This is a genomic window from Mycolicibacterium frederiksbergense (genome assembly GCF_012223425.1).
In the GTDB taxonomy this organism is placed as follows: domain Bacteria; phylum Actinomycetota; class Actinomycetes; order Mycobacteriales; family Mycobacteriaceae; genus Mycobacterium; species Mycobacterium frederiksbergense.
Window position 1 is genome coordinate 3,938,615 of sequence record NZ_CP038799.1, and the last position, 112,845, is coordinate 4,051,459.

Annotated in this window: 114 protein-coding genes (2 of these 114 only partly in view); 63 read left to right on the forward strand and 51 right to left on the reverse strand. The window is 67.7% G+C overall.

Going from position 1 to position 112,845, the window contains the following annotated elements:
* The 3 genes in view from purT to EXE63_RS22210 are tightly spaced (at most 46 nt apart) and all read right to left on the reverse strand, a layout consistent with a single transcriptional unit that may run on beyond the window.
* Positions 1–1,055, reverse strand: partial view of a formate-dependent phosphoribosylglycinamide formyltransferase gene (purT, locus tag EXE63_RS22200; RefSeq protein ID WP_168143702.1) — the 5' portion only. The gene continues 133 nt to the left of window position 1, outside the view; the window shows 1,055 of its 1,188 coding nt (coding positions 1–1,055); it begins with the start codon at positions 1,053–1,055; its stop codon lies off the left edge, out of view.
* 4 nt (positions 1,056–1,059) lie between these two features.
* A complete protein-coding gene (locus EXE63_RS22205) occupies positions 1,060–2,277 on the reverse strand; it encodes an acetyl-CoA C-acetyltransferase (RefSeq protein ID WP_168143703.1) in 1,218 nt (405 codons plus the stop codon).
* A 46-nt stretch (positions 2,278–2,323) separates the two neighbouring features.
* Entirely contained in the window at positions 2,324–3,277 is a 954-nt protein-coding gene (locus EXE63_RS22210) for an SGNH/GDSL hydrolase family protein (protein WP_168143704.1), read from the reverse strand.
* Positions 3,278–3,474: 197 nt separating this feature from the next.
* Between EXE63_RS22210 and EXE63_RS22215 the strand changes: the two genes are divergently transcribed.
* From EXE63_RS22215 to EXE63_RS22240, 6 genes are all read left to right on the forward strand, one after another.
* Positions 3,475–4,521 carry an alpha/beta hydrolase gene (locus EXE63_RS22215; protein ID WP_168143705.1) on the forward strand — a complete coding sequence of 349 codons (1,047 nt, stop codon included), beginning with the start codon at positions 3,475–3,477 and terminating at the stop codon, positions 4,519–4,521.
* A gap of 29 nt (positions 4,522–4,550) precedes the next feature.
* Positions 4,551–5,945 carry a cystathionine beta-synthase gene (locus EXE63_RS22220; RefSeq protein ID WP_168143706.1) on the forward strand — a complete coding sequence of 465 codons (1,395 nt, stop codon included), beginning with the start codon at positions 4,551–4,553 and terminating at the stop codon, positions 5,943–5,945.
* Between the two features lie 154 nt (positions 5,946–6,099).
* The gene (locus EXE63_RS22225) at positions 6,100–6,726 is read left to right on the forward strand and encodes an Rv1078 family RDD domain-containing protein (protein ID WP_168143707.1); all 627 of its coding nucleotides are present in this window, start codon (positions 6,100–6,102) and stop codon (positions 6,724–6,726) included.
* 350 nt (positions 6,727–7,076) lie between these two features.
* Positions 7,077–7,796, forward strand: a complete 720-nt coding sequence (locus EXE63_RS22230; protein ID WP_168143708.1) for a DUF2189 domain-containing protein — start codon at positions 7,077–7,079, stop codon at positions 7,794–7,796.
* A gap of 536 nt (positions 7,797–8,332) precedes the next feature.
* The gene (locus EXE63_RS33630) at positions 8,333–8,941 is read left to right on the forward strand and encodes a DUF2189 domain-containing protein (RefSeq protein ID WP_436277679.1); all 609 of its coding nucleotides are present in this window, start codon (positions 8,333–8,335) and stop codon (positions 8,939–8,941) included.
* 92 nt (positions 8,942–9,033) lie between these two features.
* Entirely contained in the window at positions 9,034–10,206 is a 1,173-nt protein-coding gene (locus EXE63_RS22240) for a cystathionine gamma-synthase (protein ID WP_168143709.1), read from the forward strand.
* Here the strand turns inward: EXE63_RS22240 and EXE63_RS22245 are convergent.
* From EXE63_RS22245 to EXE63_RS22255, 3 genes are all read right to left on the reverse strand, one after another.
* On the reverse strand, positions 10,203–10,886 hold the full coding sequence (locus EXE63_RS22245) for a GOLPH3/VPS74 family protein (RefSeq protein ID WP_168143710.1): 684 nt from the start codon (positions 10,884–10,886) through the stop codon (positions 10,203–10,205). The genes EXE63_RS22240 and EXE63_RS22245 overlap by 4 nt on opposite strands.
* A gap of 35 nt (positions 10,887–10,921) precedes the next feature.
* The gene (gene greA, locus EXE63_RS22250) at positions 10,922–11,416 is read right to left on the reverse strand and encodes a transcription elongation factor GreA (RefSeq protein ID WP_168143711.1); all 495 of its coding nucleotides are present in this window, start codon (positions 11,414–11,416) and stop codon (positions 10,922–10,924) included.
* 204 nt (positions 11,417–11,620) lie between these two features.
* Positions 11,621–12,046, reverse strand: a complete 426-nt coding sequence (locus EXE63_RS22255) for a DUF4307 domain-containing protein (protein WP_168143712.1) — start codon at positions 12,044–12,046, stop codon at positions 11,621–11,623.
* A gap of 95 nt (positions 12,047–12,141) precedes the next feature.
* On the opposite strand from EXE63_RS22255, the gene mca reads away from it, so the two are divergent.
* Genes mca through EXE63_RS22275 form a run of 4 tightly spaced genes read left to right on the forward strand, consistent with a single transcriptional unit; the run spans position 12,142 to position 15,631 of the window.
* Positions 12,142–13,008: a mycothiol conjugate amidase Mca gene (gene mca, locus EXE63_RS22260; RefSeq protein WP_168143713.1), complete on the forward strand. Its 867-nt coding sequence runs from the start codon at positions 12,142–12,144 to the stop codon at positions 13,006–13,008.
* On the forward strand, positions 13,005–13,262 hold the full coding sequence (locus EXE63_RS22265; RefSeq protein ID WP_168143714.1) for a hypothetical protein: 258 nt from the start codon (positions 13,005–13,007) through the stop codon (positions 13,260–13,262). The genes mca and EXE63_RS22265 overlap by 4 nt, the downstream gene beginning before the upstream one ends.
* Positions 13,246–15,252, forward strand: coding sequence for a thioredoxin domain-containing protein (locus tag EXE63_RS22270; protein WP_168143715.1), 2,007 nt, complete (start codon positions 13,246–13,248; stop codon positions 15,250–15,252). Before EXE63_RS22265 ends, EXE63_RS22270 begins: the two co-directional genes overlap by 17 nt.
* A 10-nt stretch (positions 15,253–15,262) precedes the next feature.
* Positions 15,263–15,631: a nuclear transport factor 2 family protein gene (locus EXE63_RS22275; RefSeq protein ID WP_168143716.1), complete on the forward strand. Its 369-nt coding sequence runs from the start codon at positions 15,263–15,265 to the stop codon at positions 15,629–15,631.
* Position 15,632: 1 nt separating this feature from the next.
* On the opposite strand, the gene trhA is transcribed toward EXE63_RS22275, so the two are convergent.
* A complete protein-coding gene (trhA, locus tag EXE63_RS22280; RefSeq protein ID WP_234904229.1) occupies positions 15,633–16,406 on the reverse strand; it encodes a PAQR family membrane homeostasis protein TrhA in 774 nt (257 codons plus the stop codon).
* A gap of 56 nt (positions 16,407–16,462) precedes the next feature.
* On the opposite strand from trhA, the gene EXE63_RS22285 reads away from it, so the two are divergent.
* The 3 genes from EXE63_RS22285 to EXE63_RS22295 all read left to right on the forward strand — a co-directional run bounded on the left by EXE63_RS22285 (position 16,463) and on the right by EXE63_RS22295 (position 19,228).
* On the forward strand, positions 16,463–17,260 hold the full coding sequence (locus tag EXE63_RS22285) for a (2Z,6E)-farnesyl diphosphate synthase (protein WP_168143717.1): 798 nt from the start codon (positions 16,463–16,465) through the stop codon (positions 17,258–17,260).
* A gap of 5 nt (positions 17,261–17,265) precedes the next feature.
* Complete coding sequence (locus tag EXE63_RS22290; protein WP_168143718.1) at positions 17,266–18,624, forward strand: hypothetical protein; 1,359 nt, start codon at positions 17,266–17,268, stop codon at positions 18,622–18,624.
* A 199-nt stretch (positions 18,625–18,823) separates the two neighbouring features.
* Complete coding sequence (locus EXE63_RS22295; RefSeq protein ID WP_168143719.1) at positions 18,824–19,228, forward strand: hypothetical protein; 405 nt, start codon at positions 18,824–18,826, stop codon at positions 19,226–19,228.
* Between the two features lie 59 nt (positions 19,229–19,287).
* Here the strand turns inward: EXE63_RS22295 and coaA are convergent, their stop codons facing one another.
* Positions 19,288–20,220, reverse strand: a complete 933-nt coding sequence (gene coaA, locus EXE63_RS22300) for a type I pantothenate kinase (protein WP_168143720.1) — start codon at positions 20,218–20,220, stop codon at positions 19,288–19,290.
* A gap of 30 nt (positions 20,221–20,250) precedes the next feature.
* On the opposite strand from coaA, the gene EXE63_RS22305 reads away from it, so the two are divergent.
* The 5 genes from EXE63_RS22305 (at position 20,251) to EXE63_RS22325 (ending at position 25,912) form a co-directional block, all read left to right on the forward strand.
* Positions 20,251–21,459: a DUF885 domain-containing protein gene (locus EXE63_RS22305; protein ID WP_234904230.1), complete on the forward strand. Its 1,209-nt coding sequence runs from the start codon at positions 20,251–20,253 to the stop codon at positions 21,457–21,459.
* A 23-nt stretch (positions 21,460–21,482) separates the two neighbouring features.
* On the forward strand, positions 21,483–22,949 hold the full coding sequence (locus tag EXE63_RS22310) for a glycine hydroxymethyltransferase (protein WP_168143721.1): 1,467 nt from the start codon (positions 21,483–21,485) through the stop codon (positions 22,947–22,949).
* 54 nt (positions 22,950–23,003) lie between these two features.
* Positions 23,004–23,834, forward strand: coding sequence for an acyl-ACP desaturase (locus EXE63_RS22315; protein WP_168143722.1), 831 nt, complete (start codon positions 23,004–23,006; stop codon positions 23,832–23,834).
* Between the two features lie 199 nt (positions 23,835–24,033).
* Positions 24,034–25,347 (forward strand): RNA 5'-3' helicase PhoH2, encoded by a 1,314-nt coding sequence (gene phoH2 / locus EXE63_RS22320; protein WP_168143723.1) that lies wholly within the window; start codon positions 24,034–24,036, stop codon positions 25,345–25,347.
* Between the two features lie 97 nt (positions 25,348–25,444).
* On the forward strand, positions 25,445–25,912 hold the full coding sequence (locus EXE63_RS22325; protein WP_168143724.1) for a PRC-barrel domain-containing protein: 468 nt from the start codon (positions 25,445–25,447) through the stop codon (positions 25,910–25,912).
* An 88-nt stretch (positions 25,913–26,000) separates the two neighbouring features.
* Here the strand turns inward: EXE63_RS22325 and EXE63_RS22330 are convergent, their stop codons facing one another.
* Positions 26,001–27,443 (reverse strand): class II fumarate hydratase, encoded by a 1,443-nt coding sequence (locus EXE63_RS22330; RefSeq protein ID WP_168143725.1) that lies wholly within the window; start codon positions 27,441–27,443, stop codon positions 26,001–26,003.
* Positions 27,444–27,473: 30 nt separating this feature from the next.
* Positions 27,474–28,502 (reverse strand): class II fructose-bisphosphatase, encoded by a 1,029-nt coding sequence (glpX, locus tag EXE63_RS22335; RefSeq protein ID WP_168143726.1) that lies wholly within the window; start codon positions 28,500–28,502, stop codon positions 27,474–27,476.
* A gap of 55 nt (positions 28,503–28,557) precedes the next feature.
* Between glpX and EXE63_RS22340 the strand changes: the two genes are divergently transcribed.
* Positions 28,558–29,229, forward strand: coding sequence for a DUF4245 domain-containing protein (locus EXE63_RS22340; RefSeq protein ID WP_168143727.1), 672 nt, complete (start codon positions 28,558–28,560; stop codon positions 29,227–29,229).
* Here EXE63_RS22340 and EXE63_RS22345 read toward each other — a convergent pair.
* From EXE63_RS22345 to EXE63_RS22360, 4 genes are read right to left on the reverse strand one after another with little or no spacing between them, the layout of a single operon-like run.
* Positions 29,226–30,434: an AI-2E family transporter gene (locus EXE63_RS22345; RefSeq protein ID WP_168143728.1), complete on the reverse strand. Its 1,209-nt coding sequence runs from the start codon at positions 30,432–30,434 to the stop codon at positions 29,226–29,228. The two genes, EXE63_RS22340 and EXE63_RS22345, sit on opposite strands and share 4 nt — an antisense overlap.
* Before the next feature lie 21 nt (positions 30,435–30,455).
* On the reverse strand, positions 30,456–31,310 hold the full coding sequence (locus tag EXE63_RS22350; RefSeq protein WP_168143729.1) for an SDR family NAD(P)-dependent oxidoreductase: 855 nt from the start codon (positions 31,308–31,310) through the stop codon (positions 30,456–30,458).
* Positions 31,307–32,374, reverse strand: coding sequence for an NAD-dependent epimerase/dehydratase family protein (locus EXE63_RS22355; protein WP_168143730.1), 1,068 nt, complete (start codon positions 32,372–32,374; stop codon positions 31,307–31,309). Before EXE63_RS22355 ends, EXE63_RS22350 begins: the two co-directional genes overlap by 4 nt.
* Before the next feature lie 60 nt (positions 32,375–32,434).
* Positions 32,435–33,616, reverse strand: coding sequence for a cytochrome P450 (locus EXE63_RS22360; protein ID WP_168143731.1), 1,182 nt, complete (start codon positions 33,614–33,616; stop codon positions 32,435–32,437).
* A gap of 165 nt (positions 33,617–33,781) precedes the next feature.
* Here EXE63_RS22360 and EXE63_RS22365 point away from each other — a divergent pair, with 165 nt between their 5' ends.
* Positions 33,782–34,336: a TetR/AcrR family transcriptional regulator gene (locus EXE63_RS22365; protein WP_168143732.1), complete on the forward strand. Its 555-nt coding sequence runs from the start codon at positions 33,782–33,784 to the stop codon at positions 34,334–34,336.
* Positions 34,337–34,355: 19 nt separating this feature from the next.
* Here the strand turns inward: EXE63_RS22365 and EXE63_RS22370 are convergent, their stop codons facing one another.
* Genes EXE63_RS22370 through EXE63_RS22380 form a run of 3 tightly spaced genes read right to left on the reverse strand, consistent with a single transcriptional unit; the run spans position 34,356 to position 37,712 of the window.
* Positions 34,356–35,237: a formylglycine-generating enzyme family protein gene (locus tag EXE63_RS22370; RefSeq protein ID WP_234904231.1), complete on the reverse strand. Its 882-nt coding sequence runs from the start codon at positions 35,235–35,237 to the stop codon at positions 34,356–34,358.
* Positions 35,230–36,156 (reverse strand): HAD family hydrolase, encoded by a 927-nt coding sequence (locus EXE63_RS22375; RefSeq protein WP_168143734.1) that lies wholly within the window; start codon positions 36,154–36,156, stop codon positions 35,230–35,232. The genes EXE63_RS22370 and EXE63_RS22375 overlap by 8 nt, the downstream gene beginning before the upstream one ends.
* Positions 36,157–36,158: 2 nt before the next feature.
* Complete coding sequence (locus EXE63_RS22380) at positions 36,159–37,712, reverse strand: arylsulfatase (protein WP_168143735.1); 1,554 nt, start codon at positions 37,710–37,712, stop codon at positions 36,159–36,161.
* Positions 37,713–38,416: 704 nt separating this feature from the next.
* Between EXE63_RS22380 and EXE63_RS22385 the strand changes: the two genes are divergently transcribed.
* Positions 38,417–38,869 (forward strand): DUF5994 family protein, encoded by a 453-nt coding sequence (locus tag EXE63_RS22385; RefSeq protein WP_168143736.1) that lies wholly within the window; start codon positions 38,417–38,419, stop codon positions 38,867–38,869.
* Between the two features lie 95 nt (positions 38,870–38,964).
* Here EXE63_RS22385 and EXE63_RS22390 read toward each other — a convergent pair whose 3' ends face one another.
* The 5 genes from EXE63_RS22390 to EXE63_RS22410 all read right to left on the reverse strand — a co-directional run bounded on the left by EXE63_RS22390 (position 38,965) and on the right by EXE63_RS22410 (position 42,907).
* Complete coding sequence (locus tag EXE63_RS22390) at positions 38,965–39,705, reverse strand: alpha/beta fold hydrolase (RefSeq protein ID WP_168143737.1); 741 nt, start codon at positions 39,703–39,705, stop codon at positions 38,965–38,967.
* Between the two features lie 13 nt (positions 39,706–39,718).
* On the reverse strand, positions 39,719–40,831 hold the full coding sequence (locus tag EXE63_RS22395; RefSeq protein ID WP_168143738.1) for a 3-beta-hydroxysteroid dehydrogenase: 1,113 nt from the start codon (positions 40,829–40,831) through the stop codon (positions 39,719–39,721).
* Positions 40,832–40,903: 72 nt separating this feature from the next.
* Complete coding sequence (locus tag EXE63_RS22400; protein ID WP_105365137.1) at positions 40,904–41,116, reverse strand: exodeoxyribonuclease VII small subunit; 213 nt, start codon at positions 41,114–41,116, stop codon at positions 40,904–40,906.
* Positions 41,103–42,338, reverse strand: a complete 1,236-nt coding sequence (xseA, locus tag EXE63_RS22405; protein ID WP_168143739.1) for an exodeoxyribonuclease VII large subunit — start codon at positions 42,336–42,338, stop codon at positions 41,103–41,105. The genes EXE63_RS22400 and xseA overlap by 14 nt, the downstream gene beginning before the upstream one ends.
* Complete coding sequence (locus tag EXE63_RS22410; RefSeq protein ID WP_168143740.1) at positions 42,335–42,907, reverse strand: lipid droplet-associated protein; 573 nt, start codon at positions 42,905–42,907, stop codon at positions 42,335–42,337. Before EXE63_RS22410 ends, xseA begins: the two co-directional genes overlap by 4 nt.
* A 52-nt stretch (positions 42,908–42,959) precedes the next feature.
* Between EXE63_RS22410 and EXE63_RS22415 the strand changes: the two genes are divergently transcribed.
* Together EXE63_RS22415 and EXE63_RS22420 are read left to right on the forward strand one after the other, a co-directional pair.
* On the forward strand, positions 42,960–43,961 hold the full coding sequence (locus tag EXE63_RS22415; RefSeq protein WP_105365140.1) for a 4-hydroxy-3-methylbut-2-enyl diphosphate reductase: 1,002 nt from the start codon (positions 42,960–42,962) through the stop codon (positions 43,959–43,961).
* Between the two features lie 17 nt (positions 43,962–43,978).
* The gene (locus EXE63_RS22420; RefSeq protein WP_168143741.1) at positions 43,979–45,751 is read left to right on the forward strand and encodes a penicillin-binding transpeptidase domain-containing protein; all 1,773 of its coding nucleotides are present in this window, start codon (positions 43,979–43,981) and stop codon (positions 45,749–45,751) included.
* Positions 45,752–45,755: 4 nt separating this feature from the next.
* Here the strand turns inward: EXE63_RS22420 and EXE63_RS22425 are convergent, their stop codons facing one another.
* On the reverse strand, positions 45,756–46,907 hold the full coding sequence (locus EXE63_RS22425) for a DUF6542 domain-containing protein (RefSeq protein WP_234904232.1): 1,152 nt from the start codon (positions 46,905–46,907) through the stop codon (positions 45,756–45,758).
* Positions 46,908–46,990: 83 nt separating this feature from the next.
* On the opposite strand from EXE63_RS22425, the gene ychF reads away from it, so the two are divergent.
* Positions 46,991–48,064, forward strand: coding sequence for a redox-regulated ATPase YchF (ychF, locus tag EXE63_RS22430; protein ID WP_168143742.1), 1,074 nt, complete (start codon positions 46,991–46,993; stop codon positions 48,062–48,064).
* A gap of 172 nt (positions 48,065–48,236) precedes the next feature.
* Positions 48,237–49,022, forward strand: coding sequence for a bestrophin-like domain (locus EXE63_RS22435; protein WP_168143743.1), 786 nt, complete (start codon positions 48,237–48,239; stop codon positions 49,020–49,022).
* A gap of 9 nt (positions 49,023–49,031) precedes the next feature.
* On the opposite strand, the gene EXE63_RS22440 is transcribed toward EXE63_RS22435, so the two are convergent.
* Both EXE63_RS22440 and EXE63_RS22445 read right to left on the reverse strand, forming a co-directional pair.
* Positions 49,032–49,526, reverse strand: coding sequence for a nitroreductase/quinone reductase family protein (locus EXE63_RS22440; RefSeq protein ID WP_168143744.1), 495 nt, complete (start codon positions 49,524–49,526; stop codon positions 49,032–49,034).
* A gap of 101 nt (positions 49,527–49,627) precedes the next feature.
* The gene (locus tag EXE63_RS22445; RefSeq protein ID WP_168143745.1) at positions 49,628–50,335 is read right to left on the reverse strand and encodes a guanylate cyclase; all 708 of its coding nucleotides are present in this window, start codon (positions 50,333–50,335) and stop codon (positions 49,628–49,630) included.
* 26 nt (positions 50,336–50,361) lie between these two features.
* Between EXE63_RS22445 and EXE63_RS22450 the strand changes: the two genes are divergently transcribed.
* Positions 50,362–50,532, forward strand: coding sequence for a hypothetical protein (locus EXE63_RS22450; RefSeq protein WP_168143746.1), 171 nt, complete (start codon positions 50,362–50,364; stop codon positions 50,530–50,532).
* Here EXE63_RS22450 and EXE63_RS22455 read toward each other — a convergent pair.
* Both EXE63_RS22455 and EXE63_RS22460 read right to left on the reverse strand, forming a co-directional pair.
* Positions 50,516–53,362, reverse strand: coding sequence for an aminotransferase (locus EXE63_RS22455; RefSeq protein ID WP_168143747.1), 2,847 nt, complete (start codon positions 53,360–53,362; stop codon positions 50,516–50,518). The two genes, EXE63_RS22450 and EXE63_RS22455, sit on opposite strands and share 17 nt — an antisense overlap.
* Complete coding sequence (locus tag EXE63_RS22460; RefSeq protein ID WP_436277688.1) at positions 53,359–54,216, reverse strand: alpha/beta fold hydrolase; 858 nt, start codon at positions 54,214–54,216, stop codon at positions 53,359–53,361. Before EXE63_RS22460 ends, EXE63_RS22455 begins: the two co-directional genes overlap by 4 nt.
* A gap of 101 nt (positions 54,217–54,317) precedes the next feature.
* Here EXE63_RS22460 and EXE63_RS22465 point away from each other — a divergent pair, with 101 nt between their 5' ends.
* The 13 genes from EXE63_RS22465 to EXE63_RS22525 all read left to right on the forward strand — a co-directional run bounded on the left by EXE63_RS22465 (position 54,318) and on the right by EXE63_RS22525 (position 68,061).
* Complete coding sequence (locus EXE63_RS22465; protein WP_234904234.1) at positions 54,318–54,932, forward strand: TetR/AcrR family transcriptional regulator; 615 nt, start codon at positions 54,318–54,320, stop codon at positions 54,930–54,932.
* Positions 54,933–55,121: 189 nt separating this feature from the next.
* Positions 55,122–55,901 (forward strand): MlaE family ABC transporter permease, encoded by a 780-nt coding sequence (locus tag EXE63_RS22470; protein WP_168145714.1) that lies wholly within the window; start codon positions 55,122–55,124, stop codon positions 55,899–55,901.
* A gap of 8 nt (positions 55,902–55,909) precedes the next feature.
* Entirely contained in the window at positions 55,910–56,740 is an 831-nt protein-coding gene (locus EXE63_RS22475) for an ABC transporter permease (protein ID WP_168145715.1), read from the forward strand.
* A 1-nt stretch (position 56,741) separates the two neighbouring features.
* A complete protein-coding gene (locus EXE63_RS22480; protein WP_168143749.1) occupies positions 56,742–58,211 on the forward strand; it encodes an MCE family protein in 1,470 nt (489 codons plus the stop codon).
* A gap of 39 nt (positions 58,212–58,250) precedes the next feature.
* The gene (locus EXE63_RS22485; protein ID WP_168143750.1) at positions 58,251–59,282 is read left to right on the forward strand and encodes a virulence factor Mce family protein; all 1,032 of its coding nucleotides are present in this window, start codon (positions 58,251–58,253) and stop codon (positions 59,280–59,282) included.
* Positions 59,279–60,649, forward strand: coding sequence for an MCE family protein (locus tag EXE63_RS22490; RefSeq protein ID WP_168143751.1), 1,371 nt, complete (start codon positions 59,279–59,281; stop codon positions 60,647–60,649). Before EXE63_RS22485 ends, EXE63_RS22490 begins: the two co-directional genes overlap by 4 nt.
* Positions 60,646–61,980, forward strand: coding sequence for an MCE family protein (locus tag EXE63_RS22495; RefSeq protein ID WP_168143752.1), 1,335 nt, complete (start codon positions 60,646–60,648; stop codon positions 61,978–61,980). Before EXE63_RS22490 ends, EXE63_RS22495 begins: the two co-directional genes overlap by 4 nt.
* Positions 61,980–63,137, forward strand: a complete 1,158-nt coding sequence (locus tag EXE63_RS22500) for an MCE family protein (protein WP_168145716.1) — start codon at positions 61,980–61,982, stop codon at positions 63,135–63,137. The genes EXE63_RS22495 and EXE63_RS22500 overlap by 1 nt, the downstream gene beginning before the upstream one ends.
* A 1-nt stretch (position 63,138) precedes the next feature.
* Complete coding sequence (locus EXE63_RS22505) at positions 63,139–64,605, forward strand: MCE family protein (protein WP_168143753.1); 1,467 nt, start codon at positions 63,139–63,141, stop codon at positions 64,603–64,605.
* The gene (locus EXE63_RS22510) at positions 64,569–65,234 is read left to right on the forward strand and encodes an Rv1363c family protein (protein ID WP_168143754.1); all 666 of its coding nucleotides are present in this window, start codon (positions 64,569–64,571) and stop codon (positions 65,232–65,234) included. The genes EXE63_RS22505 and EXE63_RS22510 overlap by 37 nt, the downstream gene beginning before the upstream one ends.
* Positions 65,231–65,905: a hypothetical protein gene (locus EXE63_RS22515; protein ID WP_168143755.1), complete on the forward strand. Its 675-nt coding sequence runs from the start codon at positions 65,231–65,233 to the stop codon at positions 65,903–65,905. Before EXE63_RS22510 ends, EXE63_RS22515 begins: the two co-directional genes overlap by 4 nt.
* Before the next feature lie 10 nt (positions 65,906–65,915).
* A complete protein-coding gene (locus tag EXE63_RS22520) occupies positions 65,916–66,815 on the forward strand; it encodes an alpha/beta fold hydrolase (RefSeq protein ID WP_168143756.1) in 900 nt (299 codons plus the stop codon).
* On the forward strand, positions 66,805–68,061 hold the full coding sequence (locus tag EXE63_RS22525; RefSeq protein WP_168143757.1) for a WS/DGAT domain-containing protein: 1,257 nt from the start codon (positions 66,805–66,807) through the stop codon (positions 68,059–68,061). Before EXE63_RS22520 ends, EXE63_RS22525 begins: the two co-directional genes overlap by 11 nt.
* Before the next feature lie 70 nt (positions 68,062–68,131).
* Here EXE63_RS22525 and EXE63_RS22530 read toward each other — a convergent pair whose 3' ends face one another.
* The gene (locus tag EXE63_RS22530) at positions 68,132–68,734 is read right to left on the reverse strand and encodes a TetR/AcrR family transcriptional regulator (RefSeq protein ID WP_168143758.1); all 603 of its coding nucleotides are present in this window, start codon (positions 68,732–68,734) and stop codon (positions 68,132–68,134) included.
* A 24-nt stretch (positions 68,735–68,758) separates the two neighbouring features.
* Here EXE63_RS22530 and EXE63_RS22535 point away from each other — a divergent pair, with 24 nt between their 5' ends.
* The 5 genes from EXE63_RS22535 (at position 68,759) to EXE63_RS22555 (ending at position 73,327) form a co-directional block, all read left to right on the forward strand.
* Positions 68,759–69,508, forward strand: coding sequence for an SDR family NAD(P)-dependent oxidoreductase (locus EXE63_RS22535; RefSeq protein ID WP_168143759.1), 750 nt, complete (start codon positions 68,759–68,761; stop codon positions 69,506–69,508).
* 85 nt (positions 69,509–69,593) lie between these two features.
* Positions 69,594–70,055, forward strand: coding sequence for a DoxX family protein (locus tag EXE63_RS22540; protein WP_234904626.1), 462 nt, complete (start codon positions 69,594–69,596; stop codon positions 70,053–70,055).
* An 80-nt stretch (positions 70,056–70,135) separates the two neighbouring features.
* Positions 70,136–70,318: an NrtR DNA-binding winged helix domain-containing protein gene (locus EXE63_RS22545; protein WP_209999856.1), complete on the forward strand. Its 183-nt coding sequence runs from the start codon at positions 70,136–70,138 to the stop codon at positions 70,316–70,318.
* Between the two features lie 50 nt (positions 70,319–70,368).
* Complete coding sequence (locus tag EXE63_RS22550) at positions 70,369–72,102, forward strand: DUF3556 domain-containing protein (RefSeq protein ID WP_168143761.1); 1,734 nt, start codon at positions 70,369–70,371, stop codon at positions 72,100–72,102.
* A 10-nt stretch (positions 72,103–72,112) separates the two neighbouring features.
* Positions 72,113–73,327, forward strand: a complete 1,215-nt coding sequence (locus EXE63_RS22555; protein ID WP_168143762.1) for an amidohydrolase — start codon at positions 72,113–72,115, stop codon at positions 73,325–73,327.
* On the opposite strand, the gene EXE63_RS22560 is transcribed toward EXE63_RS22555, so the two are convergent.
* Entirely contained in the window at positions 73,324–74,121 is a 798-nt protein-coding gene (locus EXE63_RS22560) for a FadR/GntR family transcriptional regulator (RefSeq protein WP_168143763.1), read from the reverse strand. The genes EXE63_RS22555 and EXE63_RS22560 overlap by 4 nt on opposite strands.
* Positions 74,122–74,310: 189 nt before the next feature.
* Between EXE63_RS22560 and EXE63_RS22565 the strand changes: the two genes are divergently transcribed.
* The 3 genes from EXE63_RS22565 to EXE63_RS22575 are packed head-to-tail and all read left to right on the forward strand — an operon-like array spanning position 74,311 to position 77,398.
* On the forward strand, positions 74,311–75,456 hold the full coding sequence (locus EXE63_RS22565; protein WP_168143764.1) for a thiolase family protein: 1,146 nt from the start codon (positions 74,311–74,313) through the stop codon (positions 75,454–75,456).
* Positions 75,453–76,253 (forward strand): crotonase/enoyl-CoA hydratase family protein, encoded by an 801-nt coding sequence (locus EXE63_RS22570; protein ID WP_168143765.1) that lies wholly within the window; start codon positions 75,453–75,455, stop codon positions 76,251–76,253. Before EXE63_RS22565 ends, EXE63_RS22570 begins: the two co-directional genes overlap by 4 nt.
* A gap of 2 nt (positions 76,254–76,255) precedes the next feature.
* Complete coding sequence (locus tag EXE63_RS22575) at positions 76,256–77,398, forward strand: acyl-CoA dehydrogenase family protein (RefSeq protein WP_105363000.1); 1,143 nt, start codon at positions 76,256–76,258, stop codon at positions 77,396–77,398.
* 62 nt (positions 77,399–77,460) lie between these two features.
* On the opposite strand, the gene EXE63_RS22580 is transcribed toward EXE63_RS22575, so the two are convergent.
* Together EXE63_RS22580 and EXE63_RS22585 are read right to left on the reverse strand one after the other, a co-directional pair.
* Complete coding sequence (locus EXE63_RS22580) at positions 77,461–78,216, reverse strand: fasciclin domain-containing protein (RefSeq protein ID WP_168143766.1); 756 nt, start codon at positions 78,214–78,216, stop codon at positions 77,461–77,463.
* A gap of 147 nt (positions 78,217–78,363) precedes the next feature.
* Positions 78,364–79,617: an MFS transporter gene (locus tag EXE63_RS22585; RefSeq protein WP_168143767.1), complete on the reverse strand. Its 1,254-nt coding sequence runs from the start codon at positions 79,615–79,617 to the stop codon at positions 78,364–78,366.
* Positions 79,618–79,697: 80 nt separating this feature from the next.
* Here EXE63_RS22585 and EXE63_RS22590 point away from each other — a divergent pair, with 80 nt between their 5' ends.
* The 3 genes from EXE63_RS22590 (at position 79,698) to EXE63_RS22600 (ending at position 82,623) form a co-directional block, all read left to right on the forward strand.
* On the forward strand, positions 79,698–80,654 hold the full coding sequence (locus EXE63_RS22590) for a GlxA family transcriptional regulator (protein ID WP_168145717.1): 957 nt from the start codon (positions 79,698–79,700) through the stop codon (positions 80,652–80,654).
* A 131-nt stretch (positions 80,655–80,785) separates the two neighbouring features.
* On the forward strand, positions 80,786–81,913 hold the full coding sequence (locus tag EXE63_RS22595) for an NAD(P)H-binding protein (RefSeq protein ID WP_168143768.1): 1,128 nt from the start codon (positions 80,786–80,788) through the stop codon (positions 81,911–81,913).
* Complete coding sequence (locus EXE63_RS22600; RefSeq protein ID WP_168143769.1) at positions 81,910–82,623, forward strand: CPBP family intramembrane glutamic endopeptidase; 714 nt, start codon at positions 81,910–81,912, stop codon at positions 82,621–82,623. The genes EXE63_RS22595 and EXE63_RS22600 overlap by 4 nt, the downstream gene beginning before the upstream one ends.
* A 12-nt stretch (positions 82,624–82,635) precedes the next feature.
* Here EXE63_RS22600 and tet(V) read toward each other — a convergent pair whose 3' ends face one another.
* Positions 82,636–83,895: a tetracycline efflux MFS transporter Tet(V) gene (tet(V), locus tag EXE63_RS22605; protein WP_234904235.1), complete on the reverse strand. Its 1,260-nt coding sequence runs from the start codon at positions 83,893–83,895 to the stop codon at positions 82,636–82,638.
* A gap of 57 nt (positions 83,896–83,952) precedes the next feature.
* Entirely contained in the window at positions 83,953–84,747 is a 795-nt protein-coding gene (locus EXE63_RS22610; RefSeq protein ID WP_168143770.1) for an enoyl-CoA hydratase, read from the reverse strand.
* Between the two features lie 113 nt (positions 84,748–84,860).
* Here EXE63_RS22610 and EXE63_RS22615 point away from each other — a divergent pair, with 113 nt between their 5' ends.
* From EXE63_RS22615 to EXE63_RS22625, 3 genes are read left to right on the forward strand one after another with little or no spacing between them, the layout of a single operon-like run.
* A complete protein-coding gene (locus EXE63_RS22615) occupies positions 84,861–85,943 on the forward strand; it encodes a CaiB/BaiF CoA transferase family protein (protein WP_168143771.1) in 1,083 nt (360 codons plus the stop codon).
* 34 nt (positions 85,944–85,977) lie between these two features.
* Positions 85,978–86,733 carry a 3-hydroxyacyl-CoA dehydrogenase gene (locus EXE63_RS22620; protein ID WP_057165746.1) on the forward strand — a complete coding sequence of 252 codons (756 nt, stop codon included), beginning with the start codon at positions 85,978–85,980 and terminating at the stop codon, positions 86,731–86,733.
* Positions 86,734–86,741: 8 nt separating this feature from the next.
* Positions 86,742–87,743 carry an NAD(P)H-dependent flavin oxidoreductase gene (locus EXE63_RS22625; RefSeq protein ID WP_168143772.1) on the forward strand — a complete coding sequence of 334 codons (1,002 nt, stop codon included), beginning with the start codon at positions 86,742–86,744 and terminating at the stop codon, positions 87,741–87,743.
* A gap of 93 nt (positions 87,744–87,836) precedes the next feature.
* On the opposite strand, the gene EXE63_RS33090 is transcribed toward EXE63_RS22625, so the two are convergent.
* The 3 genes from EXE63_RS33090 to EXE63_RS33310 form a co-directional block, all read right to left on the reverse strand.
* The gene (locus EXE63_RS33090; protein WP_234904236.1) at positions 87,837–88,430 is read right to left on the reverse strand and encodes an HNH endonuclease signature motif containing protein; all 594 of its coding nucleotides are present in this window, start codon (positions 88,428–88,430) and stop codon (positions 87,837–87,839) included.
* Complete coding sequence (locus tag EXE63_RS33095; protein ID WP_234904237.1) at positions 88,430–89,521, reverse strand: DUF222 domain-containing protein; 1,092 nt, start codon at positions 89,519–89,521, stop codon at positions 88,430–88,432. The genes EXE63_RS33090 and EXE63_RS33095 overlap by 1 nt, the downstream gene beginning before the upstream one ends.
* Positions 89,522–89,777: 256 nt before the next feature.
* The gene (locus tag EXE63_RS33310) at positions 89,778–89,900 is read right to left on the reverse strand and encodes a hypothetical protein (protein WP_105363407.1); all 123 of its coding nucleotides are present in this window, start codon (positions 89,898–89,900) and stop codon (positions 89,778–89,780) included.
* Between the two features lie 422 nt (positions 89,901–90,322).
* Here EXE63_RS33310 and EXE63_RS22635 point away from each other — a divergent pair, with 422 nt between their 5' ends.
* Genes EXE63_RS22635 through EXE63_RS22645 form a run of 3 tightly spaced genes read left to right on the forward strand, consistent with a single transcriptional unit; the run spans position 90,323 to position 93,906 of the window.
* Positions 90,323–92,599 (forward strand): MMPL family transporter, encoded by a 2,277-nt coding sequence (locus EXE63_RS22635; protein ID WP_168143773.1) that lies wholly within the window; start codon positions 90,323–90,325, stop codon positions 92,597–92,599.
* Positions 92,600–93,280 (forward strand): TetR/AcrR family transcriptional regulator, encoded by a 681-nt coding sequence (locus EXE63_RS22640; RefSeq protein WP_168143774.1) that lies wholly within the window; start codon positions 92,600–92,602, stop codon positions 93,278–93,280.
* Positions 93,277–93,906, forward strand: a complete 630-nt coding sequence (locus tag EXE63_RS22645; protein ID WP_168143775.1) for a methyltransferase domain-containing protein — start codon at positions 93,277–93,279, stop codon at positions 93,904–93,906. The genes EXE63_RS22640 and EXE63_RS22645 overlap by 4 nt, the downstream gene beginning before the upstream one ends.
* Here EXE63_RS22645 and EXE63_RS22650 read toward each other — a convergent pair.
* Complete coding sequence (locus EXE63_RS22650) at positions 93,903–94,619, reverse strand: NAD-dependent deacylase (RefSeq protein ID WP_209999858.1); 717 nt, start codon at positions 94,617–94,619, stop codon at positions 93,903–93,905. The two genes, EXE63_RS22645 and EXE63_RS22650, sit on opposite strands and share 4 nt — an antisense overlap.
* Positions 94,620–94,655: 36 nt before the next feature.
* On the opposite strand from EXE63_RS22650, the gene EXE63_RS22655 reads away from it, so the two are divergent.
* The gene (locus tag EXE63_RS22655; protein ID WP_168143777.1) at positions 94,656–95,021 is read left to right on the forward strand and encodes an Rv1152 family transcriptional regulator; all 366 of its coding nucleotides are present in this window, start codon (positions 94,656–94,658) and stop codon (positions 95,019–95,021) included.
* Here the strand turns inward: EXE63_RS22655 and EXE63_RS22660 are convergent.
* Positions 95,018–96,235 (reverse strand): PucR family transcriptional regulator, encoded by a 1,218-nt coding sequence (locus EXE63_RS22660; RefSeq protein WP_168143778.1) that lies wholly within the window; start codon positions 96,233–96,235, stop codon positions 95,018–95,020. The two genes, EXE63_RS22655 and EXE63_RS22660, sit on opposite strands and share 4 nt — an antisense overlap.
* A 99-nt stretch (positions 96,236–96,334) precedes the next feature.
* On the opposite strand from EXE63_RS22660, the gene EXE63_RS22665 reads away from it, so the two are divergent.
* Positions 96,335–97,801 carry a flavin-containing monooxygenase gene (locus tag EXE63_RS22665; RefSeq protein ID WP_168143779.1) on the forward strand — a complete coding sequence of 489 codons (1,467 nt, stop codon included), beginning with the start codon at positions 96,335–96,337 and terminating at the stop codon, positions 97,799–97,801.
* Here EXE63_RS22665 and EXE63_RS22670 read toward each other — a convergent pair.
* The 3 genes from EXE63_RS22670 to EXE63_RS22680 are packed head-to-tail and all read right to left on the reverse strand — an operon-like array spanning position 97,776 to position 99,969.
* Positions 97,776–98,609 (reverse strand): class I SAM-dependent methyltransferase, encoded by an 834-nt coding sequence (locus EXE63_RS22670; RefSeq protein WP_168143780.1) that lies wholly within the window; start codon positions 98,607–98,609, stop codon positions 97,776–97,778. The genes EXE63_RS22665 and EXE63_RS22670 overlap by 26 nt on opposite strands.
* The gene (locus tag EXE63_RS22675) at positions 98,606–99,139 is read right to left on the reverse strand and encodes a DUF1697 domain-containing protein (RefSeq protein WP_168143781.1); all 534 of its coding nucleotides are present in this window, start codon (positions 99,137–99,139) and stop codon (positions 98,606–98,608) included. The genes EXE63_RS22670 and EXE63_RS22675 overlap by 4 nt, the downstream gene beginning before the upstream one ends.
* A complete protein-coding gene (locus tag EXE63_RS22680; protein WP_168143782.1) occupies positions 99,139–99,969 on the reverse strand; it encodes a class I SAM-dependent methyltransferase in 831 nt (276 codons plus the stop codon). Before EXE63_RS22680 ends, EXE63_RS22675 begins: the two co-directional genes overlap by 1 nt.
* A gap of 31 nt (positions 99,970–100,000) precedes the next feature.
* Between EXE63_RS22680 and EXE63_RS22685 the strand changes: the two genes are divergently transcribed.
* Both EXE63_RS22685 and EXE63_RS22690 read left to right on the forward strand, forming a co-directional pair.
* Complete coding sequence (locus EXE63_RS22685; RefSeq protein ID WP_105363418.1) at positions 100,001–100,444, forward strand: PPOX class F420-dependent oxidoreductase; 444 nt, start codon at positions 100,001–100,003, stop codon at positions 100,442–100,444.
* Positions 100,445–100,462: 18 nt separating this feature from the next.
* Positions 100,463–100,636: a DUF5302 domain-containing protein gene (locus tag EXE63_RS22690; RefSeq protein WP_105363419.1), complete on the forward strand. Its 174-nt coding sequence runs from the start codon at positions 100,463–100,465 to the stop codon at positions 100,634–100,636.
* Here the strand turns inward: EXE63_RS22690 and EXE63_RS22695 are convergent.
* From EXE63_RS22695 to EXE63_RS22710, 4 genes are all read right to left on the reverse strand, one after another.
* Complete coding sequence (locus EXE63_RS22695) at positions 100,633–101,907, reverse strand: acyltransferase family protein (RefSeq protein WP_168143783.1); 1,275 nt, start codon at positions 101,905–101,907, stop codon at positions 100,633–100,635. The two genes, EXE63_RS22690 and EXE63_RS22695, sit on opposite strands and share 4 nt — an antisense overlap.
* A gap of 28 nt (positions 101,908–101,935) precedes the next feature.
* Complete coding sequence (locus tag EXE63_RS22700; RefSeq protein ID WP_234904627.1) at positions 101,936–103,075, reverse strand: MFS transporter; 1,140 nt, start codon at positions 103,073–103,075, stop codon at positions 101,936–101,938.
* Positions 103,076–103,177: 102 nt separating this feature from the next.
* Positions 103,178–104,806, reverse strand: coding sequence for a monocarboxylic acid transporter (locus EXE63_RS22705; RefSeq protein WP_168143785.1), 1,629 nt, complete (start codon positions 104,804–104,806; stop codon positions 103,178–103,180).
* Positions 104,803–105,150, reverse strand: a complete 348-nt coding sequence (locus EXE63_RS22710) for a DUF485 domain-containing protein (protein ID WP_168143786.1) — start codon at positions 105,148–105,150, stop codon at positions 104,803–104,805. The genes EXE63_RS22705 and EXE63_RS22710 overlap by 4 nt, the downstream gene beginning before the upstream one ends.
* 200 nt (positions 105,151–105,350) lie before the next feature.
* Between EXE63_RS22710 and EXE63_RS22715 the strand changes: the two genes are divergently transcribed.
* Both EXE63_RS22715 and EXE63_RS22720 read left to right on the forward strand, forming a co-directional pair.
* The gene (locus EXE63_RS22715; RefSeq protein WP_168143787.1) at positions 105,351–106,016 is read left to right on the forward strand and encodes a hypothetical protein; all 666 of its coding nucleotides are present in this window, start codon (positions 105,351–105,353) and stop codon (positions 106,014–106,016) included.
* Positions 106,007–106,987 (forward strand): hypothetical protein, encoded by a 981-nt coding sequence (locus tag EXE63_RS22720; protein ID WP_168143788.1) that lies wholly within the window; start codon positions 106,007–106,009, stop codon positions 106,985–106,987. The genes EXE63_RS22715 and EXE63_RS22720 overlap by 10 nt, the downstream gene beginning before the upstream one ends.
* A gap of 21 nt (positions 106,988–107,008) precedes the next feature.
* Here EXE63_RS22720 and EXE63_RS22725 read toward each other — a convergent pair whose 3' ends face one another.
* From EXE63_RS22725 to EXE63_RS22750, 6 genes are all read right to left on the reverse strand, one after another.
* The gene (locus EXE63_RS22725) at positions 107,009–108,742 is read right to left on the reverse strand and encodes a sodium/solute symporter (protein ID WP_168143789.1); all 1,734 of its coding nucleotides are present in this window, start codon (positions 108,740–108,742) and stop codon (positions 107,009–107,011) included.
* Complete coding sequence (locus EXE63_RS22730; RefSeq protein WP_105363425.1) at positions 108,739–109,098, reverse strand: hypothetical protein; 360 nt, start codon at positions 109,096–109,098, stop codon at positions 108,739–108,741. The genes EXE63_RS22725 and EXE63_RS22730 overlap by 4 nt, the downstream gene beginning before the upstream one ends.
* The gene (locus tag EXE63_RS22735) at positions 109,091–109,876 is read right to left on the reverse strand and encodes a LytR/AlgR family response regulator transcription factor (protein WP_168143790.1); all 786 of its coding nucleotides are present in this window, start codon (positions 109,874–109,876) and stop codon (positions 109,091–109,093) included. Before EXE63_RS22735 ends, EXE63_RS22730 begins: the two co-directional genes overlap by 8 nt.
* Positions 109,873–111,072 (reverse strand): sensor histidine kinase, encoded by a 1,200-nt coding sequence (locus EXE63_RS22740; RefSeq protein WP_168143791.1) that lies wholly within the window; start codon positions 111,070–111,072, stop codon positions 109,873–109,875. Before EXE63_RS22740 ends, EXE63_RS22735 begins: the two co-directional genes overlap by 4 nt.
* A gap of 42 nt (positions 111,073–111,114) precedes the next feature.
* Positions 111,115–111,417 carry a DUF732 domain-containing protein gene (locus EXE63_RS22745; RefSeq protein WP_168145719.1) on the reverse strand — a complete coding sequence of 101 codons (303 nt, stop codon included), beginning with the start codon at positions 111,415–111,417 and terminating at the stop codon, positions 111,115–111,117.
* A 303-nt stretch (positions 111,418–111,720) separates the two neighbouring features.
* A complete protein-coding gene (locus tag EXE63_RS22750) occupies positions 111,721–112,473 on the reverse strand; it encodes a GAF and ANTAR domain-containing protein (protein ID WP_168143792.1) in 753 nt (250 codons plus the stop codon).
* 114 nt (positions 112,474–112,587) lie between these two features.
* On the opposite strand from EXE63_RS22750, the gene EXE63_RS22755 reads away from it, so the two are divergent.
* Positions 112,588–112,845 carry the start of an HhH-GPD-type base excision DNA repair protein gene (locus EXE63_RS22755; RefSeq protein WP_168143793.1) on the forward strand. It continues 324 nt past the right edge of the window, so the window shows 258 of its 582 coding nt (coding positions 1–258); its start codon is at positions 112,588–112,590; its stop codon lies off the right edge, out of view.

The window sequence follows — 112,845 nt, forward strand, 5'->3', positions numbered from 1 at the left end:
ATATCGGTGTGCGGCACGGCCAGCGCGGCCTCGACCCCGTCGAAGACGACACCCGCGGCGTCGACACCGCCGTAGATCACCGCGCTGGCACCGGGTGACTTGAGCGTGGTGTCGACCGGCAGGCCGAGGATCGCCCGCGCATGCAGCTCGAACTCGTTCTGCCACTGCGTCACCATCGTCACCATGCCGGTGTCATGCGGGCGCGGGCTGACCTCGCTGAACCACACCTGATCGCCCTTGACGAACAGCTCGACACCGAAAATGCCCTGCCCACCCAGGTTCTCGGTCACCGCGCGGGCGATCTCCTGGGCGCTGCGCAGGGCCGCATCCGACATCGGATGCGGCTGCCAGCTCTCCACGTAGTCGCCGCTGACCTGCTTGTGACCGATCGGTTCGCAGAATTGGGTGCCGTCGAGCGCCCGCACCGTCAGCAGCGTGATCTCGTAGTCGAAGTCGATGAACCCTTCGACGATGATCCGGGTATTGCTCACCCGGCTGCCCGACATCGCGTACTCCCAGGCAGCCGCGACATCGTCGGGCCCGTCGATCTTGGATTGGCCCTTGCCCGAACTGCTCATCACCGGCTTCACCACGCACGGGTAGCCGATGCCGCCGTCGATCGCCTCCTGCAACTCCGACAGCGAATCGCAGAACCGGTAGGGGCTGGTGGACACCCCGAGGGTTTCGGCCGCCAGCCGCCGGATGCCCTCCCGGTCCATGGTCAGCCGGGCCGCCCGCGCGGTCGGGATCACCCGGACCGCACCGGCGTCCTCGAGGGCTTCCAGCACCGGAGTCGCGATCGCCTCGATCTCGGGCACCACCAGATCGGGCTTATCGGCCTCGATCAGCGCCCGCAACGCCTCCGGATCGGTCATCGTGATGGTGCGCGCGTGATGGGCGACCTGATGGCCCGGTGCATCCGGGTACCGGTCCACGGCAATGGTTTCCACGCCCAGCCGCTGCAGCGCGATCAGGACCTCGCGGCCGAGCTCGCCGGAGCCGAGCAGCATCACCCGGGTGGCGTGCGGAGACAGCGGGGTTCCGAGGGTGGTCATCGGGTCAGGAGAGCCGCTCCACGACCATTGCCATGCCCTGGCCGCCACCGACACACATCGACTCGATGCCGAACGTCTTGTCGTGGGTGGCCAGGTTGTTCAGCAGCGTCGCGGTGATGCGGGCACCGGTCATACCGAAGGGATGCCCCAGCGCGATCGCACCGCCGGAGACGTTCAGCTTGTCCTCGTCGATGCCGAGCTCGCGCGCGGAGCCGATCACCTGGACGGCGAAGGCCTCGTTGATCTCGACCAGGTCGATATCGGAGATCGTCTTGCCGGCCTTGGCCAGTGCCTTGCGGATGGCCTCGATCGGGCCCAGCCCCATGATCTCCGGGGACAGCCCGGACACGCCGGTGGAGACGATGCGCGCCAGCGGGGTCAGGCCCAGCTCCTTGGCCTTGGTGTCGCTCATGATGACGACGGCGGCAGCACCGTCGTTCAGCGGACACGCGTTGCCGGCGGTGATCGTGCCGTTCGGGCGGAACACCGGCTTGAGCTGGCTGATCTTCTCGTAGGAGGTGCCCGCGCGCGGGCCGTCATCCGTGGAGACGACGGTGCCGTCGGGCAGCGTCACCGGCGAGATCTCGCGCTCGAAGAACCCGCTCTTGATGGCTTCCTCGGCCCGGTTCTGCGACCGCACGCCCCAGTGGTCCTGGTCTTCGCGGCTGATGCCGGTGTAGGTGGCGACGTTCTCGGCGGTCTGGCCCATGGCGATGTAGACATCGGGGATGAGGCCGTCCTCGCGCGGGTCATGCCATGGGATGTCGCCCTCGGCCTGCGTGACGGTGCGCGCCTGAGCCTCCTCGAACAGGGCGTTCTTGCTGTTGGGCGCTCCGTCGGCGGCGCCGACGCCGAAGCGCGACACCGTCTCGACACCGGCGGAGATGAACACGTCACCCTCGCCGGCCTTGATGGCGTGGAAGGCCATCCGGGTGGTCTGCAGCGACGACGAGCAGTACCGGTTGACGGTGGTGCCGGGCAGGAAGTCGTAGCCGAGTTCGACGGCCACCGCACGGGCGATGTTGTAGCCGGCCTCACCGGCGGGCTGTGCGCAGCCCATCATCAGGTCGTCGATATCGCGGGGATCCAGCGAGGGCACCTTGTCCAACACCGCGCGCACCATCTGGGCAGCCAGGTCGTCGGGACGCATGGTGGCCAGCGATCCCTTGACGGCGCGTCCGATGGGGGAGCGGGCGGTGGCGACGATGACGGCTTCGGGCATGACGGCTCCTCGGGACTCAATACATCTAGAACGTGTTGCACAAAACCTAGCTCGCGGTCACCACGATGGGTGCGGGGACCCCGGTTGTGCGGCGCCAGAGCCGGGTCACGTTGCCGATCCGGGCCAGCAACGAGCTGTCCTCGTCGGTGCGCGATTCCAGCGCCGCCTCCATCGGTGCGTCAGATACGAAGTCGCCCAGCGCATTACACAACGCGGGCAGCAGCTGCTTTGCCGCAAGCTGGTAGCCCGCACCCGACGGGTGGAACATGTCCTGCGAGAACAGCACCTCGGGCGCCTTGTAGAACTCCGGTGCCAGCAGGTCAGAGAACGGCACCGGCACCCCGCCGGCCGCCCGCACCTCGGCCGCCTGGGCGCGCGCCAGGCGCAGTCCCTGGCTGCGCGTCACCCAGCGCAGCGGCTGCGGGATCGCCTTGATGACGCCGAAGTCGGGGCAGGTCCCGACGACCACCACCGCGCCCGCGGCCCGCAGGCGCTGCACGGCCCGGCCGACGCGGCGCGCCGAGGGCCAGGTCCCATTGGGTTTGGTGATGTCATTGGCCCCGATCATGATCACCGCGGCATCCGGCGGCGGGCCGGCGACGAACATCGCGTCGATCTGACCCGACAGTCCCTTGGAGGTCGCGCCGACGATGGCCTTGGTGCTCAACCGGATCCGTTGACCGGATTCTTCGGCGAGACCGCGGGCCAGCAGCACCCCGGGCACCTCGTCGGCGCAGGAACTGCCGTATCCGGTGGCGGTCGAGTCGCCGAAGATCATCAGGTGCAGGTCGAACGGGACATCGCGGGTCCAGCGTTGCACCGGGCCGCCGCCGGCCACGTACACGCCATCGGCGCGGGGCGGGACGTCCCAGGATTTGGGGATGACCTGGCGGGCTTGGTCGGCCTGCCCGCTCAGTAGGTTCCGGGCCCCGACATAGGCCGAACCCGTCGATGCCAAGGCGGCGGCCGCCAGGGCGATGGTCGATCCGCGACTGCCCACGAAAACGATATTAGGAGCCGATTTCGGCATTGTCAGTGTTGCGGGCGGCCAGGCGCGGTCACGGTGGGGTATCAAGTCCGGAACCAAACGGATTCTTTGATTGTTGAACCTATTGACGCAGGGGCAAGCTAAGTTACCCCGGTTGGCTAAGTAAATTATCAGCAACGGGTACTACAACGGCGTAGGAAGTGGTGGCGATGACGGCACCAAGCAAGGTCTCAGGCTCACCGCATGCAGCGATAAGCCCAGCTAGAGCGCGGCAATCTCGCCGATTCCCGGTCGGGGACTGGCGACCGGTCGAGGTCGTCGAGGACGGTGCCAGCATCGCGGGCCGGATCGCCGGGCTAGTTGCCATGATGACCATCAGGCCAACTCTGGCAATCGGCAGTCACATCCCCAAACTGCCCTGGCCGTTCGGCCTGCTGGATTTCGCCGCCCGGGTTCTGCGCCCAGCACCGGGCACGGTGCGAGCCACGATCGCGCTGCCGCACTGCACCGCGCAGTTGGTGCGCGCGGCCGGGGTGCTGCCCGCCGACGGGAAACGCAGCGTCGTCCTCTACCTGCACGGCGGCGCCTTCCTCACCTGCGGGGTGAACACCCATGGCCGGCTGACGACCGAGCTGTCCCGGTTCGCCGACAGCCCGGTGTTCGTCGTGAACTACCGGATGATCCCGAAGCACTCGATCGGGGTGGCTCTCGACGACTGTTACGACGCGTACAAGTGGCTGCGGCTGACCGGTTACGCCCCCGAGAACATCGTGCTGGCCGGTGACTCGGCCGGTGGCTACCTGGCGCTGGCACTGGCGCAGCGGTTGCAGGCCGAGGGAAGCGATGCCGAGATGCCCGCCGCCGTTGTCACCATGTCCCCGCTGTTCGAGATCGACAACACGAACCGCGCCCAGCACCCGAACGCGCGCACCGATGCGATGTTCCCGCCGAAGGCGTTCGAAGCCCTGGTCGACATGATCGACGGCGCGGCCAAGCGCCACGGCGAGGAGATCTACGAGCCGCTGGAGCACATCGAGCCGGGGCTGCCCCGCACGCTGATCCATGTGTCCGGGTCGGAGGTCCTGCTCAATGACGCGCGCAAGGCCGCCCGGATGCTGGCCGAGGCCGGAGTTCCGGTCGAGGTGCGTATCTGGCCCGGTCAGATGCACGTATTCCAGCTGTGCGCACCCGTCGTCAGCGAGGCGACGCGCTCGCTGCGCCAGATCGGTGACTACATTCGTGAGGCGACGTGGTGAGTTGATCACCGGCCTGAGACGATGGTGTTATGCGTATCGCCAGGCACATCAGTGAGCTCATCGGCAATACCCCGTTGGTCCAGCTGAACTCGGTGGTTGCACCGGGGTCGGCCCTGGTCGCGGCGAAGATCGAGTACCTCAACCCGGGCGGCAGCGCCAAGGATCGCATCGCGATCAAGATGATCGACGCCGCCGAGGCATCCGGGGAGCTCAAACCCGGCGGCACCATCGTCGAACCCACCTCCGGCAATACCGGTGTCGGGCTGGCCCTGGTCGCTCAGCAGCGCGGCTACCGGTGTGTCTTCGTCTGCCCGGACAAGGTCAGCGAGGACAAGCGCAACGTGCTGCGGGCCTACGGCGCCGAGGTGGTGGTGTGCCCGACCGCCGTCGCCCCCGATGATCCGGCGAGCTACTACAGCGTGTCCAACCGGCTGGTCGAGGAGATCGACGGTGCCTGGAAGCCCGACCAGTACTCGAACCCGATGGGCCCGGAGAGCCACTACGAGACCACCGGCCCGGAGATCTGGGCAGACACCGATGGCAAGATCACGCACTTCGTCGCGGGGGTAGGCACCGGCGGGACCATCACCGGCACCGGCCGTTACCTCAAGGAGGTGTCGGACGGTCGCGTACAGATCATCGGTGCCGACCCGGAGGGCTCGGTGTACTCGGGCGGTACCGGTCGTCCCTATCTCGTGGAGGGCGTCGGTGAGGATTTCTGGCCCAGCGCATACGATCCCGCCGTCCCGGACCGGATCATCGCCGTCTCCGACGCGGATTCCTTCGAGATGACCCGGCGGCTGGCCCGCGAGGAGGCGCTGCTGGTCGGCGGGTCGTGCGGGATGGCCGCGGTGGCCGCGCTGAAGGTGGCCGAGGAGGCCGGACCCGACGCGTTGGTGGTGGTGCTGCTCCCCGACGGCGGGCGCGGTTACCTGTCAAAGGTTTTCAACGACGCATGGATGTCGTCCTACGGCTTCCTGCGCAGCCGGCTGGACGGTTCGGTCGAGGATGTCACCGTCGGAGAGGTGTTGCGCCGCAAGTCCGGTGCGCTGCCGGACCTGGTGCATACCCATCCGTCCGAGACGGTGCGTGACGCGATCAGCATCCTGCGCGAATACGGGGTGTCGCAGATGCCGGTGGTGGGTGCCGAGCCGCCGGTGATGGCCGGCGAGGTTGCCGGAAGTGTGTCCGAAAGGGAGCTGCTCTCAGCGGTTTTCGAAGGGCGAGCAAAGCTGGCGGACGCCGTGGCACTGCACATGAGTGAGCCCTTGCCGCTCATCGGATCCGGTGAGCTGCTCGGTACCGCGGCAAAAGAGCTGCGCGACTGCGACGCCGTCATGGTGGTCGAGGACGGCAAGCCGATCGGCGTGCTCACTCGCCACGACCTGTTGGGATCGCTGTCCGAGGGTGCTCCGCAGCGCTGACCGGGCAAATCGCACTGATTGCGTTGGCAAACAAGGCTTCCGTCGGTGCCGTATCCAGTAGATGAAGTTGGCGCGAGCGACGCCAAACGGTGCACGTTCTCAGGTAGGGTTACTCGCCGCAGGGCCAGCTAGTTTCCTCACCTGGAAGGCGCCAATGACCGAGCAACCGCCACCACCTCCCGGGAATTACCCGCCGCCTCCGCCTCCGCCGCCCGGTGGTTATCCGCCGCCTCCGCAGGGTGGATTTCCGCCCCCACCTCCGCCTCCCGGCGGGGGATACGGCGGACCGCCCCCCGGCGGGGGACTGCCCAAAGAGGCCTACACACCGTGGTTGACCCGGGTGCTGGCGTGGATCATCGACATCATCCCGGTGGCGATCCTGGAGGGCATCGGCTACGGCCTGCTGCTCGGAACCCGAGAGACGGTGTGTGTCACCGATACCTCGGAATACGACCTCGGTGAGTTCTGTGCCACCGGCGCCTCGACGCTGGGCCAGGTATCGTTCGCGATCACCTGGATTCTGGCGCTCGCCTACATCATCTGGAACTACGGCTACCGGCAGGGCACGACCGGGTCGAGCATCGGCAAGAGCATCCTGAAGTTCAAGGTTGTCAGCGAAAACACCGGCCAGCCAATAGGATTCGGTATGTCCATCGTGCGGCAGCTGGCGCACGTGGTGGACGCCGTCATCTGCTACATCGGCTACCTGTTCCCGCTGTGGGACGCCAAGCGCCAGACGATCGCCGACAAGATCATCAAGACGGTCTGTCTGCCGCTCTGACATCGACCGCAGCAGCAGGATTCCCGGAAGCGCCGGCCCGCGGATTGACTTCTGCAGGCCGGTGTTTCACTCTCCGCCACAACGCAAAGAGAAGGTGACATGACTCAACCACCACCCCCGCCGGGCGGATTCCCGCCACCCCCGGAGGACAGCCCGCCCCGGGCGGATACCCGCCCCCGCAAGGCAATTACCCGCCGCCGCCGGGCGCTTACCCGCCGCCGGGTAGCTACCCGCCACCTCCGGGGAACTACCCGCCGCCGCAAGGCAGTTACCCGCCGCCGGGTGCTTACCCACCGCCTCCGGGGAACTACCCGCCGCAGCAAGGCAATTACCCGCCGCCGGGCTACCCGATGCCGGGGCCGCCCGGATTCGGCGCACCTGCCTACCGGGTCGGCGACGCGGTCTCCTGGGCGTGGAACAAGTTCAGCAAGAACGCTGCGGCCATCCTGGTTCCCACCTTGGTGTTTGGTGTGGTCTATGCGGTGCTGCAGGGCGTGATTCAAACGATCTCCACGGCATTCAGCACCGTGGACAGCTCGTCCTACGGCGACGGTTATTCGGCCAGCATCTCGATGGGTCTCGGCGGCATCGTCGTCTCCGTCATCGGCGGCATCGTCACGGTGATCGTGGCGGCAGTGGTCCAGTCGGCCTATATCGGCGGCATGCTCGACATCGCCAACGGCCAACCGGTGGAGATCGGATCGTTCTTCAAACCGCGGAATGTCGTCAACGTCATCATCGCGTCGGTCCTGTCCAGCATCATCGTGGCGATCGGTGTGTTGCTGTGCATCGTGCCCGGCGTGATCGCCACCATCATGCTGTTCTTCACCACGGCCGTCGTCGTCGATCGCAACGTGTCAGGTATCGACGGGCTGAGCACCAGCTTCAACATGGCCAAGGCCAACTTCGGCCCGGTGGCACTCACCTGGTTGACCACCATCGGTATCGGCATCCTGGGTGTGCTGGCGTGTCTGGTCGGCTTGATCGTCGCGTACCCGGTGATCGCACTGGTGACGGTGTACGCCTACCGCAAGCTGAGCGGGGGCTTCGTCGCGCCGCTGACACCGTAGTGATCATGAAAGTGATCATGAAAGCCGCAGGCGGGCCGGAGTGTCATAGGCTCACTGCAGGCATCGGCCCGCGCAGATCCTGCGCGGCCCGGAGTTTCACTGTCAGCTACCAGTCCCACGAGAAGGTGACATGACTCAACCACCCACCCCGCCGGGCGGATTCCCGCCACCCCCGAGAACGTCCCACCCCGGGCGGCTATCCGCCTCCGGGTAATTACCCACCGCCGCAAGGCAACTACCCGCCACCGCAAGGCGATTACCCGCCGCCTCCGCAGGGCAACTACCCGCCTCCGCCGCAGGGCGGCTATCCGCCACCGCCGCAGGGTGGCTACCCACCACCCCCGCAGGGCGGCTACCCCCCGCCGCCTCCGCCGCAGGGCGGCTACGCGCCCCCGCCGCCGGCCGGATACCCGCCGGCGGGCTATCCCGGCGGGCCGGCGCAGTACAGCGTCGGCGATGCGTTCTCGTGGGCGTGGAACAAGTTCAGCAAGAACGCCGCCGCGCTGATCGTCCCGACGCTGGTGTACGCCCTCATCGTGGGCATCGTCGGCGGCATCGTCTACGGCCTGGCGTTCGCGCTGGCGCCCAGCGGCGTGACGACCTACGACTCCTACGATTCGGGCTTCAGCTACGAGTACAGCGCCGGATTCGGGGTGGCCAGTTTCATCGTGCTCGCTCTCGGCGGCCTGATCCTGCTGGTGCTGCTGGCGGCGATCTCGTCGGCCTATATCGGCGGCATCCTGGACATCGCCAACGGCGTTCCGGTGACGGCAGGCTCGTTCTTCAAGCCGAGGCTCATCGGACCCGTCATCATCGCCACCGTGCTCGTCGGTGTCGCGACGGCGATCGGCAACGCGCTGTGCTATCTGCCCGGTCTGATCGTGTCGATCTTCGCGTTCTTCACCACCGTCGCACTGCTGGACCGCAACCTCTCGGCCATCGACGCGATCAAGGCGAGCATCGACATCACCAAGAACAACTTCGTCCAGGTGCTGATCACCTGGCTGTTGTTCGCGGTGATCATCTTCGTCGGATCGCTGCTGTGCGGTATCGGCATCATCGTGGCCGCCCCGGTCGCGATCCTGTTCGAGGTCTACGCATTCCGGCGGCTCACCGGTGGACAGGTCGCACCGCTGACGCCGTAGTCATCGCAACGCGAGGAACGGGGCGGCCGCCGGGGCTGAAAAGCGGCGGACGCCCCGTTTCGTTTTCGCCGGACCCCACTACCCTGGTCCGCATGGGTGAACAGCGCAGCGCGCACGACGCACACCGGTGGCAGGGTCTGGCGACCCGGGCCATCCACGCCGGGTTCCGGCCCGACCCGGCCACCGGCGCCGTCAACGCCCCGATCTACGCCAGTTCCACCTTCGCCCAGGACGGGGTGGGCGGGCTGCGCGGTGGCTACGAGTACGCCCGCACCGGCAACCCGACCCGCGCCGCGCTGGAGGCCTCGTTGGCCGCCGTCGAGCAGGCGGACTACGGCCGCGCCTTCGCCTCGGGCATGGCGGCCACCGACTGTGCGCTGCGCGCCGTACTGCGTCCGGGTGATCACGTCGTCATCCCCGATGACGCCTACGGTGGCACCTTCCGCCTCATCGACAAGGTGTTCACCCAGTGGGGGATTCACTACACGCCGGTGGCGCTGAGTGATCTGGACGCGGTCACGGCCGCGATCACCGAGAACACCAAGCTGGTCTGGGTCGAAACGCCCACCAACCCGCTGCTGTCCATCGCCGATATCGCCGGGATCTCCGAGATTTCCCGCCGGGCGGGCGCGAAGTTGCTGGTGGACAACACCTTTGCCTCGCCAGCGCTGCAGCAGCCGCTGACCCTCGGCGCCGATATCGTGTTGCACTCGACGACGAAGTACATCGGCGGGCATTCCGACGTCGTCGGCGGTGCGCTGCTGACCAGTGACGAGGAACTCGACACCGCGTTCGCGTTCCTGCAGAACGGCGCGGGCGCTGTGCCCGGCCCGTTCGATGCCTACCTGACCATGCGTGGCCTCAAGACCCTGGTGCTGCGCATGCAACGGCACAGCGAGAACGCCGCCAAGGTGGCCGAGTTCCTGGCCGAGCACCCGGCGATCGACACGGTGCTCTATCCCGGGCTGCCCAGCCATCCCAACCACGAGGTGGCGGCGACTCAGATGTCCGGTTTCGGCGGCATGGTGTCGGTGCGACTGCGCGGCGGGCGTACCGCCGCCCAGGATTTCTGTGCTCGGACGGAGATCTTCATTCTCGCCGAATCGTTGGGCGGTGTGGAGTCGCTGATCGAGCATCCCGGTGCGATGACGCACGCCTCCACCGCCGGATCGCAGCTCGAGGTGCCCGACGACCTGGTCCGGCTCTCGGTCGGCATCGAGGAGTCCGCCGACCTGTTGGGCGATCTGGAGCAGGCGCTGCGCTAGGAGCCCAGGGCGGGCCGCAGCGCGGACACCGTGACGGCCAGATTGACCTCGGCCAGTGCGGTGGGCGATTCGTCGACCCAGCTGCCCAACGCGATCTCGCCGGCCCGGGCGTGCACCCAGCGCCAACCGCGGTCATTGAGGCTCAGCAGCGCGCCCAGACCGTCGGTGGCGTGCAGCAACGAGATGATCGCCGCCGTTGGTGGGGCCGGTGGGCGCCGGTCGAACAGGGCCGACAGCAGCGCCGCCCGGGCCGGGCCGACGCGATCTCGGCTCATCAGCGGATACGCTGATCCTCCGGTGAACCCGACGGCCTTCTTGAAGCCCTTGGACGGCAACGGGATCCGCCGGATCTGCCCGCTGCGTTCCAGGTGTGCGACCAGAGCATCCTCGGCGTGTCTGCTCAGCTTGGCGATGGCCGAAGACGGTCGCAACGGCCGCTGCGAAAGCAGCTGCAGCGCCGGCCCGGTGACGGGATCCAGTGGGCCCGAACCGGTCAAGGCGACGAGACGCCCGGGTTCGACCGGCTCGCCATCGACGGCGGGCCGGACGCGGCACGCCCAGGCCAGGTCCAGCAGGATGGCCGCGCCGAGCACGCGTTGCCTACGTTGCCGGTCCAGCCCGGGCTGCGCCGACGCGTTGTCGAGCAGCAGCAGGAACAGGTCCTCGGCGATCTGGGCCACCGGAGAAACCTATCGTCCCGCCGCGGCGGACGGGCTCAGGAGTGGTACGGCTCCGCGCTCAGCAAGGTCACCGTGACGGTGCTGCCATTGGGAATCGTGTAGCTGCGGGTATCGCCGACCTTGGCGTCGAGCAGGGCCTCGCCCAGCGGAGACTTCGGCGAATACACCTCGAGCTTGCCGTCGCTGACGCCCTCCTGGCGGGTGGCGATCAGGAACGTCTCGGTGTCGTCCTTGTCGTCGCCGTACTGCACCTTCACCACCGAACCGGGCAGTGCGACACCGGACTGCTTGGGTGCCTCGCCGACCTTGGCGTTGTTCAGCAGCTCCTGGAGCTGACGGATGCGCGCTTCTTCTTGGCCCTGCTGCTCGCGGGCGGCGTGGTAGCCACCGTTCTCGCGCAGGTCGCCCTCTTCACGACGATCGTTGATCTCGGCGGCGATGACGGGACGGTTGGCGATCAGCTGGTCCAGCTCCGCCTTCAAACGGTCGAAAGCCTCTTCGGTCAGCCAGGTGACCTGGGTATCGGTCATGTCCTCGCGCTCCTGTCGTTGATCTTTTCTCGCGCGCTGTATCGCGTGGGAATGTCGTGTATCGCCGCGATCGCAAGCGCCGTGACAGCGCGCTAATGCAGCAATACACGGCTCCAGCCGGAACCGTGTATTGCCCTAGCTTACCACCGCCGCGTCAACCCGTTTTCACGATTTCGCAGTTCGCTGTTCGTCCCGCGGACGTCTCTAGGGTGCCACCAGATACCCGGGCACGTCGATGCCGCAGCCATAAATATCGCCGACCACCGGCGGTTTCGTGGATTTGACCACCGCGTCGATCACCACCGACGATTCGCTGGACGGCGGCACCAGAATCTCCCGGCGGCCGGTCTCGTCGCCGTTGATGGATCGGGCCCGCACGATGCACACCGCGGGTACCGACGGATCGGCGCGGGTGACGGTGATCGTCACCGCCACGGTCTCGTCGTCGACGATCTTGTAGCCGCCCAGCTCGCCTTTGACATCTCCGGTCCCGAACCGCTGGAACGCGATGAGCGCGATCACCACTCCTGCCGTCACAATCAGCAGGAACAACCCGATCACCACTCGGCGACGGGTGCGTCGGGACAACTTCTGCCGCCCGTAACGGGCGGTGGGACGCTCGATGGTCAAGGTTAAGGGTGCCCGTCGGTCAGTTGGTTCCACTACAGCTGGAACTATAGAGCGGTGGGCATACGCGAGAGGGACGCCTCGTTGGATCAGACACGATGACTGAATTGCGCTTGATGGCGGTACACGCCCACCCCGATGACGAGTCCAGCAAGGGCGCGGCCACCACCGCCCGGTACGCGGCCGAAGGTGCCAGGGTCATGGTCGTGACCCTCACCGGCGGTGAACGCGGTGACATCCTGAACCCGGCGATGGACATCCCTGAGGTGCACGGACGCATCCACGAGGTGCGCCGCGACGAGATGGCCAAGGCCGCCGAGATCCTGGGTGTAGAACACCGCTGGCTGGGTTATGTCGACTCCGGGCTGCCCGAGGGCGACCCGCTACCGCCGCTGCCGGAGGGTTCCTTCGCCACCGTGCCGCTGGACGGGCCGACCGAGGCGCTGGTCGCGGTCATCCGCGAGTTCCGCCCGCACGTGCTGACCACCTACGACGAGAACGGCGGGTACCCGCACCCGGATCACATCCGGTGCCACGAGGTGTCCGTCGCCGCCTACGAGGCCGCGGCCGACCATCTGCGCTACCCCGAAGCCGGGGAACCGTGGGCGGTGTCCAAGCTGTACTACAACCACGGTTTCCTGCGGCAGCGCATGCAGGTCCTGCAGGACGAGTTCGCCAATCACGGCCAGGACGGCCCGTTCGCCAAGTGGCTGGAGAACTGGGACGCCGAGGAGGACGTGATCGAAGCGCGGGTGACCACCCGGGTGGAGTGCGCGAAGTTCTTCGCCCAGCGTGATGAGGCCCTACTCGCGCATGCCACCCAGATCGACCCGAAGAGTTTCTTCTTCACCACGCCCATGGAGTGGCAGCAGCGGCTGTGGCCGACCGAGGAATTCGAGCTCGCGCGGTCTCGTGTGCCGGTGCAGCTACCCGAGACCGACCTTTTCGCAGGGATCAAAACATGACTGACCTACTCCTGATCGCCGCCGGCCTGCTGGCCGAGGAGGGGCCGCGCCAGACCGGCCCGGACTTCGGCAAGGCCAGCCCGGTGGGTCTGCTGGTGCTGGTGCTCTTGCTGATCGGCACGTTCGCGCTGGTCTGGTCGATGAACCGGCACCTCAAGCGGCTGCCGGAGTCGTTCGACCCGGAGCATCCCGAACCCGATCAGGCCGTCGACGAGGGCACGGCAGGTGAGTTCAAGGGTGACACCAAGGGGTAACACCCTGGGCGAGTCCACCAGCCCCTACCTTCGCCAGCACGCGGACAACCCGGTGCACTGGCAGCAGTGGGGTGCGCAGGCGCTGGCCGAGGCCGCCGCCCGCGACGTGCCGATCCTGCTGTCCGTCGGGTACGCCGCCTGTCACTGGTGCCATGTGATGGCGCACGAATCCTTCGAGGACGCCGATGTCGCGGCGGCCGTGAACGACGACTTCGTCTGCATCAAGGTCGACCGCGAGGAGCGTCCGGATCTGGACGCCATCTACATGAACGCCACCGTCGCGCTGACCGGTCAGGGCGGCTGGCCCATGACGTGTTTCCTGACCCCGGACGGCCGGCCCTTCTTCTGCGGCACCTACTACCCCAAAGAAGGTTTCCTGCAGCTTGTTTCGGCCGTCAAGGAGACCTGGCAGCAGCGGCGCGGCGAGGTCGAGCAGGCCTCCGACGAGATCGCCGGGGAACTGCGGGCGATGAGCGCGGGCCTGCCGGGTACCGGGCCGGCGTTGGAAGCCCGGTTGTGCGATGAGGCGGTGGCCGCGGTACTGCGCGATGAGGATGTGCAGCGCGGCGGATTCGGTGCAGCGCCCAAGTTCCCGCCCTCGGCGGTGCTGGAGGCGCTGCTGCGCCACTACGAACGCACCGCCTCGGAAGAGGTGCTGGCCACGGTGGAACGGGCCGGCACGGCGATGGCGCGCGGCGGTATCTACGACCAGCTCGCCGGCGGTTTCGCCCGCTACAGCGTGGACCCGGACTGGGTGGTGCCGCACTTCGAGAAGATGCTCTACGACAATGCGCTGCTGCTGCGGTTCTACGCGCACTGGGCGCGGATCACGGGAAATCCACTGGCGCGCAAGATCACCGACGAGACGGCCCGGTTCATCATCGACGGCCTCGGTGCGGGTGGCATGTTCACCTCATCGCTGGACGCCGACGCGGACGGAGTGGAGGGGCTCACCTACTCGTGGACACCGGCGCAACTCCGCGATGTCCTGGGCGACGCCGACGCAGACTGGGCCGCTTCACTTTTCGGGGTGACGGCCGGTGGCACCTTCGAGCACGGCAGCTCGGTGCTGCAACTACCCGCCGATCCCGACGACCAGGCGCGCTTCGAGCGGGTGCGGGACGCGTTGCTCGCCGCCCGCGCGCAGCGTCCCCAGCCCGGCCGTGACGACAAGGTCGTGACGGCATGGAACGGCCTGGCCATCATCGCGCTCATCGAGGCCTCGGTGGCGTTGGACAAACCCGAATACGCCGACGCCGCAACGGTATGCGCGCGTGAGTTGCTGCTCCTGCATCTGGTCGGCGGTCGGCTGCGCCGCGCGAGCCTCGGTGGGGTGGTCGGTGAGAGCTCGGCGATCCTGGAGGACTACGCGACCCTGATCACCGCGATGTGCGGGCTGTATCAGCGCAACGGGGCGTCGGCCTGGCTCACCACTGCCACCGGCCTGCTCGACACCGTGCTGGAACATTTCGCCGATGCCGGGCGGCCGGGCCGCTGGTTCGACACCGCCGACGATGCCGAGACGCTGATGCTGCGGCCGGCGGATCCGCTCGACGGCGCCACTCCGTCCGGAGCGTCCTCGATCGCCGAGGCACTGCAGCTGGCGGCGCACCTGAGCGGGGACTCGCGCTACGCCGCGGCCGCCGATGCCACCCTGGCGTCCGCGACCACGGTGCTGGCCAAACTTCCACGCTCCGGTGGACATTGGCTTGCCGTCGCGGAGGCCGCGGTGCGCGGACCGATCCAGATCGCCGTGGCATGCGACCCCGCGCACTCGGAGCTCCTGGCCGCCGCGCGCAGGCTCGCACCGGGCGGGGCCGTGGTCGTCGGAGGCGCGGTGGATTCATCGGAGTTGCTGACCGGTCGCGACCGGGTGGGCGGGCACGATGCCGCCTACGTGTGCCGCGGACGGGTCTGCGATCTGCCCGTCACCACGGTGCAGGATCTCGCTGCCGCGCTTTCTCCAACTGCCCCGGGGCCATCCGTGTAGCCTGCCGCTCATGAGCTTCGAGCCGGATGTCTTGCAAGGTTTCGTCCAGCGCTACCTGGACACCGTCGTCACCGGCAGCGCCGATGACGTCGCCGCCCTCTACGCCGAGGACGCCACCCTGGAGGACCCGGTGGGCGGTGGCGAGGTGCACATCGGGCGGCAGGCGATCGCCGGGTTCTACAAGAACGTCGCCGGTGTCGAGGTGAAGACCGAGCTGTTGTCGTTCCGCGCGGGCGGCAGTGAGGCGGCGTTCGTCTTCGCCATCACCGTGGGCGGTGCGATGCGCATCGAGCCGATCGAGATCATGGCTTTCAATGCCGAGGGCCAGATCACCTCGATGCGGGCGTTCTGGGGTCCGGCGGACATCACGCAGCTCTAGGTCAGAAGACCGCGAACCACATCGCGATGTAGTGGCAGGTGGCCGCGACCGCGGTGCAGGCGTGGAAGAACTCATGGTGGCCGAACGTGGTCGGCCACGGGTTGGGCCACTTGAGCCCGTAGAGCACCCCGCCGACGCTGTAGAGCGCGCCGCCGACGATCAGCAGCACCACCGCGGACAGCCCGGCGCCGTCCATGATCGGCCCGATGAACCACGCCGCGACCCAGCCCAGCAGCAGGTAGAGCGGCACGCCCACCCAGCGCGGCGCCGACGGCCAGAACATCTTGAGGAACACCCCGGCGATGGCGCCGCCCCAGACGATCCAGAACAGCACCATGCCCTTGGATTCGGGCAGTGCCAGCAGCGCGAACGGCGTGTAGCTGCCCGCGATGAAGATGAAGATCATCGAATGATCCAGGCGCTTCATCCATTTGCGCGCCTTGGGCGATTGCCATGTCACCCGGTGGTAGGTGCCGCTGACGGCGAACATCGCCACGATGGTGAACGTGTAGAGCAGCGTCGCCAGCCCGGCGCGCGTCGACTCCAGCGACCACGACACCGCGACGAGCGCGGCCCCGGCGACGAACGCGACGAACGCCGAGTACACGTGGATCCAGCCGCGTGCGCGTGGCCGGCCCAGGAATTGTGCGACGCCGTCGGCGAAGGCCTCGGGCAGATCTTCGGCTTGATGCACCGCCGCTGACCGGTACGGCCGGCTTGTGTCGATCGACCCGGGTTCGATACGCGATCCCGCTGCGCTTCTCGATTCCGTCATGTCACCTCCCCTGAGTGGCACGGACCAGCCCGCTCATCACAGTAGTCTTGTTGGCTGTGGAGATCATTCCGCCGCGACTCAAGGAGCCGGCTTACCGGCTCTATGAACTGCGGTTGCGTAGAGAGTTGGCGCAGGCCAGGTCTGAGCTCCCGCGCCACATCGCGGTGTTGTGTGACGGAAATCGCCGCTGGGCCCGTGACGCCGGGTTCGACGACGTCAGTTACGGCTACCGCAAGGGCGCGGCGAAGATCGCCGAGATGCTGCGCTGGTGCCAGGCCGCGGGTATCGAGCTGACGACGGTCTATCTGCTCTCGACGGAGAACCTGCAGCGGGACCCCGAGGAGCTGGGCGCGCTGATCGACATCATCACCGATGTTGTCGAGGAGATCTGTGATCCGGCCAACCGCTGGAGTGTGCGCACCGTCGGTGACCTGGAACTGCTGGGCGAGGAGCCGGCCCGCCGGCTGCGCGACGCCGTGGAGGGCACGGTCGGCTCGGCCGCACCCGGCGCGTTACAGGTCAACGTCGCCGTCGGCTACGGCGGCCGGCAGGAGATCGTCGACGCGGTGCGCGGGCTGCTGAGCAAGCAGCTGGCCAACGGTGCCAGCGCCGAGCAACTCGTGGAATCCGTGACCGTCGAGGCGATCTCGGAGAACCTGTACACCTCGGGCCAGCCCGATCCCGATCTCGTCATCCGGACCTCCGGTGAGCAACGTCTCTCCGGATTCCTGCTGTGGCAGAGCGCCTATTCGGAGATGTGGTTCACCGAGGCGCACTGGCCGGCGTTCCGCCGGGTCGACTTCCTGCGCGCGCTGCGCGACTACACCATGCGGCACCGCAGGCACGGCAGGTAACTGCGGTGGCGGGCCTCTCGGCGATCGTGTTCGCGCTCAGCTGGTGGCTCGGGCTGTACCTGCTCGCGCGGGACCCGCGCAAACCGGTGCTGGTACTGGCGGCCGCCGGGCTGACCAGCTTCGCCCTGGTGGTCGCGCTCGACGCGGTGCGGGTGGTCACCCAGTCGGACGTGCTGGGCCGCATCGAGATCTACCTGATGGCGCTGCCGGGGATCGCCTGGTTCGCGGTGCTCGTCGAACTGTCCCGGCCGCCGGACACCTGGCGCGGACGGGTCCGCGAGATCGCGCTGGTGGGCGCGGTCGCCGCGGTGGCCCTCACCGGAGCCGCCCTGGCCGGTGACGTCGACGGGCCGCTTCGGCTCGGTCATTGGCTGATGTTCGGCGCGGTGTCGCTGCCGTCGCTGGGCGCCATGGTCACCGCCATGTTGCGTCCGGCGCAGCCGGTGCCGGTGGTGCGCTTCGTGTTGGTGGCCACGCTGTTCTTCGCGCTGGCCAACGTGATCCTGATCATTCCGCTCGGATTGCTGCCGAGCGGGCTGGCGCTGGCCTCCACCGGTTTCGACGTCGCGCTGCTCGGGATCGCGGTGGCGCTGTGGGACGCCTTCGACGAGGGGCAGGCGCTGCGCGCGGACATGCTGCGGTCCTTCACCGCGACGGCCGCCGTCGCGGTGCTCTTCGGCGGGCAGGCGATCATCGGGCTGGCGGTCGCGGGCCCGTCCGCGGCGACCGCGCTGACCGTGCTGCTGTTCACCAGCCTGGGCATCGCGATTGCGATCAACGTGCTGGCCGACCCGCTGGCCGGTGTGCTGGACCGGCTGGCCTTCTCCCACGCACCCGCGCTGCGGGCCGAGCGGGCCGCGTTGCGCAGCACCGAGGCGGCCCTGCCGTTGCGGTCGCGCAACCCACTCCACGATGTCGACGACGACACCTTCGTCCGGCTGACCCGCCGCGCGCTCGGGCACTACGGAGATCTGTCCAAACTCGTCGCCAGCCCGCTGACCGCGCTGCCGGCCATCGATGACCGGCTGGCCGCCCGCGGCGCGCCGGATCAGCCGCTGGAGCGGGCCAACGAACTGAAGGCTCTGCTCGCCGACCGCATCGCCGCGCTCAAACCGCGCGACGGCAGCGACTTCGGTACCAGCGAGCAGTGGCGGCACTACAACTCGCTGTACTTCCCCTATGTGGTCGGGGTCCGCGCCTACGCGCAGAACGCGACCGCGGCCGGCCTCGACCCGGTGGCCCGCCAGGCCTGGCAGTGGTTGGTCACCGAGGTGCCGCAACGCTCGCTGCACAACTGGCAGAACGCGGCAGCCCGCGTGATCGCCGCAGATCTACGCGGCGGACTGGTGCCCCAAGCCCGCTGACCTGCGGCTGGCAGTGATTGGCAGCGTCCGGTGTCGAACTGGCAGCGCTTCGTGAGCAGGGTCGAAGACGTCAGAAGCTCTTCCGGCCCACCGGTGCGGGACGTCCCGCGCACCCGGGGCGCAGTTGCCCGGGTGTCGAGGCACGCGGCGGCGTCCCACACCGGTCAAGAACTCATCGTCAGCTTTGAAAGGAAGATCCATGTCCACCATCACCGCCCCCGCCGTATCCACCCGTCCCGACGCGTTCCTGCGCCTGGCCATGCGCGCCGACGCGCTCATCGTCGGGATCGCCGGCGTCGGCCTGCTGGCCGCGGCCGGCTGGGCCGCCGACATCACCGGCCTGCCGCTGGCCGTCGAACGCGGTGTCGGCATCTTCTCCGTGGTCTACGGCGTCGTCGTCATCGCGCTGGCCGCCGTCGAGCGGGTCCGTCCCGGTGGTATCGGCACCGTCATCGCCAACCTGGTGTGCACCGTGATCGCCGTCGTGGTGGTAGTCGCCGGTGTGTTCCCGCTGACCGGCATCGGTGTGGCGGCAGTCATCGGCACCGGCCTCTACACACTGGTGATGGCGGAGCTGCAGTACGTCGGGCTGCGTCGCATCTGAGCTCGATTTCGGCGTGTTTTCGTGCGGTGAGCGCACGAAAACACGCCGAAATCGCCGTGTCAGAGCTTGCGCAGGCGCAGCCGGTTGATGGAGTGATCGGAGTCCTTGCGCAGCACCAGGGTGGCGCGCGGCCGGGTCGGCAGGATGTTCTCGATCAGGTTGGGGCGGTTGATCGAATGCCAGATGTCGCGGGCGGCGAACACCGCCTGCTCATCGGTGAGCGTCGAATAGTGATGGAAGTGCGACGCCGGATTGGCGAATGCGCCGGCCCGCATCGAGAGGAACCGCGAGATGTACCACTCCTCGATGTCCTCGACGCGCGCATCGACGTACAACGAGAAATCGAACAGATCCGAGACCATCAGCGCCGGGCCGGTCTGCAGCACGTTGAGGCCCTCCAGAATGAGGATGTCGGGCTGCCGGATCATCTGCTTCTCGCCGGGCACGATGTCGTAGATCAGGTGCGAATAGACCGGGGCGCAAGCCTTGTCGGCACCCGACTTCACCGCGGTGACGAAACGCATCAAGGCCCGGCGATCGTAGCTCTCCGGAAAACCCTTGCGGTGCATGATGTTCCGGCGCAGTAGTTCGGAGTTCGGGTACAGGAATCCGTCGGTGGTCACCAGGTCGACGCGAGGATGGTGCTCCCAGCGGCCCAGCAGCGCCTTGAGTACACGCGCAGTGGTCGACTTGCCGACGGCCACGCTGCCGGCGACCCCGATGACGAACGGCACGGGCCGGTCGGTGTGCTGCTCGCCGAGGAACTCCGCGGTGGCGGCGAACAGCCGTTGGTGCGCGGCGACCTGCAGATGGATCAGCCGGGCCAGCGGCAGATAGACCTCTTCGACCTCCAGCAGGTCGATCTGCTCACCGAGGCCGCGCAGGCCGGTCAGTTCGGATTCGTTGAGTGCGAGCGGCGTCGCCATGCGCAGCGAGCGCCATTGGGTCCGGTCGAACTCCACATATGGGCTCGGCTCGCTGGGCCGCGGCATGTCGCAAGTCTTACATCTAACGTTGACGGTATGAACGCCGGTATGGATTCGGGCACGCTGATTCGTGAGTACCTGCTGCTCGGCTTGCGGTTCGACCGGGTCGAGGAGGGCTATGTGGACTCCTTCACCGGCGACCCGGCGCTGCGCCGCCAGGTCGCCGACGAGCCCACCCCGGACCCGGCCGACCTGGCGCGCGAGGCCCGGCGGCTGCTGGCCGAGGTGCCGAGCACCGAGGGCCTCGACGCGCAGCGCGCCGGCTACCTGGCCGCGCACCTGAAGGCGCTGGCGTGTGCCGGCCGCAAGTTCGCCGGGGAGCAGGTCGGATTCGTCGAGGAGGTCCGCGAATACTTCGACGTCGATATCGCCAAGGGCGACCCGGATCGCTATCGGGACGCCCACACCAAGCTGGACGAGGCGCTGGGCGGCAGCGGTCCGCTGGCGCAGCGGTTACAGGCCTACCGCGCCGGCGAGGAGATCCCGCCGGAGCGCCTCGAGGAGTGCATCCAGGCGTTCTCCTCGGCGCTGCGGGACACGGTGCGCGCCACCTATCCGCTGCCCGAGAGCGAGACGATCACCTACGAGGTGGTCACCGACAAACCGTGGTCGGGCTTCAACTACTACCTCGGCGACTACACCTCGACCGTCGCGGTCAACGCCGACCTCAAACAGCAGATGTCGAACCTGCCGCGTCTCGTCGCACACGAGTCCTATCCCGGCCACCACACCGAGCACTGCCGCAAGGAGGCCGGGTTGGTGGCCGGCCTGCACCAGGACGAGCAGACCATCTTCCTGGTCAATACCCCGCAATGCCTGATGGCCGAGGGGCTGGCCGATCTGGCGCTGTATGCCGTGCAGGGCCCGTCCTGGGGCGGCTGGGCCGCCGAGATCTACGCCGATCTGGGCCTGCGGTTCGACGGTGACCGTTCGGCGGCGATCTCCGAGGCGGCCGCGGCGCTGGCCGATGTGCGCCAGGACGCGGCGCTGATGCTGCACGACGAGCACCGCGACATCGACGATGTCGCGGCCTACCTGAGCCGATGGCTGCTGGTCAGCGACGAGCGGGCGCGCCAAATGCTGCGCTTTCTGTCCTCCCCGCTGTGGCGCGCCTACACCAGCACCTATGTCGAGGGGTACCGGCTGCTGCGGGCGTGGATCGACGACCGGCCCGCCGGGGTTTCGCTGACCGAGCGGTTCGGCCGACTGCTCGACGAGCCGCTGATCCCGTCCAGCCTGCGGTGATACCAGGGCGATAGGCTGGCAGCATGACTGCCGACTCGTCGTTGACCGCTCCGGGTGTTGAGTACGCCGCCACCGCCAGCGAGGCCTACCGGGCCGCGCTGGCCGTGATCGAGTCGGTCGAGCCCCGCATCGCCGCCGCGACCCGCAAAGAGCTTGCCGACCAGCGTGATTCGCTCAAGCTGATCGCCAGCGAGAACTACGCCTCCCCGGCGGTGCTGCTGACCATGGGCACCTGGTTCTCCGACAAGTACGCCGAGGGCACCATCGGGCACCGTTTCTACGCGGCCTGCCAGAACGTCGACACCGTCGAGGCACTCGCCGCCGAGCACGCCCGCGAACTGTTCGGCGCCCCCTACGCCTACGCCCAGCCGCACTCCGGGATCGACGCCAACCTGGTTGCCTACTGGGCCATCCTGGCCACCCGGATCGAGGCTCCGGGCCTGGCCGAACTCGGCGCCAAGAACGTCAACGACCTGTCCGAACAGGACTGGGAGAAGCTGCGCGCCAAGCTGGGCAACCAGCGGCTGCTCGGCATGTCGCTGGAAACCGGCGGCCACCTCACCCACGGCTTCCGGCCCAACGTGTCCGGCAAGATGTTCCACCAGCGCAGCTACGGCACCGACCCGGAGACCGGCCTGATCGACTACGCCGCCGTCGCCGCCGCGGCCCGCGAGTTCAAGCCGCTGATCCTGGTCGCCGGCTACTCGGCCTACCCGCGCCGGGTCAACTTCGCCACCATGCGCGAGATCGCCGACGAGGTCGGCGCCACCCTGCTGGTCGATATGGCCCACTTCGCCGGTCTGGTGGCCGGCAAGGTGTTCACCGGCGACGAAGATCCGGTGCCGCACGCCCACGTCACCACCACCACCACGCACAAGTCGCTGCGTGGACCGCGCGGCGGCCTGGTGCTGGCCACCGAGGAGTACGCCCCCGCCGTCGACAAGGGCTGCCCCATGGTGCTGGGCGGACCGCTCTCGCACGTGATGGCGGCCAAGGCCGTCGCGCTGGCCGAGGCCCGCCAGCCCGCGTTCCGCGAGTACGCGCAGGCCGTGGCCGACAACGCCAAGGCGCTGGCCGACGGCTTCCTCAAGCGCGGGGCGCGACTGGTCACCGGCGGCACCGACAACCATCTGGTGCTGCTCGACGTCACCTCGTTCGGGCTGACCGGCCGGCAGGCCGAATCGGCACTGCTGGACGCCGGCGTCGTCACCAACCGCAACTCCATTCCGGCCGACCCGAACGGCGCCTGGTACACCAGCGGCATCCGGTTCGGCACTCCGGCGCTGACGACCCGCGGCTTCGGTGCCGCCGAGTTCGACCGGGTGGCCGAACTCGTTGTCGACGTGCTGAAGAACACCGAGCCCGCCGCCGCCTCCACCGGCCCGTCGAAGGCCAAGTACAAGCTGGCCGACGGTGTCGCCGATCGGGTTCACGCCGCGTCGGCGGAGATCCTGGCGGCCAACCCGCTCTATCCGGGACTCACCCTCTGACACGCCGGTCGAAGGATTTTTAGAAACGTGTGAATGCGGGTTACAGTTACTTTTATGGCTGAGAAACCCGTTGCCAACGCGCTGATCCTTGAGCTCGAGCCGGTCGTGGCGGAGAACCTGTCGCGACACCTCGCCACCGAGGAGCCCTGGTACGGCCACGACTATGTGCCCTTCGATCAGGGTGAGAACTTCGCCTTCCTGGGCGGCAAGGACTGGGATCCGTCCCAGGTGACCCTGCCCAAGCCGGTCACCGATGCCTGCGAGATCCTGCTCATCACCAAGGACAACCTCGCCGCGCACCACCGCGAGATCGTCGAACACTTCATCCTCGAGGAGAAGTGGGGCCGCTGGATCGGCCGCTGGACCGCCGAGGAGCATCTGCACGCCATCGCGCTGCGCAACTACCTGGTGGTCACCCGCGAGATCGACCCGTCGGCCAATGAGGACGTGCGCGTCGAGCACGTCATGAAGGGCTACCGGGCCGATCGCTTCTCCCAGATCGAGACCCTGGTGTTCATGACGTTCTTCGAGCGCGAGCATGCGGTGTTCACCCGCAACCTGCAGGCACAGATCACCGAGCCGACCCTCAAGGGCCTCGTCGGCCGGATCGCCGCCGACGAGGAACGCCACGAGGAGTTCTTCGCCAACCTGGTGGCGCACTGCCTGGCCACCGACACCCGGGCCGAGACCGTCAGCGCCATCGCCCGCCGTGCCGCCGAGCTCGACGTCCTCGGTGGGGACATCGAGGCCTACGCCGACAAGCGTGCCACCATCGCCGAGGCCGGCATCTTCGACGACGCCGCCCGACGTGCTGTTATCGCCGACCTGATCGCCGCATGGGGTGTCGCCGAGGAACCAGAGTTACGAGAGTTCACCGGCGCGTAACCTGTTGTGCCGGTTGGCCCGGCGCGCCTGCCAAGCGCATCCCGTAGAGCGGGAGTAGCGTCGATTCCGATGGCTAGCGAATTGCTTTGCTGTCCGGGCGGTACCGATCTTTTCGCGAGAACGGGACCGGCCCCGGTCCTCGGTACCGCGGTGCCCGCCGAAACGCTTCCGCGGGGCCGCGGAGGTCTAGGAGCGCCTCGTGACCGATTCGCCGATCCGGACCTACGTGCTCGACACCTCCGTGCTGCTGTCCGATCCCTGGGCATGCACACGGTTCGCCGAGCATGAGGTGGTTGTCCCTCTCGTGGTTATCAGCGAGTTGGAGGCCAAACGGCACCATCACGAACTTGGCTGGTTCGCCCGCCAGGCTCTACGTCTGTTCGATGACCTGAGACTGGCGCACGGGCGGCTGGATCAGCCGATCCCCGTCGGAAGCCACGGTGGTGTGCTGCACATCGAGCTGAACCACAGTGACCCCACCGTGCTGCCGGTCGGCTTCCGTACCGACACCAACGATGCGCGCATCCTGACCTGCGCGGCCAACCTGGCCGCCGAGGGCAAGAACGTCACGCTGGTGAGCAAGGACATCCCGCTGCGCGTCAAGGCGGGTGCGGTGGGCCTGGATGCCGACGAGTACCACGCCCAGGACGTCGTCACCTCCGGCTGGACGGGCATGAGCGAGCTCGACGCGGCACCCGAGGAGATCGACACGCTGTTCGCCGAGGGCGACCTCGACCTGGCGGCCGCGCGGGACCTGCCCTGCCACACCGGTGTTCGGCTGCTCGGCGGCAACTCCTCGGCGCTGGGCCGGGTGAACGCGGATAAACGGGTGCAGCTGGTCCGTGGCGATCGCGAAGTGTTCGGCCTCCGGGGAAGGTCAGCCGAACAACGCGTCGCCCTCGATCTGCTGCTCGACGAATCCGTGGGCATCGTGTCGCTCGGAGGCAAGGCCGGCACCGGTAAATCGGCACTGGCGCTGTGCGCCGGCCTGGAGGCGGTGCTGGAACGCCGCACCCAGCGCAAGGTGGTGGTCTTCCGGCCGCTGTACGCGGTCGGCGGCCAGGATCTGGGCTACCTGCCCGGCAGCGAGAGCGAGAAGATGGGCCCGTGGGCACAGGCCGTCTTCGACACCCTGGAGGGGCTGGCCAGCCCGGCGGTGCTGGAGGAAGTGCTCTCCCGCGGGATGCTGGAAGTGTTGCCGCTCACCCATATTCGCGGCCGGTCGCTGCACGACTCGTTCGTGATCGTCGACGAGGCGCAGTCGCTGGAACGCAATGTGCTGCTGACGGTGCTGTCCCGGCTCGGGTCGGGCTCGCGGGTCGTGCTCACCCACGATGTCGCCCAGCGCGACAACCTGCGGGTCGGCCGGCACGACGGTGTTGCCGCAGTGATCGAGAAGCTGAAGGGGCATCCGTTGTTCGCCCACATCACGCTGATGCGCAGCGAGCGGTCCCCGATCGCGGCACTGGTCACCGAGATGCTCGAGGAGATCACCCCCGACGCCCTGCCCTGAGAGTGAATTCGGCGTGATCGGTTGCGTTCACCGCAGCCGATCACGCCGAAATCGCCCCTGTTGTTTGCCACCGCCCCGCGATGGCTATTCCACGCTCATGACGAGTCTGGTGGATCAATACGTCGGCGCCACCGCCTACGACGTTTCGGGCGACAAGATCGGCAAGATCGGCAGGCTCTTCGTCGACGGTCGTAGCCGCGAACCGAAGTGGGCCGAAGTGCACACCGGTCTGTTCCGGAAGTCTCAGATGCTGATCCCGCTGGGCGGTTCTCGCCAGGAGGGCCGGGCGGTGACGCTCACGGTCAGCAAGGCCGCGGTCAAGGAGGCGCCGAAGGTGCGGGTCGGCGAGGGCATCACGGTGGACGAAGCCGACCGGCTGTCCCGGCACTACCGGCTCGACGAACCGCAACCGGAGGCCCCGCAGCCGCCGGCGCCGCACTCCACCGCACTGGATATCGCTGCGGCGGCGGCCGGTATGGGTGGGACAGCGGTCAACACCGCGGCGTGGTCACCGGCGGAGAACCAGCACCCGGACACCTTCGAAGAGCCGGAGCCGACGCGCTAGGCCCCTGTCTTTCTTGCCGAGCAGACGCAAATGGCCCCCGAAACACCTGTTTCAGGGGCCATTTGTGTCTGCTCGTGCGGGCCGGTCGTTATTCGCCCGGCTTGACCTTCGCCATCGCCAGCACGTCGAGGCGCTTGTCCAGTTCCGCCTCGGACAGCTTGTCGCCGATCAGTCCGCGGTCGATCACCGTCTGGCGGATGGTCTTGCGCTCCTTGAGTGCTTCCTTGGCGACCTTGGCGGCCTCCTCGTAGCCGATCGCCGAGTTCAGCGGCGTCACGATGGACGGTGAGGACTCGGCCAGCTCGCGCAGGTGCGCGTCGTTGGCCACCAAGCCGTCAATACACTTGCTGGCGAACAACTTCGAGACATTGGCCAGCAGGGTGAACGACTCCAGCACGTTGCGCGCCATCATCGGGATGTAGACGTTGAGTTCGAACGCACCGGACAGCCCGCCGACGGTGACCGCGGCGTCATTGCCGATGACCTGCGCGGCCACCTGGGTCACCGCTTCCGGCAGCACCGGATTGACCTTGCCCGGCATGATCGAGCTACCCGGCTGCAGGTCCGGCAGCTGCAACTCGCCCAGACCGGTCAGCGGGCCCGAGCCCATCCAGCGCACGTCATTGGCGATCTTGGTCAGCGACACCGCGATGGTCTTCAGCGCGCCGGACGCCTCGACCAGCCCGTCGCGGGCGGCCTGAGCCTCGAAAGAGTCGGCGGCGGTGCGCAGTTCGCCAAGGCCGGTCTGATCCACCAACACGTCGACGACCTTGGCGCCGAAACCGTCGGGTGCGTTGAGGCCGGTGCCGACGGCGGTACCGCCGATGGCCAGCTCGCCCAGACGGGGCAGCGTCGCCTTCACCCGCTCGATGCCTGCCTCGATCTGGCGGGCGTAACCGCCGAACTCCTGGCCGAGTGTCACCGGCACGGCGTCCATCAGGTGGGTGCGGCCGGACTTGACGGTGGTGCGCCACTGCCGTGCCTTGCCGGCCAGCGACTCGTGCAGGATCTCCAGCGCCGGGATCAGATGGCGCACAGCGGCTTCGGTCGCCGCGATATGGGTGGCGGTGGGGAAGGTGTCATTCGAGCTCTGCGACATGTTGACGTCGTCATTGGGATGGATGGTGACGCCGTTGGCCGCGGCGATGGACGCGATGACCTCGTTGGCGTTCATGTTCGAGCTGGTGCCCGACCCGGTCTGGAAGACGTCGATGGGGAACTGGTCGTCGTGCAGGCCGTCGGCGATCTCGGCGGCGGCGGCGATGATGGCGTCGGCCTTCTCGGCTGCCAGCAGGCCCAGGTCCTTGTTCACCTGGGCGCAGGCGCCCTTGAGCAGTCCCATCGCGCGGATCTGGGTGCGCTCCAGCGGGCGGAACGAGATCGGGAAGTTCTCCACTGCCCGCTGGGTCTGGGCCCGCCACAGGGCGTTGACCGGAACCCGGACCTCACCCATGGTGTCGTGCTCGATCCGGTACTCGATCTCGCCGGCTTTCTTCTGGCCGGCTTTGTTCTCGACAACACTGTCGGTCATCTGGGTCCTTTTCGTGGGTCGCTGATGCGGTCAGGGGAGAGGATGTGCTGCGGTCAGATCTCCGGTGAAGTCCACCGAGGAGTACTCGTTGAGCTTGGACAGCCGGTGGTAGGCCTCGATCATCCGGACGGTGCCGGACTTGGAACGCATCACGATGGACTGGGTGGTCGCGCCGCCGCCGGAGTATTGGACGCCCTTGAGCAGATCGCCGTCGGTGACGCCGGTGGCCGAGAAGAACACGTTCTCGCCGGAGACCAGGTCCTCGGTGAGCAGCACCCGGTCCAGGTCGTAGCCACGGTCGAGGGCCTTCTGCTTCTCGTCGTCGTCGGTCGGGGCGAGCTGGGCCTGGATGGCGCCACCCATGCAGCGGATGGCCGCCGCGGCGATGATGCCCTCGGGGGTGCCGCCGATACCGACGAGGATGTCGGTGCCGGACCCGGGGCGGCAGGCGGCGATGGCACCGGCGACGTCGCCGTCGGAGATCAGCCGGATGCGGGCGCCGGCCTCGCGGACATCGGCGATCAGCTGGGCGTGCCGAGGCCGGTCCAGGATGCAGACGGTCAGGTCGGCGACGCTGGACTTCTTGATCTTGGCGACGTTCTTGATGTTCTCGGCGATCGGCGCGGTGATGTCGATGGCGTCGGCGGCGTCCGGGCCGACGGCAATCTTGTGCATGTAGTACACCGCCGACGGGTCGAACATGGCGCCGCGCTCGGCGACGGCGAGCACCGAGATGGCGTTGGGCATGCCCTTGCTCATCAGGGTGGTGCCGTCGACCGGGTCGACGGCGAAATCGCAGTCGGGTCCGTCGCCGTTGCCAACCTCTTCACCGTTGTAGAGCATCGGGGCGTTGTCCTTCTCACCCTCACCGATGACCACGACACCGCGCATCGACACGGAGTTCACCAATTCGCGCATGGCGTCGACGGCGGCGCCGTCGCCACCCTCCTTGTCACCGCGGCCGACCCAACGGCCCGCGGCCATGGCTCCGGCTTCGGTGACTCGCACGAGCTCGAGGGCGAGGTTGCGGTCTGGGGCTTCCCGGCGCGAAGGCGTCATGGGCCAGATTGTCCCATTAGCGGGTCGAAGATTGGGAACTGGGATACTGGCTGTCATGAGCACTCCGGAACCGAACCCCGACGCACCGGTGATGGTGCCGGTTCCCCGGCCCGCCAAGGACCGGCTCCTGCAGGACGGCCGCGACATGTTCTGGTCGATGGCACCGCTGGTGTTGATCTGCATCGTGCTGGCCGGCGTGCTCGGCATGTGCTCGTTCGCGCCCAGCGGGCCCGGTCAGGGTGACATCCCGCAGTTCGACGCCCCAGCCGCGCTGCAGGCCGACGCCGAGGTGCTGAAGTTCCCGGTCAGGCTGCCGGAGCTGCCCGCGGGCTGGCAACCCAACTCCGGGGCGCGCGGTGGTATCGACGGTGGCCGCACCGACCCGGCGACCGGTCAGCCGGTCCGGGCGGTGACCTCGCGGGTCGGCTATATCGCCCCGAGCAAGATGTATCTGAGCCTGACGCAGAGCAACGCCGACGAGGCCAGGCTCGTCGGTTACCTGAACCCCGAGGCGGTGCCCACCGGCGCGCAGGATGTCGACGGGGTGAGCTGGGTCGTCTACGAGCCGGGGGAGGGCGAGCCGATCTGGACCACGCGACTGGACGGTGCAGAACGCTCAGGCCGCGAGGCCGGACAGGCTCAGATCGCGATCACCGGCGCCGGGTCCCAGGACGACTTCCGCACCCTGGCGAAGGCCGTGCAGACCCAGGCCCCGCTGCCGGTCTAGTCGCCCGGTTCCGGTCCGTTGTCGGCCGCCGGCGCCGCGGCCACCGGTGGCGCATGACGGCGGGCACGGGCCCGCGCGATCAGCTCTCTGAGCCTGCTGGGTTTGTCGGGTTCGTCTTCCAGGGCCTCGGTGCCCATCTCCATCGGCACACCCTGGTAGACCCAGAGGTACACGCTGATGGTGGTGACGATGACGATCATCACCACCGGTCCGATGACGATGCCGAGGAAGCCGAACATGGTGATCCCGGCGAACACCGACAGCAGCATCAGCGCCGAGTCGAGTTTGGCCTCCTTGGGCACCAGGATCGGGCGCAGCACATTGTCGATGTTGGTCACCACGATGATGTGGAAGGCGATGACGAAGATGCCGCCGATGACATTGCCGAACAGCGCAAGACCGATCCCGAACGGGATGGTGACGATGCCGCCGCCGAGCGGGATCACCGAGAGCGCCGACAGCAGGATGGCGAAGATGAAGAACCCGTCGTGGAAGCCGGCGATGTAGATCGAGATGGCGCCGGCGATGCCCTGAGCCAGCGCGATGACGAACTGGCCGCGCACGGTGCCGCGCACCATGGCCGCCATCTTGGCCAGATACAGGTCGGTGGCCTCCTCGCCGAGCGGGTTGAGCCGGCGGATCAGCAGCCGCAGGTCGTCGCCGTTGACCAGCAGCGAGATGAACACGTACAGGAAGATGATGGCGGCGGTGAGACCGCCGAACAGTCCGCCGGCGGCACCCTGCAGGACATGCAGGCCCCATTCGCCGGCGCGCTGGGCGAAGGTGACCACCCAGTGCTGCAGCTGCTCGGGGGTGATTTCGGTGCTCTTCAGGAACGGCACCCGGTCGATCAGCTCGTTGACCACCCGCAGTGAGCGGTCCCCGAGGGTGCTCAGGTCGGTCTTGCCCACCCAGTCGGCGACGTTGCGCACCATGGTGGTGATCTGCACGACGCCGAGGGCGACGGCACCGCTGATCGGGATGATCACGATGGCCAGGGCCGCAAACAGGGTCAGGGTGGCCGACAGGCCGGCGCTGAACCTTGTGCGCAGCCGCTCGTAGAGCGGGTCGAACAGGTAGGCCACCACCGCCGCGACCACGATGAGGATGAAGTAGCCGCGCAGGAAGTAGGCGCCGAAGGCGATCGCGATGACGGTCGCGACTGCCAGGGCCCGCTTCTGGCTGAGGGTGAACTCCGTTTTCACGGGTCTATTGGACAGGTTCTGTCACTGTTGCGCGAGCTTCATGATGTGCCCGAGCAGATCCGGGTACCGCTTCATGTGAGATCCGCCGTTCAGGTCGAGCACCTCACCGGTCAGCCAGGACGCCTTGGTGAGGAACACGACGGCCTCGGCGATGTCCTCGGGAGTGCCGGCGCGGCCCAGCGGGGTGTTCTCCACGTACTCCTCGACGACCCCGGGTACCAGGGCCGCGCCCTCGGTGAGCGGGGTGTGCACGAAACCGGGCGCCACGGCATTGACCCGTATTCCGCGCGGCGCCAATTCCAGGGCGGCCACCTGGGTGAGCATCGACAGCCCGGCCTTGGCCGAACAGTAGGCGCTCATGCCTGCGGCGGGCTGGCGGCCGTTGAGTGAGGAGATGGAGACCAGCGCGCCGCCGTCGTTCAGATACCGACCGGCGTATTTGGCGACGATGAAGGCGCCGGTGAGGCAGACGTCGATGACGGCCCGGAAGTCCTCCACCGCGAGGTCGACGATCAGCCCGATATTGGAGAAGCCGGCGCAGCTGACCACCGCATCGATTGGTCCAGTGGCCTCAAAAAGTGTTGCCACCGAGGCTTCGTCGACGACGTCGACCGCCGCCCCCGAATGCGGGTCGCCGAGTTCGGCGGCGCGGGCGGCGGCGCCCTCGGCGTTGCGGTCGGCCACGACGACGCGGTACCCCTCGGCCGCCAGTGCCCGTGCCGAGGCCCAGCCGATACCGGAGGCCCCGCCGATGACAACGGCCGTCTTACCCGTCGCTTCGCTCGCCCCGGAAGCCGTCTTACCCGTCGCTTCGCTCGCCCCGGAAGCCGTCTTACCCGTCGCTTCGCTCGCCCCGGAAGCCGTCTTACCCGTCATGCGTGAGCCTCCGGTCGTGGGTCGCCCCATTTGTCGCTGATCGCCTTCCACGGGTCCGCATACCGCATCCCGGTGCCGTGATATGCCGTCTGGCGCTTGAGGATCTGCTTGGCAAGCGGCGCGATGACGCGCAGCAGGGGGCGTTTGATACCGGCGTTCTCGGCCGTCTCGATCAACATGTCGGGCCACGAATGATGCTGGAAACCAAGCACTTCCTGAGCTCTGGTGGTGTCCATCCAGTCCGTGTTGAACCAGCTGTCATCGTTGCGTGGGTCGCCCTTGAGCCCGGTGGGCAGACCGCCCACCAGGCCCAGCGCGGCAGCCATCGCCGGGGCCACGTCGCCCTGCAGCAGGCGATGGGTGGCATCGTCACCGCCGATGAGCAGCGTCTCGCCGAGTGCGTCGGCGGTGGTGGCCGCAGCGAAGGCGCTCGCCACGTCGCGCACATCGACGGTCTGCAGCCGGCCATCGGTGGGCAGCATGCCCTCGAAGTAGAAGTTGTCCATCTTCATGTAGGAGCCGGGGCTGGCGGTCAGCACGCCACCCAGCCGCAGGATGACCCAGTCCAGCGCTGAGGTCCGCACGATCTTCTCGGCCTTGACCTTGTGGTCGCCGTAGATGTCGGCGGGGTTGACCGGGGTTTGCGCGGTGAGTGCACCGCCCACCGTGTGCGGGTTTCGCGAGCCGTAGACGGCGATGCTGGAAGCAAGCACGAAACGGGCTGGTGTGGAGAGCTTTTCGGCGGCGCGCACGAGACTGGCAGTGGCGTCGACGTTGACGCGCTCGGCCAGTCCGCGGCGCTGGTAGATGAACGGCGGGATGACCGCTGCGAGATGGATGATCGCCGCCGGCGCCACCTCGTCGACGAGCGTGCCGACCGTCGTGGGGTCGGTGAGGTCGGCCCAGCGCACGGTGACGCCGACCGGTAGGGACTCGGCGGCCTTCCGATTGGCCGGTACGTCCAGATCGGTGGCGACCACCCGTCGTCCGTCGGCGGCGAGTCGGTGCACGGTTGCCGAACCGACCAGCCCGAAGGCTCCGGTCACCAACACGGTTTCGGTCATCGGGACTCCATCAGCCGGGGGCGCAACGTCTGTCACAGTAGCGAACGGAGTCGGAGTTGATTAGTTGATCTTCAGATCCAGCCGGGCGGGTCGGCGCACCAGCACGCTGGGCAGCCACACCGGTCGCCCCGGCGCCTCCAACCACGTGGTGCGCTCAAGCAGGCGCCCGAGCACCGTCCGCGCTTCGAGGCGGGCCAGTGCGGCGCCGACACAGAAGTGCAGACCCTTCCCGAACCCCAGGTGTGTTCGGGCGGCGCCACGATCGAGCCGGAACTCATTGGGGGAGTCGAACTGTCGCGGATCGCGGTTGGCGGCACCCCACAGCAGCAGCAGATGCTCACCGGCGCGGAGTTCAGTGCCGGCCAGGGTGCAGTCGGTCAGCACGTGCCGATAGTGCCCACGGAACGGTGATTCGTAGCGCAGTACCTCATCGATGAAGGCCCCGAGCAGTCCCGGAGTGTCGCGGACCTGACGCTGCACGTCCGGTCGGGTGCCCAGCAGCCACACGGCACTACCGAGCAGCGAGGCCGTCGATTCGGCGCCCGCGGCGACGAGTTGGACCAGGATGAACCCCGCGGTGGTCGGGTCGAGGTCCGGGGTGATGGCCAACTGACCCATCAGGTCGTCACCGGGGTCAGCTGTGGCACGGCCGAACCGGTCGATCAGGTAGGCGCCGAGTTCCATCGCTGCGACCGCGGCGCCGGCCAGTTCCTCCGGGCCGACCAAACCGTCCATCAGCTGGGTGCTGGCGTAGGCGCGCCGGATGAGATCGTCGATGTCGCTCACGGGCAGGCCGAGCAGATGCGCGACCACCGCCATGGGCAACCGGTCGGCGACCGACGACATCCATTCGAGGTCCTGGCAGGTCCACAGGTCGTCGAAGACATCCCTGATCAACGGCTCGAGCGCGAGCAGTCGCTTGGCGGCGAGTTTGAGCAGCACCGGCTTGCGGTGCAGGGCATGTGCGGGCTCGTCGGCGGTGGCCAGCACATGAGACCCGCCGCCGGGGCCCTCCATGTCGAATGACGACACCGTGCCGTCCGGGCGGTAGACCATGGTCGCCGTGAGATTCGACGAGAAGTCCTGGGTCCGGGCGGTGGCCTCCAGGACGGCGTCCCATGTCGACACCAGATGAAACCCGCTGTCGGCGACGCGTGCGACGGGCGTGGCGCGCAGCCTGTCGTAGAGCGGGTACGGATCGTCAAGGGCGTCGATGGCGAAGAAGTCCTGTGCCGCAATCATTTTCCCAGGTTCGGTGGTCGACGGTCGCCCGTCAATGGGCGGTGCGAAAGTTGACATGACGGGGTTGCGGCGACGACGGGGCGCCGTCTCAACGGGTCGCCCTGAGCTGGGTGGAGTGTGAGAAAAACCCATCAATCCGTCTCACGCTGAGATATACAGGTCGCTATGTCGCCACGAGGTCATGACTGGTTGATCGGCGCCGACCGCCGGACGGCCGCCGCCGAACGCATCTACTCCGCTGCGGCCGTACTGATGGGTCGCGGCGGAATCGACGAGGTCGACATCGACGCATTGGCGGCGGCCGTGCACTGTTCTCGGGCCACGGTCTACCGCCACGCAGGCAGCAAAGCACAGATCCGGGATGCCGTGCTCGCGCGGTCGGCGGCGCGGATTGTCGCGACTGTGCGGGCTGCGGTGGCCGAACTGGCCGGACCGGATCGCGTGCAGACGGCGATCCTGGTCGCGCTGCGTGAGATCCGCGCCGACCCGCTGGCCGCCACGGTGGTGGACGCCCCGGGTTCGCGTTCGCTGACTGCCTCGGATGCGGTGATGCGCTACGCGGCAGAGTTCGCCGGTGTCACCGACGACGATCCCGAGGCGGCCGCCTGGATCGTCCGAGTGGTGTTGTCTCTGTTGTTCTGGCCGGCAACGGATCTCGCGACGGAGCGCCGAATGTTGGAGCGCTTTCTGGCTCCGGCGTTCGGGCGCGAACCATCCTGATCCGGTGCGCCCGGCCTGGTCAATTCTTGATGCAGCGAAAACCGATGTGGCTCATGCCGGTATCGACCATCTGCGGTCGCCGCGCGGCCGGCCGGTACCGCATGCAATAACTGTCCGCGCACAAAAAGGACCCGCCCTTGATCACCCTGCGGGGGATCTCGAACTGTGGCTGTGCGGGGTCGTAGCTGTCCGCCGCGCAGCAGGGACTCGCGGCCCGATCCGGCCCGTACCAGTCGGTGGTCCACTCCCAGACATTGCCGGCCATATCGAGCAGGCCGTAGCCGTTGGGCTCGAAGCTGCCGACGGGCTGGGTCGTGCCGTAACCGGACTCCGGTAGGTAGGGAAACTCGCCGTGCCAATAGTTCGCCTTGCGCTCACCGGGCCCCTCCGGGGCGTCACCCCAGGTGTAAGCCGCCCCGGCCAGCCCACCACGGGCGGCGGCCTCCCACTGGGCTTCGGTGGGTAGCGCGAGTCCGGCCCATTCGGCGTAGCTCTGGGCGTCCTCGAACGCGATGTGCACCACCGGGTGCCGGTCACGGCCGGTCAGCGATGAGCGCGGCCCGCGTGGATGGTTCCAGCAGGCACCGGGGGTCCAGGTCCACCATTGGCTGAGGTGCCGTAGATCCACCGGTCCCGCAGTGCGCCGGAAGACCATCGAACCGGGAACCAGGTTCTCCGCGGGTGCGCCCGGGTAATCGGCGGGGTCGACCGGGCGTTCGGCGACGGTCCGGTAGCCGGTGGCGTCCACGAAGGCGGCGAACTGGTTGTTGGTCACCTGGTGACGCTGAATCCAGAAACCGTCCACGGTCACCTCCCGTGCCGGCGCCTCCTCGGGATAGTGCGTGTCGGAACCCAGAGTCGTGGTCTGTGGCTCGATCCAGACCAGGTCGTTGTCACGCACTGAAGACGGTGGACCAATCATCGCGCATGCTCACGACGGTCCACCCGAACTGCTCGGCATGGCCCAGCGCCCGTTCCGCCCCGGCGGTGTAGGAGAATTCGCGTTCGGCATCGTCGTGGAGCACCAGCAGTTTCAGGGACGGGCTGTCCTGGCCGCCGGTGTACATCAGCATCTCGTCATCGCCATTGGAATTGCCCGCCGCCAGGATGGGGCGGCGGCCGATGCGATTCCAGATGCGCACCGGTTTTTCGGGCCCGTCATCCCAGATGTCCAGGGCGGGTTGCAGCAGCAGGTCGCCGTGCCCGTCGGCACCGACGAACTTCAGCCCCTGCGCGCTGCCGACCACCCGCTCGGGTGGAATGCCGTAGATCCGGCTGGTGACCGGGCGCATGAAGTCGCGGCCACCGCCCGAGACGATGTAGCAGGTGAATCCGTGATCGTGCAGGTAGCGCAGCAGTTCCACCATCGGCAGGTACGTGCATTCCAGGTACAGCCGCCCGAGGGTGGGGTGCTTGGCCTCGGCGAAGAAGGTGGCGACCCCGGCGGCGTGGTCCTCGACCTTCACCGAATCGTGCAGGGACAATACAGCCGCAGCAAGGGTTTTCAGATCTGAATCGTCACCCTGGTAGTGCTTGGTGACGGCACCGCCGAACCACTGCAGGTCCCCGTTGTGTGCCGCCAGATAGGGTTGCCCTTCGGCGAGCGAGGGATCGGTGGCCACCTTCTCGGCCAACCGCCGGACGATGAAATCGAGCTGGATGTACATCGGCTTCTCGCACCACAACGTGCCGTCGTTGTCGAACACCGCGACGCGTTCCTCGGGCGCTACGAACTCCGGGCCTTCTGTGGTGACGCGGCCCACGAAGTCGGTGATCGCCGACTTCGTGGGGCCGTCGACCCAGGACGTGAGTTCTGCCACCGCTAACCACCTCCGGTGGCCAGGAACTTCTCCAGCTCCTCCACGGCGTGACTGATGGTGAATGATGCCGGCTCCTGTCGCGGCGGGAACTCCTTGAAGGTTTCCAGGAACTGGGTCACGATGGCAGATCCGTAGAACATCAGGAAGAGTCGATCGATCATCCAGTCCCAGTAGGTGTTCGACGTGACATCGGCGCGTTCGAACGGGTCGGTGCGCAGGTTGAACAGTTTGGGCGCCCGCAGCTTGGTGAACGGCTCGAACCAGACCTGCAGCGTGCCTTGGCAGCGCTGCTCCATGAAGACGATCTTCCAGTTGTCGGCCCGGATGCCGAGCACGTCGCCGTCGTCGGAGAAATAGATCATTCCGCGACGTGGGCTCTTGTCCACTTCGCCGGTGAGATACGGCAGCAGGTTGTAGCCGTCGATGTGCACCTTGTACTCGGTGTTCCCGTCGGCCCCGGCCTTATGACCCGATTTCAGTTTGTCGACGATGTCCGGATCGCCCGCGGCCGCCAAAAAGGTGGGCAGCCAGTCGTGGTGTTGGATGATCTCGTTGGATACCGTCCCCGGCTCGATCTTTCCGGGCCAGCGGATCATCTCTGGGATCCGGAAGGCGCCCTCCCAGTTGGTGGCCTTCTCGCTGCGGAACGGGGTGGTGGCGCCGTCGGGCCAGCTGTTGGCGTGCGGTCCGTTGTCGGTGGAATAGATGACGATGGTGTCCTCGACGATACCGAGTTCGTCGACCAGGTCGAGGAGGGTGCCGACGTTGCGGTCGTGGTCGATCATGGTGTCGTGATAGGGCGACTGCCAGCGCCCGGCCTGCCCTCGGCTCTCCGGCTTGGTGTGGGTCCGGAAGTGCATGTGCGTCAGGTTCATCCAGACAAAGAACGGCACGTCGGCCTCGTGCTGGCGCTTGATGAAATCGACGGCAGCGGCAGTCGTTTCGTCATCGACGGTTTCCATCCGCAACTTGGTCAGCGGCCCGGTGTCCTCGATGCGCTGCTTGCCCACGGGGCCGTATCGCTCATCGACCTCGTCGGCGTCTTCCTCGGTCGCCCACGAGTGGATGACGCCACGGGGCAGCAGCGCCCGGCGCATTATCGGCGCCTCTTCCTCGGTGGGGTAGTCCTCGTGCTCGGGTTCCTCCTCGGCGTTGAGGTGATAGAGGTTGCCGTAGAACTCGTCGAACCCGTGCACCGTCGGCAGGTACTTGTTGAGGTCGCCCAGATGGTTCTTGCCGAATTGCCCCGTGGCGTAGCCCAGTGGCTTGAGCAGCTCGGCAATGGTCGGGTCTTCCTTCTGCAGGCCGATGTCCACGCCGGGCATGCCGACCTTGCTCATTCCGGTGCGGTACACACTCTGCCCGGTGATGAACGAAGATCGGCCCGCCGTGCAACTCTGCTCGCCGTATGAATCGGTGAAAAGCATTCCCTCACTGGCGATCCGGTCGATGTTGGGAGTCTGGTAGCCCATCATTCCCCGGCTGTAGCAGCTCAGGTTCCAGATGCCGATATCGTCGCCCCAGATGACCAGGATGTTCGGTTTGGCGGCAGTCACTGCCTGTCCTTCCGCTTTGGGCGGTACACAGGTGCCGCCGGAGTCAAAACGCTTCGTTCAGATCACTGCGTGTTCAAGCCTAGAGGTGTTCGGCACCCTGGATGCCGAGAACGCGGCGGTGCGATCGGGTGATCCCGCAGTACGCTCACCAGTGCGCTGCGCGACACCCGGTAGCCATGTTGTGGCAATGCTTGCCGTTCTGGCATTTGCTGCATCCGCAGCGGCAGTCGTGGTCCGCGCGGTGACGTGACGGTCGCCTGTGCTCGGTTCGGATCCGCATCGCCAGCACCCTTCGATTTGTCCGGGTTCATGACATCACAACGCGCGCATCCACACCGCGGATCACCCGAATCGAGGACCTGCGAATCCCAGGGCATGAGGTCTTCGAGCTTCTTTGAGGCTGCTGTGGTTTCTGATACCCATGTCGTCGCCCCGGAGGGCGAGAATGTCGGGCCTTCCCGTCCGCGGTGATGTCTGCATTGATCGGTGACGTACCTGATCGGGATACCAGGAGCCGGTCATGGCCCCGGGGGATTCGGCACAGCCCGGGCGGCGTCTCGTATCGCGTTGCGTTTCACGGCGATAGCGGGGCGGCGACGATCCCGTAGGCCCCCGGTCTACTCTGGAGGAATCGTGGGTTCCTCGCGTGCCCGATCCGTCGGTTGCCGTCTGCGGTCGCTCTGATAGTGATGGGAGCATCGCCGATGGCCGATGTCACTACCGAACATCTGTCCGCCACCCGGCTCGCCATCTGCGGGCGCACCGATCAGCGCGGCACCGTTGACGGCGCGTGGTGGCCGCCGGCCTACGACCTGAAGACCACGCTGCCCGACCTGATTTCGGTGATGGGCCGTTGGCTCGGACCGGTTTCCCGGGTGCTGTATGACCCGAGCCTGTTCCCGTCGGCGCCCTCGCGCATCATCCGTGGCACCACGGTGATATCGGTGGACCGCTACTCGCTGGTGGCCAGGGACACCATCTATCTGACCGGCACCCACACCCGCAACGCGCTGCTCTATGTGGTGCCACCGGAAACCAGCGCCGACAATGCGTGCGACCTGCTCAAGCGGGTCGAGAGCACCACGATCCCGATGACGGTGCGGATGCTGCGCGCCATCGTCGGCGGTCACCCCGCCTCGCGGGAACAGCTGGGCTGATTTGGGCCGCGGCCGATGGGTACCGTAATCTGGGGTCACGTTTCCCCGGTTCTGTAGACGCCGCGCGGGAAGCCAGAGGCCGGGACGCTACAGCGTCACCGGCCTTGTCCAGCTCTGGAGCCGGTTTCGACGCTGTCGACGAGCTCACGCACCAGCAAGGGGTACCGCCCGCGATCGGGACGGAAGATGTCGTGCGGCGAGTCGGGGAACTCGTGCAGGCGCGCGGCCGGGAACAGCCGCCGGTACCTGGCCCACGCCGCCGCGTCGATGATGGGGCTGTTGGGGCTGCGGACCACGAGCAGCGGCGGGCCCCACTGCGCCAGCGGCTCCCACAGCGACCGTGACACCGCGGCGGCGAAGGTCGCGACGGCGGCGCTGCGGTCGAGGCGTTCGTGCACCGGCGTGCCCCGCCAGCGGCCGTCCAATACGCCCATGGCGATCTCATCGGGTAGCGCGATCTCCTCGGGCAGGTAGTCGCCGATCGAGAGGGACCGGACCCGGTCGGGGTGGGCCAGCGCCCAGCTCAGCGCGTAGGACGTGCCGCGGGAGAACGTCATGAGATGCACCGGGCCGTCCGTCACCGCGTCGATCGCGGCCCCGATGTCACCGGCGCGCGCCGCGGCGTCGTACGGGCCGGTCGGCGCGACGCTGCCTCCGTGGCCGCGCAGTTCGACGACGATGGTGCGCCGGCCGAACAGCGGCAATACCCCGGTGTAGTCAGCTGCCACGCAGGTGAATCCGGGCACGAATACGACAGGAGCGCCACGGTCGTCACCGCCGGAGTCGAGATACCGGATATGGGCGTCTCCGTTGTCGGCGACGCGGAACTGCGGCATGGGTGGAAGTAAATCAGCCCTTCGGTGGGACCGGAGCGGCGGCCGCCACCAGCGGCACGGACCCCTGGGCTGCCATCTTGTGGAACAGCTCGGTGTAGTAGGGCAGGCAGTCGGCCATCGCCTGTTCGGTGGTGAACAGCGGCTCGTACCCCAGGTCGCGCTGCGCCTTGGCGATCGAGAAGTAGTTGTTCAGGTAAAGCCGTTCCACGGCAAGGGGTTCGACCAGCGGCTCGCGGACACCGTACTTGAAGTGCAGCCACTGCCAGCCCATCATCACCTTGTGCACGAGCTTTCCGGAGACCCGGAAGTTCGGCAGGTCGCGGCCGCACGCGGCGACCACGGGGCGGGCGAACTCGAACATGTTGAGCGGTTCGCCGTCATTGATGAAGTACGCCTGGCCGGGGGCCGATCCGCCGGGAACCAGATGCTCGGCGGCCAGGATGAAACCGTGAATCAGGTTGTGCACGTAGGAGTTGTCCAGCTTGATGTTCTTGTTGCCGACGAGCACCTTGACGTGCCCGGCCAGCACGTTCTCGAACACCTTGCGGAACATCGTCTGATCGCCGCGGCCCCAGATGCCGCTGGGCCGGATGGAACAGGTGAGCATGCCGCGCTCACCGTTCTGGCTGAGCACGAACTGCTCGGCGACAACCTTCGTCTCGGTGTACAGATCGTTGAAACGACTTGTGTAGGGCAGGGTCTCGTTGCCGTTCTGGATGTCCTGACCGCCCATCACCACGCTGTTGGATGCGGTGTAGACGAAACGCCGGACGCCCGCGGCCTGTCCGGCGTGTACCAGGTTCTTGGTGCCTTCGACGTTGACGCCGAAACTGCGCTTGCGGTACTCCTCGGTGACCGACGCCCCGCCCATCAGGTCGATGATCGCGGCGGTGTGGATGACGGTGTCGACACCATCGACGGCGTCGGCCACATCGCCGGTATCGGTGATGTCGCCGACGACGGTCTGCAGATTCGGATGGGCGGGCAGTGGGGACGGTGCCCGGTCGAACGAGCGGACCTCGTGGCCGCGTTCGAGCAGTGTCGTCACCAGGTTGGCGCCGACGAAGCCGGAGCCTCCGGTCACCAGGACTCGGCCCAGGTCAGTGCGCAATGTTGGGTCACCCATGAGGTCAGGGTAACTGAAACGTGTTCCAGTTTTGAAGTCCAGCGGGTTGAAACGTTCGAGGAGCTTGCGCTGTCAACTTTCTTCGGCATCGCCGGCGGCCAGCGTGTCGGCCACCTTCTTGCGCGCCCCGGCGAGGTGCTCTTCGCATCGTTTGGCCAGCTCCTCGCCGCGTTCCCAGAGTTTCAGGGAGGCGTCCAGGTCGAGTCCGCCGTGCTCCAGCTGCGCCACCACCTCGATCAGTTCGTCGCGCGCCTCTTCGTACCCCATGTGACTAATGGGCTTCATCTACACCCTCGCTGACTGTTGTGATGGCACCGTCGGCAACCCGCACCCGCAGCCGGGTGCCCGCCGGGGCGTCGTCGATCGATCGCAGGATCGGCCGGTCCTGCGGGCCCACCACCTGCACGACGGCGTAGCCGCGCGCCAGGGTGGCCGCCGGGCCCAGTGTGCCCAGGCGTGCGCGTAGATGCGCCAGGCGGTCGGTCTCGGCGGCGACCAGCCGCCCGATGTCCCGGCGCACGGTGCGCCGGGCCCGGTGGACTTCCTCGGCGCGGGCATCCAGGGCCTGCAGTGGCCGGGCCAGCACGGGCCGCGAGCGCAGCTGATCGATGACGTGCTGTTCGCGGCGCACCCAGTTGCGCAGGGCCTGGGCGCTGCGCCGGCGCATATCGTCGACGCCGGCCTGCTCGGCGGCCGCGTCGGGGACCACCCGCTTGGCCGCGTCGGTGGGGGTGGCCGCGCGCAGGTCGGCGACCAGGTCGCAGAGCGGGTTGTCGGGTTCGTGCCCGACGGCGCTGATCACCGGGGTGGTGCAGGCGGCGATGGCCCGGCACAGTGTCTCGTCGGAGAACGGCAGCAGGTCCTCCACGCTGCCGCCCCCGCGCGCGAGGATGATGACGTCGACTCCGCCGTCGGCGTCGAGGGCGGCCAGGGCTTCCACGATCTGGGCGACCGCGTTCGGACCCTGCACGGCGGTGTTGCGTACCGCGAACGCCACCGCCGGCCAGCGCCCGGAGGCGATCGCCATCACATCGTGTTCGGCCGCCGAAGCGCGGCCGGTGATCAGGCCGATGGTGTTGGGCAGGAATGGGATCGGACGTTTGAGCCGGCGATCGAAGAGCCCCTCGGCCTCCAGCAGGCGGCGCAGCCGTTCGATGCGGGCCAGCAGTTCACCGACCCCGACGGCGCGGATATCGCTGACCCGCAACGAGAAGCTGCCCCGCGCGGTGTAGAACTGCGGTTTGCCGTGCACGATCACCTGGACGCCTTCGGCGAGTTGCACCGGCGCGTTGACCACCAGATCACGCGGACAGGTCAGTGACAGCGACATGTCGGCGGCCGGGTCGCGCAGCACCAGGAACGCGGTGGGGGAGCCGTGCCGCACGTTGAGCTGGGCGATCTGCCCCTCGACCCAGACCGTGCCGAGCCGGTCGATCCATTTGGCGACCCGGGTCGCCACCGCGCGGACCGGCCACGGGTTCTCCGGGGATTGGCCGGGTTCGCTCACTTCGCCGACGCGCGGGTGATCCTGTTGGCGAGCAGCGTCTGGAACGGGGCGCGGGCCTTGTTGGCCTCCTCGAAGGCCAGCAGCGCCTCGAGGTCGGCGACCTTCAGTGAGGTCAGTCTGGCCCGCAGCTGCGCCAGCGTCAGCGACTCGTAGCCGAGCTCGGCGACGATGCCCGCCGCCGCACCGTTGGTGGCGGCCACCGACGACGCCGCCTGCTCGGGTTCGCCCTCGCTGAAGAGCGCGAACCGCCCCTCGGTGCGCCGCGCCGAGGAGATGTCGGACACAACGTCGTCATCGGAGAGGTTCTTGAACGGATCATCGGGCAGGTCCTCGTCGAAGGTCGCCCACTCCGGTTGCTCGTCCTTGGGCGGGAACAACTCCTCAAGCGCTTCGTCGCCGCGATTGACCAGATCGGCGACGTCCTGCTGCACCTTCATCACCAGATGAGCCAGCTGGCTGGCCACCGTCATCGGGTAGGTGAGGATCGTCTGCGGGAGCTTGCGTGTCTCGTCCAGCGCGGTCACCGCCGCACCCACAAGCAGTCGGACTCCGTATGGTGCAGTTGCCATGGGTGCAGCCTACGGCTGGCCGGGGACGGGTGCCGGTAAGTACCCTGGTTGCATGCCACCAACCGTCAACATGGGTATTCCGGGCGCCGCCAGCTCGGTCAGTTCACGGGTGGCGGGCAAACGGGTCCTGCTCGCCGAGCCGCGCGGCTACTGCGCGGGCGTGGATCGCGCCGTCGAAACCGTGGAACGGGCGCTGGAAAAGCACGGTGCCCCGATCTACGTGCGCCACGAGATCGTGCACAACCGCTACGTGGTGGACACGCTGGCCAAGGCCGGTGCGGTCTTCGTCGAGCAGACCGATGAGGTGCCCGAAGGCTCCATCGTGGTGTTCTCCGCGCACGGCGTCGCGCCGACCGTCCACGTCGAGGCCGCCGAACGCAACCTGCAGACCATCGACGCGACCTGCCCGCTGGTGACCAAGGTGCACAACGAGGCCAAGCGGTTCGCCCGCGACGACTACGACATTCTGCTCGTCGGTCACGAAGGTCACGAGGAGGTGGTCGGCACCGCCGGTGAGGCGCCCGATCACGTCCAGGTGGTGGACAACCCGGACGCCGTCGACAAGGTCACCGTCCGCGATCCCAACAAGGTGATCTGGCTGTCGCAGACCACGCTGAGCGTCGACGAGACGATGGAGACGGTGCGCAGGCTGCGGGAGAAGTTCCCGACGCTGCAGGACCCGCCCAGCGATGACATCTGCTACGCCACCCAGAATCGCCAGGTCGCGGTGAAGGCCATGGCGCCGGAATGCGAGCTGGTGATCGTCGTCGGCTCGAAGAACTCGTCGAACTCGGTGCGGCTGGTCGAGGTGGCGCTGGGCGCCGGCTCCCAGAACTCCTACCTGGTCGACTACGCCGACGATATCGACCCGGCCTGGTTCTCCGGCGTCACGACCGTGGGCGTCACCTCCGGTGCCTCGGTGCCCGAGATCCTGGTGCGCGGCGTGCTGGACCGCCTGGCCGAATACGGCTACGGCACCGTGCAACCGGTGACCACCGCCAACGAGACACTCGTGTTCGCCCTGCCGCGGGAGATCCGTCCGCCGCGCAACTGACGGTACGTTCGTGCCCTGTGGGCCTTCTGCGACGTGTGATCCCCGTTCTGTGCGTGACCGTGCTGCTGCTCGCCGGCTGCAGTGACACCGAAGACCGGCTGAACGCAGGCGTCAACGGTTTCGCCGAGGCGCTCAATCGGGCCGATCCGCCCGCGGCCGCCGCGCTGACCACCGATCAGCCGGGCGCTTCCGACGTGCTCGGAAAGCTCTACGCCAGCCTCGGCAAGGACGTTCGCTTCGAGGTGTCCGGGGTGCAGCGCCAGGAGGACACGGCCACGTTCACGCTCGCCGCGACGTGGAAGTTCGGGCCCGAGAAGGCCACCGAGTGGACCTACACGACGCGGGGCAGTGCGAAGGCCGAAGGCGACGACTGGAAGATCCAGTGGGACCCGGCCACCGTCGCACCCGGCCTCGATGAGGGCCCGCTGTCCTTCAGCACCCTGGTCCCGCAACCCGCCGCCCGGGTGCTGGACCGCACCGGCGCCGACCTGCTCACCCAGCACATCGTGACCCTCGTCGATGTCGCGCCCGGCGCCGATGTGGATGCCGTTGCCGTGCTGCTCAATCCGATCGCGCCGACGATCACCGCGGAGTCGCTGACCGGCGATCTGGCGGCGGGCAAGCCCGTCACCGCCGTCACGTTGCGCGCGGAGGACCTACTTCCGATCCAGGAGCAGCTGGCCGCGCTGCCGAACGTGACGCTGCGGCCGCAGACCCGACTGCTGGCCACTGACCGCGCGCTGACCTCACCGACGCTGTCGGGACTGTCCGAGCTGTGGCAGCAGCGCAGCGATGCCGCAGCCGGGTGGGCGGTGTCCGCGGAGACCGCGACGGGCCCCAAACGGGTGGGCGGACAGGACGCCGCTCCGGTCGGCGACATCTCCAGCACCCTGGACATCGGCATGCAGCTGGCCGCGGAGAATGCGCTGGCCCCGTTGACGACGCCGGCCGCGATCGTGGCCATCCAGCCGTCCACCGGCAACCTGCTCGCCGTCGCGCAGAACGCGCCCGCCGACGCCCAGGGCCCGATCGCGCTGACCGGCCTGTACCCACCGGGCTCGACGTTCAAGACGGTGACGGTGTCCGCGGCGCTGCAGGCCGGCCAGGTCACCCCGGACAGCATCGTCGGCTGTCCCGGCACCGAGAACATCGAGGGCCGCCAGATCCCCAACGACGAGAATTTCGCACTCGGCGACGTTCCGCTGCACACCGCGTTCGCGCGGTCCTGCAACACCACGATGGGCCGGCTGGCCGTCAACCTGCCGCCCGACGGACTGACCAAGGCGGCGGCGCAGCTCGGTCTGGGCATCGACTACGTGGCGCCCGGCATGACGACCGTCACCGGAAGCGTGCCGGTCGCGGACAGCTCGGCGTTGCGCGTCGAGGAGGGCATCGGGCAGGGCAAGGTCACCGCGTCACCGTTCGGGATGGCCCTGGTCGCCGCGACGCTGGCGCACGGCTCGGTACCGGCGCCGACGATCGTGGCGGGCGAGCCGGGCGTGCCGGACAGCACCCCAGAGCCGCTGCCGAGCGGTGTCGACGAGCAGGTACGGGCGATGATGCGCGAGACGGTCACCGGCGGCACCGCAACTCAGCTGCAGGACATCCCGGACATGCTCGGAAAGACCGGCACCGCCGAGTACATGAACATCCCGGGCGAAGACGGCCGGGCGCACGGCTGGTTCGTCGGCATCCGCGGTGATCTCGCGCTGACGGTGTTCGTCAGCGACGCGGGCAGCTCCACGCCCGCAGTCGAGGCCGCGGGGGCGCTGCTACGCGCGGTGCCGTAGCGGGCTACTCCCCGTCGTCGCGGCGGTGACTCGCGCGCGGCCGGGTGCGGTGTTCGGTGTGCCGTTCCTCGTCGGTGCTGCGGTAGCGCACTCGCGAGACCGGATGGTGGCTGCTGTCGGTGGGCGACGAGCGACGCGGCCGCTCCTGATACGGATCCTGGCGTTCCTCAGGCCGCCCGTAGTCCGGCTCGTAGCCGTCGGGCCTCGGACGGCGCCGCGGGCGCTCGTACTCTGCGCCGGCACGCGGGTCATAGGGGTCATAGCCGCGGGACGGGGGTGGGGTGCGGCGGGGCTCGCGCGGGTCTCGGGGGTCGCGTGCCGACGGGTTGCGGGGACGTCGCGGCTGACGCTCGCCGGGCAGCGGCGGCTCGCCTTGGCGACGAGGTCGGCCCGAGCGCTCTCGGGCGGCGGCCCGCTCGCGGCGATCGGCCGCCGCGGCCGATGCGGCGATATCGGATTCCGGCGGACGGTTGTGCCGGGCACGGGAGGGCTCACCGGTGCGCGGGGCGCGACGTGGCCGCTCGTAGGGTTCGGCGGACTCACGGCGGGGCCGGCGCGGAGCCCGGATCGGTGCGTCCTCGTCGACCTCGACCGGGCCTGCGCTGCGGGCGAACCGACGGGCCGCGCGCCGCTGGGTCTCGGCGGGCGGATCGGCGGCATCGGTAGCGACCGCTTCGACCGGCTCGGTACCGCGGTCGAGGTACCAGCGGGCCATGCCGACCAGCAGCACCGCAGCCGAGGTGAAGAACATCAGCGGGAAACGTTCGATCAGCGGGTAGCCGCAGTTGATCAGGATGTCCTTGATGCCGCTGAGCTCACCACTGTGGAACAGGAAGTAGGAGGTGGGCACGGCGACGAACAGGATCAGTGGGGGCTGGATGACGGCGGTGAACAGTCCGCTGCGGCGCACCAGCACCACCGCGGCCAGAGCGCCCAGCGCGTAGAAGGTGGCGAAGACGGCGCCGAGTTCCTTGTTGCCCGCACCCGCGTCATAGGCGAAGCCGACGGCCGTCGCCGTCACCGCCAGAAGGGTGGCGCCCCACCACGGCAGTCCGGACGGCAGACCCGGCAGACTCGGTGGCAGCAACCCCTGGAATCGGGGGAGCGCGGAGCGGTGATCAACCGACTCCGTCGGCTCTGCTGACTGACCTGACACACGTCGACCGTACCGGCTGTAACTGCTGGTGTGCTGCCAGCACGCGCTGAGGAGATCGTCACAACCCTTAGACTCTGGAGTCCGTGAGCTTGAACCTCGGAATCGTCGGTCTCCCCAATGTCGGCAAGTCGACCCTTTTCAACGCGTTGACGCGGAACGACGTGCTGGCCGCGAACTACCCGTTCGCGACCATCGAACCCAATGAGGGTGTGGTGGCGTTGCCCGACCCCCGGCTGGACAAACTGGCCGAGATCTTCGGGTCGGAGAAGACGGTGCCGGCGCCGGTGACGTTCGTCGATATCGCCGGCATCGTGAAGGGCGCGTCCGAGGGAGCCGGGCTGGGCAACAAGTTCCTGGCCAACATCCGCGAGTGCGATGCCATCTGTCAGGTGGTGCGCGCATTCGCCGATGACGATGTGGTGCACGTCGACGGCCGGGTGGACCCGCGGTCGGATATCGAGGTCATCGAGACCGAGCTGATCCTGGCCGATATGCAGACCCTGGAGAAGGCGGTGCCTCGGCTGGAGAAGGAAGCGCGCACCAACAAGGACCGCAAGGCCGTGCTGGAGGCGGCAGTGGCGGCCCAGGCGGTGCTCGACACCGGCAAGACGCTCTTCTCGGCCGGCACCGATGTGTCGCTGTTGCGCGAGCTCAACCTGATGACCACCAAACCGTTCCTGTATGTGTTCAACGCCGACGAGTCGGTGCTCACCGATGACGCCAAACAGGCGGAGCTGCGTGCGCTGGTGGCCCCGGCGGATGCGGTGTTCCTGGACGCCAAGATCGAGTCCGAGCTGATCGAGCTGGACGACGAGTCCGCGGCCGAGCTGCTGGAGTCCATCGGGCAGACCGAGCGGGGTCTGGATGCGTTGGCGCGGGCCGGTTTCCACACCCTGAACCTGCAGACCTATCTGACGGCGGGGCCGAAAGAGTCCCGCGCGTGGACGATTCACCGCGGCGACACCGCGCCGAAGGCGGCCGGCGTCATCCACACCGACTTCGAGAAGGGCTTCATCAAGGCCGAGATCGTGTCCTTCGCCGATCTGGTGGAGGCCGGCTCGATGGCCGCGGCCAAGGCTGCCGGCAAGGTCCGGATGGAGGGCAAGGACTACGTGATGGCCGACGGGGACGTGGTCGAGTTCCGCTTCAACGTCTGAGCCGGCCGCAATGTCAGGCTGACAGCCTCGCGACGCATATATATCCATGGTGCGGCTGTCAGCCTGACATTGCGTGCGGCACACGGCCTAGACTCGAGTAGCCCGCCAGCTAGCATTGTCTAGCGCGAGCGGGTCACCCGCCCGACTTGCCCGGCGGCCGCAGGAGAGCCGAATGATCAGTCAATGGCTGGTGAGCAACCTTCCTTCGTGGGTGCTACTGCTCGGCATCATCGTGTTCGTCACGGGCGGAGCGATTCTCGTCCAGAAAGTCGTACGCCGCAGGTTCCCCAGCCTCAAGGGTGACGAGCACAACGACGTCGTCAAGTTCGCGTTCGGGGTGGTGGGTTTCGTGTTCGCGTTCTTCCTCGGCTTCGTGGTGTCCGCCATGTGGGGGCAGATCGGCGATGCGGACGGCAGGGCGCGCACCGAAGGATCCGCGGGAGTACAACTGGCCAGGAACTCCATGGTGTTCAACCAGCCTGATCGCGACAACATCCGCACGGCCCTACTCGAATATCACCAGGCCGCGTTGGTCGAGTGGCGCGAGAACGCCACCGGCAGTTCCTCCGCCGATGCGGACGCGGCGTTAACGCGACTCAGTTCCGCCCTTGAGCAGGTCCAAGCGCGCACCGACGCGCAAAAGACGCTGCTGGCAACCTCATTCAGCAATCTCGACAGCCTCAGTCAGGCCCGTACTCAGCGGGTTCTGCAAGCGAGCACCGATGTCGGACCACCGTGGTCGCTGTGGGCGGTCATCTGGTTGACCAGTGCCCTCATGTTGTTGTGCGCCATCATCTACGACGTCCAGAAACCCTCGACGCACTACGCCATGGTGGCGATCCTGGGTGTGTTGGTGGCGGTGAACCTGTTCCTGGTCATGGAACTGTCGCACCCGTTCCTCGGCGATATCGGGACATCTTCGGCACCGCTGGAACAGGTCATCCGGCAGCTGTCGTAGCCGCGGCCTTCAGCGCGGCGTGAGCCGGAAGACCGGGATCTGCCGGCCGGCCGGGGCCGTCTTGTCGCGATAGTCGTCATACCCGGCGTAGACCTGTTCGGCGAGGCCGAACAGGCGCTCGTAATCGTCGGGATCGGTCACCTCGGACGCCGAAAACGGTTCCATGCCGAACTCGCAGTCCGGGTTGGCCTTCAGGTTGTAATACCACTGGGGATGCTTGGCGCCGCCGAAGTTCGAGGCGATCAGGATGACGTCCTGCCCGTCGTGGAAATACGTGAGCTGCACCTGGCGCCGCTGCCCGGACTTCGCCCCGGTCGACACGAGCGGCGCATTGATGATCGGCCCCATGTTGATCCGGCCACCGGTCAACCGGAACAGATACGGGTCGGTGCGGCGGGCGATGTGCCGGGCGACGAACTGGCCCAACCGCGAACGCCCGAAGCGCACACTGGCGTGGTACTTGTCACCGCGGGGCCTATGGGGATCGACGTAGCGCAACGGCATGTACAGCACCGTACGCCCCGCGGTTGACCACCTGCCGAACGTGGGGCCACGCGCGCGAACGGCCGGCTCTTCATGCACAGTGCCCGCACTCGGGCCGGTGCTCAGTCGGCCTTCGCGTCGACGATCACCGCGATCTCGTCGGTCAGCGAGCATCCCGGCGCCAGCGACAGGCTGTCGCCGCTCCAGAACTTGCCCGGATCGAAGTAGTTCTCCCGCTTCTCGGTGCTCAGCAGGCCCATCTCCTCGTAGGTGATGGCCACCGTCTCGGCGCAGTACGCGGTCTCCAGGCCTTGGGACCGGCGGCGCTGCTTGTCCCGTTCGGCCGATTCGCGGACCTTGCGGTGAATGACCGGAAGCCCGCGGGTGAAATCGCTGACAATCGGCAACCGGCCGCGCAGCCAGCGTCCGGTCAACCGGGCCGTCGACGGGAAGGCGGTGCCGTTCATCCGGGCCACCACCTTGAGCATCAGATCTTCCTGCTCGCGGGAGGCCGGCGGAGTGAGCTGGCGCAGCCAGGCCTTCTGCCCGTACTCGTGCACCCAGCGTTCAACCACCTCGCGGGCATCGTTGAGTTGGACACCGCGGTGATGGGTGCCGGTCCACAGGTCCAGCAACTTCTGGCCGAGTTCGGCGTGCCAGATCAGGGGAGGCAGGTCATCGATCGCCACCGTCATGCCGACATGGTTGACCGGCGCGTTGGTCAGCGCCTGAATGGCCCGGTCGGGGCCGGAGCCGCCGCGGAACAGCCAGATATCGCCGGTCCGGGTCTCCTCGAGCGCCCGGGACAGGGGCACCGTATTCGCGTTCACGACCGCAGCTTAGGCAGAATCTGGGTATGAAGGGCATCTGGAAGTGGGTCGGGCTGGCTGGTGTCGCCGGGGTGGTGGCCGGTGGAGCGCTGGTCGCCCGGGATCAGCGCATCCGAAAGGCGTACACACCCGAGGACATCCGGGCCCGGCTGCACCAGCGGCTGGATGAGGCCAACGGCCCTACCAGCCCTCGGTGAGCACCCGGTCCAGGGTGTCGACGTAGAAGTCCGCGCCCGCGAGGTCAATGCACAACGGGGGTTTGGTCTTCAGGATGTTCTGGTGGTCACCGGTCGGCTGGATGATCACGCCGAGTTCCAGCATGCGCTCACAGATCGCCATCGTCTCGGCCGTGGCGGGTTCCAGGGTGGTCGCATCGCGGATCATCTCCACGCCCAGATAGAGCCCCATCCCGTGCACGGTGCCCACGAGCGGGTGTTTGTCGCCCAATGCCATCAGCCGGGCTTTCAGATGCTCGCCGACGCGGAGCGCGTTGTCCTGCAGACCCTCGTCGCGCAGCACGTCGAGCACCGTCAGCCCGATCGCGCAGGACAGCGGGCTGCCGCCGGTGGAGGAGAAGAAGTAACCCTGCGACCGGAAGGCCTCGGCGATCGCGCGGGTGGTGATCACCGCACCCAACGGATAGCCGTTGCCGGTGGCCTTGGCGACCGACACGATATCGGGCACCACCTGCTGCTGCGGGAACCCCCAGAACCAGTGCCCGAGGCGGCCGTAGCCGACCTGCACCTCATCGGCGATCGCCACCCCGCCGGCCGCCCGCACCGCGGCGTACACCTGCTGCAGGTAACCGTCCGGCAGCGCCATGCCACCGGCGTTGCCGTACACCGGTTCACAGATGAAGGCCGCCGGCGGGCGGCCGGCACTGGTCATCGCCTCGATCTGGGCGACGGCCTCGCCGGCGTAGCGGTGCGCCTCGCCGCCGCGGTACTTGCCGCGGAAGCTGTTCGGCGACTCCACGGTGTGCACCCAGTCCGGGCGGGTGGCCAGCGCGTTCGGATTGTCCGCGGTCGACGTGGACACCGCGTCGGTGGCGTAGGTCCACCCGTGATAGGCCTCGCGCACGGCGATGACATCCCGGCGCCCGGTCACCGCGGTGGCCAGCCGGATCGCGAGATCGCTTGCCTCCGAACCGGAATTGACCAGGAAAACGGTGTCCAGCGGATCCGGCAGCGTCGCGGCGATCCGCTCGCTGAACTCCACCACCGCCGAATAGTTGAACCGTGAGTTGGTGTTGAGCCGGCGCAGCTGTGCCGACGCCGCATCGGCGACCCGCGGGTGGGCGTGGCCGAGCACGGTCACGTTGTTGACCATGTCGAGGTAGGTGCGACCGGCCGTCGACATCAGGTGATGCCGGTGCCCGCGTTCGATCTGCGGAGGATGGCGGTAGTAGCGTTCCTGCACCGCGGCGAAGCTGTCGTCGCGGCGCTCCAACAGATCCCGCTGCGCGGCGTCGGGGAGCGGATCGAGACCCAGCACCGTTCGTGGATCCCGGGACAACGCCAACCAGCCGGGTGCCAGTTCGGCCGAGGTGAACTCCGGTGCCGCCGGAGCCCCGGTCCGGCGGACGGCCAACCGGGTCCAGCGGCCCTGCCCGATCACCCCGAGGTGCTCACCGGCGCGCACCTGGCCGGGTGCGGTACTGGATTCGACCCCGTGCAGCGTCAGCTCGAAGTCCAGTCCACGCAACGTGATCCGGTCATCGGAACGGTCCACCACCTCCCCGTCCCACGGGGCCAGCACCCGGGTCGTCGCGGCCGGCCACAACCCGATACCGGTTTCGACGACGTCGGGGCTGTGCTGGGAGAGCAGGGGTGCCCGGTTCAGCCGCGGACGGCCGAACCGGGTGAGCACCAGGGCGGCACCGTCACGCACTGCCGCGGCGGCCAGCTCGTCCTCGCTGTCCAATGTATCCGAAAGGTCAAGGGTGACCACGCTTTCCGGTTCCAGGCCGGAGATCAGCCGGTTCTCGATCTCGACCTCGGGCGCGGCCGGTGCCAAGCCGAGTTCGGTGGTGATCAGCGCCGACATCACCTCCATCGGCACCGAGGTGGCCTGGGCGAACATCCGCCACTCGTCCTCGGACTGTTCGGTGACGTAGGCATTGTCCGGATCGAGTTCGCCCTGCTGCGCACCGCTGACAATGAGCACCGCGGTGCGCAATACCAGCAGCGGCCAGAGTGCCTGTGCCTCCGCCGGATTCAGCGGTCGCGCCGCATGGAAGGCCTTGACGCCGGGCAGGATCGAGGTCGGGTCGCTGCCGGGGTGGCCGAGCACCGAGGACAGTGTGATGGCCAGTTCGGAGATTGCCCAGGTGTGTGACAGGTCGCCGAAGTCGATGATGCCGTCCGGTAGGCCCGAGGGCCCGGCCACCACGTTCGCGTCGGTCAGATCCAGATGTACCGCCTGGCGCGGTAGGTCATCGGCGTGCGGCGCGATCCGCAGCCACGCCTCGCGGGCGGCGGTCTGGAGCTCGTCGCGTTGCCGCGGCGCGTGCGCGATGAGCCGGTCGACGACGTCCTTGCCGTAGCGCAGGTCCCATTGCAGGACCCGGTCCAGGCCGGGGTGGCTGAAGCCGTCGAGGGCCCGGCTCACCCGGGCGGCCAGGTCTCCCATGGCGGCGACGTTCTCCGGGCTCAGATAGCCACGCTCGGTGAGGGTTCCGCCGGCCAGGAAGGGCAAGAGTCGGACACCCTGTGCCGGCTCGCCGTCGACGGGCGGCAACGGCGTCGCGACCCGCAGGTCGGGGTGGGCCCGGGCGATCAACTCGGCCGCGGCGTCCTGCGCGGCCAGTTCGGTCTCGGTGAAGGCCGGATTCGCGATCTTGAGTACCGCCACCGGGTCGCCGTCCTCGGACACCAGGAAGTTGCAGTCCTGCTGGCTACCAAGGGATGTGACCTCGCCACGGGAGCCGTACCGCTCGGCCAGCAGCGTGGCGGCCTGTTGTTCGGTGACCTGGGCCGCCGGCAGGGCCGGCTGCTCAAGGAAATTGAAACCCGCCACGTCTCTCACGCGCCGACGAATCTCACGACGACCTCGGTGAAGGCATCGTTGTCGTCACCGGCGGCGGTATGGCCCGCCTCGGACAGTTCGACGAATTCGGCCGCGGGGACCTTCTCCAGGAAGTCGCGCACGCCCTCCTCGGACACCACATCGGAGAGCTTGCCGCGGATCAGCAGGATCGGTACCGACAGGTTGGTCGCGGCCGCCTCCAGCTTGTCCACCCGGGCAAACGGGTCATCGCCGGGTTTGGTGAGAAACGCCGGGTCCCAATGCCAGTACCACCGGCCGTCGCGCAGCCGCAGGTTCTTCTTCAGGCCCTCGGTGCTGCGGGGTCGGGGCCGGTGCGGCAGATACGCCGCGATGGCATCGGCGGCCTGCTCGAGGGAGTCGAAGCCGTGGATGTGGTTGAACATGAAATCGCGGATCCGGGCGCTGCCGTCCTTCTCGAAACGCGGCACCACATCGACGAGGATCAGCTTGGTCACCAGTTCCGGGCCCGCCTCGTGGGCGGCTTGGATGCCGGTCAGCCCGCCCATGCTGGCGCCGACCAGCGCCACGGGCCTGCCGATCTGATAGAGCACCTGCACGATGTCGGAGCTGAGCGTTTCGACGTCATAGCTGGCGGTCGGGGAGCGGTCGCTGTCACCGTGACCGCGACTGTCCAGCGCCACGACGTGCATACCCCGGTCGGCGAGGATCTGGCCGGTGTTCTTCCAGGAGTGCCGGTTCTGCCCGCCGCCGTGCAACATCAGCACGGTCGGGCCCGATGCCACCGTCACGGTGTCCCGGTTCCATTCGTCGGCCACCAACGAGAGGTCGTCGACACCGCGGAACGTGACGGTCTGGGGCGTGCTGTTTGCCATGCTCACGGACATCCTCTCGACTGCCTGCGGCTCAGGTTACTGACCGGCCTTCCCAAACTGGTGTCGGGTCGGGGGTCTGCGGGTCACTAGACTTGGATGCCGTGCCGTCAGTGCCATCAGCGGGATCCAGCGCCGAGGAGCGCGACCGCATCGTGGAGGCAACCTTCGACTGCCTGTCCGAACCGCATGAGAGCCCGGTGCACGTCTCGGCCATCCTGGCCCGGGCGGAGGTGTCCAGCCGCGCCTTCTACCGGCACTTCCAGTCCAAGGACGAGCTGTTCCTCGCGATGCTGGAACAGGTGACCGAACGGCTGGCCGTGCTGCTCGACGAGATCGCCGGCGCCGAGTCCCTGGATCCGGTGGATCAGTTGCGGACGTGGCTGGACCAGATGTTCACCCTGGCCAGCGACACCGATCTGCATCGCTATCTGGCCGTGCTGGACTGCGACGAGATGCGTTCGGCCAAGGGGTATCGAGAGGCCCGTGAACGGTCTCGCGCCCGCCGGGAAGGCTCGCTGGCAACCATCCTGCGCACCGGCCACGCCGAGGGGGCGTTCCCCTGGGCGGAGCCGGAATCGGATGCCATCGCGATCGCGGCCCTGGTGAGCCGCGAGCTGACCTCGGCAAGGATCTTCGATCCGGCGCAGATTCCACTGTCACGGGCCCGGGTCGAGGGATTCACCCTGCGTGCGCTGGGGGTCGCCGGCAAATCGTGACGCAGGCTACTGCACGGTAACTTGCCTCGCCCAACCAGGTGGTCGGTGTTGTCGCTGTGGAAATCGTTATGTACGTTCTTCCGCATCCATAGCGCGCCTGTGGTCATATCGTGTTCGGAGCGCGGGCACCTTGGTTGGAAGGGACTACATGGGTAAGCGGATGTGGCACAGGGCGGGACCGGCCCGCTGATGGCCGTGCAAGACGCCATCCCCAGTGTCGTCACCCGGCCGGTGCGCGCCTTCGGTGGCTTCTTCTCGATGACGCTGGACGTCTTCCTGTTGATGTTCCGGCCCCCGTTCGCCTGGCGCGAATACATCCTGCAGTCCTGGTTCGTGGCGCGGGTTTCCCTGCTGCCGACGCTGATGCTGACCATCCCGTACACCGTGCTGCTGACCTTCACCTTCAACATCCTGCTCACCGAGTTCGGTGCCGCGGACTTCTCGGGCACCGGCGCCGCGCTGGGCACCGTCACCCAGATCGGGCCGATCGTCACGGTGCTGGTGATCGCCGGCGCCGGCGCCACCGCGATGTGCGCAGACCTGGGCGCCCGGACCATTCGCGAGGAGCTCGACGCGCTCCGGGTGATGGGTGTGAATCCGATTCAGGCCTTGGTGATTCCGCGGGTGCTGGCCGCGACCACGGTCTCGCTGGCCCTGTCGGCCACCGTCGTACTGGTCGGTCTGACCGGTGCCTACCTGTTCTGCGTCTACGTCCAGCACGTGTCACCGGGCGCGTTCGTGGCCGGCCTGACCCTGATCACCGGCCCCACCGATGTGTTCATCGCCCTCATCAAGGCCGCGCTGTTCGGCCTGACCGCCGGCCTGATCGCCTGCTACAAGGGCATTTCGGTGGGCGGCGGACCGGCCGGTGTCGGTAACGCGGTGAACGAGACCGTGGTGTTCACCTTCATGGCGCTGTTCGCCATCAACGTGGTCGCCACCGCCGTCGGTGTGAAGGCGGGGACGTGACGACCACGATGGGCCTGCGGGTCAAGCGCGGAGTCGGCAGCGTTGTCGACAGCTGGAACCATGTGGGGGAGCAGACCCAGTTCTTCGGGCGCACACTGCTGTCCATCGGTGACGTCTTCGTCCGGTATCCCAAAGAACTCATCCGGCTGATCGCCCAGATGGGCCTCGGCGCGGGCGCGTTGGCCATCATCGGCGGCACCGTCGCGATCGTCGGCTTCCTGACCGTCAGTACCGGCGCCCTGGTCGCCGTGCAGGGCTTCAACCAGTTCTCCGAGATCGGTGTCGAGGCGCTGACCGGGTTCGCCTCCGCCTTCTTCAACGTCCGGCTGATCGCGCCCGCGACCACCGCCATCGCGCTGTCGGCCACCATCGGCGCCGGCGCCACGGCGCAACTCGGGGCGATGCGGATCAACGAGGAGATCGACGCCCTCGAGGTGATCGGCATCCGCAGCATCGCCTACCTGGCGTCGTCCCGGGTGATCGCCGGTGTGATCGTGGTGATCCCGCTGTACTGCGTCGGTGTGCTGGCCTCCTTCTGGGCGGCCAAGTTCGGCACCACCGCCATCTACGGGCAGTCCCCCGGTGTCTACAACCACTACTTCGACACGTTCCTCAATCCCACCGATCTGATCTGGTCGTTCGTGCAGTCGATCGCGATGGCGATCGTCATCATGCTGGTGCACACCTATTACGGGTTCACCGCCAGCGGCGGCCCGGCCGGTGTGGGTGAGGCGGTGGGGCGCGCGGTGCGCACCTCGCTGATCATCTCCGCGTTCGTCGTGGTGATGATCTCGCTTGCGGTGTACGGGCAATCTGGCAACTTCAACCTGGCCGGCTGATATGACGACGACTGCGAAACAACGCAAGGGGCTGGCCCCGGGCTGGTGGACGCTGTTCCTGGTGATCCTGATCATCGCCGCGATCTGGCTGTCCTACTCACTGTTCACCGGCACGCTGCGCAGCTACGTCCCGGTCACCCTGACCGCCGATCGGTCCGGTCTGGTGATGGAGACCAACGCCAAGGTCAAGCTCAACGGCGTGCAGGTCGGCAAGGTCGTGGCGATCAGCGGCGGGGACTCCGAGAGCGTCGCCCCGGTGAAGCTCCGACTCGACATCTACCCGGATCAGATCAAGTACATCCCGGCCAACGTCGGAGCCCAGATCCGGGCCACCACCATCTTCGGTGCCAAGTTCGTCGACCTGGTGTTCCCGGACGAGCCGGTGTCCGAACGCCTGCAAGCCAATCAGGTCCTCGAATCGAAGAACGTCACCACCGAGGTCAACACCGTCTTCCAGAATCTGGTGAGTGTTCTCAACAAGATCGACACCGCCAAGCTGAACAGCACCCTGACCGCCCTGGCGGAGGGCGTGCGCGGGCAGGGCGAGCGCATCGGGCAGGCCACCACCGACGCCAATCAGGTACTGCTGGCGCTGAACCCGCGCAGCGAGACGGTCCGCGAGGACTGGCAGGCGCTGGCCGGCGCCGCCGACGTGTACAGCTCTGCTGCGCAGGGCATCCTGGCCACCTTGGATGCGGCGGCGACCACCTCGGTCACCCTGACCGAGCGCTCCCGCCAACTCGACGCGCTGCTGCTGGCCACGACGGGGCTGTCCAACAAGGGAATCGAGCTCCTCGCCCCGAACAAGGACAACCTGATCAAGGCCATCAACACGCTGCGGCCGACCACCGAACTGCTGTACAAGTACAGCCCGTCCTACACCTGCCTGTTCACCGGCGCGAAGTACCTGCTCGACAACGGCGGTTACGAGGCCACCGGTGGCAACGGCAAATCCCTCATCCTGGACACGTCCCTCGCCCTGGGCGACGACCCGTACCGCTTCCCCGATCACCTGACCGTCGTCGGTGCCAAGGGCGGCCCGGGCGGCAAGCCCAGCTGCGGCTCGCTGCCGATCGTCGACGACAACTGGCCGGTGCGCCAGCTGATTACCAACACCGGCTTCGGCACCGGAATGGACGTGCGGCCCAACCCGGGTATCGCGTTCCCGGCCTACGGCAACTACCTGCCGGTCACCCGCGCGGTGCCCGAACCGCCCAGCATCCGCAACACGTGGGGTGGACCGGCCATCGGGCCGATCCCGTACCCGGGTGCACCCGCCTTCGGCGCCCAGCTGTACGCGCCGGACGGCACCCCGCTGTGGCCGGGACTGCCGCCCGCCCCGCCGCCGGGAGCACCGCGCGAACCCGGACCGACACCGGGCTCGGAACCGTTCACCGTCCTGGCACCCGGCGTGCAACCCACACCGCTGCCACCGACACCGCTGCCCGTACCTGCTGCACCCGGCCCGTAACCGTTATCGACAGACACCGTTGAGGAGAACCTGCAAGCCATGAAAGACAATCTGGGGGGCGCCATCTGGCGGCTCACCATTTTCCTGGCAGTGTGCCTGCTGGGTGTCTTCGGCCTGTTCGCGATCTTCTCCCAGCTGCGATTCGGCGAGGGAGAGTCGGGATACCGCGCCGAATTCACCAATGTCAGCGGCATGGAGCCCGACGACTTCGTCCGGATCGCCGGTGTGGAGGTCGGCAAGGTCGGCGAGCTGCAGATGCGTGACGACGGCAGCGTGCTGGTCGATTTCACGGTCGACGAGTCGGTGGTGCTCACCGAGGGCACCCGCGCCATCATCCGGTACGACGACCTCATCGGCGGCCGCTACCTGGCGTTGGAAGAGGGCACCGGGGACACCTCCCGGCTCCAGCCCGGCGCCACGATCCCGTTCGCGCGCACCGCGCCCGCGCTCGATCTCGACTCGCTGATCGGCGGCTTCCGGCCGCTGTTCAAGGCGCTCGACCCGGACCAGATCAACGCGCTGTCGGGGCAGTTGATCAGCGCGCTGCAGGGGCAGGGCGCCACCATCGGGTCCTTCCTCACCCAGACCGCCGCGTTGACCAACACGCTGGCCGACCGTGACCAGTTGATCGGAGAGGTCATCGTCAACCTCAACACCGTGATGGGCTCGCTGGGCGACCAGAACGAGCAGTTCGCCAAGGGCGTCGACGGGCTGTCGGAACTGATCGACGGGCTCGCCGAGCGGCGCACCGACATCGCCAACGGCGTCGCCTACACCAGTGCGGCGGCCGCCAGCATCGCCGACCTGCTCTCCGAGGCGCGTCCGCCGTTCGCCAAGACGATCACCGAGACCGACCGCACCGCAGGTGTGGTGCTCGCCGACCATGAGTACTTCGACAACCTGATCAACACGCTGCCCGACGCCTATCAGGCGTTGGCACGCCAGGGAATCTACGGTGACTTCTTCAGCTTCTATCTCTGCGACATCGTGCTCAAGCTGAACGGCAAGGGCGGTCAGCCGGTGTATGTGAAGGCGGCCGGGCAGAGCACCGGGAGGTGTGCGCCGAAGTGAAGTCCTTCGCAGAACGCAATCAGCTGATCGTCGGCGCCATCGGCCTGACCGTCATCGCCGCGATCATCCTGGGCGCGCTGAACTACGACAAACTGCCGTTCCTCAACAGCGGCAAGGATTATTCGGCGTACTTCGTCGAGGCCGGCGGAATCCGCAGCGGCGCCTCGGTGCAGGTGTCGGGGATGCGGGTCGGCCAGGTCAAGTCCGTCGAACTGGACGGCCAGCGGGTGCTGGTGAAGTTCACCGTCAAGAGCAACGTGCGCATCGGTGACCGCAGTGAGGCCGCGGTGCGGACCAAGAGCCTGCTGGGCACCAAGATCCTGGAGGTCACCCCGCGCGGTGACGGCACCCAGAGCGGCACCATCCCCACCGAGCGCACCACCCCGGCCTACCAATTGCCGGACGCCCTGGGCGATTTGACCACCACCATCAGCGGCCTGAACACCGACCAGCTCTCGGATTCGCTGCGGGTGATCTCCGAGACCTTCGCCGACACCCCGCCGGACCTCAAGGTCGCCATCGAGGGGGTGGCCCGGTTCTCCGAGACCCTCAACGAGCGCGACGCCGAACTGCGCGGACTGCTGGCCAACGCCAACAAGGCCACCACGGTGCTGGCCGAGCGCAGCGACCAGATCGTCACGCTGGTGCGCAGCAGCAATGCGCTGCTGGCCGAACTGCGTAGCCAAACCGCTGCGCTGGACGCGATCTCGGGCAACATCTCGGCGTTGAGCCGTCAGCTGCAGGGCTTCATCAACGAGAACAACGAGACGATGAAACCGGCGCTGGAGAAGCTCAACGGCGTGCTCACCATCCTGGACAACCGCAAGGAACGGTTGCAGAAGTCGCTGAAGTTGATGCATGCCTACGCCATGTCGCTCGGTGAGTCCGCGGCGTCGGGCCCGTTCTTCAAGTCCTACGTCGCCAACCTGCTGCCCGGTCAGTTCGTGCAGCCGTTCGTCGACGCGGCGTTCTCCGACCTGGGTCTGGATCCGAACGTGCTGCTGCCGTCCGAGCGCCACGATCCGGGTGTCGGGCAGGCGGGTACCCCGGCCATGCCGATCCCGTTCCCGCGCACCGGTCAGGGCGGCGAACCGCGCATGACGCTGCCCGATGCCATCACCGGCAACCCGGGCGACCTGGGCTGTGGGCCTCCGGGCATCCCGCTGCCGGGCCCGACCGGTTGCTACCCGTACCGCGAGCCGATTCCGCCGGGTCCGCCCGGTGGTCCGCCGCCCGGACCGCCGGCCATCGCGCCGCCGGGCTTGGAGTCCCAGCAGCCCAGCCGGCAGCCGGTGCTGGTGCCCGCGCCGGGTGAGCCGGTGCCGCACGGCGCCGGATCCGGTACCGAACCGGGGGCAGGCCGATGAGCACACCGTCCAAGCAGAGCACCAAGCGGATCTCGCTGCTCGTGGTGTTCGCACTGCTGCTGGTCGCGGGCGTGTTCGCGGTCAGCCGGGTCACCGACTCGTTCAGCCGCACCAACGTGGTGGCCTACTTCGACAACAGCAACGGCATCTTCGAGGGTGACGACGTAGTCATCCTCGGTGTGCCCGTCGGCCGGATCGCCAAGATCGAACCGGAGCCGGAGCGGGTGAAGATCTCGTTCTGGTACGACAGCAAGTACAAGGTGCCCGCCGACGCCAACGCGGCGATCCTGTCGCCGATGCTGGTGACGTCGCGGGCGATCCAGTTGACCCCGACGTACTCGGGCAGCGGGCCGGTGTTGGAGAACGACGCCGTCATCCCGGAGGAGCGCACCGTCGTCCCGGTCGAGTACGACGACTTCCGCGCTCAGCTGGAACGCATCACCGAGAACCTGCAGCCGACCGAACCCGGCGGCGTCAGCACGCTGGGGTCGGTGATCAACACCGCCGCGGACAACCTGCGCGGCCAGGGCGCCGACATCCGCTCCACGTTGGTCAAGCTGTCGCAGGCGTTTTCGGCCATCGGCGACCACAGCACCGATGTGTTCTCCACGGTGAAGAACCTGTCCATCCTGGTGTCCGCGCTGCAGGACAGCACCACCGTGATGCGCCAGCTCAACCAGAATCTGGCCTCGGTGTCGGGCACGCTGGCCGACAACCCCGACGAGGTCGGCAACGCCGTGCAGGATCTCGCCGACACCGTCGGGATGGTGCAGAGCTTCGTGGCCGACAACCGCGAAACCCTGGGCACCACTTCGGACAAGCTGGCCGGGGTGAGCCAGGCGCTCAACGACAGCCTCGACGACGTCAAGCAGTTCCTGCACGTGGCGCCGACCACGCTGCAGAACTACATCAACGCCTATCAGCCCGCGCAGGGCGCGATGTCCACGGTGCCGGTGATCAACAACTTCTCCAACCCGATCACCTTCCTGTGCGGTGCGGTGCAGGCGGCCTCGCGGCTCGGCGCCGAGCAGTCGTCCAAGCTGTGCGTGCAGTACCTGGCGCCGATCATGAAGAACCGTCAGTACAACTTCCCGCCGATCGGGCAGAACCTCGCTGTCGGCGCGTTCGCCCGGCCGAACGAGATCACCTACAGCGAGGACTGGTTGCGCCCGGACTACATCCCGCCGCCGGCCCCGGCGGCGCCGCCCGCCGCGGCTGGCCCGGCCACCCCGGTTCCGGGTGGCCCGCCGCTGGCCGCCGAATCGGTGTCGGCCACCAACCCGGCCGACGGGCTGCCCGGGATGATGGTTCAGCACGGAGCGGGGTCATGATGATTCGGAGGGCTGGAGCGAAGCGACCGGGGATTGTTCACGCTCGTCTCGGAATCGGCGTGCTCGCCGTGGCGCTGGCCGCCAGCGGATGCTCCTGGAAGGGCATCAACTCGGTGGCGCTGCCCGGTGTGGAAGGAAAGGGCCCGGGCGCGTACACGATTCAGGCGCAGATGCCCGACGTGGACAACCTGGACCAGAACTCGCGGGTCCGGGTCAACGACGTCACCGTCGGCAACGTCACCGACATCGAACGCCAGGGCTGGCATGCGCTGGTCACCATGAGCCTCAACGAGAATGTGGTGCTGCCGGCCAACGCCACCGCCACCCTGGGCCAGACCAGCCTTTTGGGTTCGCAGCACATCGAACTCGCGGTGCCCACGGACGCCGAGCCCACCGGCCGGCTCAAGCAGGGCGCGGTGATCCCGCTGGAGTCCGCCGGTGCGTACCCGACCACCGAGCAGACGCTGGCCGCAGTCTCGTTGCTGCTCAACGGTGGTGGCGTCGGCCAGGTGCAGGACATCACCCAGGCGTTCAGCACCGCGTTCACCGGCCGTGAGGCCGACCTGCGCAGCCTGATCACCGAGTTGGACCGCTACATCGCGTACACCAACGACCAGAAGGACGACATCATCGCCGCCGCGGAGAGTTTGAACTCTCTCGTCGGCCAGGTCGCCGAGCAGAAGCCGGTGGTGGACCGCGCGCTGGAAACCATCCCCGACGCCCTGCAGGTGCTCAAGGATCAGCGAGAAGAGTTGTCCGAGGCCCTCGTTCAGCTGGGCCGGTTCAGTGCGCTGGCGGCCGACTCGGTGAACCAGACCAAGGAATCGCTCGTCGCCCAGCTGAAAGCCCTTGGGCCGACGCTGGAATCGCTGGCCAACGCCGGTCCGGCGCTGACCCGCGGGTTGAGCATCCTGACCACCTACCCGTTCCCCAAGGAGACGCTCACCAACTGGATGCGCGGCGACTACGCCAACCTCACGCTGGTGGTGGACCTGACCCTGAGCCGTATCGACCAGGGCATCTTCACCGGCACCCGGTGGGAGGGCGACCTGACCGAACTGGAGATGCAGTGGGGCCGCACCATCGGGCAGCTGCCGAGTCCCTACACGGGGGCGAACCCGCTGCTCGTTCCGTACCGCTGGGATCAGGGGCGCTGACATGATTCTGACCAGACGGATCCTGACCCAGCTGGCGATCTTCATCGCCATCTCCGTCATCGCCATCGGCATCATGGCGTTCGGTTACATGCGGCTGCCGAACCTGCTGTTCGGTGCCGGGCACTACCGGGTCAGCCTGGAGCTGCCCGAGACCGGCGGGCTGTACCCGCGCAGCAACGTCACCTATCGCGGCACCCAGGTGGGCCGGGTGGAGAGCGTCGGTCTGACCGAGCGCGGGACCGTCGTCGCCGAGATGTCGCTGACCGACAAGGTGGCCATCCCCGCGGACCTGGAGGCCCAGGTGCACAGCCGCTCCGCGGTCGGCGAGCAGTACGTGGAACTGTTGCCGCGCAGCGGGGACGGACCCACCCTGCGCGACGGCGACGTCATCGCGATCGACAACACCACCGTGCCCACCGATGTCAATTCCCTGCTGGAGGCCACCAACCGCGGGTTGGAGGCCATCCCCGGCGACAACCTGCGTACCGCGGTGGACGAGGCCTACCTCGCCGTCGGCGGGTTGGGGCCGGACCTGTCCCGGCTGGTGAAGGGCTCCACCCAGCTGGCCATCGACGCGCGGGCCAACCTCGACCCGCTGGTCAACCTGATCGACCAGTCAAAGCCGGTGTTGGACACCCAGATCGACACCGGTGACTCGGTGCGGGCCTGGGCGTCGAACCTGGCCACCGTGACCGCCGAACTGCGCGACCACGACGATGCGGTGCGCGGCATCCTGGACCGCGGCCCCGGCGCCGCCGAAGAGGTGCGCGCCCTGTTCGACCGCCTGCAGCCGACCCTGCCCGTCGTGCTGGCCAATCTGGTCAGCATCGGCGAGGTGGCGCTGGCCTACAAGCCGTCGCTGGAACAGTTGCTGGTGCTCTTCCCGCAGGGCACCGCGGTCAACCAGGCCACCGGTCTGGCGAGCCGACACACCAAGCAGGACTACAAGGGTGCCTACCTGAACTTCAACCTGAACCTGAACCTGCCGCCGCCATGCAACACCGGCTTCCTGCCCGCGCAGCAGGTGCGCGCCCCGGCCCTGGAGGACTATCCGGACCGGCCGGCGGGCGACATCTACTGCCGCGTCCCGCAGGATTCGCCGTTCAACGTGCGCGGCGCGCGCAACCTGCCATGCATCACGGTGCCCGGCAAACGCGCGCCGAACTGGAAGATGTGCGAGAGCGAGGAGAACTACATCCCGCTCAACGACGGCTTCAACTGGAAGGGCGATCCGAACGCCACGCTGTCGGGTCAGGCCGTTCCGCAGTTGTGGCCGGGCTCACAGCCTGCGGAAACGGCTCCGGCTCCGGAGCAGGCCGCACCGCCCATCGCATCCGCTGAGTACGACCAGCAGAGCGGCACGTACGTTGGACCGGACGGTCAGGTGTACACGCAATCGAACCTGGCCCGTACCGCGAACGAGGAGCAAACATGGCAGACGATGCTGCTACCCCCTCCGGGGAAGTGAGCGAGTCCGCATCCGAAGCTGACGCTGTAGCCGAAACCGCCGCCGTCGAGGAGACCACCGAGACCCCCGAGGAGTCCGTCGAGGACACCGAGGGCGTCGAGGACTTCGACGAGGCGGTAGCGGCCGCGGAGCCCAAGGCGCCGATGTCGCACGTGCGGCTGGCGACCATCGTCGGGCTGGTGGTGGTGATCGCGTTGGCGGGCCTGGTCGGCTGGCTCGGGTTCCGCACCTACGAATCGCAGAAGCTCGAGGCGCAGCGCGCGCTGTTCCTCCAGGTCGGCCGGCAGGGTGCGATAAACCTGACCACGATCGACTGGGAGCAGGCGGAGGCCGATGTGCAGCGCATCGTGGACTCGGCCACGGGCACCTTCTACGACGATTTCCAGCAGCGCGCGGGCCCGTTCATCGAGGTCGTCAAGCAGGCGCAGTCCAAGTCCGTCGGCATGGTGACCGAGGCGGGGCTGGAATCGGAATCCGATACCGAGGCCAGTGTGCTCGTCGCGGTGACGGTGCAGACCTCCAATGCCGGTGCGGCCGAACAGCAGCCGCGGCTGTGGCGGATGCGCGTCACCGTCCAGGATGTCGGCGATGATCAGGTGAAGGTGTCCAACGTGGAGTTCGTGCCGTGACCGAGAAGAAGACCGAACCCGATGCCACCGAACCCGAGCTGACCGAACCCGAGCTGACCGAGGCCGAGCTGACCGAGGCCGAGGTGACCGAGTCCGATTCCACGGCCGTGGAATCGGCCGAGCCGGCCGAGGACGGGGAGGCTCCCGGGGAGTCCGAAGCGAGCCCCGCCGCGCGGGAGAAGCGATCCATCGAGTGGCCGCGGGTGCTGGCCTACGGCATCCTGCCCGCGCTGGCGCTGGTGCTGGCCATGGGTGCCGGTTACCTGAAATGGCAGGACAATTCGGTGCGCGACGGGGACGGCGCCGCGGTCGAATCGGTGCAGGTCGCCAAGGACAGCACGGTGGCGCTGCTGTCCTATCAGCCCGATACCGTGGAACAGCAGCTCTCCGATGCCCGGTCCCTGCTGACCGGAGACTTCCAGCAGGCCTACACCGATCTCACGACCGATGTCGTCATCCCGGGCGCCAAGGAGAAGCAGATCTCGGCGGTGGCCACGGTACCGGCGGCCGCGTCGGTGGAGGCCGAGCCGAATCGCGCGGTGGTACTGGTGTTCGTCAACCAGACCGTGGTGGTCGGCGCCGACGCGCCGACCGACACCGCTTCCAGCGTGCGGGTCACTCTGGAGAAGACCGGTGACCGCTGGCTGATCTCCGGTTTCGATCCGGTCTAGGCGATCCGAGGTGACCGGCCAGATCGACATCACCGGCGACGATGTCACGCTGCGCGCGTTGACGTGGGGTGACTGGGACAACGCCGAGGCCCCGGTTGCGGTGTGCCTGCATGGATTTCCCGACACCGCCCACGGCTGGCGCAAGGTGGCCCCACAGCTCGCCGACGCGGGCTGGCGGGTGGTGGCCCCGTTCATGCGCGGGTACGCGCCGTCCTCGCTGTCGGCTCAGGGGAGCTATCACGTCGGTGCCCTGATGGACGACGCGCTGCGGGTGCTCGACGCCGCCGGTCGCACCGGGCGCGATGTCGTCATCGGCCACGACTGGGGTGCCATCGCCGCCACCGGGCTGGCCGCCATGCCGGACAGCCCGTTCGCGAAGGCCACGATCATGTCGGTGCCGCCGTCGGCGGCGTTCCGGCAGCGCTCCGACATCGCCCGGTTGGCCGCGCAGCTGCCGCGGCAACTGCGGCGCAGCTGGTACATCCTCTATTTCCAATTACCCTGGCTGCCGGAACATTCCGCGGCGCGGGTGGTGCCCAAGCTGTGGCGGGACTGGTCCCCGGGGTACGACGGTGCGCAGGATGTGCGCCTGGTGCTCGACGCCATCGGAGCGCCGGAGCGCTGGCGCGCGGCGCTGGGCTATTACCGGGCCACGGTGCGCAACAGTCGCCCGCCGGCCCGCTACGCCGAGCTGCACCGGCACTGGCTGTCCGCGCCCGTGGTGGCGACCCTGTACCTGCACGGCACCGACGACGGCTGTGCGTCATCGGAGTACACCGAGTGGGTGCGCCGGGTACTGCCCGCCGGAAGTGCCGCCCATGTCATCGACGGCGGCGGCCACTTCCTGCAGCTCGATCAGCCCGCCGCCACGGCGGAACGCATCCTGGATTTCATCGGAAGTGGCCGCTAACCGGCTGACCGCGGTCGACACCCAGATGTTCTGGATGTCGGCCAGAATGCCCAACGACACCTTCCTGGTGTACGGATTCGACGGCGTGCCGGCGAGCCTGGACGCGGCGATCGGCCGGCTGATCACCAATGCCCGCATCAGCCCGGACCTTTCGCAACGCATCGAGGACAGTTCGCGCCGGCGCTACCCGGCCTGGGTGCCCCACGAGGTCGATGCCGGACAGTTCACCGTGCACGAGATCGCCGATAGCTCCTGGACGGGCTGCCTGGCGGCGGTCAGCGCCCTTGTCGACGATCAGCTCGATCCGAGGGTGATGCCCTGGCGGCTGCATCTTTTCGCGGGTGTGCGGGGAGTTCCCGGGGTCGAGGGCGAGGGCACCGTCGCCGTCCTGCAGATCACCCACACCCTGGGCGGGGGTGGCCGGACCTGCGGACCGGCGTCGGTGATGTTCGGCGGATCCGTCGTGGTCGCACCCGTGACGTCCGTGCACGCCCACCCCGCGCTGTTGCCGTGGCGCAGTGTGCAGGCCACCCGCGCCTACCGGCAACTGGTGGCCGACACCGACGCCGGTCTGGTCCCGCCCCCGGCCGCGCCGTGTATCCCGTTGCGTACCAACGATAATCCGTCCGGTCCCCAGCTCATGCGCACCCTGGTGCGGGACCGCGATGAACTTTCCGGTACCACTGTCACCGTCGCCGCGCTGTCGGCGATCTCGGAGGCGCTGGCCGGCCAGCTCGGCTCTCTCGGCGTGCCGGCCGGGGCGCTCGGGGCGGAGGTCACGATGGCCAAGCCCGGTCCCCGACAGGCCTACAACCATTTTGGGACCGTGGGCGTGGGGCTGCACCCGCAGCTACCGATGCAGCAGCGCATCGACGCGATCGCCGCCGATCTGGCCGCCCGCCGCCTTCGCGCTGCGCATCCGGCGATGCGGGCCTCCGAGCACGCGTTCGAGGCCACCCCGGCACCGCTGTTGCGTTGGGGGATAAGCAAGTTCGATCCGTCGGTGCGGTCATCGACGGTCACCGGCAACACCGTGGTGTCCAGTGTCAACTGCGGCCCGGCCGATTTCACGCTCGGCGGCCGGCCGGTCCGGCTTGCCGCGGCTTTCCCCGGCCTGTCCCCGATGGTGGGCATCACCCACTGCGTGACCGGTGTCGGCAGCACGATCGCACTGAGCGTGTACGCCGCCGAATCGGCGATCGGGGATATCGACGACTATGTGCAGCGGCTTGATTCCGCGCTCTAGTTCGCCGGATGTCCGTTTATTGCACAGCGTTTCGTGATGTGCGTGCCACAAGTGGCCCCTCGGCGCGAGATCAGGAGGCGCGCAGGGTGCCGATTCCGACGTCCAGTGCAGCCTCCAGATAACCCAGGTCGCCGGTGGCCAGCAGGATCCCGACCCCACCCTGGATGCCGGCCAGCAGGGCGGCGGCGCTGCGTTCGGCGTCGACCGCGCCCGCGACCTTGCCCTGATCCTGCATCGAACGTACCCCGGCGGTGATCTCGTCGTGCCAGCGCTGCATCAACGTGGCGGTGACGGCCTGGGCGCCCGGGGTGCTGCGCCCGATCTCCGACATCAGCATGCTCAGCGGGCAGCTCTGGCCCTGACGGCGATAGCGGTCCACCACCGCGTCGCGCCAGCGTTGCCACGCCGCCCACGAGTTCAGCGCGCCCAGGTGCGGTTGCTGGTCGGCCAGCACCTGTTCAGCCTCGTGCTCGGCGACGGCCAGCAGGAGTTGTTCCTTGCCGTCGGGGAAGTAGTGGAACAGCTGGCTCTTGGACGTGTGAGTCCGGGCGCGGATGTCATCGAGTGTGGTCAGGGCCACGCCGCGGGCGCGGATCTCGGCGGCGGCGCCCTCGACGATGCGCTGCCGGGTGGCCGCGCCCTTCTTCGTGAGAGTTTGGACTTGCAGGTCCATTTTCATCGGCCTACACATGGACTCATGAGTCCAAAGAATACGCGGCTTGCGGGCCGCACAGCACTGGTCACCGGCTCCACCGGCGGTCTGGGTGTCGCCATCGCGCGCGCCCTCGCCGCCGAGGGGGCATCCGTCGTCGTCACCGGCCGCAACAAGGATCGCGGCGATGCCGTCGTCGCCGAGATCCGCGCGTCCGGCGGCACCGCAACCTTCGTCGCCGCCGACCTCGGCGCCGGCGAGGCCGAGATCCGGCAGCTTGCCGAAAAGGCCGGGCCCGTGGACATCCTGGTCAACAACGCCGGCGTCTGGTCCATCCCGGAACCCACCGCGGACACCTCCGAGGAAACGCTGCTGGAGTCCTACCGGGCCAATGTCATCGGGCCGTTCCAGCTCACCGGCGCGCTGGCCCCGGCGATGGCACAACGCGGGTACGGCGCAGTGGTCAACATCGGCTCCATCACCGGCCTGATCGGCAGCGACAAATCGGCGCTGTACAGCTCGACCAAGGCCGCCGTGCATTCGCTGACCAAATCGTGGGCCGCCGAGTACGGGCCGTCCGGGGTGCGGGTCAACGCCGTCGCGCCCGGCCCGATCGCCACCGAACGGGCCGCGGAGTCCGCCGATCACGTGGCACCGGTGCTGGCCCGCCTCCCGTCGCGGCGGATGAGCACCCCCGAGGAGGTCGCCGCCGCGGTGGTCTTCCTGGCCGGTGACGACGCCGCGAATATCCACGGCGCGGTGCTCAGTGTGGATGGGGGCTGGGCGGCGATGTAACAGATGGCCTAGATTCTGTTACGTGGCTGATTCCTCTTCCTATGATGTGGCGCTCCTGCTCCTGCGCGTTGTTCTCGGCCTGACCATGGCCGCCCATGGCTACAACAAGTTCTTCGGCGGCGGACGCATCCCGGGCACCGCGGGCTGGTTCGACAGCATCGGCATGAAGCCGGGCCTGTTCCACGCCCGCGTGGCGGCCAGCACCGAGATCGCCGCCGGCCTGGGTCTGGCGCTGGGTCTGCTCACGCCGGTCCCGGCGGCCGGATTCGTGGCGCTCATGCTGGTGGCGGCGTGGACGGTGCACCGGCACAACGGCTTCTTCATCGTCAAGGAAGGCTGGGAGTACAACCTGGTGCTCGCCGTGGCCGCGGTGGCCATCGCCGGCACCGGTGCGGGCCGCTACAGCCTGGACCACCTGCTGTTCTCCGGTACCGACATCGCGTCCTGGCTGTCGGGCTGGTGCGGTCTGGCGATCGCCGTGGGCCTGGGCCTGCTCGGCGGCATCGGTCAGCTGGTGATCTTCTTCCGCCCGCCGGCAAAGACCTAACGCACCAGGCGTAATCGCCGCGGCGCAACACCGACTGTCACCCGCTGGCTACCACCCCGTGCAACGACGAGTTGCGCAGGGTGTACGAGATCATCTGGGGCACAACGCTGGACAGCAGCAACTTCCATCGGAAGGTGACCGGCGCCGCCGGATTCCTGGTGCCGGTCGGGCGGACCCCGGGCCGCGACGGCGGGCGTCCGGCGCAGCTGTATCGCCGCGGTGAGCTGCGCCTTCTGCATAGGGCGATGATGCGCGGCGGCTGAGATGGCCGAACTGCTGGCCCCAGACTAGAACACGTTCTAGTCTGACCGGCATGGGATTCCTGAAGCAGACCACTCCGGTGATCGATTTCGAGGAGTGGAGCAAGGGCACCCGCGCCGAGCGGATCGTCCCGATGGCGCGGCACTGGGCCGAGGTCGGGTTCGGTACGCCCGTCGTGCTGCACCTGTTCTACGTCGCCAAGATCCTCGCCTACATCGTGGCGGCATGGGTGCTGGTGCTCGCCACCACCGACGGTCTCGGCGGGTTCACCGAGTTCTCGTCCTGGTACAACGAGCCGATCCTCTATCAGAAGGTCGTGTTCTACACGATGCTGTTCGAGGTCGTCGGCCTGGGCTGTGGGTTCGGCCCGCTGAACAACCGGTTCTTCCCGCCGATGGGATCGATCCTGTACTGGTTGCGGCCCAGGACGATTCGGCTGCCTCCATGGCCCAACCGCATCCCGCTGACCAAGGGTGACGCGCGCGGCCCGGTGGATGTGCTGCTCTACGGGGCCCTGCTGGTGATGCTCGTCGTCGCGCTGTTCTCCCAGGGCACCGGACCCATACCGGAACTCGGCACCGAGGTCGGTGTGCTGCCGGTCTGGCAGACCGCGGCGATCCTCGTGCTGCTGGCGCTGGCCGGTCTGCGCGACAAGGTCATCTTCCTGGCCGCCCGCGGTGAGGTGTACGGGTCGCTGGCGGTGTGCTTCCTGTTCACCGGCGCCGACATCATCATCGCGGCGAAGTTGGTCTGCCTGGTGATCTGGATGGGTGCGGCAACCTCGAAACTCAACAAGCACTTCCCGTTCGTCATCTCCACCATGATGAGCAACAACCCCGTCTTCCGGTCGCCGGCCATCAAGCGGAAGTTCTTCGAACACTTCCCCGATGACCTGCGTCCCGGCCGGGCCTCCCGCTTCATCGGGCACTTCTCCACCGCGATCGAGGGTCTGGTGCCGCTGGTGCTGTTCTTCAGCCACGGCGGCTGGGCGACGGTCATCGCGGCGTTCGTCATGCTGGTCTTCCACTTCGGCATCCTGAGCTCCATCCCGATGGGGGTGCCGCTGGAATGGAACGTCTTCATGATGTTCAGCGTGCTGGCGCTGTTCGTGGGCCACTCCGGTATCGGACTCGGCGACCTGTCGAGCCCGTGGCCGATCGTGCTGCTGGCCGTGGTCGCGGGCACCGTGGTGCTGGGAAATCTGTTCCCGCGCAAGGTGTCCTTCCTGCCCGGCATGCGCTACTACGCGGGTAACTGGGACACCTCGCTGTGGTGTATCAAGCCCTCGGCCGACGCCAAGATCGCCGCCGGCATCGTCGCGATCGCGAGCATGCCCGCCGCACAGCTGGAGAAGTTCTATGGCAGCAAGGAAGCCGCCCAGATCCCGATGTACATGGGATATGCGTTCCGTTCCTTCAATACTCACGGTCGTGCGCTGTTCACCCTGGCGCACCGGGCGATGGCCGGGTACAACGAGGACGACTACACGCTCACCGACGGCGAGCGCATCGTCAGCACCGCGATCGGATGGAACTTCGGCGACGGCCACATGAGCAATGAGCAGTTGGTGGCGGCGCTTCAGCAGCGCTGTCATTTCGAGCCGGGGGAGGTGCGCATCGTCATGCTCGACGCGCAGCCCATCCACCGGCAGACCCAGCAGTACCGTCTCGTCGACGCCGCCACCGGCGAGTTCGAACGCGGCTACGTCAAGGTCGCCGACATGGTCGTCCGCCAGCCGTGGGACGACACCGTGCCGGTCTATGACGTGATCTCCTCGAAACGGTAAGACGGACGGTATGGCGATCGACACCGCGAACCTGGCCCACCTGTACCGCGAATTGCACAGTGACCCGGAACTGTCCGGGCAGGAACACGCCACCGCGCAGCGGGTGATGGCCGCGCTCGACGGCGTCGCGGCCGAGGTGACTCCCGGAGTCGGTGGCACAGGAGTCGTGGCTGTGCTGCGCAACGGTGCGGGGCCGGTGGTGATGCTGCGGGCCGATATGGATGCGCTCCCGGTCCGGGAGAACACCGGATTGCCCTACTCCAGTACTAAATCCGTGACCGACGTGAGCGGCCGGCAGGTGCCGGTGGCTCATGCCTGCGGGCACGATATGCACACTGCGTGCCTGGTCGGCGCGGTGCAGGCGCTGGCTGAGTCCCGCGACGAGTGGTCAGGCACCCTGCTCGCGGTCTTCCAGCCGGCCGAGGAACTCGCCAGCGGCGCCCAAGCCATGCTCGACGACGGGTTGTTCGACCGGTTTCCCAAGCCGTCGGTGATCATCGGGCAGCACGTCGGTCCGCTGCCGGCCGGCGTGATCGGCTTCGGCACCGGACCGGTCATGGCCGGCACCGACTCGGTGGACGTGACGCTCCACGGGCGTGGCGGGCACGGGTCGTCGCCGGAGAACACCATCGATCCGGTGGTGATGGCCGCCGCGGTGGTGCTGCGCTTGCAGGGCATCGTCGCCAGGGAGGTGCCATCACACGAGCAGGCCGTGGTGACCGTGGGACGGCTGCAGGCCGGGACGAAGGAGAACATCATTCCCGACACCGCCGAACTGGGCATCAACCTGCGGACCTACTCGGCGCATGTGCGCGACACGGTCAAAGCGGCGGTCGAGCGGATTGTGCGCGCCGAGGCGGCGGCCTCCGGCGCGCCTCGCGAGCCCGATATCGACTGGACGGTGACGGCGCCCGTGCTGGTCAGCGATCCGGCCGCCACCGAGAAAACGATCGGCGCGCTGCGCACCCATTTCGGCCCGGACAAGGTGTGGCCGTTGCCGCCGCTGGCAGCCAGTGAGGATGTCGGCGTGTTCGGCAGCGCCATCGGGGTGCCGACGGTGTTCTGGTTCTGGGGAGGGGTGGACATGCAGACCTTCACCGACGCATTCGCCAAGGGGGAGCTGCCACCGACCAACCACTCGCCGGAGTTCGCGCCGGTCCTGGAACCGACGCTGACGGCCGGAGTGGAGGCACTGACCGTCGCTGCAAGTACCTGGCTGGGTTAAACCATCACATCGCGGACCTTGACGGACTCCATGCCCTTGAGCAGCAGTTCCCGCGCGGTGTCCAGATGCTTGCGCCAGTGCGCCTCGGCGGCCTCGCCGTCGCCGGAACGCATGAGCATCATCAGCCGCTTGTAGGACCGCATCAGCAGTTCGTAGTCCGACTTGGACAGCGGCCGGTTCTCTTTCATGGCGAAAGCGGTGTGCCGCACCGTGATCTCGTGCAGCATGCCGGCCATGATGGTGAGGGTTGCGTTGCCGGACAGCTCGACGACGCGCTGGTGGAAATCGCCGGTGGTCTCGGCCATCCGGCCGGTCTCGCGCCCGGACGGGACATGCGCGGCGATCATCGTGTCGAGTTCGTCGAAGGCCGCCGTGTTTCGCGATTCGGTGAGCAAGCGGACCGCCATCGGCTCGATTCCGGCGCGGGCCGTCATCACATCGGCGATGGTCGCCCCCGACAACTCGAGCAGCAGACCGGCGGGGCGCGCCACGATCTCCGGGCCCGGAACCCGCACCCGCGCGCCGGTGCGTGAACCGCGGCGCACCTCGACGAGGCGCTCGGACTCCAGCACCCGCACGGCCTCGCGCAGCGTAGGACGACTCACCCCGAAGTGGGCCATCAGCTCGGCTTCGTTGGGCAGGAAGTCGCCCTCCTTGAGCTGACCGTCGACGACCATCCGGCGCAGCGTGCCGGCCACCAGTTCGGCGGTCTTGGGTGACCGAATGGGTGCACCGGCCACCGCCGGGACGGCGCTGCGGCCGATCATCGGCGAGAGCGGGGTGCTGCCGGCCACGGTGTGACTCCTCGGGAATAGGCTGATGTCAGGTATTCAACTCAGTAAACCATGTCGGCAAACCCGGCGCGTGCACCTGCGTTCATCCGCGCTCTACCAACCAGTAGGTTGACCTAGTAAACCTTCTGCTCTAGGTTCGATTTAAGTCCATCTACATAAAAGAGCCAACCATCTTCGAAGGAGAAGTCCATGGCTGAAGCCGTCATCGTCGAGGCAGTTCGTTCACCAGTCGGTAAGCGCAACGGCGCGCTGTCCGGGGTGCACCCGTCCGAACTGTCGGCGCAGGTCCTCAACGGCCTTGTGCAGCGCGCCGGGATCGATCCGGGGCTCGTCGACGACGTCATCTGGGGTTGCGTCATGCAGGCCGGCGAGCAGGCGCTCGACATCGCCCGCACCGCCGTGCTGACCGCCGGATGGCCCGAGACCGTCCCCGGTGTCACCGTGGACCGCCAGTGCGGCTCCAGCCAGCAGTCGCTGCACTTCGCCGTCGCCGGCGTGGTGGCCGGCCACTATGACGTCGTCGTCGCCGGCGGTGTCGAGTCGATGTCTCGCACCCCGATGGGCTCCTCGCTGGCCAACGGCGGGCACCCCTACCCGGAGGCCTTCCGCGCCCGCTACGAGCAGACCCCCAACCAGGGTGTGGGCGCCGAGATGATCGCCGAGCAGTGGGGCCTGTCGCGCACCCAGCTCGACGAGTTCTCCCTGCGCTCACATGAGAAGGCCGCCGCGGCACAGGATTCCGGTGCGTTCAAGGATCAGATCGTCGGGATCAAGGACCAGGACGGTAACGTGGTTCTGGAGGACGGTGGCATCCGCCGCGGCGGCACCGTCGAGTCCATGGCCGGCATCAAGCCCGCCTTCAAGGAGGACGGCGTGATCCACGCCGGTAACTCCAGCCAGATCTCCGACGGTTCGGCTGCGCTGCTGATCACCTCGGCCGAGAAGGCAAAAGACCTGGGCCTCAAGCCCCTTGCCAAGGTGCACACCGCGGTGGTGGCCGGCGCGGACCCGGTCATCATGCTGACCGCGCCCATCCCGGCCACCCAGAAGGCGCTGGCCAAGTCCGGCCTCACGGTCGACCAGATCGGCGCCTTCGAGGTCAACGAGGCCTTCGCCCCGGTGCCGCTGGCCTGGTTGAAGGACATCGGTGCCGATGAGAGCCGGCTGAACCCCAATGGTGGCGCGATCGCTCTGGGCCACCCGCTCGGCGGCTCCGGTGCGCGCATCCTGACCACGTTGCTCTACCACATGCGGGACAACAACATTCAGTACGGCCTGCAGACCATGTGTGAAGGTGGCGGTCAGGCGAACGCGACCATCCTGGAACTGCTGTGACCGAGCCGGGTGCAGCGCCCGGGGCGCTGGTGGAACGACGTGGCAACGTCTCGATCATCACGATCAACCGGCCCGAAGCCCGCAACGCCATCAACGCGTCGGTGTCCATCGGCGTCGGCGATGCACTGCAGGCGGCCCAGGACGATCCGGAGATCCGGGTCGTCATCCTCACCGGAGCCGGTGACAAGTCCTTCTGTGCGGGCGCCGATCTCAAGGCGATCTCGCGCGGGGAGAACCTGTTCCACCCGGACCACCCGGAGTGGGGCTTCGCCGGCTACGTGCGGCACTTCATCGACAAGCCGACCATTGCCGCGGTCAACGGCACCGCCCTGGGCGGAGGCACCGAACTGGCGCTGGCCAGCGACCTGGTGGTCGCCGAGGAACGCGCCAAATTCGGTCTGCCCGAGGTGAAGCGCGGTCTGATCGCCGGTGCCGGCGGGGTGTTCCGCATCGTGGCGCAGCTACCGCAGAAGCTGGCCCTGGAGCTGTTGTACACCGGCGAACCGTTGTCCTCGACGGATGCGCTCAAATGGGGCCTGATCAACAAGGTGGTGCCGGACGGCACCGTCGTCGACGCCGCGCTGGAACTGGCCGAACGCATCGCGGTCAACGCGCCGCTGGCCGTTCGGGCCAGCAAGCGGGTGTCCTACGGCGCCATCGACGGCGTCGTCGCCGCCGACGAGCCGTTCTGGAAACAGACCTTCGGCGAGTTCGCCACCCTTCTCAAGACCGAAGACGCACAAGAGGGACCGATGGCTTTCGCGCAGAAGCGCGAGCCGGTCTGGAAAGCGAAGTAACAGTGAAGAGACTGGTTTTCGAAACCGAGCACGAGCAGCTCCGGGAGACTGCCAAGCAGTTCCTGGAGAAGGAATGTCTGCCCAATGTCGAGAAGTGGGAGGCCGACCGCCTCGTCGCCCGCGAAGCCTATGTGGCAGCAGGCAATTACGGCCTGATCGGGTTCAACATGCCCGAGGAGTACGGCGGCGGCGGAGTGGACGACTTCCGCTTCAACGCCGTGATCGTCGAGGAGTTCTCCAAGTTCGGGCTGGCCTGCCCGGGTGTGAGCCTGCAGAACGACATCGTCGGCCCGTACTTCAAGAACCTGGCCACCAAGGAGCAGCTGGAGCGCTGGATGCCCGGCTTCGCCAGCGGCGAGCTGATCGGTGCCATCGCCATGAGCGAGCCCGGCGCCGGCAGCGATCTTGCGGGCATCAAGACCACCGCGGTGCGTGACGGCGACGACTACATCATCAACGGGTCCAAGACCTTCATCTCGGCCGGTATCAACTCCGACCTGGTGGTCGTGGTGGCACGCACCGACCCGGAGGCCGGCCACAAGGGCTTCTCGCTGCTGGTGGTGGAGCGCGACACCCCGGGCTTCACCCGCGGCCGCAAGTTGGACAAGATGGGCCAGCACGCCGCCGACACCTCCGAGCTGAACTTCGAGGACGTCCGCGTTCCCGCGGCCAACCTGCTCGGCACCGAGGGCAAGGGTTTCTACCACCTGATGGAGAACCTGCCCTCGGAGCGGCTGTCCATCGCCATCGCCGGTGTCGCCGGGGCGCGCGCCACGTTCAACGAGACGCTGCAATACGTCAAGGACCGCAAGGCATTCGGGCAGCCGATCGGCAGCTTCCAGAACAGCCGCTTCGTGATGGCCGAGCTGGACACCGAACTCGATATCGCCGAGCAGTATGTCGACCGGTGCCTGCGCGCCGTCGTCGACGGCGAACTGACCGCGGTCCAGGCGTCCAAGGCCAAGTGGTGGTGCACCGAGCTCGGCAAGAAGGTCGTCGACTCCTGCCTGCAACTGCACGGCGGCTACGGCTACATGAACGAGTACCGCGTCGCCAAGGATTACGTTGATGTGCGCATCCAGACGATCTACGGTGGCACCACCGAGATCATGAAGGAGATCATCGGCCGCGATCTGGGACTGTAAGCCCCACAACGCAAGAACGGCGCCCACCCCGCAAGGAGTGGGCGCCGTTTCTCGTGGTCGGGTCAGCCGGCCGGTGCCGTCTCGGTGACGGTGACGGTCGCCGGTGCCTCGGTGGCCGAGGTGGTCTCGGTTGCCGACGTGGTCTCCGTGGTGGAGGTGGTCGACGTGGTGCTGGTCGTCGAGGTGCTGGTGGTGACCGGGGTCGGCGCCGCGTTCGGGTCCAGCACGGTGTCGATGATGTAGACGCGCATGTGGTCCGCGCCGATACCGCCGCATTCGACCTTGGCGTCGTTGACGGTGATGTCGCCGCCGCTGCCCTTGACGATCACCGGCTTGCCCTGCTGGGTGTAGATGGTGCCCTCGATATCGTCGGGGCCGAGGATGCCGAGCGCCATGTGGTAGTACACCAGCGCGGTCAGGGCGACCGGGTCGGTCTTGAGGGACTCCAGCTTCTCGGGCGGCAGCTTCGCGAACGCCGCGTCGCTGGGCGCGAATACGATGTACGGACCGTTGTCGAGCACGGCGGCCACGTTCACCTCCGGGTTGACCTGGCCGGAGATGGCGTTGCTGAAGGTGGAGATGGCCGGGATGCTCGCCAGCGCGGTGGACGACTGTGCCTTGGCCAGGCCGGTCAGCGAACCGGGGCCGGTGGCCACCGATTTCACGGTGGCGTCACACGTCGGGCCCTTCGGTTCTGCGATCACCATGTTGGGGGTGGTGGTGGGATCGTCGGCGTGAGCCGTCACGGTGGTTCCTGCGAAAACGATGGCCGACGATGCGACCACGACGCCGAAGAGCTTGCCGGTGCGAGCGTGCACGTGTTTTTCCTCCCGCTCATGACTGGGTCGGCGCGTCACAAGCGGGGACGCGGCTGACCGGATTGTTTCAAAGCCTCGGTTGAAAAGCCTGTGGCGTCCCCGCGGCGCCGGTTGAATCGTATGCGTCCAGGTGAGCGCAGCCAAATGCTAGGAAACCGCGGCCACCGGCCTGCGCACCCCGGCGCAGAGCAACGCGGCCCCGAAACACAGCCCGGCGGCAAGGTAAAACGCCAGGTCATAGGTGCCTTGCAGATCCCGGATCCAACCCGCCCCGGCCGCCGCGATCGCCGCGCCGAGCTGGTGTGACGCGAACACCCAGCCGAACACGATCGGGGACTTGCTGCCGAAGAACTCACGGCACAACACGATCGTCGGCGGCACGGTGGCCACCCAGTCCAGCCCGTAGAAGATGATGAACACCCAGGTGCCCGGCTCGGCATGCGGGGACAGCAGCGACGGCAGCAGGAGCAGGGACACCCCGCGCCCGGCGTAGTAGACGCACAACAGCAGTCGGGGGTCCACCCGGTCGGTGAGCCAGCCGGAGAAGATCGTCCCGGCGACATCGAGGACGCCGATGGTGGCCAGCAGGCCGGCCGCCAGCGTGGTGGGCATGCCGTGGTCGTTGGCCGCCGGGATGAAATGCGTGCCGATGAGCCCGTTGGTGGTCATCCCGCAGATCGCGAAGCTGGCGGCGAGCAGCCAGAACGGCCGGGAGCGCAGCCCGATGCGCAGCCCGTCGAAGGCGGCGCTGAAGGTGCCGGTCGGCAGCACCACGGGATCGGCGGACGTGCCGCCGTACGCGGTCAGCCCGATGTCCTGGGGCCGGTTGCGCATGAACACCGCCACCAACGGCACCACGGCCAGCGCGGCGGCCGCCACGATGAGCGATGCCCACCGCCAGCCGTGCCGGGTGGTCACCTCGGCCACCACGGGCAGGAAGATCAACTGTCCGGCGCTGGCGGCCGTCAGCACGCCGGTGACCAGGCCGCGCCGCGCCTCGAACCAGCGGGTGGCCACCGTCGCGACGAATCCCATCGAGATGGCGCCGGTGCCGATGCCGACGAGCACACCCCAAAGCAACACCAGCTGCCAGCTCGCGGTCATGAAGACACTCAGCGCCGAACCGGCGGCGATCAGCGCGAGCGCGCCGGACAGCACCGGCCGGACCCCGAAGCGGTCCATCAGCGCGGCGGCGAACGGGGCGGTGACACCGTAGAGCGTCATGTTGACGGCCATCGCCACGCCGACGGTGCCGTGCGACCAGCCGAACTCGTGGTGCAGCGGGTTCATCATGACCCCGGGCACCGCCCGGAAGGCGGCCGCACCGAGTATCGCGACGAAGCTGACGCCGGCCACCACCCAGGCCCAGTGCAGGCGGCCGCGGGCGCGCAGAAGTGTCATGCGTCGATGGTGGCGGGCCCGGCCGCAGCCGCCTAGTGGCATAAATGACAGCACCCATCAAAAACATGCCAAACTGGGGTATGCACCGCGTCACCGTCCTGCTGTTGCCGCCGGTGGTGGGATTCGACGCCACCATCGCCCCCACGCTGTTCGGCCAGGCCCAGGGTCCCGACGGTGAGCCGCTCTACGAGGTGACGGTCTGTTCCGTCGATGAGGGGCCCGTGCCGTCGATCGGTGGTTTCGCGATGATCGCGACGGCCGGCCCGGAGGCACTTGCCGCCGCGGACACCGTCGTCATCCCCGGCACCCGCTACGCACCCGCCCGGATCGACGGCACGCTGGCACCCGAGGTGCGCGCCGCGTTGCACACCATCCGGCCCGGCACCCGGTTGGTGTCCATCTGCACCGGCGCCTTCGTGCTGGCCGCCGCCGGGCTGCTGGACGGGCGGCCGGCGACCACGCATTGGCGTTTCGCCGACACGCTGCGGGCGCTGTTCCCCAGCGTGCGGGTCGACGAGAACGTGTTGTTCGTCGATGACGGTGATGTGCTCACCTCGGCCGGTCTGGCTGCCGGTATCGACCTGTGCCTGCACATCATCCGGTCCGACCACGGCACCCAGGTGGCCAACGAGGTGGCCCGCTACTGCGTGGTGCCGCCGTGGCGGGAAGGCGGACAGGCGCAGTTCATCGACCGGCACCTCCCGGTCGCCGATCACGCCTCCACCGCCGCCACCCGGGAATGGGCGCTGGCCCACCTCGACGAGCCGCTGACGGTGCAGGCGCTGGCCCGGCATGCCCACATGAGCCCACGCACCTTCAATCGCCGCTTCCGCGCGGAAACCGATGAGGCACCGGGCAGTTGGATCCGCAACCGGCGTATCGACCGGGCCCGGGAGCTCCTGGAATCGCGGAATCTGCCCGTCGACGAGGTTGCCCGGTTGTCCGGGCTGGGCACCGGCGGCAACCTGCGCCACCACCTGCGCCGCGGCGTCGGTATGTCCCCGTCGAGTTATCGCAAGGTGTACCAGGGCGTCTAGTGGCGATGACGACCAGATCTGAGCATGCCGAGGGTGGCGCTGCTCACGTCGACCCGGGCGTTCCACCAGGCAGCGGCCCCGGGAGGTCGATAGTCCGGTTTCGTCCCCGTCGGCGTGGGTACGTTGGGGCTATGCGGATCCTGCTGACGGGTGCCACCGGCTACATCGGCTCGCGCCTCGTCACCGAACTGCTCGAGGCCGGTCACGATGTCGTCGTGACCAGCCGCAACCCCGCCCGGCTGGGAGCGTACGGCTGGTTCGACGACGTCACCGTGGTCGCCATGGACGCTCGCGAATCTGACTCCACCGCAGTGGCTTTCGAACTGGCGGGGCAGATCGACGTGGTGTACTACCTGTTGCACGGGATCGGCGAGTCCGGTTTCCGGGAGTCCGACAACCGGGCCGCCGCCAATGTCGCCGAGGCCGCCCGCGCCGCGGGGGTGCGCCGCATCGTCTACCTGGGTGGATTTGTCCCCGGCGGTGAGACACTGTCCGACCATCTGGCCGGGCGCGCCGAGGTGGCGGAGGCGCTACACGCCGACGGTGGCGCCGAGGTCGTCTGGCTGGGTGCAGCACTGATCATCGGCGCCGGCTCGACCTCGTTCGAGATCCTGCGCTATGTCAGCGACCGGTTCCCGGTGCTGCCACTGCCGAGCTGGATGTCCAACCCGATCGATCCGATCTCGATTCGCGATGTGCTGCACTACCTGGTGGCCGCCGCGGATCCCGAGCGCGTCCCGGCCGGTTCCTATGACATCAGCGGTACGGAGACCACCACCTACCGCGACCTGCTGGCCAGCTACGCGCGGCTGAGCGGGAACTGGCAGTTCGAGGTCCCCGTCGGTGGTGTGCCCACCGGCATGGTGTCGCTGGTGTCCGCGGCGGTGCTGCCGGTGCCCGGCGGTCTGACCGCGGATCTCACTGCCTCCCTTGACTATCCGATGACCGCCAGCGGAGACGGGCTGCGCGGGCTGGTGCCCGACCCCGACGGTGGCCTGCTGAGCGTGGAGGACGCGATCCAGCGGGCGCTGGCAATGCACCCGCGCCGTCCGGTGAACAACCTGGCCGACTCGCATCACCTCGCCGACACCGACCCGGACTGGGCCGGTGGTGACACCGCCCGGATCCGGCAGCTGACACCCTGGATCGCCCGGCCCGCGTTGTCCATGCTGGCGCCGCTACCCGGGCCGGCCAGGGCGGCGGTGCGCACCGGGCTCGACGTGCTGGCGGATCTGGCGGCTAAGGTCGACCCGCGATGACAGAACGCCCCACCCAGAGCAGGTACCGGCTGACCCAACCCTGGTGGAAGCGTCGTGCCATCGGGGTGCCGGAAACCCCCGCGGTGGTGCTGCGGCGCCGGGTGACGGTCGGTGTTTTCCTGTTGATCGGTGCGGTGCTGCTCGCGTTCTCCTTGAGCCGGTCCCCGGGCGATGCCTCGTTCTACTGGCTGACACTGGCCATGGCGGCGACGTGGATCGTGGGCGCATTCGCCTCCGGTCCGGTACCGCTGGGCAAGATGCAATACGGCGGCCGGCAGCGAAGCCCGGTGCTGCTGGGTACGGCGGTCGGACTCGGGCTGGCCGCGGCATTCGTGGTCGGCGGTCTGGTGGCCCGCGAGATCCCGGGTGTGCGTGAATACATCACGGCCGTCCTCGAATTCGCCAACCAGGGCGCGCTGCCGCTGATCGTGTTCATCACCCTCATCAACGGGCTGGCCGAGGAGTTCTTCTTCCGCGGGGCGCTGTATTCCGCGCTCGGCACCTTCCATCCGGTCGCCGTCTCGACCGCCATCTACATCTTCACCACCCTGGCCTCGGGCAACCCGATGCTCGGTTTCGCGGCGGTGCTGCTCGGCACGGTGTGCGCCCTGCAGCGACGGCTCACCGGGGGCGTGCTCGCGCCGATGCTCACCCACTTCTGGTGGGGGCTGGCGATGGTGTTGGCGTTGCCGCCCATCTTCGGTGTCTGAGTAGGGATTTCACTACCTGTCGAGCGGATGTTCGATCTCGTCGCGGTACATGCGCGCCGACAGGTAGGCGACCGTGGCCACCACCACCGGAGTCATGCCGGCGACCAGGAAGATGACCTCCATCGAGATCACCTTCGACAGTGGTCCGGCAATGGCCATCGACACGGGCATGAAGGCCAGCGATACAAAGAAGTCCAGGCTGGACACTCGGCCCAGCATCGCCGGTGGCACCCGGCGCTGCAACAGCGTGCCCCAGATGACCATGCCCGCCCCGTCGGTGATGCCGACCAGGAAGCTGGCCACCATCATCCACGCGAACGAATGCGTCCAACCGATCACCACCAGCGGTAGCGAACCGGCACCCCACATGACCATCATCACCGTCAGGTAGCGCCGCGGCAGCTGCCAGGACGACACCCCGAGCGCGCCGAGCGCGCTGCCGACGCCGAAAGCGGCCAGCACGAACCCGAACATCTGAGCACCGTGCTCGAACCGCTCGCCGGTGATGAACGGCAACAGCACCTCGATGGGGCCGATCACCACCAGCACGAAGACGCTGGCGAACAGCAGGGTGGCCAGCAGCCACGGTGTGCGGACCATGAACCGGAAGCCCTCGCGCAGATCGGTCAGCGGGTTCGAGGTGACCGGCGCTTCCGTCCGGGCTCGCACGCCGCGGGTGGCGAACAGCAGGATCAGGCTGGTCGCGAACAGGACGGCCACCACCACCGTGCCGACCGCGGGAAATGTCGCGCCGATGAGCAGACCCGCGGCCGCAGGCCCGGCGGCACGTTGCAGAACCGGGCGCATCACCCCTTCGACGCCGTTGGCGGCCAGCAGTTGCTCGCGTGGCAGGATCCGCGGCAGATAGGCGCTGTAGGCGGGGAAGAAGAAAGCGGCGGCAATGCCGAGCAGCGCAGCCGCCACAGCCATGTGCCACACCCGCAGGGCGCCCAGCAATGAGAGCGCGGCCACCGTCGCCACTGCTGCGAGATTGACGACTTCCACCGCAATGATGATGGAGCGCTGTGGGATTCGGTCGGCGGCGATGCCCCCGACGAGAACGAAAGCCACCAGGCCACCACCGAGGCACGCTGCCACCAGAGACAATGTCGCCGGATCGTTGTCCAGGGCGATCACCTGAAGGGCCATCACCACGGCCCACATGCCTTCGGCCAGGATCGTGATGGACACGGCGGCGATCAGCAGTCGGTACTCGCGGATCTTGAAGGGTGCGAGTACCCGCCAGCCATGACCGTCCAATTGCGTACTCACCCATAGATGGTCGCGGACGGTGGCTTGTCAGTCCATTGATTTTCCGCGGGTGCGAGGTCAGGAGTCGGTGAAGGTGGCCCGCCGGCCTTCCTGGAACGCCCTGGTGCCTTCGGCGAAATCCGGGGAGGTCAGCAGGATCAGCTGGCCCTCGCGCTCACGGCCGATCGCTGCTTCCAGCTCGGTGAGCGTGGCGTCGTTGATGGCCTGTTTGGTCTTGCGCAAGGCGACGGCGGGTCCGCCGGCCAGGGTGCTGATCACCTCGGCCACGGCCGCGTGGAGGTCCTCGGGAGCGTGCACCGAGGTGACCAGGCCCCAGTCGTATGCCTCGGCCGCGGAGATGCGCTCGGCCAGCAGCGCCATCCGCTGCGCACGGATCCGGCCCACCGCGGCCGCGATCAGCGCCGACGCGCCACCGTCGGGCATCAGCCCGATCTTGGTGAAGGCCAGCATGAAAAACGCCTTCTCCGAGGCGAGTACGACATCACAGGCGATGGCCAGCGAGACGCCGACCCCGGCGGCCGGGCCTTGCACCACCGAGACGACGGGCTTGGGCAACGCGACGATGGAACGCACCGCCCGGTTGGCGGCATCGAGCACCACCTCGGGTCCGTTGACCGATTTGGCGGACACGTCCTCGGCGCTGATGCCGGCGCCGGAGCTGAAACCGCGGCCCGCGCCGGACAACTTCACGACGCGGACCGCGGGATCTGTGGCGGCCGCCTCGAGTGCGTCGGCGATACCGGTCAGCATCGCCTCCGACAGCGAGTTCAGGCTGTCGGGCCGGTTCAGCGTCACCGCCAGCACGCCATCGGCGAGCTCCACGGTCAACTGCTCGATGCTGCGATACGTCATCTGTACGCCCTCAGGTTTGGCGGGTGGGTGACCCGCGGCCGGTCGACTTGGTTATACAAGTAAGCTATGTCGGCGGTCAACTACTCAGTACTCAACGGCGAAGGACGGTAGGCATGGCGGGACCACTGCAGGGAATGCGAGTCGTGGAATTGGCCGGCATCGGGCCCGGCCCGCACGCAGCCATGATTCTGGGAGACCTGGGGGCCGACGTGGTGCGCGTCGATCGCCCGACGGCCAAGAACGGCGCCATCTCGGACGCGATGCTGCGCAACCGGCGTTCGGTGACTGCGGACCTGAAATCCGATGAGGGACGCCAGTTCGTCCTCGATCTGGTCGCCAAGGCCGACGTGCTGATCGAGGGTTTCCGGCCCGGTGTCACCGAACGCCTCGGCCTCGGACCCGAGGACTGCGCCAAGGTCAACGAGAAGTTGGTCTACGCCCGCATGACCGGGTGGGGCCAGGACGGTCCGCGTGCGCTGCAGGCAGGCCACGACATCAACTACATCTCCCTCAACGGCGTGCTGCACGCGATCGGCCGCAAGGGTGAGCGCCCGGTACCGCCGCTGAACCTGGCCGGTGATTTCGGCGGTGGGTCGATGTTCCTGCTGCTCGGCATCCTGTCGGCGCTGTGGGAACGGCAGACCTCGGGCAAGGGCCAGGTGGTCGATGCCGCGATGATCGACGGCTCCAGCGTGCTGATCCAGATGATGTGGGCCTTCCGTGCGCAGGGCGTGTGGAGCGATGAGCGCGGCACCAACATGCTCGACACCGGCGCCCCGTACTACGACACCTACGAGACCGCCGACGGCAAGTACTTCGCCATCGGCGCGATCGAGCCACAGTTCTACGCCGAACTTCTGGCCAAGCTGGGCCTGGACCCGGCGACGCTGCCGGCACAGAACGACATGGAGCGCTGGAAAGAACTGCGGGCCACCTTCACCGAGGTGTTCAAGACCAAGGACCGCGATGAGTGGGCCGCCGTGTTCGCCGGCTCCGACGCCTGCGCGACACCGGTGCTTGCGTTCGGCGAGGTGCTCGACGAACCGCATATCGCCGACCGCTCCACGTTCTACGAGACCCAGCACGGGCTGCAGCCGATGCCGGCCCCGCGCTTCTCGCGCAGCGAACCCGCCGTGCCGAGCCCGCCACCGCTGATCGGCGCGGACAACGACGCCGTCCTCAAAGACTGGGCCTGACAGCCCCAACCTTCAACGAAAGGAACTGCAGCACGTGGAAATCAAGGATTCGGTAGCCGTTGTCACCGGCGGGGCCTCGGGCCTCGGCCTGGCGACCACCAAGCGACTGCTCGACGCCGGCGCCTCCGTCGTCGTCATCGACCTCAAGGGTGAGGAAGCGGTCGCCGAACTGGGCGAGCGCGCCACCTTCGTCGCCGCCAACGTCACCGACGAGGATGCGGTCAGCAAGGCCCTGGATGTGGCCGAGTCGCTCGGCCCGGTACGCATCAATGTCAACTGCGCCGGCATCGGCAACGCGATCAAGACCCTCGGCAAGGAAGGTCCGTTCCCGTTGGACGGCTTCCGCAAGGTCGTCGAGGTGAACCTGATCGGCACCTTCAACGTGCTGCGGCTGGCGGCCGAGCGGATCGCCAAGACGGAGCCCTTGAAGGGTGAAGAGCGCGGCGTCATCATCAACACCGCCTCGGTCGCGGCGTTCGACGGACAGATCGGTCAGGCCGCCTACTCGGCGTCCAAGGGCGGTGTCGTCGGGCTGACCCTGCCGGTCGCCCGTGACCTGTCGCGCAGCCTGATCCGCGTCTGCACCATCGCGCCGGGCCTGTTCAAGACCCCGCTGCTGGGCTCCCTGCCCGAGGAGGCGCAGAAGTCCCTCGGGCAGCAGGTGCCCCACCCGGCACGCCTGGGTGACCCGGACGAGTACGGCGCGCTGGCCGTGCATATCGTGGAAAACCCGATGCTCAATGGCGAGGTCATCCGGCTGGATGGCGCGATCCGCATGGCTCCGAGGTAAGGACTGATATGTCACTGGTCACCAAGTTCACCGAGGCGTTCGGTGTGGAACATCCGATCGCTCAGGGTGGTATGCAGTGGGTGGGTCGTGCGGAGTTGGTCGCGGCTGTGGCGAATGCGGGTGGTTTGGGTTTCATCACCGCGTTGACTCAGCCGACGCCTGCGGATCTGGCCGATGAGATCGCCAAGACCCGGGATCTGACCGATAAGCCGTTCGGGGTGAATCTGACGATCCTGCCGGCGATCAACCCGCCCCCGTATGACGAGTACCGCAAGGTGATCGTGGATGCCGGGGTGAAGATCGTGGAGACCGCGGGTTCCAACCCGGCTCCGCATCTGCCGATGTTCCATGACAACGGGATCAAGGTGCTGCACAAGTGCACCTCGGTGCGCCACGCGATCAAGGCCCAGACCCTGGGTGTGGATGGCATCAGCATCGATGGTTTCGAGTGCGCGGGTCATCCGGGCGAGGACGATATCCCGGGTCTGGTGCTCATCCCGGCGGCGGCCAGGGAGATCGAGATCCCGATGATCGCCTCGGGCGGTTTCGGTGATGCGCGTGGCTTGGTGGCTGCGTTGGCGCTGGGCGCCGATGGGGTGAACATGGGCACCCGGTTCATGGCCACCGTGGAGTCCTGCATTCATCAGAACGTCAAGGATGCGATCGTGGCGACCGATGAGCGGGGCACCGAGCTGATCTTTCGGAGTCTGCACAACACGGCGCGGGTGGCGTCCAACGCGGTGTCGCGTGAGGTGGTGGACATTCTCAAGGGTGGTGGTCAGTTCGACGATGTCAAGGATCTGGTGGCCGGTGTGCGGGGCCGCAAGGTCTTCGATGACGGCGATGTCGATGCCGGTATCTGGACGGCGGGCACCGTGATGGGTCTGATCCACGACATCCCGACCGTGGAGGAGCTGATCTCGCGGATGGTCAGCGAGGCCGAGGACATCATCATCGGCCGACTGGCCGACATGGTGAACATCGACGAGCCGGAGCAGGCCACCGCCTGATCCGGAGGCTCTGACCCCGAGCACACAACCGCCCGGTCGAGGCCGCGAGGAAACTCGCGGTGTTCGATCGGGCGGTTCTCGTTGCGCCCGTTGTCAAAAGGGCGGCGGGTCGCTGTCGCTCGCCGCGCGTTCGAGGGTGCGTTGGAGTTGGTTGTGTGCGCGTTCGGTGGTGATGCGTTGGGCGCGGTCTTGGGTGCGGGTGCGTTGTCGGAGCGGCATCTTGGTGTCGCGGTCGGTGTCGTTGATCAGGGTGATGGCGCGTTTTCGTGGGATGGGTGTCTGGATGTTCCAGTGCGGGAACAGGATTGATGCACCAGGGGCCCTTGCGTAGCTGTGCCCGGTGGGTGCGGTCCAGTGGATGGTGCCGTCGGGTTGGGCGGTGGGTGTCCAGCCACCGAAGGTCTTCACCAGATGGTGCAGACGGCAGAGCGGCCCGAGATTGCCCGGATGCGTCGCCCCGGCCGGCCACGGGGTCAGATGATCCAAGTCGCAGCGGTGCGCGGCCCGATTACAGCCGGGGAAGCTGCAGGTCATGGAGCGCATCCGGACGAACGCGGTCAGCGCGGCCGAGGGCCGGTATCGGGGTTCGGCGGGCAGGTCGGCGATGTCGGCGAGGGGTGTGCTGGTGGCGCCGGCGGCGATGAGTTCGGCGAGCATCGCGGCGGGAATGATGGCGCCGTCGAGCATCACCCCGGGGCTGGGGTTGCAGGCCGCGGGCTTGGTCGGCTCGACAGTGTGGGGGCGGGCAGCCGACGCGGCGGGCTCGGACTCCGCGGCCGGTGCCTGCGGCTCGCGCTTGGGTGCAGCGGGTTCGGGCTTCGCGGCGGGTGTCTGCGGCTCTCGCTCGACAGTCCGCTCCTCTTTCGCTGGCGCGGCCTCGGTCGCGGCTGGCTCGGAGTCCGGGGTGCCCGCAGCACCCGGCCTGGTTTGGCGGGGGCGGTCTTCACCCGCGGCGGCACTTTGTCGGTGAGCGCGTAGATGGTGAGTGCGCCCGCGCGTGGATCTTTCCCGCTGCCCGCACAGCCGGCATCCCCGCACTCACAGGTCAGCCGCTCCAGGGCCGGGCCGACCACACCCAACGCCGCCAGCGCCGCGGCACGCAGTTCCCCACGCTTACGGGGATCACTGGCGCAGACCGTGTCGGCCAGGTCGTTGAGCCGTTGCTCCAAGATCTTCTTGTCGGTGATGCGCAGCCTGCCCCAGAACGAGGCCACCCCGTTGGGGTCATCCTTGTCGTCGAATTCGACGTAGAGGTCTTTGGCGGCCCGTGTGGAGCGCACCACGGCGTCGGGGTCGAATTTCTCCACCCACAGATCGACCGCGCCGATCAGTTGTTTCTCCGAATGCGCCCCGTATTCGCCCGCTTCCGCGGAGATGGCGGTGTCGATCAACCCCAGCGCGTCCTCGTCGACGACCAGATGGGTGCGCCAGGTGATCGCATCGATGACCGTGGCCGAGATGACTCCGGTGGCGAAGAGGGCTGCGGTGCGGGGTAGCCGGTCACGTAGGGCTTGGGCGATGCGCATCTGCTTGGACGCCCCGTGCGAGTTCAGGTTGCAGGCCGCCGCGACCGCGGCCTGCGCCCACGCCCACCCATCGATGACCTGATGGGCGACCACATCGTCCTCGTCATCGCACTGGCGGGCCACCACCTCGCCGATCAGGGCCAAACGCTGCGCGGCGGCCCTCGCCTCGGTCTGGGTCATGGTGGTGACCGCGGAGATGAGCGCCTCATCGCTCAACCCGGCGAGTGCGCCACGATCCAAGACTTCGAACATGTGTTCGATAATACTCGCGGCCACCGACATTGACAGCAGGGATTGCCGGGCTGTGGAGAAGCAAAAATCGGTCTCGCGGAGCCTCGGCTCGGCGGCTGGCATGACCGGTGAGTCAGGTCCAGGGAGCAAGAAACCGCCCGGTCGAACCCACAGAAAATCTGCGGTGGTCGGTCGGACGGTTCTCGTCGTGCTTGGTCGGCGGGGCGGCCTTCAGCCGCTCAGGCCGGCCGGAGAAGCCGGATGGCGTGTGCTGCGGTCAGACCGCGGCAGCGAGGTCGGGGAACTGCTCCGAGGTATCACCCTCGACCAGGACGTCCCCGTGGTACAGGGCGTCGAAATCAACCTTGATGACATCTGCGTTGGTGTCGTCGATCCACATGCCGTGAAGCGTATGGGCGGTGATTAAGAGAACTTTGAGCCCAGCTTGCGAAAATCGTGGCAATTCTTACCGCCGGGTAGGTTTAGGCTGCTGGCGCGTTGGGAAACCCGTTTTCATTCCGCCGGAGAATGCCTTCTGAACTGCATGTATGTGGGCGAGTCGGACGCCCGTCGAAACGCCGGAAAGTTTGCCGGGACCCCCGGTTGCACCCCACGCCTCAGCAAATTCTTACTGACGAGTAGCCCGCGCCGCGCATGTCGCTGTGACGCGAGTGACAAAAGTGACTCCTGTTGTGATTGGGATTCCATGGCGCAGGTGAACCTCGGGGCCTGCGACACCGTATCTCTACCAAGATCATCCGCGTTGACCCAACGACTTACCCTTGTTAACTTAACGACGATAGGACTTCGAAGGGAACGATCGTGCTGAACCGAATCGCTCAGCTCGCGATGGCCGCCCCCCGCCGGGTGCTGGCCGTGACGGCGCTTGTCATGGTCGCCGCGGCGATCTTCGGCATCCCGGTGGCCAAGACGCTGTCCGCTGGCGGCTTCCAGGACCCGACCTCGCAGTCCTCGCAAGCGACCGCGCTGCTCACCGAGAAGTTCGACCAGGGTGACATGCAGCTGCTCATCACGGTCACGTCGCCCGAAGGTGTCGACAGCCCGGCCGCCACTGCGACGGGCACCGAGATCGTCACCGCGCTGGAACGGTCGCCGCATGTCGCGCAGGTGTCCTCCGCGTGGACAGCGCCGCCCTCGGCGGCGGTCGAGCTGATCAGCAAGGACAAGAGCTCGGGGCTGATCGTCGCGGGCATCACCGGTGGAGAGAACGACGCGCAGAAATACGCCAAGGCGCTCTCGGACGAGTTCGCCCATGACCGACCCGGCGTCACCGTGCGATCCGGTGGGACGGCCATGGTCTACGCCCAGATCAATGCGCAGACCGAACGGGACCTGCTGCGCATGGAGGCCATCGCCATCCCGTTGAGCTTCCTGGTACTGGTGTGGGTGTTCGGGGGGCTGGTGGCCGCCGCGGTGCCGATGGCCGTCGGCGGCATGGCCATTCTCGGATCGATGTCGGTGCTGAGGCTCATCACGTTCACCACCGACGTCTCGATCTTCGCGCTGAACCTGTCCATCGCGATGGGTCTGGCACTGGCCATCGACTACACCCTGCTGATCATCAGCCGCTTCCGTGACGAACTCTCAGACGGCGTGCCGCGGGACCGCGCACTCGCCCGCACCATGGCCACCGCGGGACGGACCGTGGTGTTCTCGGCGACCACCGTCGCACTGTCCATGGTGGCGATGCTGCTGTTCCCGATGTACTTCCTGAAATCGTTCGCCTACGCGGGAGTGGCCACCGTCGGTTTCGCCGCGCTTACCGCGATCATCGTCACCCCGGCGGCGATCTGGTTGCTCGGTGACCGGATGGACGCCCTGAACGTGCGCTCGGTGTTCCGCCGTCCCGAGCCCGCAGAGACGAAGCCCGTCGAGCAGCAATTCTGGTACCGGTGGACGCGACGGGTGATGGGCCGAGCCCTCCCGCTCGGGTTGACGGTCGTGATCCTGCTCCTGGTGCTGGGAGCACCGTTCCTCGGAGTGAAATGGGGCTTCCCGGATGACCGGGTGCTGCCGGCGTCGGCGTCCGCGCATCAGGTGGGTGATCAACTCCGCGACGACTTCGTCGACAACTCGGCCACCGCGGTCACCGTCGTCGTACCCGATGCACAGGGACTGAGCCCGGCCCAGTTCGAGGACTACGCCGCCGCGTTGTCGAAGGTGCCCGACGTCGCCGCGGTCTCGACGCCGACGGGCGCATTCGTCGGTGGCAACAAGGCCGGCCCGCCGGTCGCGCCGACCGGAATCGCGGACGGCAGTGCGTTTCTCACCGTCAGTAGTACCGCGCCGTTGTTCTCCGACGCGTCGGAGAACCAGCTCGACGCGCTGCACGCGGTTTCGGGTCCGGGCGGGCACACCGTGCAGTTGACCGGCATCGCCCAGGTCAACCGGGACAGCGTCGTCGCGATCACCGACCGGCTGCCGTGGGTGCTCGGGCTGATCGCGGTCATCACCTTCGGTCTGCTCTTCCTGCTCACCGGCAGTGTCGTACTTCCGGTGAAAGCCATTGTGCTCAACATTCTTTCGCTGACGGCGGCCTTCGGTGCGTTGGTGTGGATCTTCCAGGAAGGCCACCTGTCCGCGCTGGGCACCACCCCGACCGGCACCCTGGTGGCGAACATGCCGGTGCTGCTGTTCTGCATCGCGTTCGGGTTGTCGATGGACTACGAGGTGTTCCTACTCGCCAGGATCCGGGAGAACTGGCAGGCGTTGCGTGCCGCGGGTGGCAATACCGCGCGGGTGGACAACGACACCGCGGTGGCGCTGGGTCTGGCCCGCACCGGCCGGGTCATCACCGCCGCGGCGCTGGTCATGTCGATATCGTTTGCGGCGTTGATCGCGGCCGAGGTGTCCTTCATGCGGATGTTCGGTGTCGGACTCACGCTGGCCGTACTGGTCGACGCCACCCTGGTGCGGATGGTGCTGGTGCCCGCGTTCATGCATGTCCTCGGGGGCTGGAACTGGTGGGCGCCCAAACCGCTGGTCCGACTGCATGATCGGATCGGGATCAGCGAATCGGGTGAGCCCGAGCCGGAGAGTCACACGAGGGTGCCCACGTCGGTGACGGACACTGGTTAAGTGTCGTCCCCACCACTGCGACGTCGGCGGGCCGCGCGCGGCTCCGGCGAACAGCTTCGCGACGAGATCCTCGACGCGACCACCGAACTGTTGCTGCAGACCGGGCACGCCAAGGCGGTGTCCATCCGCGCGGTGGCGCAGCGAGTGGGCGTGACATCCCCGTCGATCTACCTGCACTTCGCCGACAAGGACGCGCTGCTGGACGCGGTCTGCGCGCGCTATTTCGAGCGCCTCGACGAGGAGATGCAGCGGGTGGCCGCCGGTCAGACCTCGACCATCGAGGTGCTGCGCGCCCAGGGCCTGGCCTATGTCCGCTTCGCGCGGCAGACCCCGGAGCTGTACCGCATCGCGACGATGGGGGAGGGCAATCCCGGTAGCGATGTCGACATGACCCTGGCCAGTTCGGCTTTCGTGCACATGCGTACCACGATCGAAGCGCTGATCGAGGAGGGTGTGTACCCACCCGGGGATTCGACCGCGGCAGCACTGGAGCTGTGGACCGCTGCGCACGGGGTGGCGGCGCTGCTCATCGCCAAGCCCTACCTGCCGTGGGGTGATGTCGAAGAATTCACCGACCGCGTGCTGCGGTCGATATGCTGCGGACACATCGCGACCGGCTTCATCGGGGCTGACGTGGCCGCGGGCGAGGCCGTCGAGAAACTCAAGGAGCTCAAAGCATGAGTGATCTTGTCGACAATCCCTTCTTCGCCCGGCTCTGGATGACGATGTCCGGTCACGAGCCGGAATCTCTGCGGCGGTTGCGGGTGGCCAACCTGGCCGGACTGACCGGCCGCGTGCTCGAGGTCGGTGCCGGGACCGGGACCAACTTCGCGTACTACCCGACCGGTGTCACCGAGGTGATTGCGCTGGAGCCCGAGCGGCGCCTCGCCGAAGTTGCCCGTGAGGCCGCCGCCGCGGCGCCGGTACCGGTGATCGTCAGCACCGCCGCCATCGAGGAGTTCGGCGCAGCAGAATCGTTCGACGCCGTGGTGTGCTCGCTGGTGCTGTGTTCCGTCGATGACCCTGACAGCGTTGTGCGCCAGCTGTATTCGATGCTCACTCCCGGCGGTGAACTGCGTTATCTGGAGCATGTCGCCGGTGTGGGGGTGCGGGCGACGCTGCAGAAGGTGGCCGACGCAACGGTCTGGCCGCGGCTGCTCGGCAATTGCCACACGCACCGCAACACCGAGGCGACCATCGCGGCGGCAGGCTTTTCGGTGGACGGCTCGCGCCGCGAGCAGACGTTGCCGGGGTGGCTGCCGGTGCCGGTCTCCGAGTTCGCGATCGGACGTGCGGTCCGGCCCTAACGGCCCAAGAGCGCGGGCAACCGCTGTAGCAGCTGGGGCAGCGCGATCGCCGAGGTTTCCCGCACCACCGCGGTGGCGGCCTCCGACAGTGGAGTGGGCTGCGGATTGACCTCGATCACCGGGATTCCGTTGGCCAGTGCGGCTTCCGGCAGCCCCGCCGCGGGATAGACCACCGAGGACGTCCCGACCACGATCACCACATCGGCCTTCGCGACCGCCTGCACCGACAGATCCCAGGCGTCATCGGGCAAACCCTCGCCGAACCACACCACGTTCGGCCGGATCAGGCCCCCGCAGGAGCAGCGCGGTGGATCGATGACCTCTACCGGTTCGGGCATCGCGGGCAGTTCGCCGGTGTACGGCGATCCACACCGATCGCAGCGGAACTCGAACAGGCTGCCGTGCAGGTGGTACACCCGGTTGCTGCCGGCCCGCTCGTGCAGGTTGTCCACGTTCTGGGTGACCACCTGCACCTCGGCATAATCTTCCCAGGCCGCGACCGCCAGATGGCCGGGGTTCGGGTCGACCGCGCCCATCATGTAGTGCCGCCACAGATACCAGGCCCACACCCGTTCCGGGTGGCGCTGCCAGCCGTCGCTGCTGGAGATCTCGTAGGGGTCGACGTTCGCCCACAGACCCGTCTCGACGTCGCGGAACGTCGGCACCCCGCTCTCGGCGGACATGCCCGCACCGCTCAGCAACGTCACTCGCACCTCACCAAACTATCGTGTGTGCGACATACTGGGCACGTGGGAGGTCTGGGGGAGTGGGTTCGGCTCGATCAGCAGGCTGGATCCCCGCTGTTCGATCAGTTGCGGACGCAGATCATCGATGGCGTGCGCGACGGCAGGCTCACGCCCGGCACCCGGCTGCCGACGGTCCGTGATCTCGCCGGTCAGCTCGGTCTCGCGGTGAACACGGTGGCGCGGGCCTACCGCGAGCTGGAGGCCGCCGGTGTGCTCGAAACCCGAGGCCGTTTCGGCACTTTCGTCGCCCGTGTCGATCCCGCCGACAACGCGATGGCCGCGGCCGCGCACGCGTTCGCGGAATCCGCGCGCGCGCTGGGCATCGGCAAGGACGAGGCGTTGCGCTATCTGGACGCCGCGTTCGACTAGATGCGGCTTTCCGTCAGCCCTGTCCAGCGCAGCACGTCGAGTGCCACGGCCACGCTGACGCTGTGTCCGGCCAGGGGCTGGGGCAGCAGTTCGTCGGCGCGCGCCAGCCGCCGCAGCAGGGTGTTGCGGTGGGTGTAGAGCCGCGCCGCCGCGCGCGAGGCATTGCACTGACAGTCGACGAATACCCTTACGGTGTCCTGTAACTCGGTGCCCGCGGTGGCGAGATCGCCGAGTACCCGGGCGACGAAGTCGGCGCTGCGGTCGGGATCGGCGGTGATCAGCGAGACCAGCTCGACATCGGTGAACCGGGCGACCTGCTGCCGGGAATGCAGGCGCGCCATCATCTGCTGGGTGATGATCGCCTCGAAATGGCTGCGCCGGAACCCGTCCACACCGTCGCCGCTGGTGCCGACCGCGACCCGGATGTCGGCGGTATCGGTCGATGCCGCCATCGCGTCGAGATCGATATCGCCCGGAGTCCAGACCCACCGGGTGGCGCTGCTGGCCAGCACGCTCAGCGGCCGCCCGCCGCCGGCCCGCGCGATGGCCTCGGCGGCCCGGTCCAGTCGGGCCAGGTCGCCGTCGTGGGTGTCGGTCCAGATGACGGCCGCGGTGTGGCTGCCGGTCAGCGCGTACCCGAGGCGTTGCTCGGCGCGAGCACGCGGGATGGGGGCGCCGTCGAGCAGCAGGGCGACGGTCTCGCGCCGTTCGGCGTGGCTGCCGTGCGTGAGCTCATCACGCTCCAGCTCGATCTGTGCGGCGATACCGGTCAGCGTCGCATCGATGAACGCACTGATCGAGCGCGAGCACACCTGCAGCATGTCGTGTAGTTCGGCGGCATCGGAGGTCAGCTCGAAGGCGATTTCCATCAACCGGCGCCAGGCTACCCCCTCACCCACCCGGTAGGCGTCCATCGGGAACGCGTTCACCCCGCGGCGCACCAGTTCCCGCGCGATGCTCAGCGGTTCCGGCCCCGTGTTGGGCGGCACCGGCGCGCCGGGATCGCGGACGTTGGCGGTGGCCCAGAAATACAGGTTGGCGCGGTTGCTGCGGCTGACGGCGGCGGCCAGTTCCGGGTCGGCGGCGATGGCCGGGCTGGCGGCCAGCACGGCCCGGTCCAGTTCGTCGAGCCATTCGGGGCGGGCGTTGACGACGATCTGGGCGCATTGCCGGATCAGGTCCCTGACCCGCGGGGACGGTAGTTCTTCGGCCATGGCGTCAGCCTAGAGTGGTGGTGCACTATGCACTGTCTCTTCGGCGATATGGGGTATTTCGACCTGGATGTGGCTCGCTCGCGGCGGCACGATCAACGCATGGAAACAGTCGATGTGCTCATCGTCGGAGCCGGGATCTCCGGTATCGGAGCCGCCTACTATCTGCAACGCGAACATCCCGGTCGCAGCTTCACCATCCTGGAGTCCCGCGGAGCGACCGGGGGCACCTGGGATCTGTTCCGTTACCCCGGGATTCGCTCGGACTCGGACCTGCACACCTTCGGCTACGAGTTCAAACCGTGGCGCGACGAACACGCCATCGCGACATCGGACAAGATCCTGGCCTACCTGCGCGAGACGGTCGACGAGAACGGCATCGACAAGCACATCCGGTTCCATCACCGGGTTCTCGGCGCGGCCTGGAGCAGTGCGGACGCCCGCTGGGTCGTCGATGTCGAGCACGACGGCGAGTTGAGTCAGCTGAGCGCCAACTGGTTGTTCTGCGCCGGCGGCTATTACCGCTACGACGAGGGCTTCACCCCCGACTTCGCCGGACGTGACCGCTTCGCCGGCCAGATCATCCACCCCCAGCACTGGCCCGAGGACCTCGACTACACCGACAAGAAGGTGGTGGTGATCGGCAGCGGCGCCACCGCGGTGACCCTCGTGCCGTCGATGGCCACGACCGCTGGGCACGTGACGATGCTGCAGCGTTCGCCGACGTACGTCATGCCGGTGCCGGCCAAAGACGGCTTCGCCAACACCGCGCGCAAACTGCTCGGCGAAGATCGCGGGTACGCGCTGGCGCGCCGCAAGAACATCGCCAAACAGCGTGCGGTGTATAAGTTCTGCCAGAAGTATCCGACCGCTGCGCGCCGGCTGATCCGCCGGATCAACGCCGCAAAACTGCCCGACGGGTACCCGGTCGATGAGCACTTCAGTCCGAAGTACAACCCGTGGGATCAACGGTTGTGCGCGGTGCCCGACGGTGATCTGTTCGAGGCCATCAGCAACGGCAGCGCCTCGGTGGTCACCGATCGGATCTCGACCTTCACCGAGAACGGTGTCCTGCTGGAGTCCGGTCGTGAGCTCGACGCCGACATCATCGTGACCGCCACCGGGTTGAACGTTCAGCTCTTCGGCGGGATCAGCCTCACCGTGGACGGGGAACCCGTCGACTTTGCGCGGACCGTGGCTTACAAGGGCATCATGCTCAGCGGGGTCCCGAATTTCGCGTTCGCCTTCGGTTACACCAACTCGTCGTGGACGCTGAAGGTCGGGCTCTTGTGTGAGCACTTCTGCCGGCTGCTCAGCTACATGGACGATCGCGGATTCGCGCACGTACGTGCCGAACTCGACGATCCGGCGATGCCCACGAAACCGCTGCTGGACTTCGCGGCGGGGTATGTGCAGCGCGCAATCGACGAGATTCCCCGCCAGGGTGTGCACGGTCCGTGGCAGATGACGATGAATTACACCGTCGACGCCGATGTGCTGCGCAACGGGCCCGTGCAGGATGCGGCGCTGAAGTTCGGCGCCGTCAGCCGAATTCCAGCCGCGTTGTGACCCCGCGCAGCTGATCGATCACCGGCAGTCGGTAGGACGCCCAGATCAGCGCGTTGAGCACCGTGCCACGGCCTTCCGGCAACTCCACATCGTGCCCCGCCCGCACCCCGGGGATGGTGTGGGCCAGGGCGGCCGCCTGTGATACCGACAGGCTGAACGGCATCGGTGGCACCGTGTACCGCAGCGAGGGGCGCAGCAGACCCTGACGCGCCCACCATGCGAACCAGTGGGGCGGCAGGTCGAACATCATCTGTCCGCCGGGAAAACGCTTGGCGCATTCGGTGATCAGCGCGAGCGCTTCGGTGGGCTGCAGATACATCAGCAGGCCCTCTGCGGTGACGAAGACGCCCTGGGAATCGTCGACATCGTCCATCCAGCTGAAGTCCAGTGCGGACTGTGCGCTCACCGAGATGCGTTCCGAAGGCGGCAACAGTTTCTCCCGAACCGCCACGACCGCCGGGAAATCGACAGTGTGCCAACTGAAGTCGTGACCGACCTCGCCGGCGTCGAGCCGGTAGAAGCTGGTCTGCAGCCCCTCGGCGAGTGCTACCACCGTCGCCGCCGGATGCTCGCGCAGATAGTTCTTCGTCTCGCGGTCGAAGGCCAGCGCGCGTAGCGCCATGTCCTGACGTTTGGCCGACCCGAACTTCCCGAAATCGAAATCGATGGCGTCCACCAGGTCGACGGCCACCGGGTCGTCGATGATCCTGTCGGCCCGGCGGGCTTCGGTCGCGCGGACCAGCAGCGTCAACAGTGCGGTCTCGGAAACTCCGGTCAGGGTGCTGGCATCGGCTCGCGGGGTAGTCACGGTGTCGAATGTACCGATGCGAGGACTTTGTCCAGGGTGCGCAGGTTGCGGGTGGTGGTCGAGGACTTGTAGCGCTTCCTGCCCATCGTCTTCCCGACCGCGGAGTTCAGCGTCGACGATCGGGCCACCTGCCAATAGAGCACTCCGTCCCCGCGGGCGGCGGCTTCCCCGGCCGCACCGGCCAGCGTCGTCAGTTCTTCCAGCACATCGGCGTCGCTGACGAAGGTGACATAGGAGTGGTGCTCGGGAACCTCGCGCTCGAACGGATAGTTCGCCGATATCTCCCGAACGGTGTCGACCGGATACGTGAGCACCCACGCGTCGTAACCGAAGCTCGACCGCAGCGCGGCTTCGGCCGTCTCTCGTACCGCGTCCGCCGACGATGAGCTGTTCAGCAGCACGTTCCCGCTCGCCAAGATCGTCTTCACGTCGGTGAACCCGGCCGCGGTGAACACCGCCGCCACCTCGGCCATCTTGAGGGTGACGCCGCCGACGTTCACGCCACGCAGGAACGCGGCATACCGCGTCATCAGCCGAACTCCAGCAGGGTGACGCTGGGCCGGGCGCGCCGGAAGGCGCCGATACGGTCCAGCGTCGACAGACTTGCGAGCTTCCACAGTCCGCGACCGGGCGGCAGCGAGATATCGCGGGCCCGTCGTACCCCGTCGATGCTGCCGGCCAGTGCGAGCCCCTCATCGGCGGTCATCGCGAACGGCATCGCCGGGGTGAGGTAGCGGTCGGACAGTCGCAGCCCGGTCAGGGTGCGGCGACTGAACCAGTGCGGGATCGAGTCGAACATCAGCCGGCCGCCCGGGAAGCGGGCGGCGCAGTCGGCGATCAGGCTCAGTGAATCCTCGGGCTCCAGGTACATCAACAGACCTTCGGCGGTGATGAACACCCCGTCGTCGGTGTTCACCTGGTCCATCCAGCTGCGGTCCAGCGCCGACTGCGCCAGTTCGATGATCCGGTCATTGCGCGGCAGGAGTTGGCGGCGCAGCGCCATCACGGGTTCCAGATCGATGGAATACCAGGTCAATTCGTCGGCGACACCGGCTCGGGCCAGCCGCCAGAAGCTGGTCTGCAGGCCTTCGGCGAGCGCCACCACCGATGCCTTCGGGTGCGTCGTCAGATAGTCGATGGCGGCCGCGTCGAAGGCCCGGGCCCGCAAGGCGTGTGACTGGTTGGGTTTCCCGAATTTCCGGTAGTCGTATCCGATGCCGTCGAGCAGGGTGACCGCCCACGGGTCGCGGATCACGCCGTCCGAGCGTTTGGCCTCGGTGCCGCGATTGTGCAGGGTCCAGAGCGTGGTCGCGGACACGCCCTCCAAACTTGTGCCGTCGATACCTGTCAGACCACTCATGTCCCCGATCGTAGAGTCGTACTCTCGTGTGATGGGGCGCCAGGTTTTCGACGACAAGCTGTTGGCATTGATCAGTGGGAACTCACTGGGGGTGCTGGCCACGGTGAAGAAGGACGGGCGACCACAGCTGTCCAACGTCTCGTACTGGTTCGACGCGCGCAATGTCGCCCTGCAGGTATCGGTGACCGAACCGCGCGCCAAGACCCGCAATCTGCGCCGCGACCCGCGTGCCTCCATCCACGTGTCCTCCGATGACGGCTGGGCCTACGCCGTCGCCGAGGGGGATGCTGTGCTCACCCCACCTGCCGCGAATGCAGGAGATGACACCGTGGAGGCGTTGATTGCCTTGTACCGCAACATCGCCGGTGAACATCCGGACTGGGACGACTACCGCCGGGCCATGGTCGATGACCGGCGGGTACTGCTGACCTTGCCGATCAACCATCTGTACGGGATGCCGCCCGGGATCAGGTGAGAAGGCTAGGCTGTCGGTATGGCCGACGAGACTCCCGAAGACGACACCAAGCGCAAGTTCCGGGAGGCGCTGGAGCGGAAGAAGACGCAGACCGCGGACGGCGTGTCACATGCCGAAGCCGGCCGTAAACAGCCGCGCGGCGCGCACGGGCCGGTGGAGAACCGTCGGGAGTTCCGCCGCAAGAGCGGCTAACGCGCCAGACTGCGGGCGCCGACCAGTGCGCCCAACATCAGCGCGACGCAATACAGCCCGAGCCCCTTCATTCCCCAGCCGACCGAGGCCAGGGTCGCCGCACCCGCGAGGCACAGCAGCGCGCCCACCGTGGCGCTGCGCACCCCGGGACCGCTCACCGTGCCGCCGTCCCAGTACGGCAGCGGATTGTTCTCCAGCGGGCGCAGGGCCACGAACAGCGCGGTGACCAGTACGGCCATCACCGCGAGCTGGACGATGCTGAGCGCGAGGAAATGCGGTTGCCCCGGGTAGCGGGGCAGCCCCATCAGGTCGAAGGCCAGGTGCATACCGAGCAGCGCCGGGATGTGCCACAGGTACAGCGTCATCGCGCCGCTGTTGCCGATCGCCGTCAACCACCACACCCGTGGTCGCCGGGCCCACCGGCCGATACCGGGTGCTGCGGCAATCGCGAACGCACACATCATGATTGCGTGGCCGGCCAGCAGCAGCGACGGCGGCGCCATGTTCTTGAGCTGCTGGCCCTCGATGCCGACCAGGCTGGGTTCGTACGGTCCGAACCGGACGAGCGCGAGATTGATCGCCAGCATCGACACCCCGAGGACGGCCGCGCTCGATGTGGTGAGCAGCCGGTACCGGTAGGCGACGCCGAACATGCCAGGTACCAGCCATACCGCAAGATTGGCGTAGCCCAGCCAGTTCCAGCTCGGGTCGCTGACCCGGACGGCGTCGACGACGGCGACCGATGCGTACAGGGTGGCGACGGCGGCGGACAACCGGCCCGTGGTGTTGATCCGGGTCAGCAGCGGAACCGCGGCCAGCACAAGGACATAGGCGCCGAGGAACCAGAGCAACTGGATCGAGATACCGGCGATCGGCTCGTACACGTGCACCGGGAGCGTGCGGTGCGCGACCATCAGCGCCACCGTCCAGAACGCCAGGTAGTAGAACACCGGACGGTACAGCCGGGTGCAGCGTCTGAGCAGCCAGCCGCCCCAGGCACCACCGTAGGTGTGCGCAGAGGCCGCCACCCCGGCGAAGAAGAACAGCGGCATGATCTGGAACACCCAGGTCAGGGCCTGGAACACCACCGATGTGGTGAGCAGGTTCTCCCAGTGGAAGACGCCGTCGGCGATGATGCTGGTGGCCATGACGGTGTGCCCGATGACCACACCCACCAGTGCGGTGATGCGGATGACGTCGATGGCGCGGTCCCGCTCAGGTGGGGTGCTCGCCGCCACGTCGGCGACCGTCGGGAACGCTGCGATGGCCATGGTCCGAATCTAGCTGCGGCGGCCGCCATCAGACCTGAGTAGAACCACTCAATCGGGCTGGGCGTCGGCTCTGGATCAGGATCGCGGCGAGGCAGCCCAGCGCCAGCACTGCCACCGCGGCGGCAAAGCTCACCCCTGCGGTGCGCAGCCCCCAGGTCTGCGCGGCCAACCCCACTCCGACCACCGGCACCGAGATCGCCACGTAGGCCACCACGAAATAGGTGGAACTGATCTCGCCGCGCTGCGCTGCGGGCACCTGCTCGACCACCGCGGCCAGTCCGCGACTGAAACTGATGCCCTGCCCGGTGCCGGCGACCACGGCTGCGACGATGATGCCCGCCAGCGACGAAAATGTCAGGGCGACAGCCAGAATCGCCATGCCCACCACCAGCATGACGCAGCCCGCTGCGACGGCGGTCGCCGGCAGCATGCGGCGGCCGGCGAGTTGGGCGACGGCGGAGGCCAGGAATACGGATCCGGCGATGGCGCCGGCGACGGCATGGTTGGCGATCCCGACGACGTCGGCGACGAAGGACGGTGCGATCGCGGCGAACAGGCCCGTCACGGCGAAGCCGGCGAATGCGGCGGTGGCCGCGGTGATGAACACGCTCCGCACCTCGGCGGGAATGGCGAGGCGCTGTAGGCCGATTCGGCCGGTGCGCGCCGAGGTCTCCGGTGCGATGAGCACCGCAACCACCGCCGGCGCTGCGAGCACGATATGCACGACGAACGGCAGTGTCAGCGGGTGCGGCGCGTATTGGGCGAGCACGCCGGCCAACACCGGACCGATGCCCAGGCCACCGATATTGACGATGGTGGCCACCATCGCCGCGCGCTCCCGCTGCGCGGCCGGGAGCGCCTCGACCACTGCGGCGGTCGCGGTACCGGTGAACAGGCCCGCAGACAGACCCGACAGCAGACGCCCCACCAGCAGCAGTGCCACGCTGTCGGCGATCAGGAACACCATCGCGCTGGCGATCGCGGCGCCCAGGCCGGCCAGCAGCACCGGCCGCCTGCCGACGGCGTCGGACCACCGCCCGAAGAGCAGCAGGGCTGCCAGCACACCCAGCGCGTAGACCGCGAAGATCATCGTCGTGGTGACGACGGAGAAGTGCATCTGCTCGGCGTAGAGCGCATACAGCGGGGTGGGCAGGGTGGTGCCGATCATCACGGCGGCGAAGGCATAGGCCAGTGCTGCAAAGGCAAAGGACCGGCGGCGGGTGCTCACTCGCGTGAACAGTACCGCCGCCGGCCCAGATACTCGGGGTGCCTAGTGCGCGACCGCCTTCTCGGCGCCCACACCCGTCAGCGACCGCACCTCCATCTCCGCGTTGACCGCCGGGTCACCGGAGTCCTTGGAGGCGAGGGTGCCGATGATGCCGAGCGCGAACGCCAGCGGGATGGACACGATGCCCGGGTTGGCCAGCGGGAACCAGGCGAAGTCCGCACCCGGGATCATCGAGGTCTTCGCACCCGACACGGCGGGGGAGAAGATGATCAGGATCAGCGTCGAGATCAGACCGCCGTACATGCTCCACAGCGCACCGCGGGTGTTGAACCGCTTCCAGTACAGCGAGTACACGATGGTGGGCAGGTTGGCCGCCGCGGCGATGGCGAACGCCAGCGCGACCAGGAAGGCGACGTTCTGCCCGTTGGCCAGGATGCCGAGGCCGATTGCGACGATGCCCAGCACCACCGCGGTGATGCGGGAGACCCGCACCTGCTCGTCCTCGGTGACCTTGTGCTTCTTCCACACGCCGGCGTAGATGTCGTGGGCGAAGGACGCCGACGCGGTGATGGTCAGACCGGCGACGACCGCCAGGATGGTCGCGAAGGCCACCGCGGAGATGATGCCGAGCAGCACGACACCGCCGAGTTCCAGCGCCAGCAGTGGTGCCGCCGAGTTCACACCGCCCGCAGCGCTCAGGATGCGGTCCGGGCCGACGAGCGCCGCGGCGCCGTAGCCGAGCACCAGGGTGAACAGGTAGAACGCGCCGATCAGGGCGATGGCCCACACGACGGACTTGCGGGCTTCCTTGGCGGTGGGCACCGTGTAGAACCGCATCAGCACGTGCGGCAGACCGGCCGTGCCGAGCACCAGTGCCAGGGCGAGGGAGATGAAGTTGATCTGCGAGGTCAGCGATCCGCCGTACTGGGCGCCGGGCGCCAGCACATCGCGGCTGGCCACACCTTCGGTGGTGGCCCCGGAGATGGCGGCCTGCGCCGAGCCGAGGATCTCGGAGAAGTTCATCCCGAACTTGGCCAGCACCATCACGGTCATGATTCCGGCGCCGGCAATCAGCAGCACGGCCTTGATGATCTGGACCCAGGTGGTGCCCTTCATGCCGCCGACCAAGACGTAGACGATCATCAGCAGACCGACCACGGCGATCACCACCGACTGTCCGGTGCGGCTGTTGATGTTCATCAGCAATGCCACCAGGCCGCCCGCGCCGGCCATCTGCGCCAGCAGGTAGAACAGCGAGACCGTCAGTGTCGAGGTGGCGGCCGCGACCCGGACCTTGCGCTGATTCAACCGGAAGCTCAGTACGTCGGCCATGGTGAATCGGCCTGTGTTCCGGAGCAATTCGGCGACCAGCAGCAGGGCCACCAGCCAGGCGACCAGGAAGCCGATCGAATAGAGGAAGCCGTCGTAACCGTAGACGGCGATGGCGCCGGCGATGCCGAGGAAGCTGGCGGCCGACAGATAGTCACCGGCGATCGCGATGCCGTTCTGCGGGCCGGAGAAGGCGCGGCCACCGGTGAAGAACTCGTCGGCGGTGGCGTTCTTCTTGCTGGCCCGGATCACCACGACCATGGTGACGACGACGAAAAGGCCGAAGATGGCCATGTTGGCGACGGGGTTGCCCACCGTCTCGGTTGCTGCCAGGAGGTTCATCGCAGGGGTCCTTCCAGCTCTTCGCGGATGGCCGCCGAACGCGGGTCCAGCTCGCGGTTGGCGAAGCGCACGTAGAGACCGGTGATGATGAACGTGGTCAGGAACTGGCCGAGCCCGATGATCAGGCCGACGTTGACGTTGCCGAACACCTCGGTGGCCATGAAGTCGGTCGCGAACGCACCGAGCAGGACATAGATGCCGTACCAGATCAGGAAGAACGCGGTCATCGGGAAGACGAATTTGCGCAGCCTGCTGCGCAAATCCTGGAACTCGGGGCTGGCCTGCATGGCGAGGAACTCCTCGCCGGTGGGCGCAGGCCGCGCGGGTAGATCGGTTTCGGGCACCGGTGACTCCTGACGTCGACTGTGAACCAGTTGGGTACCGAACCTAATTGAGATGTGGGTCACAAAACCAAGCGATACGACGAAGCCGGGCAGGGGTGCGGTGAGCGGTCAGTCAGCGGCGGTGAGCGGTTGCGGCAGCTGCAGCCAATCCGAGCGTCGATGGGCCAGTCCGGGAGGTGTCGAGCCGGTACTGTTCGCCTGTGGAGCTTCTCGTGCTCATCGCCGTGGGATCGTCAGCCGCCGGGTTGTTCCTGATCCTGCGGTCACGTGCGCGGAAGCGGGCGGCGCTGCAGCTCCTCCTCGACGAACGTGGCTGGAATGCCCGCCGCGACGGTGAGATCACCACGGTGTCACCCGCCACCGATGACTGGGCGCTGCGGATGCAACGATCTTTCGCCACACAGCAACCCGTGCCGGGCACTCACGTTGTCACCAGCACCTGGACCGCACCGACGCCCCGAATGGGTAGTGGCGCACTGCTGGTGGGCCCCAGCCCGCCCGGTCCGGCTCGTGCGATCGCCGTTGCACTGATCGACTCGCTTGATCCAAAGCTTGCCGGTTGGATCGGGATGGGCCGGGTTGGCGACGGGCAGCCGCTGCAGCACGTGCTGCCGGCTGATCCTCGTCTCTTGGTGCTCGGTACGGCTGACGCCGGTGCGCCCGGGACGTTGGTTGCCGTCGCCGACGCTGTCGAAGAATGGTGTGCCCGCTACGACTCGGAGCGCGAGCAGCCGGCGTTGTCGCTCTCCGGTGGTGGACTCGAGGTCCGCGTGCGGGTCGACGTGATGTCTTCGGCGACGCGGCTCGCCCACTTCGTGGCCCTGTGCGAAAAGTGCCGTGCGGCAGTTGCGGGCTCGTGTCGCTAGTTGCCGCGTGGTCGGTGGTAGCGATCGCGACCGCGGTACTGCTGCATCGCTGGCGACGATCCTGGTGGCGATCGAGCGCGGTGATCGGGGGTGCCGCGGTTGCGCTGGCGGCAGGCTTCCTGGTCACCGGCGACAGCGTCCCGTACCTGTTCGAGAGGGCCGCGGCCACCTTCGGCGGTACTGTCATCGCCTCGGTGTTCACCGTGCTGGTGGTGATCAAGGTGTTGCCTCGGCTGGAGTTACGCACGGCCGGCTCTGCCGCGGCACTGTTGTGTGCCTGCCTCGCAGTGATGTTCGCGGCGGTGGGGCTGATGCTGTGGCGGATCGCCGACGACGGGCTGCAACTGGCTGAGGTTCCGATTGTCGGGTCCGCGGAAGAGGTGCTGGCCTGGCGTCACGCCGAACCGCACCAGCGGATCTACGGGGTCCTGCTGGACGGTCGGCTGGAACGTGAGGCGTACGGCGAGGCCAGCGAGGTCGAGACCGCCCGTACGCTACTGGCGCGAATCGACTGCGGAAGATCATGGTCCGGGCTGTCGTCACTGGCTGAGTCTTGGCTCCCCTCAGGGTTTGTCGTCACGTTGGCGGATGGATCACGCGCCTGGGTGCAGGGCATCAGTTCGGTGCGGCAGGCGTGGAACTGGCCGCGGGGCGAAGGTCGGATCAACGAGTGCGCGTTGTATTCGGACGATCCGGTGGTGGTCTGGGGTGATCCCGGGTCGATGCGTGCGCTGGGCAGCGACGAGGAACTGCCGGCGGTGAACGCGGTGCGGGTGCTCGCCTACGGCGACGCCGCAGCCTTCCGCGAAGGGTTCATTCCGGCCGCTCAGCGGACGGGTCGGGCGACCCTGGCCCTGGGCATCCTCAATGCTGCGCTGGCATTGTGGTTGAGCGTAACCGGTTGGCGGACATATCGGCGACTCGCTCGAGACGGCGGCGGCCCGTCGAGCGCCCAACCGCCTGGATCCTGAAACGGCACCCGCGGGCTCGGATTAGCGGCCTTCTGGTAGACGTTCGACACCCATGCCGAGCCGTTCCGGGACGTGCATCCGGGCGAAGATCTGCGCGACGTTCGGGGTCGCGCGGGTGAACCGACTGACCATGATCATGGTCGCGAACGCCACCGGAACGCTCACCGCGGCGGGATAGCCGACCATCACCGCGGGCCAACCGCCCAGCACGTTCTCGTCGATCCCGCCGGTGATCTCCACCAAAACCGCGCTACCACAGGCGAGTCCGCCGACGATCAACCCGCAGGCGGCACCGGTGGCGGTCAGCCCGCGCCACCAGATGCCGAGCACCAGCAGCGGGCACAGGGTGGAGGCCGCGACGGCGAACGCCAGGCCGACGGTGCGGGACAGTTCCAGATCGGCCACCAGCAGGGACAGCGGAATCGGGATGACGCCGCCGATCACCGCCGCGATGCGGAAGTCGCGGACCCGGCCGCGCATCACATCGGTGGCCAGCGCACCGGCGATGCTGACCAGCAACCCCGACGAGGTCGCCAGGAATGCCGCGATGGCGCCCGCCGCGACCAGTGCGGCCAGCATTTGACCGAGCGCTCCGCCGATGGCCGAGCCCGGCGCCAACAGCACTGCGGCATCGGCGGTTCCGGTGATCAGCAGTTGCGGCACGTACAGCCGGGAGAACACCCCGAGCAGGGTGGGGAAGAGGTAGAAAAACGACAGCAGCGCGATGACGGCCAGCGCGGTCCGCCGTGCCGCCCGCCCGTCGCGGTTGGTGTAGAACCGCACCAGCACATGTGGCAGGCCCATCGTGCCGAGAAAGGTCGCCACGATGATCGAGATCACCTGATACAGCGGATGGCCGCCGCCCAGCCCGCCGCCGGAGACGATCCATTCGCTCCCGGTGCTCGGCGTGCCGGCCACCACCGGGGTGGCGGCGCCGGCGGCCAGCGTGAGGCTGGTCCCGGCGCCGATGGTGTGTTCGCCCGGAGCGCCGAAGGTGGCGTCGCGCACCGTCTTCCCGTCAAGCAGGCCGGTCATCGTGATCCCGGACGGGTCGACCACCTGGACCACCACATCGGTCTCCACCTGCACGGTCGTCTCGCGGTCGACGCTCGGCGGCAGCGGACCGCCCAATTCGCCACGGTCGGTCACGAACAGGCCGAGCAGCGCCAGCGCCGGGATGGCGATCGCGGTGAGTTTCAGCCAGTACTGGAATGCCTGCACGAAGGTGATGGAGCGCATTCCGCCACCGACCACATTGGTGATGACGATCGCGCCGACCAGGACGGGGCCGGTCCACACCGGCATGCCGAGAAGCGTTTTCAGCGCCAGACCGGCGCCCTGGTACTGCGGTGCCAGGTAGAACACGCAGATGATCACCACGACGAGCATGGCCACCTTGCGCAGTCGCGCCGAGCCCAGCCGGAACTCGGCGAAGTCGGGCACCGTGTAGGCACCCGAGCGGCGCAGCGGGGCGGCGACGAACAACAACAGTCCCAGGTAGCCGGCGGTGAAACCGACGGGATACCACAGGGCGTCGGCGCCGTACTTCGCGATCAGCCCGGCGACCCCGAGAAATGATGCGGCGGATAGATATTCACCGGATATTGCGGCAGCGTTCCAGCGCGGACCGACACTGCGGGAGGCCACCAGGAAATCCGAGGTGGTGCGCGACAGCCGGACTCCCCAGCTGCCGATGACCACGGTGGCGATCGCCGCGATCAGCAGGGCGGCTGCCGTCAGCGGTGAGCCGGTCACGGTTCGCTGTCGACGACCCGGACGAAGTCCTTCTCGCCCTGTTCGGCCAGCCGCACGTAGAGCCGTCCCACACCGTAGAGCAGGGGATAGGCCAACACCGCCAGCAGCAGCCAGTTCAGCCGCATCCCGAACACCGTCAGATCCGGTGCCGCCCTGTTCAACACCACGATGCCGGCCACGGCGAACACCACGACCGCACCCAGTCGCAGCGCGAGCCCCAGCTGCGCGCGCATCAGACCGCGCACCAACGCATCGCCCACCTGAGTCTGCTCCTGGACTTCGACGCGGGTCCGCACCATCCGCGCGCCGCGGCGGTGCGCGAGCACCACCCGTTGACGTTCCGGTCGTTCAGTCATCGGAGCCCGCCGGCTTGAGGTTGCGCATCGGGTCCCGAACCAGCCGGTCACGAAGCTCGCGGGCCTGGCGCCGGCTCACCGGGAGTTCCACCGCGGGGGAGGCGCCGTTGGCCCGTAGCCGCACCAGCACCGCGCCCTCTGCGGTGCGCAGCCCGGTCACCAGCCGCAAGGAGACGAGGTAGGACCGGTGTATGCGCTGGAAGCCGTGATCGCGCCAGCGGGTTTCCAAGACACTCAACGGGATTCGGACCAGGTGGGCTCCGGTGGCCGAGTGTAGCCGGGCGTAGTCGCCTTCGGCCTCCACCCAGCCGATGGTCTCCCGCGGCACCAGTTGGGTGATACCGCCGAGCTCGGCCGGGATGACATCGGAGTCGGGTGCTTCCGGATCGTCGGGCGGTTCGGGCTCATTGTTGCGCGCGATCGTCACCCGGCGCACAGCCTCGTCGAGCCGGTTCTGCCGGATCGGCTTGAGCAGGTAGTCCACGGCGCCGACATCGAAGGCGGCAACCGCTTTGTCGTCGTGCGCGGTCACGAACACCACCGCGGGCCGGTTCGCGAAGTTGCGCAGCACGCCGGCGAGTTCGATGCCGGACAGGCCGGGCATGTTGATGTCCAGGAACACGGCGTCGATGGGATGGGCATTGAGTTCGCGCAGAGCCGAGGTGGCGTCCCCCGCGGTGTGCACCGAGGTGATATCGGGGTGCTGGCCCAACAGATAGGCCAGCTCGTCGAGCGCCGGCGCCTCATCGTCGACGGCAAGGACCACCAGACCTGTCACGCCACACCTCCGCTGGCCCGCACACCGGAGCGGAACTTCGGTACCCGCATGATGACCTTGGTCCCCGCCCCAACAGCCGTTTCGACCACCAGACCGTAATCGTTGCCGAACGCTGCGCGCAGCCGATGGTCGACATTGGTCAGGCCGACGTGTGCGGACTGGTCGACAGCACGGTCGGCCAGCGCGTCGCCCTGGCCGGCCCGCAGTGTGTCGGGATCCATTCCGGCGCCGTCGTCCTCGACGGTGATGACGCAGTCCGAGCCGGCATCGTTGGCGACGATCTCCACCGATCCGCCGCCGCGGCCGGCCAGTCCGTGCCGGACCGCGTTCTCCACCAACGGTTGTAGCGCCAGGAACGGCACCACCACGTTGAGTACCTCGGGGGCGACCTGGAGGCGGACCGTCAGCGCGGCGCCGAACCGGGCCCGCTCCAGGGTGAGGTAGCGGTCGATGTTGCGCAGTTCCTCGGCCAGGGTGGTGTACTGCCCGGCGGCCCGGAACGAGTAGCGGGTGAAATCGGCGAACTCCAGGATGAGTTCGCGGGCGCGGGCCGGATCGGTGCGCACAAACGAGGCGATGGTGTTGAGCGCGTTGTAGATGAAGTGCGGGCTGATCTGCGCGCGCAGTGCCAGTACCTCGGCCTTGTCCAGCCGGGCCCGGGACGCGTCGAGTTCGGCCAGTTCGATCTGGCTGGCGGCGTAACGCGCGACTTCGCCGATCGCGCCGAGCATCCCGGGGCCCGGGCTGCCCGCGGTGACGACCACCAGCACGCCCAGCACATCACCGTTCTCGGCCAACAGCGGCTGGGCCACCACCGTGGAGGCGCGCACACCGTTGAGTACGCGGCGTTCGCCGGCGATCGACTCCGCGGCGGTGGACGCACAGGTTTCGGCGATATCGGGCTGCCAGATCAGCTCGTCGTCGGGGTCGGCGGCCAGCAGCTCACCGTGGCCGTTGAACAGGGCCACACCGTCGGTGCCGGTGAGTCCGCGCAGAAAGGGCGCGGCGGTGGCCGCGGATCCGGAGTCCAGGCCCTGACGCAGCGCGCGCGCCGCCAGCGAGGCGGTGTGCAGGGCGGCGTGCACGGCGCGTTCGGTGGGGGTGGCCACGACGCGGCGGGTGCGCACCACGAGAACGGCGGCCACCGCCGCCAGCAGCAGCGCGACCGCCAGCGTCAGCGCGATCTGACCCGACATCGTGCGGCCACCTTAAACCGCGGCCATGCCCGTGGGGGCCTACTACTGAACTGGGCAGGCGTACTTTCTGGCGACGTCGAACACCCGTTCCTGGGCGCCGGGACCGATCACGCCCTGAGCGGCCAATTCCAGGCCGATGTATCCGGGCAGTCCGCCCACACACGCCTGATGCATGGCGCGCCACGCGGTGTCCGGATTTAGGTTGTAGCCATTGCGCTGCAGTCCGCCCAGGTATTCGTCGAACGCCGGGGTGCCCTGCTCGGGTATCGCCGCGGCGGTCCCGGCGAAGGCAACAGAGGCGGCAACCGCCGCGACAAGCGGTGCAATGACGCGTCTCATATCCATCTCCCACGGGCCAGGTCCTGCGCGTTCGTGCTCAACACGTTCGCACACGGCGCGGATATCGTCCGCGGATTCGCCGTCCTGGCCCGTCCAGGCGCCCATCCTGCGGTTGGTTCGCGAACCGGCGGCGGGCGGGTTGCGGTCGTGCCGGAACTCGGCGCGTACGGCAATAACCGGGCCGCTGTTTGCTCAACGTGGGCTGCCTGCGGCTCACCTAGCGGAAAGACGACGCAACCCTCGCCCATGCCACTTCCGCTGATTCTCGTGTGCCCTGGGCGAGGGCTGCCCAAACGTCGCAGGGCTCCCTCAGAAGTTGTCGATGATCTGCAGCGCGATCGTTCGCAGGGGAATGTTGTCGTGCTGGGACAGGCTGCGAAGCATCTCGAATGCGCGATCGGCGTCGACCCGGTAGTGGTTCATCAGTATTCCCTTGGCCTGTCCGATCACATCCCTGCTTGCCAGCGCAGTCTCGAACTGCTCCTCGCGAACGGCGGTCATCATCGCGACCGTGGCCATGGTCGCCAGAAGTGCGCCCATCGTCTTGCCCGCCTCGTCAAGCGAGCGCGGTTCATGGCTGAACAAATTCAATGCCCCAGTGGCCTTGTGCTGGGGGATGAGCCGGTAGGACACGATCGCGTGGACCCCGACGGCCACCGCTGCCGGAGCGAAGGAGGGCCACCGTATTTCTTCGCGCAGGTCGGTGCTGATGATCAGCGTCTCTTTGATCGCCGCGTCCAGGCACGGGCCCTGTTGATGGCTCAGTTGGACCGTACCGAGTTCGACAGCCAGCGGCATGGTCGGCGCGACGGACCGCCCTTCGCCTTCGTACATGACCAGCATGTCGGCGAAGTCCACGCCCTCGATCAGTTCCACAGCACTACTGGTGATGCTGAACAAGGCGTGCTCCAACGCGGTGTCTTTCGCGTGACCGCGAATGAGCTGCACCATGGCAGCGCGAATGGTCTCGTCGACATGGGCGGGGCGATTCATGACGCCTCTTTCCGGGCAGAGAGGATTCGCATCCATATGCCCCCTATTTGCGCAAAGTATGCCGCTCAATACGACGTTCTGGAACTCTCACCCCCCGAGTTCAGGGTTGCGCAGAGCCCGGGAGCCCAGCGTATGTCCCAATCGAGATCGGCGGCCGCCAGGTGCCGCCGTAGGCTGCTGGGCATGACTGTGGACCTCTGCCTGGCCCAGGACCGCGAGGCTGATGAACTGCTTTCGGCGAGCCCGTTCGCGCTCCTGGTCGGGATGCTGCTCGATCAGCAGATCCCGATGGAGACGGCCTTCGCGGGCCCGAAGAAGATCGCCGACCGTATCGGTGCGGTCGACGCCCGCCAGATCGCCGATTACAACCCCGACGAGTTCGTCGCGCTGTGTTCGGAAACCCCTGCCATTCATCGTTTTCCGGGCTCGATGTCCAAGCGG

Coding starts and splice junctions, on each gene's coding strand:
- EXE63_RS33095 (WP_234904237.1), bottom strand. CDS start 89,521: ATGTTCGAAGTCTTGGATCGTGGCGCACTCGCCGGGTTGAGCGATGAG.
- mca (WP_168143713.1), top strand. CDS start 12,142: ATGACTGAATTGCGCTTGATGGCGGTACACGCCCACCCCGATGACGAG.
- EXE63_RS22625 (WP_168143772.1), top strand. CDS start 86,742: ATGTCACTGGTCACCAAGTTCACCGAGGCGTTCGGTGTGGAACATCCG.
- EXE63_RS22615 (WP_168143771.1), top strand. CDS start 84,861: ATGGCGGGACCACTGCAGGGAATGCGAGTCGTGGAATTGGCCGGCATC.
- EXE63_RS22205 (WP_168143703.1), bottom strand. CDS start 2,277: ATGCCCGAAGCCGTCATCGTCGCCACCGCCCGCTCCCCCATCGGACGC.
- EXE63_RS22700 (WP_234904627.1), bottom strand. CDS start 103,075: ATGATCGGCACCACCCTGCCCACCCCGCTGTATGCGCTCTACGCCGAG.
- EXE63_RS22690 (WP_105363419.1), top strand. CDS start 100,463: ATGGCCGACGAGACTCCCGAAGACGACACCAAGCGCAAGTTCCGGGAG.
- EXE63_RS22410 (WP_168143740.1), bottom strand. CDS start 42,907: ATGGCAACTGCACCATACGGAGTCCGACTGCTTGTGGGTGCGGCGGTG.
- EXE63_RS22460 (WP_436277688.1), bottom strand. CDS start 54,216: ATGGCAAACAGCACGCCCCAGACCGTCACGTTCCGCGGTGTCGACGAC.
- EXE63_RS22350 (WP_168143729.1), bottom strand. CDS start 31,310: ATGACGGGTAAGACGGCTTCCGGGGCGAGCGAAGCGACGGGTAAGACG.
- EXE63_RS22705 (WP_168143785.1), bottom strand. CDS start 104,806: ATGAACCTCCTGGCAGCAACCGAGACGGTGGGCAACCCCGTCGCCAAC.
- glpX (WP_168143726.1), bottom strand. CDS start 28,502: ATGACGCCTTCGCGCCGGGAAGCCCCAGACCGCAACCTCGCCCTCGAG.
- EXE63_RS22550 (WP_168143761.1), top strand. CDS start 70,369: ATGGGATTCCTGAAGCAGACCACTCCGGTGATCGATTTCGAGGAGTGG.
- EXE63_RS22230 (WP_168143708.1), top strand. CDS start 7,077: ATGCCGGGGCCGCCCGGATTCGGCGCACCTGCCTACCGGGTCGGCGAC.
- EXE63_RS22305 (WP_234904230.1), top strand. CDS start 20,251: ATGAACGCCGGTATGGATTCGGGCACGCTGATTCGTGAGTACCTGCTG.
- EXE63_RS22600 (WP_168143769.1), top strand. CDS start 81,910: ATGACAGAACGCCCCACCCAGAGCAGGTACCGGCTGACCCAACCCTGG.
- coaA (WP_168143720.1), bottom strand. CDS start 20,220: ATGCCGCGGCCCAGCGAGCCGAGCCCATATGTGGAGTTCGACCGGACC.
- EXE63_RS22325 (WP_168143724.1), top strand. CDS start 25,445: ATGACGAGTCTGGTGGATCAATACGTCGGCGCCACCGCCTACGACGTT.
- EXE63_RS22340 (WP_168143727.1), top strand. CDS start 28,558: ATGAGCACTCCGGAACCGAACCCCGACGCACCGGTGATGGTGCCGGTT.
- EXE63_RS22215 (WP_168143705.1), top strand. CDS start 3,475: ATGACGGCACCAAGCAAGGTCTCAGGCTCACCGCATGCAGCGATAAGC.
- EXE63_RS22265 (WP_168143714.1), top strand. CDS start 13,005: ATGACTGACCTACTCCTGATCGCCGCCGGCCTGCTGGCCGAGGAGGGG.
- EXE63_RS22530 (WP_168143758.1), bottom strand. CDS start 68,734: ATGGACCTGCAAGTCCAAACTCTCACGAAGAAGGGCGCGGCCACCCGG.
- EXE63_RS22330 (WP_168143725.1), bottom strand. CDS start 27,443: ATGACCGACAGTGTTGTCGAGAACAAAGCCGGCCAGAAGAAAGCCGGC.
- EXE63_RS22480 (WP_168143749.1), top strand. CDS start 56,742: ATGACGACGACTGCGAAACAACGCAAGGGGCTGGCCCCGGGCTGGTGG.
- EXE63_RS22220 (WP_168143706.1), top strand. CDS start 4,551: ATGCGTATCGCCAGGCACATCAGTGAGCTCATCGGCAATACCCCGTTG.
- EXE63_RS22415 (WP_105365140.1), top strand. CDS start 42,960: ATGCCACCAACCGTCAACATGGGTATTCCGGGCGCCGCCAGCTCGGTC.
- EXE63_RS22585 (WP_168143767.1), bottom strand. CDS start 79,617: ATGACACTTCTGCGCGCCCGCGGCCGCCTGCACTGGGCCTGGGTGGTG.
- EXE63_RS22675 (WP_168143781.1), bottom strand. CDS start 99,139: ATGACGCGGTATGCCGCGTTCCTGCGTGGCGTGAACGTCGGCGGCGTC.
- EXE63_RS22385 (WP_168143736.1), top strand. CDS start 38,417: ATGGCCGATGTCACTACCGAACATCTGTCCGCCACCCGGCTCGCCATC.
- EXE63_RS22590 (WP_168145717.1), top strand. CDS start 79,698: ATGCACCGCGTCACCGTCCTGCTGTTGCCGCCGGTGGTGGGATTCGAC.
- EXE63_RS22395 (WP_168143738.1), bottom strand. CDS start 40,831: ATGGGTGACCCAACATTGCGCACTGACCTGGGCCGAGTCCTGGTGACC.
- EXE63_RS22645 (WP_168143775.1), top strand. CDS start 93,277: ATGAGTGATCTTGTCGACAATCCCTTCTTCGCCCGGCTCTGGATGACG.
- EXE63_RS22665 (WP_168143779.1), top strand. CDS start 96,335: ATGGAAACAGTCGATGTGCTCATCGTCGGAGCCGGGATCTCCGGTATC.
- trhA (WP_234904229.1), bottom strand. CDS start 16,406: ATGACGGAATCGAGAAGCGCAGCGGGATCGCGTATCGAACCCGGGTCG.
- EXE63_RS22240 (WP_168143709.1), top strand. CDS start 9,034: ATGGGTGAACAGCGCAGCGCGCACGACGCACACCGGTGGCAGGGTCTG.
- EXE63_RS22390 (WP_168143737.1), bottom strand. CDS start 39,705: ATGCCGCAGTTCCGCGTCGCCGACAACGGAGACGCCCATATCCGGTAT.
- EXE63_RS22595 (WP_168143768.1), top strand. CDS start 80,786: ATGCGGATCCTGCTGACGGGTGCCACCGGCTACATCGGCTCGCGCCTC.
- EXE63_RS22450 (WP_168143746.1), top strand. CDS start 50,362: ATGAAGGGCATCTGGAAGTGGGTCGGGCTGGCTGGTGTCGCCGGGGTG.
- EXE63_RS22695 (WP_168143783.1), bottom strand. CDS start 101,907: ATGGCCATCGCAGCGTTCCCGACGGTCGCCGACGTGGCGGCGAGCACC.
- EXE63_RS22295 (WP_168143719.1), top strand. CDS start 18,824: ATGTCCACCATCACCGCCCCCGCCGTATCCACCCGTCCCGACGCGTTC.
- EXE63_RS22475 (WP_168145715.1), top strand. CDS start 55,910: ATGGGCCTGCGGGTCAAGCGCGGAGTCGGCAGCGTTGTCGACAGCTGG.
- EXE63_RS22730 (WP_105363425.1), bottom strand. CDS start 109,098: ATGACTGAACGACCGGAACGTCAACGGGTGGTGCTCGCGCACCGCCGC.
- EXE63_RS22510 (WP_168143754.1), top strand. CDS start 64,569: ATGGCAGACGATGCTGCTACCCCCTCCGGGGAAGTGAGCGAGTCCGCA.
- EXE63_RS22400 (WP_105365137.1), bottom strand. CDS start 41,116: ATGAAGCCCATTAGTCACATGGGGTACGAAGAGGCGCGCGACGAACTG.
- EXE63_RS33090 (WP_234904236.1), bottom strand. CDS start 88,430: ATGCTCGACGGCGCCATCATTCCCGCCGCGATGCTCGCCGAACTCATC.
- EXE63_RS22470 (WP_168145714.1), top strand. CDS start 55,122: ATGGCCGTGCAAGACGCCATCCCCAGTGTCGTCACCCGGCCGGTGCGC.
- EXE63_RS22355 (WP_168143730.1), bottom strand. CDS start 32,374: ATGACCGAAACCGTGTTGGTGACCGGAGCCTTCGGGCTGGTCGGTTCG.
- EXE63_RS22275 (WP_168143716.1), top strand. CDS start 15,263: ATGAGCTTCGAGCCGGATGTCTTGCAAGGTTTCGTCCAGCGCTACCTG.
- EXE63_RS22225 (WP_168143707.1), top strand. CDS start 6,100: ATGACCGAGCAACCGCCACCACCTCCCGGGAATTACCCGCCGCCTCCG.
- EXE63_RS22660 (WP_168143778.1), bottom strand. CDS start 96,235: ATGGCCGAAGAACTACCGTCCCCGCGGGTCAGGGACCTGATCCGGCAA.
- greA (WP_168143711.1), bottom strand. CDS start 11,416: ATGACCGATACCCAGGTCACCTGGCTGACCGAAGAGGCTTTCGACCGT.
- EXE63_RS22610 (WP_168143770.1), bottom strand. CDS start 84,747: ATGACGTATCGCAGCATCGAGCAGTTGACCGTGGAGCTCGCCGATGGC.
- EXE63_RS22365 (WP_168143732.1), top strand. CDS start 33,782: ATGTCGCCACGAGGTCATGACTGGTTGATCGGCGCCGACCGCCGGACG.
- EXE63_RS22495 (WP_168143752.1), top strand. CDS start 60,646: ATGAGCACACCGTCCAAGCAGAGCACCAAGCGGATCTCGCTGCTCGTG.
- EXE63_RS22740 (WP_168143791.1), bottom strand. CDS start 111,072: ATGTCGGGTCAGATCGCGCTGACGCTGGCGGTCGCGCTGCTGCTGGCG.
- EXE63_RS22360 (WP_168143731.1), bottom strand. CDS start 33,616: ATGATTGCGGCACAGGACTTCTTCGCCATCGACGCCCTTGACGATCCG.
- EXE63_RS22555 (WP_168143762.1), top strand. CDS start 72,113: ATGGCGATCGACACCGCGAACCTGGCCCACCTGTACCGCGAATTGCAC.
- EXE63_RS22500 (WP_168145716.1), top strand. CDS start 61,980: ATGATTCGGAGGGCTGGAGCGAAGCGACCGGGGATTGTTCACGCTCGT.
- EXE63_RS22315 (WP_168143722.1), top strand. CDS start 23,004: ATGGCTGAGAAACCCGTTGCCAACGCGCTGATCCTTGAGCTCGAGCCG.
- EXE63_RS22505 (WP_168143753.1), top strand. CDS start 63,139: ATGATTCTGACCAGACGGATCCTGACCCAGCTGGCGATCTTCATCGCC.
- EXE63_RS22565 (WP_168143764.1), top strand. CDS start 74,311: ATGGCTGAAGCCGTCATCGTCGAGGCAGTTCGTTCACCAGTCGGTAAG.
- EXE63_RS22535 (WP_168143759.1), top strand. CDS start 68,759: ATGAGTCCAAAGAATACGCGGCTTGCGGGCCGCACAGCACTGGTCACC.
- EXE63_RS22685 (WP_105363418.1), top strand. CDS start 100,001: ATGGGGCGCCAGGTTTTCGACGACAAGCTGTTGGCATTGATCAGTGGG.
- EXE63_RS22310 (WP_168143721.1), top strand. CDS start 21,483: ATGACTGCCGACTCGTCGTTGACCGCTCCGGGTGTTGAGTACGCCGCC.
- EXE63_RS22440 (WP_168143744.1), bottom strand. CDS start 49,526: ATGCCGTTGCGCTACGTCGATCCCCATAGGCCCCGCGGTGACAAGTAC.
- EXE63_RS22435 (WP_168143743.1), top strand. CDS start 48,237: ATGATCAGTCAATGGCTGGTGAGCAACCTTCCTTCGTGGGTGCTACTG.
- EXE63_RS22745 (WP_168145719.1), bottom strand. CDS start 111,417: ATGGATATGAGACGCGTCATTGCACCGCTTGTCGCGGCGGTTGCCGCC.
- EXE63_RS22680 (WP_168143782.1), bottom strand. CDS start 99,969: ATGAGTGGTCTGACAGGTATCGACGGCACAAGTTTGGAGGGCGTGTCC.
- EXE63_RS33310 (WP_105363407.1), bottom strand. CDS start 89,900: ATGTGGATCGACGACACCAACGCAGATGTCATCAAGGTTGATTTCGAC.
- EXE63_RS22540 (WP_234904626.1), top strand. CDS start 69,594: ATGGCCGCCCATGGCTACAACAAGTTCTTCGGCGGCGGACGCATCCCG.
- EXE63_RS22485 (WP_168143750.1), top strand. CDS start 58,251: ATGAAAGACAATCTGGGGGGCGCCATCTGGCGGCTCACCATTTTCCTG.